Source organism: Burkholderia sp. MS389 (genome assembly GCF_016899425.1).
GTDB classification, from domain to species: Bacteria; Pseudomonadota; Gammaproteobacteria; order Burkholderiales; family Burkholderiaceae; genus Burkholderia; species Burkholderia sola.
The window spans coordinates 2,856,663-2,972,005 of record NZ_CP045995.1 but is presented as its reverse complement, the minus strand read 5'-3'; the positions used below and the strand labels follow the sequence as shown (position 1 = coordinate 2,972,005).

The following is a 115,343-nucleotide window of genomic DNA, read 5'->3' as shown; positions in this document are numbered from 1 at the left end:
TGTGCTGCATATAGTCGTACATCTGTCCGAAGGGTTCGGGAGTCGAGAACGGGCTATCGCCTTGCTTCTTGATGACGGAGAGGCATGCTAGTGGCGTATCTCCCGCCCAAAACAGGAACCCGACTTCGTCCACGAGCCCGTACTTCCGCTGGTAATCCGACCAACTGGAGTGCTGGTCGTCGCGCTTTGCCCCTTTGAGGGTCACTACGGTCGCACGCTGTTTGATCAGACGATAGACGTTCAGCGGATCGGCCGAGGCGAATACCGTGTAATAGTCCTTGATGGTCTCTTCGGGCCATCCCATCTGGGTGTGCGGCAATAGCTGGTCGTGCGAATCGAGCCATGTGAACACGGCGGCCGAACAATTGAGCATCGACCGTGCAAAGTTAACGGTCTGAAGAGCGAACTCCTGCGATTCCCTGAATTTGCTGACTTCGACTAACATCGCCAATTCTCTTTGCCGGTAGGGATGAGCGCGAGCGCCGATCGCCCGAAATCAGCGGCCCGACAAGTGCGCCAGCACCGAAACCGAAAGCCTCACGAGCGGAGAGCATGAAATTCGCACCAGACTAACATCTGATACCTAATGGGACAGGCTACCGCAACGCGCCGCCGAATCATACTAGGGAAGTCATATACCCGCCGGCGACCATAATCCGAAAGTCAATCGGTACACCCCCACTGCCCGAACGACCTCAATCGGGATGATCGGTCACGCGGCCCGAATCAGCGTCTCCGGTTTTCCTCGGCAGTATGTAGCGCACACATCCCGGGCCGCGTCGGCTGCCGCTACGACGGCCGGTGATGCATTGACCGGCATGCACAACGACACGTCGATCGACGGCGGCTGCGGCTCCAGCGCGAGCTCGGCGATTCGCCCGTTCTCCAGTTCGTCGTGCACGAACAGGTGCGGGACTGCCCCGACACCGTATCCATCACGCACCAATTGCACGATCGCAGCGACCGAAGAGGCACAGGTTATGCGTATCGCCTCGTCCGGGATGCCGGCTCCACCGGCCAGTGTTCGGACGATGCGTTCCACCGCCAGGTGCGACGTGGTGCCCCTTCCGAATGTCAGTATCGGCCGCGCCAGGGCGAGGCGAACCGGATCCATGTCCGAACCGGAAAGCAGCTCCCGGCTGACAATCCATCGAACCGGATAGCTTGCAATCCTGCTCGACGTGACCTTGTCGCTCCCAACAACCTCTGCGCAGACAGCCATGTCGAGCTCGCCCTGCAAGATTTTCTTGTTCAGTGCCGGGCTCGAATCTACGGTCAGCTCGACCACCAAGCCCGGGACGCGCTCCCTCAACTGCGTCACATACAAGGAAAGCCAGCTGTGAACAATCGTGTCTATCACGCCGAAACGTATCGGTCCGCGTAACGCGAGATCGAGACCGGCTGCCTTCTTGAGCGCACGAGTCGCGTCTACCACGTTCATCGCCAGCGTCAACAAGCTCTGCCCAGACAGGGTGAGACGAAAATCCGCCGCCGTTCGATCGACGAGCTCGGTCCTCAACTCGTCTTCCAACGCCTTGATACGTGTCGATATCGTCGCGGGCGAAGTATGAAGAAGACGCGCCGTAGCCCGGAAGCTGCCTTGTTGCGCGAGCGTCACGAACGTCTCCAGAAAGCGTGTATTCATTGCCTCACCATCGAGGATGCAGGTTTCCGTCCCGTCATACGCCACAGAACACCTGCCTGCGTCCGTCGATCTTCTCGAGTCAACACGGCGAAGACAGCACATTGGCGTCGAACATCGCTACGTTCGTCTCTGCTTGTCAGGAAAATGTTGACAGCCGTGTGCAGAATTTCTCGTTGGCTCAAGATCATTTCCGATCCTATTATTTATTCGCATTCCTTCTTTATGACGTAGAGTGCGAAAGCCATTCGGCAAACCGCGAATCTCGAAACGACGGATATATCTGGACCCTCGCCCCATGACGCTACGGAAAGTTCTCGGCACCGCCCTTCTCAACGCTGCCTCGGTCACCCGCACGAACCATCGAAACGTACCCGCCACGGACCAGCGAAACGTCTCTCCGTACACCGCCCTTCTGCGTGAACCGATGTCTTCCATCGCGGCGAATGTTCCCGATCGGCCCGATCTCCGGTCGGTATCGATCCTCGGCTACAACTAAGTCTCGCGCCACGGATCTGCATCCGCGACAGGAATTCGAGGCACGCCGAGCGAGCCTCGGATAGTGTGTCGCGCAAGTTCTCTCGACTTGAACGCCTACAACAGCAGCCGCTTTTCCGTTCTCGGTACGGCGCGCACATCATCGAGCGTCAGGTTTCGGCGGACGAAACGCGTCGGTTCGATGGACACCACCGTTCCCGTGCGAGCAGACGCCTCGATCGCCAGCAAGGCCCTCAGGTCAGCCAGGCCCTCTTCGACACTCGACGCAGGCTTGCTGCGTTTCTGAATGCATTCGGAAAACTGCTGAATCAACCCGCCGAAGTGATCGCAGTGCCGGAAATGCATCGTCTCCGAAGCATCCTTCGCGTTCAGTACCATTCGCGTCGGCGTTTCGAACCTGAAACCGGGCTCCATGGTCAGGTCCCCTTCGGTTCCCAGCACCCTGTACATATCGATCGACGCCGTGCCAAAACTGCAATAGAACTGCGCGATTCGATCGCGAGGGAAACGCAACGTGACAGCAATGGCGTCGTCGATGTCCGAGAAGCGGGAATCTCCGGGCCGGCGCGTCGTGATCGCCGACGCATCGACGGGTTCGTCGGAGAAGACATGCCGCGCCGCGTTGACGCAGTAAATCCCGATGTCTTGAAGCGGGCCGCCCCAGTTCTTGCTGTCCAGCCGGTGGTTGCCCGTCGCGGACTGAAATCCGAACATCCCGCAGAAGTACTTCGGATCACCGATGCGGCCTTCCCGGATCGCTTCCAGTGCCGCGATCGTCCCTGCCTCGTGATGCAAGCGGTAACAGGTGCTCAACAACACGCCGGCCTCGGCTGCCGCCCCAATCATCGCCTCGGCATCCGCGACGTTGGTCGCCATCGGTTTCTCGACCAATACGTGCTTTCCGGCTCGCGCTGCGCGAATCGCATAGTCGGCGTGGAGCGGGTTGGGGACGGCGATATAGACCGCGTCGACGACATTGCTGTTCAACATCCGGTCGTAGTCGTCGTACCCGACGATCGTATCGACGCCGTGGAATCTCGCGAGCTTCCGCGCGCCGTCAGGATTTCCGGAAACCAACGCGCCGATCACCGAATTTCCTGTCTGGGCAACAGCCGGCATGAACGCCTCCTGCGATATCCATCCAGCACCTACAACAGCGTATCTGATCATGTTTGCCTCTATGCGTTGCTCAGGAACCGTAGACGACCGGCACGGCGCTCCGCTCGCGCAGAGACCGACGCGCCGCATCCAGCACGACGGCTGCGTCATATGCGTCGTCGAGCGTCGACAACGGGGTCGTACCTTTCGCGACGCATTCGTTCACGAAGAAGCTTTCGACCTGAAGAAAGCTGTCCCAGTAGGTCGCGTCATCCCAGAACGGAAGTCTCGCGTCGCCAAACTTCGTGACATCCCACGGGATCACGCCGCTTCCGTCGGAGCCGATGATCTTGAAATAGACGGACCAGGGCTCCCGACTGCGATCGTCGGCTGAAAAGCTTCCCCACAGATTCGCAATCGTTCCATTAGGATATTCCGCGGTGATCACCAGTTGATCGTCGGCGTTCGGATCGTCAAAGTGCACATTGGAACCGGTCGACGAATTGCAGTGCCTTCCTGTAAGTGCGACTCCAGCCGCCACAAAACAACTGCGGATCCATTTCGGCGAGAGCCGTTCCGTGCAACTCTGCTACGTTGCCGAGGCCGATGATACCGATCTTCATGAGAGCACCCGATATGTGTGAAATGCCCACCGGCTGGCCTGCCCATGCCGGTCATGTCGATCAGCCAGCGATGTCCACCGGCTGCCCGCGCTGCCACGAAAGCGTGGCCGCATCGGCGATCAACTGGGCCTTCAGGCCATCGCCGGCATCCGGTTGCGGCATTTTTCCTGCCGACACGGTGTCGACGAAGTAGCGCATTTCGGCCAGATAGGAGGCGCCGAAGCGCTCGAGAAAGAACGGTTGCGCGACCGGCATGGCGAACCCGACTTCCGTGGCATGCTCCACCTGAGACTCGAGAACGTTCTTGACACGTAGCATGCCGCGCGATCCGTGAACCTCGAGTCGCTGGTCATAGCCGTAGGTCGAGCGGCGCGAATTCGAGATCTGGCAGATCTGCCCCGACTTCGTCGTCAGGATGACTGCCGCCGTATCCACGTCGCCGACCTCCGCAATGGACAGCTCAACCAGCACCGATCCGGTGGCGAACACTCGCACCGGATCTTCCTGCAACAGGAATCGCGCGAGGTCGAAATCGTGAATCATCATGTCGCGAAAGAGACCACCGGACGTCTTCAGATACGACAGCGGCGGCGGCGCCGGATCACGAGATGTGATCGTGATGGTCTCGACATTTCCGATCTCACCCTCGTGCACGCGACGCGCCAACTCACCAAAGTGCGGGTCGAACCGCTGGTTGAACGCCGTCATGAAGGGCACGCCCACATTCTCGACGGCATCCATGCATGCCCTTACCCGCTCCGACGACAGATCGATGGGCTTCTCGCAAAAGATGGCCTTTCGCGCAACCACCGCCGCGTGAACGAGATCGAAATGCGTCGATGACGGTGTCGCAATCACCACCGCATCGATGTCATTCCCTTCGAGAATGTCCGATGCATCGCGTGCGTCAACCCCAAATCGGTCAGCACAGGCCGCTGCGGCGCTCTCGTTGACGTCAGCTACCGCGACTAGCGTTGCCGATGGAATCTGCTTGATACCGAGTGCATGAACTTGACCAATGCGCCCACATCCGAGAATTCCAATTCTGATCATTTTTCCTCCTGAGTGGCGCAAACCTCTGCATTTCCGCGGATTGGCATGACTACGCGTACATCGTCGGACGGTAACGCCCGGCCGCGAACGTCAATGATGTTCCGCGCCCCATCGCAGCGACGATCTGCTCTGCGACTGCCGTCGTGACATAGCCATCCCAGGCATTTGCACCACCGCTTGACGTGCCGGCGCCGATCGATCGGACCCACTCGTTGAGCTGCTTCACATAGGCCGACCTGAATCGGTCGATCCAGTTTCCGGCATGGGCCGTCATGCCGTAGCCGCCGGCATTCCTGCCGACACATCCGGGCGGAGCAGTCTCGATCGTTCCGTTTCGCCCGACGACCTGTACGTGCACGTGATAGCCATACTGGCAATTCATGAACACCTCCGACGACACGATTACGCCGCCGGCCATTTCCATCACGACGACCAGCGGATCGCCGTTTCCAGCACTGTAGACACGTGCGCCAACAGGTTCGGAATCGAGCAACCAGCGGCTTGCATCGATTTCGTGAACGAACGCATTGGTGATGGACATCGGGCCGTTGAACCAGTCCGGCGCGATGGGATTTCGGTGGACGTTGTGCACGACAACCGGTGCGCCAATGTCGCCCTCCCGGACAGCACGCTTCATCTCGATGTACGGTTGGTCGAAACGACGCATATAACCGACCTGGACCAGCCGTCGGCTCTTCGCAATTTCCGCGTCGACGACCTTGAGTGCCTCGGCCGCCGTACCGGCCAGCGGCTTCTCGCACAGAACCGGCTTGTCGGCCTCGATGCACTGCAGTACGAGGTCGCCGTGCAGCGTGTCCGGTGCGGCAACGAGAACGGCGTCGACATGCTCGGAGCGAATCAGCTGCCGCGGGTCCGTATAGACTCTCGCGCCGCCCGCCACGGTCCGCGCGCGCCCTTCATCGGCATCGCAGACCGCGACCAACTCCGCACCCGACGTCTCCTCACGCAGAATGCGCGCGTGCTCCGATCCCATTACGCCGACACCGATCACCCCAATTGCCAAGGTCATCCCCTGCCTCCGATCTATTGACACGCTATCGTTCGAACGCGGCCGTAGTGGAGGCCGCATCCGGATCTATCGCAGTTCGCCGCCGGGACGGTGATGCTTCGACGTTGGCCGCAGATGAGGAGGCGCTCGCCGGATCCATTACCGACGAGCCGCGTTACCGATTCGCCACTCACCGAGGAGCTCACCGCCTCCGCACGACTTCAGGCGGCGGCCGTGTTATCCGCGAGCCGGCTGCTGGATGTGTTCCCACACGCCGCTTTGCCCCGACACGAGGATCGCGTCGGCGATGCGCTCGATCTGGACGCCGTCCTCGAAGTTCGGCGCGGCAGGCTGGTTCCCGGCGATGGCCTGCAGGAAGTTGTACCACTCGATCGACTTGATATCGATGTAGCCCTGGCCCATCCCGGCAACCGGCCACAGCTTGTCGCCGAACGGTTGATGCGGGCCCGAGTAGATCGTGCGGAAGCCGAACGCGTCCGACGGATCGTCCGCGAACGCCACACGCAGTTCGTTCAGGCGCTGATAGTCGAACGCAATCGAGCCACGGGTACCGTGGATTTCGAAGCCGAGCTGGTTGTGGTGGCCCCACGCATTGCGCGTCACTTCGATCGTTCCGCACACGCCATTGCTGAACTTGATCATCGTCATGGCCATGTCGTCGACGTCGACCTTGCCCTTCTCCGACGATGCCTGACCTGCCGGGCCGAAGAAACGGCCCGCCGGCAGCGGCCGCTCGGCGATGAAGGTCTTGACGATCGAGTTCACCGATTCGAACTCGCCGACGAGCAGGCGCGCCGCATCGATGACGTGCGTGCCGATATCGCCAAGCGTGCCCGAGCCGGCCTTCTCCTTGTTGAAGCGCCACGACAGCGGCGTGCTGGGATCCGCGCCCCAGTCCTGCAGGTAGTAGCCGCGGAACGTCAGGATCTCGCCAATACGCCCTTCGTCGATCAACCGCTTGGCCATCTGCAGCGCCGGCGTGTGGCGATAGTTGTACGAAATCATCGTGACCACGCCCGTTTCCTTCGCGGCCGCATGCATGGCTTCCGCATCGGCTACCGTCATGGCCATCGGCTTCTCGCACATCACGTGCTTGCCCGCCTTCGCGGCGGCGATCGCGATCGCCGCGTGCGTGTCGTTCGGCGTGCAGATGTCGACGATGTCGATATCCGGGCGCGACACCACTTCGCGCCAGTCCGTCGCGTGCTCGGCGAACCCATATTGCGCAGCTGCATTGCGTGCGAGTTCGTCGTCGATGTCGACCACGACCTTGCGTTCGATTTCCACCGGCGAGCCGAACAGGATCGGCACCACGGCAGTAGCGATGGAGTGGGCCTTGCCCATGAAGCCAGTGCCCACCAGAGCGACATTCAGTTTTTTCACGGTTTTCCTCCAATAAGGCTGTCGTACTCGTGACGCACTCAGCCGATTCCTTGACTCTTCCGACATCAATTTGATTGTTCGCCAGTCACTCAGGATCCCGAATCACATGACGTACACCTTCTACATCTCGACAACTCAAATTCGATTCAATGTCCCCTTCGCTCCTTACTCGATAACCGCGATCTTTTCGCCCGCCGTGACCGGACGTCCGGCTTCCCCATGGATGCGGATTCGACCACCTTTCGGTGCGACGACACGCATTTCCATCTTCATCGCTTCCATGATGGCGACGGCATCGCCCTCGGCCACCGTCGCACCCTCCCCCACCAGCCACTTCTGCAGCGTTCCAGGAACCGGCGCCGTCACGATGTCGGCGCCCGCTTCCGCCTTCGCCGAATCGTCGAATGCTCGCGGGACGCCGACATTCGCAAACAGCGACGCAGGCAGACCGATCGTGTGACGCTTTCCATCGATCTCGATGAAGCTTTTCAGCAGCCCGCCCTCAGCCGGCGTGACGCGTCCGGAAGGTTCGACCCCGCCAAACTCCGTTTCGATCCAGTTGGTATGAACCTTGAATCCATCTTCGCCGCTGAAGCTCTTTTCCTCGAGTACCGCCCGATGGAATGGCAGCACCGAACCCACTCCCTCGATATCGAATTCGGCAAGCGCACGACGGGCGCGAGCGAGCGCTTGTTGGCGCGTATCGCCGGTAATGATCAGCTTGGCCATCAGCGAGTCGTACAGTCCCGGAATCTGCGAGCCGGATTCGACACCGGAGTCGAGCCGCACACCGGGACCTGCGGGCGGACGAAAGCGCGTGATCGCGCCAGGTGTCGGCAAGAAACCACGACCCGGATCTTCCGCATTAATACGGAATTCGATCGCATGACCGCGGGGCTCCGGCGTCGCCGTAATCGACACAGGAAGGCCATCCGCGATGCGCAGTTGTTCGATCACGATGTCGACACCGGTGGTTTCCTCCGTCACCGGATGCTCGACCTGCAACCGCGTGTTCACCTCGAGAAACGAGATGACCCCGTCTTGAGAAAGCAGAAACTCGACCGTGCCCGCCCCCGTATAGCCGGCCTCGGCACATATCCTTCGCGCCGCGTCATGAATGCGCGCGCGCTGCTCGACGGTGATGAAAGGCGCGGGAGCCTCTTCCACGAGCTTCTGGTTTCGGCGCTGCAGCGAACAGTCGCGCGTGCCGAGCACGACGGTGTTGCCGTGATGGTCGGCCATGATCTGCGCCTCGATATGGCGCGGACGGTCGAGAAACTGTTCGGCGTAGCAGTCGCCCCGGCCGAACGCCTCCGTCGCCTCGCGGACGGCCGAATCGAACATCTCCGCGACGTCTTCGATGCGTCGGACGATCTTCATGCCGCGGCCGCCGCCCCCGAACGCCGCCTTGATCGCCAGCGGCAGGCCAACTTCCCGCGCAAAGGCGACCGCGTCGGACGCACTGTTCAACGGCCCGTCGGATCCCCTGACCAGCGGCGCGCCGACCTTCGATGCGATACGCCGGGCCTGCACCTTGTCGCCGAGCGCGGTGATGACCGCCGGCGACGGGCCGACCCAGATCAGTCCGGCATCGATTACCGCTTGGGCGAACTCCGCGCGTTCGGACAGGAAGCCGTAGCCCGGGTGGACCGCATCGGCACCGGCGCGACGGGCGATCGCCAGAATCTTCGAGATGTCGAGATAGGTCTCCGCCGGGCGGCCCGCACCCAGCCCGTATGCTTCGTCGGCCAATTCGGCATGCAGCGAACCGGCATCCGCGTCCGAGTAGATTGCGACCGATGTCACGTTGTAGTCGCGCGCGGCGCGAATGACGCGAATGGCGATTTCGCCGCGATTGGCGATGAGCAGCTTCTTCATCGAACGAGTTCCTTCACTTGCGGATCGAATGCGGATATCGGGTTGAAGCGGATACGGGCGCCGATCGGAATCTGCCCGAGCATGCCGAGATGATGGGCCGCGACGACGGCAATCACCGGGTACCCGCCGGTGACGGGGTGATCGGTCAGGAACACCACCGGCTGGCCGCTGTGCGGCACCTGAATCGATCCGAACAACGTGCCTTCCGACGGTAGCTCCGCGTCGTCGCGCCGCGCCAGCGCCAGGTCGCCCGACAGTCGCATGCCGACCCGGCTCGACTCGGGTGTGACGCGCCATTCCTGCGAGAAAAAACGTGCGACGCTATCGTCGGTAAACCAGTCGGTGCGAGGCCCCGGGACGACGTCGACATCGATGACGTCGCCAGCACGCGGGAGCATCCGTCCGACCAGAGGTTCCGGCTCGACGAACGTCGCCGCCTCGTTGGCCGGAACCAAAACATCGCCGCGGGCGATCGGCAACGGGCCGATCCTCGAAAGCGTATCGGTCGACGCGGACCCCAACGTGCGCTCCACGACAAACCCGCCACGCAGTGCGACGTAGCTCCGCATGCCGCGGCCGGGAATGTCGAGCGAGACTTCCTCGCCCGCATCGACGGCAAACGGACGCGAATGGGGGACAACCGTCACGCGGCCATTTGCGTCGCGAATCGAAATCGGACACGGCGCCCCCGTTACAGCCAGGGTCACCGGACGATCAGGCACCAGCGAAAGACCGCCGAACGTCACTTCGAGCACGGTGCTACGCTCGGGATTGCCAACACAGGCGTTCGCGAGTCGTAGCGCGGCGCGGTCGACGGCACCACACACGGAGACACCCTGGTCAGCCTGACGGGGTCGGCCGAGATCTTGATACAGCACTGGGCGATCCGCACGCGTCACCGCGATGCCGCTGCCCGAAACCCGGCGCACCCGCGTCGGCTCCAGTCGTGCCGATACCGGAACGACCGCACCTTTACTCGCATCGCGGAAGCGGACCCGATCACCGGGCGCGAGCAATGCCGCACGCGGGCGCGTCGCGTCCCACATGGGCACTTGCGTCGTGCCGAGAAGCTGCCAGCCTCCAGGGCTGTCGGACGGATAAATCCCGCTGAATTTCCCCGCGATCGCGACCGAACCCGCCGGGATACGCACACGGGGGGTTCTACGTCTGGGGACATCGAATCCCGGATCGTCGGTGGTCATATACGCAAACCCCGGTGCGAATCCGGTGAACGCGACCGAGTGGACTGCATCCAGATGTCGCTGGACAAGCTCCGCCACGGACCATCCCAACAGTTCGGCGACCTCGCCCAGATCTTCTCCGCCGTAGGAAACCGGGATATCGAACATGCTCCCGCCGCGCTCCCGGCGAACGGACACGTCCAGCCGCCCGAGCCGCTCGATCAGCGCCGCGCGATCGACGACAGCCGGATCGAGGCGAACCAGTACGGTACGCGCGCCCGGGACGACCTCGTCGACACCGTCCACTTCGCTTGCGAGAAGCCTGTCGAGGAGCGCCAGCGTCGTCTCGAGACTTCCAAGCTCGACCAGGACGCCGGTAGAACCAGCCGAAAGGATGCGCATCTGCTCAGGCACGGTTCCCTCCCCCGCACGCACTGGCAAATGGCCGAAGCGCAACGCCGCGCGCGGTGAGTTGCGTCTGCAGCACACGAGCGGTCGCAACGGCCGACGGGTTGTCTCCGTGAATGCAGATCGACTGCGCATCAACCGTAATGTCCGTTCCGTCGATTGCAGTCAAGACACCCTCTTGCACGAACCGCAACATGCGACGCGCAACGGCAGTCGGATCGTGAATGACCGCACCTTCCAAGCGGCGACTCACAAGACTTCCATCCCCGTTGTACGCACGGTCCGCAAACGCCTCGCTGACTACGGTGATGCCTGCTTCGCGCGCCTGATCCGCAATCGGCGCACCGGCCAGCGTCATCAACACGAGCGTGGAATCGATCGCGAGAATCGCGTCGATGACGGCCGCCGCCTGGTAGGTGTCGCGCGCGATCGTGTTGTACAGCGCGCCGTGTGGCTTCACGTAGCGAATTGACGTGCCCGCCGCCTTCGCGAGCCCTTGAAGCGCGCCGATCTGGTAGATCACGTCGCCCATCAACTCTTCGCGTGACGGCTGCATGTTGCGACGCCCGAAGCCCACCAGGTCGCGATAGCCGACGTGTGCACCGACGGCAACACCACGCCGCGCCGCTTCACGCAGCACGGTATAGATGCCCACCGGATCGCCGGCGTGAAAACCGCAGGCAACATTTGCGCTCGTCACGATGTCGAGCATCGCCGCATCGTCGCCCATGCTCCACGCGCCGAAGCTCTCACCGAGATCGCAGTTCAAATCAATGCTTAACATGACGCTGCCTACAGGATTCCTTCAGTGCGCGAACACGCGATGCTGCTCGGGTGTTCGCGCGGGATTCACGCGATTTTCCGGAACTTGCTGAGCGAGACGGATTCGATCCATTGTCCCGCCCGTGCGCCGAACGCCTTCGCGAACTCGGTATTCGAATGGGTTTCGAGGGCGGCTTCGTCTTCCCAGACTTCATAGAAAACGAACTGCCCCGGCGTCTCGGTCGATTCGTGGAGATCGTATTGAATGAACCCCGGCTCCGTCTTCGCATACGGCACCAGCTCCTTCAATGCTTCGCGCAGCACGTCTTCGTTACCGGCTCGAGCCACGACGGTTGCGACCACGACCAGACCATCCTTCTTCATCTCACTCTCCTGTTTGCGGTTGTTGATTTGCTGCTGGCACTTCCCTGTCAGAACTCAGCCGAGTTCAATGTCCACTTTCGACTTGATCGAATTGGCGATGAAGCACCCCTTGTGGGCGCGGTGATGCAGTCGCTCCAGTTGCGCAAGGTTCGGCTGCTTTTCGGACCGGAACGTCACGCGCGGTCGAAGCACGATCTCGGATACCCAGTGAAATCCGTCAGCACTTTTCTCGACTTTCCCCACTGCGTTGTCGGAGTACGATTCGACCGCGTACCCGCTTCCCTCGCAGAGCGCAAGGAAGTACAGCATGTGGCAGCTCGCGAGCGCGTTGACGAGCAACTGCTCCGGGTCGGCCAGGCTTTCGTTCCCGAGATAATCGGGAGCCGCAGAGACAGGGATCGTCACCGTCGGGCTGATGATCGCGCGGTGGTCCCGGCTATAGCTCCCTTCTCGCTCGTGGTGCTTATCGACAGTCCATTCCAGTCGGACTCCATGCTCGGACATCGGCTTCTCCCGGCGAGCTTCCTCGCCAATCAGTCATTTCCATTGCGGACAAGCTTCGACGGCCTTGCCGCTTCATTCCGTCACAATATATTTGTTCGTACTCTTTATCGATTTGACGGTACCGGATTTCGCAATCGAAACCCATTCGCTCCAGCACGTATGTGCATCATCGGCACGAATGCGCAACGCACGGGAGCCGTCGCGGAATATCAGCCATTCGATCTCGCGAGGAACCTCGGAACCGGCGTCCTGCACGGCCAGACGCTCGATCCGGTGAGAAAAATCGAGCAACCCTTCGCGCAACACGTCAAGGTGTTGCATGCCACATTCGTCCGACGCCTGCGACGTTCCGCGATTGAGCAGCTTCGCGGCGATTTCTGCATCGAACATTGCAACGACTCCTGGCTCATACGGCCGCGGTGTGCGCCGGCAAATCGGTGACGAGCATGTATCCCGGTTCATGCGTGATCGCAAAATCCGGCTTCGCCGCCTGAAGAGCCATCTGCGGCGTGACCCCACAAGCCCAGAAACCGAGGATGTCACCGTCCTCGATCACCGGCGGATCGCCGAACTCCGGCCGGGTTACGTCGCGAATCCCGATGACCGCCGGGTCACCGATATGAACCGGTGCACCGTGCGCGAGCGGAAACCGTTCCGACAGCACGATTGCCTGGATTGCATCTGCGGGCTTGAACGCGCGCATCGACACGACCATCGGGCCATGAAACGGCCCCGCGGCCGCCGTCTGGATGTTCGTCACGTACATCGGTACGTTCCGGTTCGCACTGATGTGGCGAATGTCGATCCCCGCCTGCAGAATCGCGCTCTCGAACGAGAACGAGCAACCGAGCGCAAACGTCACGAGATCGTCACGCCACAGATCGACCAGATCGTCGACCGTATCGGTGTGAACCCCGTTCCGGTACACGCGGTAGCGGGGCACGTCGGTCCGAATGTCGATCACGCCCAGTCCGTCCAGCCCCGGGTTGCCGGGCTGCCCGACTCCCACCAGCGGACAGCTCTTGGGGTTGATTCGGCAAAACTCGCGAAAATCATCTGAGTACATCTTCGGCAGAATTGCCAGATTTGCCTGCATGAAGCCATCGGCGTATCCCGTCGTCGGCGCACGCAGCTTGCCGTCGCGAATCAGCAGCCGAACCTGGTCGGCCGACATCGTCCGCGTACCTGCAGTCGATTCCATTGAAAGTACCCTTGCAGGAAGATGTTCAGTTCTCGCCGAGCGCAGCAACCATCGCACGCGCAATCGCCACGTCCGCTTCCTCCGGACCACCCGACACGCCTACCCCACCGATGACCTCGTCGCCGTGCTTCACCGGCAGGCCGCCGCCGAACACGACCAGCGGGCGGGACGCCGCGCGCTCGAGCCCGTAGAGCTCGGCTCCGGGCTGGACGAAATTCATCCAGTAATCGGTAGGGAACCGCAGTGCTGCGGCGGTATACGCCTTGTTGTGCGCAATTTCGATCGTGCCGAACGCCGCGTCGTTCACGCGTGTGAACGCAACAAGGTGGCCGCCCGCATCCACGATCGACAACGACGAGCGCTGCGCCAGTTCGTTCGCCTTCGCGACGCCCGCTTCGATCGCCCGCCGTGCGGCTTCATTTGTGATCTGCTTGCTCATTGGTTTCTTCCCGATTCTGCACGGCAGTCAGTTGTACGCGCCGCCATCGACATTGATTGCCTGCGCGGTGACGTAAGACGACTCGTCCGATGCGAGGTAGACAAACAGCGGCGCGACCTCGTCCGGCGTCGCCTGTCGGCCAAGGGGGATAGCCGTCCGAACCGCCGACTCCTGCTTGTCGCGGCCACCCATGAAATCGATCACCGGTTGATTGAACGGCGTATCGATCCAGCCGGGACACACGGCATTGACACGCACGCCGTCCGGCGCGAGCTCGATTGCAAGCGTGGTCGTCAGACCGATGATGGCCGCCTTGGACGCCGAGTAGCATGCGAGGCCGGTGCCGCCGCGCTTGCCCGCGAGCGACGACATCATCACGATCGACGACTTCTGCGCGGCTCTCAGGTGACGGAGCGACTCGCGCGCGAAAATGAAGTTGGCCCGCACGTTGATCCCGAAGACCTTGTCCCAGCTCTCGGTGCTGAACTGCTCGATCCGCCCGGAGAGCTGGACGCCGGCATTCAGACACAACGTGTCGATGCCGCGCATCCATTCCGACGACTTCTCGATGACGGCCTTGATCTCGTCTTCGCTCGAGATGTCGGTTCGAAAAAAACGCACCTTATCGCCGAACCGGGATTCGAGCGCGCGGCCCTTGACCTCATCGATATCGACGACCGATACGGTCGCACCTTCGGCAACGAACGACTCCAGAATGGCGAGACCGATATTGGCAACGCCGCCGGTCAGAAGTACCCGCTTGCCTGTCAAACGTCCTGACATGACTGTTTCCTCAAGATCACTGCGCCGATAACCGCTTCACATCGCCGAATCGGCGTCCCGCCGCCCGGCACGAGCGGTTATCGGGCGCGACGGATGTTCTCCAGCAGCGCATCGTTCACAACAGACGCTGCCTCCATTTGCGGCATATGGCCGACGTCCGGAATCACGCGCAACTGCACCGTGGACGGCAGGTCGTTGGCCTGCGCGACCGGAATGATGGCGTCGCGCTCGCCCCAGAGCAGCATCACGGGGCAGGTGAGTCCAGCCAGCATCGCACCGATCGTCTGAACCTGGCCGTTTTCGTCGGCAATGGTGTCGGCGATCGCGGACAGCGCCTCCTGGACGCCTTCCAGCCGCTTGAACTGAAGCGTGCCCTCGACCATTTCGCTCGTGATCTTCGACGGATCGGCAAACAGCTTCTCCAGCGCGGCCTGAAGCGGACGGCGGCGCTCCGCGGCGACGAATTCGGTCACGAACGAGCGGTTGATCTCCTTGCCCAGACCGATTGGCGCGATGAGCGTCACCGATGCGACACGCGACGGGTTGGCGGCCGCGAAGGCCGCGGCGATCGCGCCGCCGAACGAGTGACCGACCAGGTGCAGTTTCCCGGACGTGATCGCGCTCGCCGCTTCCTCGACCGCCATAGTGATCTTTTTGATCACGCCACCACCGGTAATCGGCGTCGACGCGCCGTGCCCGGGAAGGTCCACCGCGATCGTCCTGAACTGCTCGGCGAGCGTGCCCTGGTTGAACAGCCAGGTCGACAGGTCACCGCCGAAGCCGTGAATGAACAACACGGTTTCGTTGCTTTCGGGGCCGAGCTCCAGCACGTTCACGCTGCCGCCGGACACGGCGACCGCCTTCGGTGCGACCACACCACCCGCCTCGCCGTCGTCCGCATTCAGGCGATGCGCGTAGCTTGCGACGAGCGCGTCGATTTCCTCCTCGGTCGCCGCTTCATCGGCGATGACGCCGATCAGCGCGCCGACCGGCGCGATTTCGCCCTCGTCGATGACGATGCGCCGCAGGATCCCGGACACGGTCGCCTCCACCACGTTGTTGACCTTCGTGGACTCGACCTCGAGGAGTTCCTGGCCGCGTTCGACCTTGTCTCCCTCCTTCGCGTGCCATTCGAGCACGGTGCCTTCGGTCATCGTCATCCCCCACTTGGGGATGGTGACGGCTTCAATGAACGACATGATTGATTACCCCTTCAGAATCGACTTGACGGCATTCACGACGGCTTCCGGCGACGGCACGTACGCGTCTTCCAGGTTCGGTGCATACGGCACCGGCGTGTGCGGCGCCGTCACGAGCCGGATCGGCCCCTTCAGCGAGTCGAAGCACTTGTCGGCCAGCAGCGCGGAGATATCCGTCGCGACGCTGCAGCGTGGATTCGCCTCATCGACGATCACGACCCGTCCGATGTCCTCGGTGTACTCGAGCAGCGTGTCCTCGTCGAGCGGCGACGTCGTGCGCGGATCGATGATGCATGCCGACACGCCGTCCGCCGCGAGAAGGCGAGCGGCCGTCTCCGCCACGCCGACCATGCGGCCGAGCGCAACGATCAGCACGTCTTTCCCGTCCCGCACCACCCGCGCCTCGCCGAACGGAATCGTGTATGCGCCGTCGGGCACTTCGCCCACGGTGTCGTACAGCATCTTGTTTTCGAGGAAGATCACCGGATCGTCGTCGCGGATCGCCTGGAGCAGCAGGCCTTTCGCGTCGTACGGATTCGACGGGATCACGACCTTGAGGCCGGGAATGTGCGTGAAGATCGGATAGAACGCCTGCGTGTGCTGCGCGGCCGAGCGCGTGCCGGCCCCGTACGTCGCGCGAATCACGAGCGGCGTCTTGGCACGGCCGCCGAACATGTACCGGAACTTCGCGATCTGATTCATGATCTGGTCGAGACATACGCCGGCGAAGTCGACGAACATCAGTTCGGCGATCGGACGCAAACCCGTGAGGGCCGCCCCGGCGGCCGCGCCAACGAATGCGGCCTCGCTGATCGGCGTATCGCGAATGCGCTCGGGGCCGTAGGCGTCGAGCAGCCCGCGCGTCACGCCGAAAGCACCGCCCCACGCATCCTTGACGCCGTTGGCGCCCGCGCCGCCGGTCAGATCCTCACCCATCATGATCACGCGCGGATCACGCGCCATCTCCGAGTGCAGCGCGTCATTCAGCGCTTGACGGAACGATTTCTTTGCCATTGCTGTGGGTCCTTACAGATACTTCACGTAAACGTCGGCGGTCAGTGCCGAAAGCGGCGGGAACGGGGCTGCGCGCGCAGCACTCACGGCGGCGTCGATCTCGGTCTCGATCTGCGCATCGACCGCGTCCAGCTCGCCGCTGGCCACTTGCGATCCTTCCTGCACCTGCCTGCGGAAATTGGCGACGCAATCGCGCTCCTGGCGCATAGCCTTCTTTTCTTCCGGCGTGCGATAGTTGTCGGGGTCTCCGCTGTAGTGACCGTAGTAGCGCGGCACGTGAATCTGCAGCAGGCTCGGGCCGCCGCCATTGCGGGCACGATCGATCGCCTGGCCGGCGGCCTCGTAGACCGCGAACAAGTCGGTGCCGTCGACTTCCGCAGCGGGAATGTCGTAGCTCTGCGCGCGCCGGGTGAAGCTGCCGGCCGAGACGAACGAATTTGCCGTCGCTTCGCCGAAGCCGTTGTCCTCGATCACGAAGACGATCGGAAGCATCCAGATCTTCGCGAGGTTGAAGCTCTCCGACATCACGCCTTCGTTCATCGCACCGTCACCCGCGAACGCAACCGCCACGCCACCGGTGCCGAGCAACTTCGCCGTGAGCGCGGCGCCGCACGTGATCGGCGCGCCGCCGGCCACGATGCCGTTCGCGCCCAGCATCCCCTTGCGCAGATCGGCGATGTGCTGCGAGCCGCCTTTGCCGCCGCACGTTCCCGTCGCACGCCCAAACAGCTCGGCCATCATTGCGCCGATATCGCATCCCTTGGCAATGCTGTGACCATGCCCGCGATGGGTCGACGAAATGTAGTCCTTGTCCGTCAGGTGCAGGCACACGCCGACGGCGCTCGCCTCCTGCCCGGCACAAAGATGGGTGTTGCCCGGAATGTCGCCGGTCGCCATCTCGTCCATCACGCGCTCCTCGAAGCGGCGAATCGTTCGCATGGCGCGATAAGCGTCCACGAGCCGCTCACTGGGAAACTTCAAGGCGGACATTCCAATCTCCTTAATTTAAATGGTGTGCGTGGCTGTGCGCTTCGACGCGACACACTCGACCGTGTTGCAAATCCGGCTCGCCCCACGAATATCGCGACAGCAGTGCCGACATGCCATTTCAATCGTCACCGTTCAATTTCGTCCGGTCCAATTGTGATTGGCGATTTCGCGCGATCACCGATTCTTATCAGTGCGTGAGCGCCAGTCCGCACCCCGATCATGAATTCACGTCGACACTCGAACCGTGCGATCGCGATCGATCATCGACTGCTCGCTTCAACCGCCACGATTGCACTTTTCGTTTCAGCGTTGTTGAAATTCTAGTGATGCGCCTGATGAGGTTCGTCCACCTAAAGGTGGAGAAAGAAATCGCAGCGCGTCCGCTCTCCCCGGGAATCGGGTGTTCTATGTTGAGCACCCCACCCTTCGTCGCTATGATCGATCGAACCTTCCCCGCACCGGGGATATGCGTCGCCTCGTCCGATCGCCGGTCGACATTCGGATATGCGCGATCGAATCGCTTTTCCCCACGCGGGTGGAGTTCGCCACATGATCGATCTTCGAAACCTGGAGACCTTTTACGCCGTCGCCCAACTAGGGGGATTTCACCGTGCCGCGGAAAGGTTGCACACGACACAGCCCGCTGTATCCGCGCGCATCGCGCAACTCGAACAGCAACTGAAGGGACGCCTGTTCGAGCGAGACAAGCGGGGTTGCTTCCTGACCATCAAGGGCAGGCAACTGCTCGTCTACGCGGAACAAATGATTTCGCTGAGCGCCGAAATGGTCGAGGCAGTTGCTGGCCGGACGGCCCTGGGAGGGACGGTTCAGCTCGGCGCGTCCGACACGATCGTGCACACATGGCTGTCCGCGCTGCTCAAGCGGCTCAGCATCGAATACCCGGAGATCACGCTCGAGGTCAATGTCGACGCCACGCCGAACCTGACCGCTGGGCTCGCCGACGGCACGATCGACGTCGCGCTCCTGATGGGCCCCGTGAACGCGAGCAACGCGGAGAATCTGCCGTTGTGCAGCTATCCGATCAGCTGGATCGTCTCGTCGGATTTTGAATGCGACACGGCCCACCTCACGCTGAGCGATCTTGCGCGGCATCCGATCATCACGTTCTCGAGATCGACACGTCCGTACATGCAGCTAAAGGAGATGTTCGATCGGTCGCATCTGCATCACGTGAGAATCTTCGGCAACTCGTCGCTGTCGTCGATCGTCCGGATGACGCTCGACGGCATCGGCATCGCGGCGATTCCACACCACGTCGTGGCCGAACATCTGGCGAGCGGCCGGCTGCGCCGAATCGACACCGGCCACGAGATGCCGGTGATGCCGTTCACCGCCAGTTTTGTCCGCCGCGTCGACATGCCGCTGAGTGCGATCGTTGCCGGGCTCGCGCAAAACGTCGCCGCGCATTACGAAGGGCGCTAGGCGCCACGCCGCGCTTGCTTGGCGCAAGCGCAAAAAAAGCCAGGACTCGGCGAGTCCTGGCTTGTCGTCATCGTCAACCGTTCTGGCTGCGTCCCAGGCATTCGAAGACCTCGGGGCGCCGGTGCTTGAAGTATTGGGCAAGTGCCATGCCCGCGACCTGCACGCCGATCAGGCAGTAGAACATCCACACGTACTGCCCGGGGTCACCGCCCGCAAGCACGTCGAAGTGTGCGGCCACGAGATAAACCAGCGCGATGAAGAATACTGACGAAATCGCCGGTGCCAGAAACGACTTGGCGAAACTCACGCCCTGTTGCCTGCCTCGGCGAACGTACCAGAGCAGCGACGAGATGTTGACGATGGTCATCAGAATGATGATGCCCGACGTTCCGACTCCGGAGAGCTGCCCGTAAAGCAGATCGGGCTTGGCGCCCATCAGAATGAACGGCAACAGCACGCACAGCACCATGACCGAGACAGTCATCGAGGCAAGATACGGAGACTCGTGCTTCGCGTGCACCTTTCCGAGGAAGCGGGGCAGCGCGCCGTCCGTTCCCAGGTTGTGCATATAGCGCGAAAGCACGTTCTGCGTGGACAGGCTCGCCGCGAACGCTGACGTCATCACCAGCACCGAAACGATCAGGTGCAGGCCAGGGCTCACGAATTTCGCGAAGGCGTCAGGGAACATCGCCGCGGGCGTCTTGGCCGCGATCGACTGAACCTGCGGCCCGTAAGCCATGATCATCGCATACGCACACAGCGTGTAGATCACACCGATGAAGATGACCGCACCATAGGTTGCACGCGGAATCGTCCGGTCCGGCATCTTCACCTCGTCGCGAAACAAGGCGGTCGCCTCGAACCCCATGAAGAACGACACGGTGAACAGCATGCAGAACGGTACGTTGGTACTGTTCGCCAGTTGGCTCGGCATGAACGGAGCGGATGCGGAAACACCCGGCACGCCGCCTTTTGCCAGCACACCGAACGAAAATACCAGACAGACGACGATCTCGAGAATCATCACCCACGTCAGCACCCTCGCGGACAGCTCGACATGAAGATATCCCAGCATCGAGACCACCAGCCAGCACGCGAGCGTCGGCCAGTACCACGGAATCGCCATGCCGGTCATGTCGTGCACGAGATCCGAGCACGAGACGCCGAAGAACGACGTGACGCCGGCGAGGAGCAGGAAGTACGAAACCGCCGCGAGTATGCCGGAGCCGAGGCCGGTCGACTTTCCGATGCCATAGCTGATGAACGCATAGAAGTCGCCCGGGCGCTTCACGATATTGTTGAGCGTCACATAGCCGACGGAAAACAGCAGCAATACCAACGTCGTCAGTACGAATATCACGGGGCTGCCGACTCCGCCGAACATCAGCGCGAACGGGATGTAACCCGACACGGTCGTCAACGGCGCCGAGAATGCCAGCACGGTGAGCGCCAGACCGACGGCGCCCATGCTGCCCGACAGCTTCTTATGTGGAGGCGTTTCTATTTGCGCGTCTTCCACACTCAGTTTCATATCCATCTTCGCCTCCATCTCCTTACGCCTCCAACATATCGTCAGCATGATCGAACTTTCGCCGCATCGCGCCGCGATCGTTCATGTGTCTGAGCACCATTCATCGGTTTCGAGCCTGTACGGTACTCAGTTCGGTTCAGTTCGGTCCGTATCGCCGCCATCGTCGGCCGCCAAATTGATCGGGTCCAATTGCTGTTGGCGATGTTTTTTGATAATCGCGTTTTATCACGCGCACCGGCTTTGCCCCTCACGCAACGCCGGCCCCATGCGCCTGCAGATCGGCGTGATAGCTCGAGCGCACCATCGCGCCAACGGCCGCGTGCGTAAAGCCCATCTTGTACGCCTCTTCCTCGTACATCTTGAACGTATCCGGATGCACGTAAGCACGCACCGGCAGGTGGTGCTCGGACGGTTGCAGGTACTGGCCGATCGTCAGCATGTCGACGTCGTGAGCGCGCAGGTCGCGCATCACCCGCAGGATTTCCTCTTCGGTCTCGCCGAGGCCGACCATCAGGCCCGACTTCGTCGCGACGTCCGGATGCTGCGCCTTGAAGTCCTTCAGCAGCTTCAGCGAGTGCGCGTAGTCCGAACCCGGACGCGCTTCCTTGTACAGGCGCGGCACCGTTTCGAGGTTGTGGTTCATCACGTCGGGCGGCGCCGCGTTCAGGATCGAGATCGCGCGATCGAGACGGCCGCGGAAGTCCGGCGTCAGGATCTCGATGCGCGTTTCCGGCGACTGCTCGCGCACTTCGCGGATGCACTCGACGAAGTGAGCGGCGCCACCGTCGCGCAGGTCGTCGCGGTCGACGCTCGTGATCACCACGTACTTGAGCTTAAGCGCCGCGATCGTGCGCGCGAGGTTCTTCGGCTCGTCCGCGTCGAGCGGATCGGGACGGCCGTGGCCGACGTCGCAGAACGGGCAGCGGCGCGTGCACTTGTCGCCCATGATCATGAACGTCGCGGTGCCCTTGCCGAAGCATTCGCCGATGTTCGGGCAGCTCGCTTCCTCGCACACGGTGTGCAGGTTGTGCTCGCGCAGGATCGTCTTGATCTCGAAAAAGCGCGTGTTGGGCGTCGCGACTTTGGCGCGGATCCATCGTGGCTTGCTAAGCGGCTCGATCGGGACGATTTTGATCGGAATGCGCGCCGTTTTCGCGTGCGCCTTCTGTTTTTCCGATGCGTCGTAGCGCACCGTCGGGTTTGTCGAGGTCGTCCGCTTCTCGCTCACATCGGTCATTTGCGCCCTCCTATCCGGCGCTCTTGCGAAAACCGGTGGTCAACAGCCTGTTTGTCGGTCGAAATGATCGCCATGCCGCTCTTCCCTGAAGCCCTGTCGAAAGCGCGCAACGTGCGCATCGCGTCAAGCCGGACGGTGATATCGCATGTGCCGGCAATCGATTTCATTCTAGAAATGACGCGTGTATCCCTCGTCCACCCAAAGGATGATAAAAATCGCCAAACTTCGTCAGGCAGGAGGGCTCACCACGATGCGAACCCATTAATCGCGACCACCGCCGCGCATCGGGATACGCGTTTACCCGGACGTCGGCTTGGCTGCGACGAGCGCCAATCCGGTCAGGATTTCGTAGATGCGAACGTCGAGTCCGCGGGCGTATGCCGCACTGAATACGAAATCGTCGAGCGTGAGCGTTGATTCCTTTACGACGAGTGAGCCCACCTCGATTTCGTGCCGCGCGACTGCGCCTGGCATCACGGCAATGCCGATCCTGTCGACCGCCATCTTCACGATCGTCGACAGGGACCCGTTCGCGAAAATGCGCGGAGAAGGCTTGTCCCGCGTCGCAATGGCGTCCCTCAGCGTGATGTACGGATGCGTCCGCTTCGGCAGCGTGATGATCGGGAAGCGCGCCAGGGTCTCTGGCGTCAAAGGGCTGTCGCCGACATCGAGGTCAGGGGACACGAGGAAGTCGACCGGATATCTGCACAAGGGTGCTTCGACAAAATCGGGATCCACCACGGGCCCGGCCAACAGAAACGCCATGTCGATCTCGCCGGACCTAAGCCCGTCTCGAAGCGCCGGTGTGATGTCGACCACGATGTCGATGACGATACCCGGATGTTCGCGATGCACACGCTCAATGAACTCGGTGAGCCACATATGAACGATCGTTTCGGCGACGCCCAGACGAACCACACCGGACAGCGTCTGAGGGCTTGCGATCGCCGAAATCAGTTCGGACTCGAGCGCCAGGAACCGCTCCGCATATTCCAGTAGAGTCCGGCCGCAGGGTGTCAACCGGATTGTACGTGCCGCGCGTTCGAACAGCAGCACACCCAGATCGTCCTCCAGGCCGGAAATCCGGTGCGACACCGCGGATTGCGTCGTGTGCAGCTTGGTCGCCGCCTTATGAAAGCTGTTGAGCGTTGCGACCCAGTAGAAGGTTTCGAGGCTTTTCAGATTGATCATCTGTTCTGTTCACGTCGAACATAAAGAATATTGCCGGCCCGCAATCGTTCAGACACAACAGGATCAGTGGCCGTCGACCTCAGCGATTGACGAGCTTCTTGGGAAGGCACAAAGTCAGCGTCACGCCGATTGCAGCCATCAACGAAATAAAGAAAACGCCGTAATCGGTGCTCCCGGTCATGTCCTTGACGACGCCCACGACATAGGGGCTGACGAACCCGCCCAATCCGCCGACGCAGTTGATGAAGGCAACACCGGCGGCCATGCCGATCCCAGTCAGAAACAGTCCAGGAATCGAGAACAGCATCGACGTCGTACTGTACGCACCCACGGCTGCGACACACAACGCCACCAATGCAACGGCCGGCGCGCCACGGGTGAATACACTGGCGACGAGCCCCGCGATCACGCACAAGAACGGCACGACGAGATGCCAGCGGCGTTCGCGAAGTTTATCGGAGCTTCGACCAATCAGATACATCCCGACGAACGCCGCACTGAACGGCAACGACGTGTAGAATCCGATACGCAAGACGTCACCTGGCGCAAGCTGTGCGACCAGCGTCGGCAACCAGAACGAAACGCCGTACGAACAGATCGCCGAGCAGAAGCAGATGAGTGTCATGTGCCAGACCTTGCGGTTCGTCACCGTCTGCCTCAAGTTCATCCCGGCGCAGTGTCCGTCTATCGCTCGACGATCCGCCTCCAGTTCGCGCTCGATGACACGCCTGTCACGATCCCGCAACCAGCGAGCAGACTCGGGACCATCGTCGAGAAACACGAGCGTCAGCAGACCGAGCACAAACGACGGAACTGCCTCGATGACAAAGAGCCATTGCCAGCCGGCCAATCCATGTGCTCCCTCGAGCGCCGACATGATCGCACCCGATACCGGCGCCCCGATCATGCCGGACAAAGGCACCGCGCCGACGAACAGCGCCACCATCTTCGCGCGGCGTGCGGATGGAAACCAGTACGTCAAGTACAGAATGATGCCGGGATAAAAGCCTGCCTCGGCCACGCCAAGCAGAAAGCGAAGAACGTAGAACTGAACAGGCGTCGATACGAACGCAAAGGCCGCGGAAATCATTGCCCAGAGGATCATGATGCGCGAGATGGTTCTTTTCGCGCCGATCTTCGCCATCAGCACGTTGCTCGGCACCTCGAACAGGAAGTAGCCGATGAAGAACAGACCGGCCCCCAGCCCGTACGCCGCGTCCGTCAACCCGAGATCCGACAGCATCCGCAGCTTCGCGAAGCCAATGTTGATGCGATCGAGATATGCAGTGACATAGCACAGCATCAGGAAAGGCATGATCCGGAGGGCGACCGTCCGGTACGTACCTTCGGAATGCATATCACCGCGGACCGGATCAACAGCTGAATCGTATTGCATGATCACCTCTACCCCTTAAGATTTCGTGCCGTCTTGGTCGACTCGTGACAAGGCCGCCCATACGCTGTCCTCAAACGACCTCTACGGTGGCTTCTACTTCCACCGCCATGCCGGACGGCAAGGCGGTGGCGCCGGTCGCAATGCGTGCGTGCCGCCCTGCTTCGCCAAGGACGGCGAAGAACAGGTCCGAAGCGCCATTCAGCACGGTCGCATGGTCGGTAAAGTCCGCGTCGCACCGCACGACGCCAGCGACGCGAACGATGCGAACGACGCGCGAAAAATCCCCGTCCAGCATGCGTCCGATGTGGCTCAGGATATTGAGGGCGCAGAGCTGGGCCGCGCGCTGCCCGTCATCCACACTGAGGTCGGCGCCCACTCTTCCTGCGTAGAGAAGCTTACCGTTCAGGCGCGGCCCCTGGCCGGCGATCTGAAGGTAGTTTCCCGACCGCACTGCAGGCAGATAACTACCGCGCGGCACGCTCGCAGGCGGCAGTTCGAGGCCCAGTTCGGCGAGGCGCGCGTCAATCGTGGTCTTGTCCGTCATTTCAATTGCCTCCAGTCGCCACGTTCCCCCTGCCAGTTGATCGAGTCGCCCAGCGTGCGTCGAACACTCGCGCGAAGCGTACGAAGCAAGCCTTCCCATTCGAGCGCGCTGATGCCATCCACGGCGGGCTCGGGGGCCATGAACATGCCGTCCACACCACCCGAATTGACGCAGCATTCGATGCAGCGAATCTCGAGTTCGGGATCGTGAAACACGACAGGGTTCTCCAGCAGCGCCGAAAGCGCCGCGATGATGCCCGTTGCACCCCAGTTCGACACGTTCGCGACGACGAGGTGATCAGCTGCATTGACCGCCGCAACGCCTCCACGCCCAGCAACACCGGTTGACGCGGCCTTCGGCGAAAACGCGGGCAGATCTGCCGCGATTACCCCCATGCCGAGTTCGTTACCCCCATCGCCCACGCCGATATGCAGGATGCCGCGCTCCTTGCCTTGATAAAACAGGTAATCAAGGTCAGCGACGAGTCCGTCGAGCGGACGGCCGCCCAGCCCGTGGTAGAGTCCTAGCGCGTTGCAACCGGGGCGCTCGATCGAAATCATCACGCTGGGCCGGGTGCGCTCGAGCAGATCATCACAAACACGACGACTGCCGTCCTTGTCCTTGGGGACTGTCCGGATGTAGACGGGCCGCAAGTACTCGATCCGTTTCACCACGCCATCATCCGGGAACGGCATCGGTGCCAGCCCTGCGCCGCGGCAGGTCTGCACCATCATCTCCTCCCAGTCTTCGTCGATCACGACGACGGTCGGCACCCCCAGGCCGAGGAAAAATGCGCGCGCCATCAGCGCAGCGCCCACCGGACCATCGGTTTCGGGTGCACCGCCGCCCTCAGGGAATCCCGTGGCGATGAGCACCGGGCCGCCTTGTCGCCTTACCACCTCGACAATTCGTTCGGCCGCGCCCATGCATGCGAATCCGGGTTGTCGCTTCTGCAGCGCCTCGTAGATGTTGCCGATGAGCCCGACACCCGTGTAGTCGAGCGTCATGAATTCGTCGATCGTGCGCGCAACGCGTTGATACTGTTTGCTGTCTTGCTGCAGCATGACAATTACCTCCTGGCAGAAATGTGCTCTGGGTAGATGAATGCCGGATGATCAGGCCAACGCACTGACGAAGATGTCGTGGTCCACGTTACCGCCGCTCAGTACCAGCACGACGGTCTTTCCGGCTATGGCGAGCTTCCCGGCAAGTACCGCCGCGAGCGGTACTGCGCCACCGGGCTCCACGACGAGCTTCAGTGTCTCGAACGCCACGCGCATCGCCCGACGCACCTCGTCATCGTCGACGACGAGACTTCCGGCCAGCAGCCTCTTGTTGATCGGGAACGTCAGCTTGCCGGGAGATGCGACCTGCAGAGCGTCGCAGATGGATCTGGCGCCCGCGGCATTGGTAACTTGCTCGCCCTTCGCAAGCGATCGTGCGTGATCGTCGAACCCCTTGGGCTCGACAGCGTAGAGGCGCGCTTGCCTGCAATACGCGTTGATCGCCGTCGCGACCCCAGCGACCAGTCCCCCACCGCTGGCGGCAGCAAGAACCACATCAGGGACCACGGACAGGGCCTGAGTTTGCTGCACGATCTCGAGACCGACGGTGCCCTGGCCGGCCATCACCTGACGATCGTCGTAGGGGGGAACGGTCACCGCGCCGGTGCGCTCCGCGATATCCCGGCCGATTGCTTCCCGGTCGTCCGTTTGTCGGTCATAGAGACGCACGGTCGCACCGTAGGCCCGTGCGCCTTCGATTTTTGCCTTGGGTGCGTCCGCCGGCATGATGATGGTGGCCGGCATGCCGAACCGCGCGCAAACCGCCGAGATCGCCAGCGCGTGATTTCCCGACGAGAAGGCGACGACGCCGCGCGGTCGCAGGGCTGCCGGAATTTGCAGCACGCGATTGCACGCGCCCCGGAACTTGAAGGACCCCGTCTTCTGAAGGCTTTCCGCCTTGACGAGCACACGGGCCCCTGTCGCACGGTTGAGCACCTCGCTCTCGAGCAGAGGCGTTCGCACGACGAACGGCAGGATGCGCACAGAGGCGGCTTCGATGTCGGCGACCGAGAAATCGCCGGATGAGAGATCGGTCATGGCATTCGCTCACGGTGAAAGACGTCAGCGCATTACATCAACCTCGACCGATTCAATCCAATGAAGAACAAAAATGATCACTGATCGAAATTCGTAATCGATTGACAACGCATGCCGGGCGTTCAATCGCGCGCCTCGACGCATTCGCGGCGCGCATGCGTCACGACTCGATCTTTCGGCCGCCGAACGCGGCGAGCAGCAGCAACCCGGCGAGCAACGCAAATGCAAGATGCAAACCGATCGCATGCGCAAAGAAGCCGACAATTGCCGGTCCGACCAGATTGCCGCCGTAGCCTAATGTCGTGATCGACGAAATTGCGGCAGAAGGATCCATTGCCGTTTGCCGCCCGGCAGCGGCGAACAGGATGGGTACGATGTTCGCGCACCCGGCCCCGCATACGGCAAACCCGACGATCGTGCCCGTGCCCGATGGCGAAACGATCGCGATGCACATCCCGACCGCGCCGAGGCTCCCGCCCGATACAATCATTGCGCGCGAACCGAATCGGGTAATCAACATGTCGCCGAAGAGTCGACCGATCGCCATCGTCATCGCGAACGCGGTGTATCCGAAGCCCGCGCGGTCCTGCGCATAATTCTTCACCGATGTCAGGAACAGCGCGCTCCAGTCGAGCATCGCGCCTTCGACGAGAAAGCATCCGATCGCAATGGCGCCCATCAGGACCACGATCCCCTGCGGCAAGATCAACGCCGACGCCGTGCGCTCGCCGGGCCCCGCCGACTCCAGGTATCGCGCGTAACGAAACATGAGCACGGCGATGACGGCGACCATCGCACCCGCTACCCCAAGCGGATTCGCGCCGGCCGACAGCAGCGATCCGCCGACCAGCGAGCCCGCGATTCCGCCGACGCTGAACAGGCCGTGGAAGCCGGACATGAGTTGCTCGCCGCTTTGCCGCTCGATGAGCGTGGCCTGGATGTTCATCGCGACGTCGACGAATCCCAGGCCGGCGCCGAAGATCAACAGCGTGATCGCCATCGCGGGCATGCCGGACAGCGTCGCCAGGAGCGGAAGCGATGCGCAGATCATCGCGGCGCCCGCGCCGATGACCTTGCGGCAACCGAATCGCTCAACCGCGCGCTGACAGAGCGGCATGCATCCGACGGCGCCGATTCCCAGGAATAGCAGCAGGAAGCCGAATTTCGCTTCGTCGACGTCAAGCCGCGCCTTCGCATACGGCACCAGCGGCGCCCACGTCGCGACGCTGATTCCGGCGAGAAAGAATGATGCGCGTGTTGCAGCCCGTTTGTTGCTTTCGCTTGCAGTCTCGACGACCATGGTTTGGGATGTGTCCGACAACTCGGACATCTTCTGGATGAACGGATGATCCGGTCGTGACGTGTCCGCACCGGCCGTGACTGGCAGCCGGGCGCATCTGATGCAACGAGCCGGAAAATAAAAAAAGATCCCGAAAGTGCTCGGGATCAAAGGAGAAACGACCCGGGATGAGGCTGAACGTGTCCGCCCCGGTCGCTCAACGATTCAGTCCTTGTGGCTGCGGCCGAGTCTTTCGAAAATTTCCGGGCGCAGGTACTTGAAGTATTGTGCCAGTGCGATGCCGACGAGCAGCACACCAATCAGGCAGTAGAACATCCACACGTACTGCCCCGGATCGCCACCTGCCAGAACATCGAAGTGCTGCGCGATCAGCACGACGAGCGCGATGAAGAACACCGAGGAAATGGCGGGCGCGACCGCCGACTTGAAGAAGCTGACGCCCTGGTGTCTGCCGCTCCGGCCGTACCATACCAGCGACGAGATGCTGACGATGGCCATCAGAACGACGATCCCCGACGTACCAACTCCGGAGAGTTGCCCGTACAGCAGATCGGGCTTGGCGCCCATCGCGATGAAGGGGATCAGCACGCAGAGCACCATCACCGACACCGTGATCGACGCGAGATAGGGCGACTCGTGCTTCGGATGAACCTTGCCGAGGAATCGCGGCAGCGCGCCGTCGGTGCCGAGGTTGTGCATGTAGCGGGCCAGCACGTTCTGCGTGGACAGCGCCGATGCGAACGCCGACGTCAGCACCAGCAGCGAGATCACGACATGGAGACGGCCGCTGACGAACTTCGAGAATGCGTCGGGAAACATTGCGGCAGGGGTCTTGGTAGCGATGTCCTGGACATGCGACCCATAGGCCATGATCAGCGCATACGCACAAATGGTATAGACGACGCCGATGAAGATGACCGCACCATACGTGGCTACCGGAATCGTCCGGTCGGGCATCCGGACTTCATCCCGGAACAGCGCGGTCGCCTCGAATCCCATGAAGAAACCGACGATGAACAGTACCGAGAACGGCACGCTCGCGCTCTTCGACAACTGGCTCGGCGCAAACGGCGCGGTTGCCGAGATGTCTGCCGCCCCGCCCTTCGCCAGCACGAAGAACGAGAAGATGAGACATACCGCGATCTCGAGCAGCATGATCCACGTCAGCACCTTCGCCGACAACTCGACATGCAGGTAGCTGAGGATCCCGCACGCCATCCAGCATGCGATCGTCGGGATGTACCACGGGAGCACGGCGCCGGTCGTTTCATGAAGGAGATCGGAACAGGACACGCCGAAGAACGACGTCACCCCGGCGAGCAGCAGAAAATACGACACCGCCGCGAGGATGCCCGAGCCGAGGCCTGTCGACTTCCCGATGCCGAAACTGACGAATGCGTAGAAGTCGCCCGGGCGCTTGACGATGTTGTTGAGCGTCACGTAGCCGACGGAAAAGAACAGCAGAACGATCGTAACGACGACGAACAGGATCGGACTGCTGACGCCTCCGAACATCAGCGCGAACGGGATGTAACCGGACACCGTTGTCAAAGGTGCCGAGAACGCGAGCACCATCAGCGCCAGGCCGATCGGCCCCATGTTTCCGGATAACTTTTTGGGTGCAGATTCGCTCATGCGAATCTCTTGCATGTTCATCTCCATCTCCGTCCCACCTCCGTCATTATGTGAATCTTCGCCATACGAAAACACTGGGAAATGCAGCAACGACTGGTATTTGTCGGTTTATTTCGCTACATTTGTCTCACGATTTCGCTTCAAGAAGCTCTTTGTTCACGGCAAGTGAAACGATCGTCCACCTCCAAATTGAAGCGGTCCAATTGCGATTCGCGATTTGCGCTGATCGCCAAAATTTATCAACGCGACAGTAGGCCGGCTCTGCGTCCGATACTTGGCCACGCCGTTCGTCGCAATCGCCGTGAATCTGTTGCGCATGCCGTCACCCGCTGTCAGACAGGGCTGTAGCGATGGCAACCATCCGGGAGGTAATACAAGGCAAAATGACGATCAGGGATCACGCGGACATCGCCCGGGATGCCTGGGTGAAACGCAGCTGGGGTGAGAGACCGCACGCGCCGGACGCTGGAAAACCGATTCAGCGCGACGAGCAGCCTCGCGGCTCGTCGCGCGTTCTTGATACACACCGCCCGACTGGACGAGCCGTGGAAGGAAACCAGGCAATTTTGGAGAAAGCTCGACGGCTTTCGGGTGTGAAGGCTGCGCGTGTTCGAGAAGACCGGACGGCAGTTCCATCCGGTAAAATCGCCTCCTCGAATCGCGCCGTGTCGGCCGGTAAGCAGCTCGGGAGGCATAGCGAAATTGCCCGACAAGACCGGATACCTGCGCGGCGAGACAGATCGCCCGCCCCTCCGTGTATCAAGCCGGCCCCGCGAAGCAGTGGCAAATACGAATCTTGTGGATCGTCGATGCCACGCCCCTGTCGTTTCCCGATCGGAAATCAGATTTCCGTCACGAGTTTCTTTGCGCGCAGTACCGAGTTTGGACTCATACTGAGTTCGTCGACTCCGAGGTTCACGAGCACCGGAATCATGTTTGGCCGAGACGCAGCTTCCCCACACACGCCGACACTGATGTGCGCCCGCTTCGCCGCGTCGCATACCATCTTGATCGCCTGAATGACAGCCGGGTGCTCGGTCTTGTAGAGCGAGGCAAGGCTGGGATTCATGCGATCGACGGCCATGATGTATTGCGTAAGGTCGTTGGTACCGATCGAGAAGAACTCGACCTCCTGCGCCAGTAAATCGGCAGTGAGAACCGCAGCCGGCGTCTCGATCATGATGCCGAGCTTTGGAACTGCAAACGGCACCCCCGCGTCGGTGAGTTCCGCAGCGATGCGCTCGATGATCGCCTTCGTACGGCGAACCTCGTCGACATCGTCGACCATCGGCAACATCACGCAGATGTTTCCGTGCGCGGTGGCACGCAGTAGCGCTCGCAGTTGCGGCTCGAACACTTCGGGGCTGTCAAGACACATCCGGATGCCTCGCCACCCCAGAAATGGATTCTCCTCCTTCGGGAAGCGAATGCCCGGCAGCGGCTTGTCGCCGCCAGCATCGAGCGTCCGAATGACGACAGGCCACGGGTGAAAGCGCTGTGCGAGCGTGGCATAAACTTCGTATTGCTCGTCCTCCGTAGGCACGCGCTGATGGTCCATGAACAAAAGCTCGGTACGGAATAGTCCCACGCCCATCGCGCCGGCTTGCAGGGCCGAGTCAAGTTCCGACAGAGAACCCATGTTCGCGGCGATCAGTATCTTGCGTCCGTCGCGCGTGGAGGGCTCGACGTCCCGGTAAGCAAGGAGCGCCGATTGCTGTTCGCGCTGCGCGTCGATACGGCGCGACAGTTCCTTTTCATGCGCGTCGGAATGGTCGAGCCAGACCTCCCCGGTCGTACCGTCAATCGATATACGTTTGACGGATCGCAGCCTGTCCTTGTCGATCGGCAGACCTAGAACTGCCGGAATGCCGTGCGAGCGCGCGATGATCGCGACATGAGACGTCGCACTGCCGGATGTGCAGACGATCCCGAGGATATTGGCGAGGTTCGCGCGCGCAAGATCCGGCGCGGACAGTTCTTCGGCAAGGATGATGCTCGGTACGTCGAGTTCTCGCAGCGACTTCTGCTGCTTGCCAAGAAGCACGGCCACGATCTCGCGCGTCAGGCCGCGAATGTCGTCGGCGCGGCTGCGAAGATACTCGTCCGTCATCGATTCGAACGCGAACGCCAGATCCTGCCCGCATTTCAGCGTAGCCGCTGCCGCGCTCCACCGCGTTGCGATGAGCTCGCGGATCGTGCCCGCATAGTCGTCGCTCCTTGCGACATCGGCGATCGCCTCGATGATCTCGTTTCCCATCGTCCCGTCGCCCGGCTCGAGCATCGCAGCCAAAGTGGACTCGAGCGTCGCGGTGAATCGCATGACCTCGTCTGCTACCTCGTGTTCCGACACGAACTGGCGATCGACCATGAGCTCGTCACGAACATACGCGAGCGCACTGCCAAATGCCAAGCCTTCACTCGCCGGAACACCTCTCAGTGCGCCCGGAGATTCAGCATCGTCGGCGGATCGCACCACAGCCGTGTGTTCGAACGCTCGCGGAGCCGTCGCTGAGCCGTCCGACCCGCGATGGCCGTCTGGCACGGTGGCGCCCTGCACGATTGCGCTGACATTCGACAGAAATTGCGTCAACCTGTCGAGCGCCTCGCATTCGTCTTCGCCGTCCGCTCGGAGAAGTATCTGCTCGTCCTGCTTCACACCTAGCAACATGAGCTTCACAGCGCTCTTCGCGTCCGCCCATGCATCGCCTCTCCCGATTTTCAGCGCGCTATTGAACTCCTTCGCGAGCTTGGCGAATTGCGTCGCGGGGCGTGCGTGCAGACCCTCGTGTACCTTGACAACAACCTGAGTTTCCAACATGACGATGCCTTTTCGTATTCCGTGGATGACGATTGACGTCGGCGCGATTCAGGCGTCAACGATCTCGATGACGGCCCCTTTCTGCATGCTCTTGAAGAGCCGTTCACAATCGACCATCGACGCACAGATCTCGCCTGGGCGCTCTGCCGAATGGGCTCCATTGAATGTGATGACGACATGGCCCAGTTCGCTCACCTTGTTCCAGGCCGTCGGCCCCACTGCGGTCACGACCGCGGAAATTTCACCGATGCGCAGCACGGAACCGATACGCGGCGCGTGGCTGTGCGCCTGCTCTACGCGGTGAAGAACCGACACCTCTGCCAGTTCGGAAGGCGCGCCATCCGAATACAAAATCAGCACGCCACCTTCGAGAAGGGACTCCACCTCTTCGCCGATACTGGAAATGATTGTCTTGTAGTAATGCATGCGTGACCTCAAGATGTTTTTAGAGAGCAAAGCTGACCACCCAGGCGATCAACACCGAGACCGGCCCCATGATCTGGCGGCTGATCAGTACGGCCGGCACGCCGACGCGAATCGTCTCCGGTTTCGCTTCGCCGAGTGCCATCCCGACCGGCACGAAATCACAACCGACCTGGGTGTCATACGCGAACAGCGCCGGCAGCGCCATATGCGGCGGAATCGTGCCATTGCCGATGGCCGGCCCGATGATTGCCGCGCCGATGACCTGCGCGATCACGGCACCCGGTCCGAGTACGGGCGACAGGAACGGAAGACCGCAGATCGCCGACAGGATCACGAGCCCGACGATATTACCGGCCAGCGGCGAAAGCAGATGAGCGAGCCCGGTCCCCACCCCGGTTGAATTGATCACGCCGATCAGCATCGTCACGAACGCCATGAATGGCAGCACGTTGCGAATAACGGTATCGATCGACTTGCGCCCGCTCGTGAACAGCACGTTCACGACGCCACCCATGCCGCGGCCAACCGAAGTGATCATCCCGACGAAGCCGCCATGGCTTGCCCCGGTTCGCGGTTCCGCCGGCGACGACGTTGCGGCGGATGAGGTGTCGCCGTTCGTCACGGCGGCGCAATGCGCGTCGGCGTTCGACGCGTCGTCGTCAACGGACCGCAAGCTGTTCAATTCGACGCCGGACACGTAGATATCTTCGGTAATGAACTGCGCAAGCGGGCCCGACTGTCCAACCGGACTCAGATTGATGGTAGGGATGCGCTTTCGCGGATATACGCCGCACCGCGCGGTTCCCCCACAATCGATCACGACAGCCGCGATTTCCGATTCGAGCGGCGGATTGCGAAAACCGTCCACGACCGTTGCTCCGGTCAGATCAGCCAACCGCTGTGCCACCTTCGGAATATCTCCTCCGGTCACGGCTACGATCTTGTTGCGCTCCACCGTCGGTGCGATGACGAGTGGGCCGCCCCAGCCGTTGGCCCCCTTTCGTACCTCAACCGCCTTGTACGTACGCGCATCCATTTCGTTCTCCTCCAGGTGATTTCTCGTGTTTTATCGTGTCGAGTTCAAAGCGTGAGGCCTTCGCGCTTCGCGATCATGCGGGTGATCGCTTCGGTCAGCACCCCTTTCAGGAGATTGACGAAAAGGCCGACGCCCAGGTAGAAGAGCGCGAGTTTCGGCAATGAGAACGGTGCGGCATGGGTTTCAGCGAGCTTCGTGATACCTGCTGCCACACCAAGCCAGACGAAAAGCTCGCCCGGATTGCAGTGCGGAAACAAGCCCGTAATGGGGTGACACAAGGACACTGCGGAATCGTAGAACGCTGGTTTGTGACGCTCTTCAAGGAAGACGCCGAACGTGTAGGCCATCGGATTGGTCAGAAAGAACATCGCGAGCAACGGCAACAGCGAATATCGCGTCACGATGTTCTTCGAAAGGAAACGAGCCAATCCCTGAATCCGCTGCTCGCCCACTAGCGCGATGATCGTGTAGACCGCGGTGAGCAGCACAATCAGTGTCGGCAAAATACCTGTAACAAAGCCGACGAACGTCTTTCCGCCTGCGTTGAATACACCGATAAATGCCTCGGCGGCATGAGTAAGAAAATCCAGCGGATTCATGGTTGTCTCCTGATGAAGTTGTGATGTGCGACAGATGCGTCAATCAAAACAGTGCCGCGACCTGCGTGCTGTACGGCGTTCGTCTACTCAATCACGGCACCGATAGGACGGTTCGCGTTCGCGGTTCTGCAAGCCATGTCGAGTGCGTTGCGAAGCGCGTGCCTAAGACGAGGTGCAAGCGCCAAGGACTCCAAATTGTGTTGAAACTCGCCGATCGACCCGCCATTGAATCCGGAAAGCGCCTCGAAACGAGCGAACACAGTCAGTCCAGACATGGCCAATACTTGTCTGACAATGCAATCGTCACCGATGACGACGATCGCAACTGCGCCGCGCCCGATCCGCGGCTTGAACGTCCCCACGCCGAGAAAGCCGTCGCCCCACGTTCGCGCAGTCTTTCTGAGCGTGTCCCGGTAGTAGCGCATATGGGCCCACCCGGCGATGAGCTGCAGCGCCCACGTAACAGCCAAGGCCAGTAAACCGAACCGAACGAGTTCCATTGCATGTCTCCTGCCTCGCACGAACTGCTTTAACAAACGAGACGAATCCGGCGGTTATTTCGCGCCGCCATTTTGAACAAATGTTTATAGCAATAATACAATTGTTCACTTTCAGGTAAATACGGGAAAACGCGACACGAAACCCGCAGCAACGATTCTTCTAACAAAAACCCGAATTGACCTCGATCGGGAACACGAGACCCGAAATGTAGTGTGACGCCTCCGAAGCCAGGAATAGAGCGGCACGCACTGCGGCGGACATGCCGTCATCTCGCCTCGGGATCGACGGCAGCGGGGTCGACTGCAGCAGCACACCGTGTGAGGCGCGGCGAAACTCGTCATATGAGGGTACCGTTGGACAGACGGCATTGACACGGATTCCGTCACCTTTCAATCGCTGCCCCATTGCTTGGGATAGCTGACAGAGTGCCGCGGCACAGGCGTTCTGCCACGCCACGCACCAGGAATCCGCTTCGGCAGTTGGCGCGATATTGACGATCACGCCTCGCTTGACTCGCCGATACTGCAAAGATGCGGCATGGGCGATGTAAAATGCAGCCTTGACGCACTCGGCGTACGCGTGATCGACCTCTCGTTCGTGAATCTCGAGATCGTTTCCCGCATCCAGGCGCGCGCAGCCGTTATGGACGACGATATCGAGTCTCCCGAATTCAAGCACGGTCCGTTCAACCAGATCGACCGCACGCCGCGCCGTGAAGATTTCCGCCGGCGTACTGTCGACATTCGCTTGACAGTCTCCCGTTTCACCCACCAGTTCGAGAACGCGTGTCCGCTGCGTAAGTACCGTTGCGCCGGCGGTACGCAACGCACGGACCACCTCGTCGCCGATGGGGGATGATAGCCCCGTTACCAGCGCGATCTTGCCGTCAAGCTCCAGGTTCATGTATGGCTCCGCCTACCGTGACAGTTGCTCGCCGACGATACCGACCACATCAGCCAGCGCTTCGACGTGCGGCAAATGACCGACGTCTGCGAAGCGGTGCTGCGCAATCCGGCCAGGCAGGCCGTTCGCGTGCGTAATCGAAATGATCTTATCCGACGCCCCCCAGACGACGCGAACAGGCATCGTCAGCGACGCGATGGCTTCTCGCAGATCGATCTTCTGCCGGCCGCCCGGAAAAAACGTCTCCGCGATTGACGCAAGCGTCACACGTTTTGCCTCACTCGACAATTGCTGCTCCGCCGTCGCGATGAACGCTTCGTCGATCACATCGGGACGCGCGACCAATTCCCGCAGCCATGGCGTAAGACTGGTTCGATCAGCAGCTTGCGTCAGCCCGCGCAAGAACGCACCGTTGCATTCGGTGCCCAGCCCGGCTGGTGCGGCCAGCGTCAACGACGACACATGCACCTGGCGCGACGCGCTCAACGCGATCGCGACAGCCGCGCCGAAAGAATGCCCGACGAGATGGCAGTTTGCGACATCTTCGGCCGCCAGCGTAGCGCCGATCGCGTCGACGATTTTCTCCAGTGATGCGGCAGCGTCAGCCGGCGATTTTCCATGTCCGGGCAAATCGATCGACAGGACACCGAGATTCTTGGCAAGGCCGGCGTCGCGCAATGCATTGAAGAACGGGCGCCAGCTGTTCGCCTCGGCCCCGAATCCATGCAGAAGCACCAGCGTCGCCGGACCGCCGCGCTGCAGCCAGACCCGATTGAGCGCGCCTTGCCGGCTCGCGCCGGCCGGCACTTCACGTGAACCACCGTTGCCGACGGCGACGGCGCGCACGTCATTCTCGACGATCCGGCCATGCGGACCGGATCCTTGCAGGCTGCCCAGGTCGATTTCGCTTTCGCGAGCAGCCCGACGAGCGGCGGGCGTTGCACGAATCCGGCTATCGCCGATATGGCCCGACGATGCCGCGGCTGCGACGTCCGCGCGACGATGGACCGAGGGTGCAGCCTCGGCGTCAAGCTCGGCAACGCCTGATGCGGTTGTGCCGGCGTCCTGCTCGATGACGGTCTCGCCATTGGCATAGATCCATGCGATCACGGTTCCGACGGGGACCGTATCGCCGACGCTGGCGGTAATCTGCCGGACCGTGCCACTCGCCGGGGCCTCCACTTCCATCGTGGCCTTGCTGGTCTCGATGTCGAAGATCGGCTCGCCCTGCCTGATCGTGTCGCCATCCTTGACATACCAGGCGGTAATCGTGCCCTCGGTCATGTCCATGTCGACGCGGGGAAGGATCACTTCGGTCGCCATCTCAGCCCCTCCGACCGACAATATGCCGAACCGCCTCGACGATGTCGGGCACCTGCGGCACGGCAGCCTTCTCGAGCTGCGGGTTGTAAGGCAGCGGACAATCCGAGCCGCCCAGCCGGACGATCGGTGCGTCCAGATAATCGAAGGCGTCGCTTTCGCATACGATCGACGCGATCTCGGCGCCTATGCCCAGTTGCTGAACACCTTCGTACACACATACCAGACGCGAAGTCTTGCGTACGCTGGCGATGATCGCCTCGCGGTCGATTGGCCGGATGCTGCGCAGATCGATCACTTCCACGTCGATGCCTTCCTGCTGCAGCGCGTCTGCCGCTTCCAGCGAACGCACGGTCATGATCGAAGTCGCGACGATCGTGACATCCCGCCCCTCGCGGCGAACGACGGCCTTGCCGATCGGCTCGACATAGTATCCCTCCGGCACGATGCCCTTGCTCTTGTACAGGAGCTTGTGTTCGAAGATCATCACCGGATCGGGATCCTCGAGCGCAGCAAGCAGTAATCCCTTCGCGTCATGGGGCGTACTGGGTTGCACCACCTTCAACCCAGGAACGTGCGCGAACCAAGCCTCGAGGCTCTGGCTGTGCTGGGCTGCAGCACCTGTCCCCGAACCGGCCGGAAAGCGCATAACAACCGGCACCGAGACTTCTCCGCCCAGCATGTAACGCATCTTCGCGGCCTGGTTCACGATTTGTTCCATCGCAAGCGTTGCGAAGTCCGAAAACTGGAATTCGTAGATCGGCCGGCAGCCGGTCATGGCCGCGCCGACCGCAATGCCGGCGCCTGCCAGCTCCGCGATGGGCGTGTCCATGACACGTTCCGCACCAAAGCGCTGAAACAGGTCACCGGTCACCTGGAACGCACCGCCGTAGACTCCGATATCCTCGCCCATCAGGAACACGCGCTCGTCTCGCTCCATTGCGATGCCCATTGCCTCATGAATCGCCTGAGCATAAGTCAGTTCGCGCTGGTCACTCATGGTCATTCCCCCCGTTCTCCGTATATACATAGCGCGTCAACTCGGCGATGTCCGGTGCCGGGCTGTTCTGCGCGTAGTCCAGCCCCGCCTTGATTTCTTCCTCGACTTCCGCGTGGATTGCTTGCACCGCTGCGGCGTCGATCAGTCCAAGCTCCACCAACTGCCGCTCGAATTTCGCAATGGGATCCCTTGCGCCCCAGGACTCGATCTCTTCGCGGGTGCGATAGCGGTTCCGGTCGCTCTTGGAGTGGCCGCGAATGCGGTATGTCTCGCACTCGATGAGTGTCGGCCCCTCGCCTTTTCGCGCACGCTCGATCGCGCCTTCAGCCGCCGTCAGCACGTCGCCGAAGCTGTTGCCGTCGACAGTTACGCCGGGCATGTCATACGCAGCCGCGCGCTGCGAGATCCGACTGACGGCCGTCGAACGTTCGACCGACATCGACATGCCGTACCGGTTATTTTCACAGACGAAAATCACCGGCAGCTTCCAGATCGCGGCGAAATTCAGCGATTCATGGAACGCACCTTCATTGTTCGCTCCATCGCCGAAAAAACACACGACAACCGAGTCCTTGCGCCGCTTCTTGATCGACAGCGCCGCGCCGACCGCGATAGGCAAGCCCCCGCCCACGATACCGTTGGCGCCGAGATTTCCGCGGCTCACATCCGCGATGTGCATCGAACCGCCCCGCCCCCGGCAATACCCCGTCTCCTTACCGAAGAATTCGGCGAACATGCGTTTCGGATCCGCACCTTTGCCGATACAGTGGCCGTGTCCCCGATGCGTCGACGTGATGTAGTCCTCATCGGTGAGGAGCATCGTCATCGCGATCGCGGAGGCTTCCTGCCCGATGGACAGGTGCATCGTGCCGTGAATCAGGCCGCGCATGTACGCCTGTTCCGCACTCTCCTCGAATCGACGCACGAGTTGCATCTTTTTCAGCGCGTCACGCAACGCTTGCGCGGAGACGTGCCGATAGACTTCGGGCATTCCTTCGATCTTCTCTGCAACGAATCCCATCATCCTCTCCTCAAGCGGCGGCACGCGCGCCACGGACCATCTCGTCCTGACGCTGGCGCAGTTTGACAATCGGTGCGTTCGCGTCGACCGCGGCGTTCTGGTACGTCAGCAATTCGCCCTTTCGGATTGCTTGGGTGACGATGCCGCCTTCCAGCAAGCCGCATGGAACCGCGCGCTCCGCAAGCGCGTCGTCCGCCGCGATGGCCCACGCGCGGTACGTGAATTCGCCGATCGCGTCGAGGCGGTCACCGACTTTCAGGTCTCGCTTCGCCACCGCGCAAACCTCGACCACCGGAACGGGGAGCGGCCGCATGTCGGCTTTGCCGTACAGGACAGCGCGCGCGCAGCTGAGCGGTACTTCGAGGCTCGTCAGGTGATACGGGCGATAGAACGTGTAATACGGCCCCTTGCCGAGCTTGAGGTCTGCCATGCGCTCGCGCAGGCGAGGATGTGCAAGTTCGGCAACGACGAACACCCCGGGCGCGACGCCCTTTCCGATGGTGTAATCGACTACGCCCTTTTGGGTGAGGATCCCGCCGTCCGCCACCGGACAAAGCACCTCATGCAGTTGGTCGAGCGTGGCCGCGGGACCGTGCATGCCTGCCACATCCGGAATCAGCCCGGTCGCATTTCCGATCGCCGCCATTTCGACCGCGGTCTTCGAACCGTCGACAAACTCCACCAGCATGCGCGGATTCATGTTGCGCGCCTTGGCTTCCGCCATGTAGTCGTCCGGTGTCGCGTCGATATTCAGCGGGTTGTTCTTGCCCTTACCCGCGGCGACGATCGGATAACCGAGCGCGCTGACGAAATCGATCAACTCGATCGTCGAGCTCGGCTCGTCGCCGGCGCCGAGCGTGTACACCACGCCCAGCCGCTCCGCTTCACGACGCAGGTATGCGCCGATGGTCACATCGGCTTCGACGTTCATCATCACGAGATGCTTGCCATGCTCCATGGCAAGCAGCCCGATCTGCGCGCCCACCGCCGGTTTGCCGGTCGCATCGATAACCACGTCGATTTGATCGTTGGTACAGATCGCATTCGAGTCTTGCGTGATGGCGATCGATCCGGCCTCGATCGCCTGCGAAATCCCCGAGCCAGTCTCGACGACGCGATAGCCGTCGTCCGCCTGATTGGCGACTCGAACCGCTTCGCATGCGGCGTCGACACGGAGGTCCGCGATCGCGCCGATCTCGAGACCTTCCATTTGCCGGACCTGGGTCACGATGTCCGTGCCCATTTCGCCGGAGCCGATCAAGCCGATTCGGATAGGTCTGCCCGATTGGGCGCGGGCTTTGAGGTCGGCCGCCAGGCCGCTGGGAATGATGTTGAGCATCGACGATGTCTCCTGGGTAGTGACGCGCGCTTGCGCAGGCATGTGCCCTTAACCCGCGTCTGCAACCTGGATCGCCGCGACGTTCAGTGCACATTTGTTTTTTACAATATCACTTTGTTCACTAAAGGTACAAGCAACCGAGCGGCAAAAAGAGCGCATCTAGGGTTATTCCTAGCGCATGGAAATTTGGGGACGGAAAAAGGAGGAGCCGCGCCAAGGGCTCGTTGACGCGAGCGACAACCCAGCGGCGGGCACTGATACAGAAATTGATGCGGCGCAGCATCACTGCCGTCGCTGCGAATGGGGGGGAGGTGCGAGAGCGCGCTTCTCTCGGCAGTGGGGACGAGCGCGGAGTACGGAAAGGTGACGGGGACCTTTCCGCGCGAAGGTCAGTCCGCTAGTTTCAGCAAGTCCGCTGCGGCGTATTGATCGGTGATCAATACGGACGGTCGCAATAACCTCAGAGCGCCCCCAAGCGCCGGCACCTTGCTAACGCCGCCCGCTGCAAGCACTCGCACCGGTACTTGCTTGACGATGTCGAGCGGCACGGACATCACACGCTCGTTGATGGGATGGTCAACCAGTTGTCCGTTGGCGTCGAAAAAGTTGAAGAGCAGATCGCCCACGGCACCCGCCTTGATCACTGATTCGCGATCAGCATCGCTGATGAACCGCGATCGGTGCGCCGTTGCCTCCGGGCCAGTGCCCGCAGCGCCGAGCACGACCGCATCCAGGGATCTCGCCAGATCGAAAATATCCCGGAGGCCGCAGCGCTCGATGAGCGTGCGCCGGGTCTCCGGGCTATCGACCACCAACGGCGCGGTCATCAGGTAGCAGTCCGCCTGATACAACGTCGCGAAACGCCAAGCGAACTCCGCCGGGTTGAAATGTCGGGCTTTCATGATGCCGCCCAGCAGTGAAACCACCGAGACGTTTTCGACGGGACGCTCACCCATGTACGACAGCGAACTGACAAGGGTGCGCCCCCAACCGACGCCGATTTTCATGTTCGACCGCACCATCGACGACACATATTCGCCAGCAGCCGCGCTCACTGGCGCGGTGGCATCCGCGTCTCGCGCTGACAGCGGTACGACGATCGCTTCCGCGATCCCGAATCGCTCCTCGAGTTGCCGTTCGAGATCCACGCATTCGACCAGGCGATCCCCAATCGAAATTTTTACCTCGTTTCTCTCGCGCGCAGCCGCCAGCAGGCGCACGACCGTCACCCGACCGATGCCGAGTTTCTGCGCGATCTCGTGTTGCGTCATCTCCTCCACGAAGTACATCCACGCCGCGCGCAGCCGCAGTCTGCGCGCTGGGCTTTGTTCGTCGATGGCCTCTTCTCGGTGCTTGGTTCGGGCTCTCGGCACGCTTCCTCCCCTAAATTAACGTGATCAATGACACTGAACAAATGTGCTATCTTAACTTCAAATGTTTCAGTCTCGAGGCAGCCATGGAACCCAAGTCATTGACGCCATCGCACATCGTCCAGGATCTCAGTCAGGTTCGCCTTGCATTGATGGATTGTGCGCGGCAACTTCGATACGCGGCGCGAAACGTCCCCGGCTCTGGGTCCGATTCTCAGCGAACCGCTGCCCGCCGCGCGAACTTGCCGCCGTTGCCGCAATTTCTTGGCTCCGTCGGCCATATCGCGGACACACTGCTCGAAACGGCCGAAACGTATGCAGGTCATGCGATTCCCCCACTGCAGGATCATTGGAAAGCGCCTGTCAGCTTCGACGGCGGCCTGGAACGCATCATTCGCGAATCCGCGGATACAAAGCTGATCCGCCACTGCTCGGCACTTTATTACGCAGCCGCGAAGCGATTCATCCTGCACGCGGGTGCGACGGACGTCCTTATATTTGAACACCGCATCAATGACGCATTCAGCAGCCTGCGCGGCGCGCACAACGTGTTGAAAGGCATAGCGGAAATCCAGGCCGAGGCGTCGCTGGATGAATTTTCCGACGATATCTGCCGCGCGTATTCCCGGCTCACGTTATCGCTCATCGACCGCCATCCGATTCGAAGCGCACGATTCGATGAATTGCCGGATGTCGTCGCGCCGTGGTGGCTGGTATCCGAGCCGAACGTATATGTTTTTCTATTACTCGGTATCACCGGGTGCGCAAGAATTGTTCAGCCTGCAGCGCTTCCGTCCGATCCCGACACGCTGCTTCGTTTCGCGGCCGATCTCGTAGGCGCGTCCGAGTCGCGAATTCGAGCGGCATTGCGATCGAAAAATCCGGACGACGCGATGCAGCGCGAGTTTTCCCGAATTGTCAGCTACCTGTGAAGTCAATGCGCCGGAGAAGCATCTTGGTAGACGAACACGAACCGATCGCAAGGTCCATACATCGCGTATGGCCGGCTCTCGCCAAACTGTCATCTTGCAGACTGCTTCTTCAGCAGTATTGCGACGACTACTCAAAAAATTCCGGCGTGTTGCTCGAGCTCGATGATCGACAGTTCACACAAGCGTTCGTCGCGTGGACTCAAATCCTCGAAGACAGTGAGTTTTACCTACACAAGAACGCGGCTGACTATTTCCAGTTCTGCATCGGCGCGCTGCTCGCCGAACTATTGAAATTCAAAGCCGTCCGAGACACATCGGTGACCATCATTCCACATAAGAAACCGAGCAGCGAAATTGCAGACTGGTGGCCGACCGGATTCGCACTGACTCATTTTTGCGTTGAGCTCGTCAAAAAAGTATCACGGCAGGAATGTGGAAAAGTCGTCGAACCGTCCGAAAAAATCGGACAGCTCAAGATCTGGCAATCGTATCGCGAGAATTTGCTCGAAGAGCCGATGCTGGCCATTGCATATTTCGACGACTTCATGGGCATAACGCCAAACTGGCGCACCCCGTACTATGCTGGTCACCGCACGGCAGGGATCGATTGATTCGTTTGTGAATCGTGCAGTGCGCGCACGTCTACGGCGCACTGCACGGCTACGTCGGTAGTGCCGACAACGAACGATTGCGGCGCTCCGCCGCAAAAGCCGATCGCGACAATCGTCGATCGCCGTATTCCATTCGCGACGGTCGGGGTCTGTCGAATTCCGGCAATATCACTCGGCTCAGCCACCGATCGACATATCGATCCGGCGTATCGTTGCCAAACTCGCTGCCGCGAGTTCGCAGTATCGGTTCGTCGCTTCGACCTTCTCACGCAGTTCCGCGTCGGTCAGTACGCGGACGATACGGGCCGGCACGCCCATGACCAGCGTTTGTGCCGGCACTTGCATCCCTGACTTGACGAACGCGCACGCCGCCACGATGGCGGAACCTCCGACTATCGCGTCGTCCATCACGATGGCGTTCATCCCGATCAGCGCGTTGCGCTCCAGACGTGCGCCGTGTACCACGGCGCCGTGGCCGACATGAGACCGTTCGCCAAGCAAACATGTCATTCCGTGCCCGACATGCAACGTACAGTTGTCCTGTACGTTGCTGTCCTCGCCGACACGAATAGCGCCAAAATCCCCACGTAGCGAGGCTCCGGGCCCAATATAGCAACCGGCGCCGACGATCACGTCACCGATGATGCTCGCACTCGGGTGTACGTAAGCGGACGCATGAACGCGCGGGGCCACGCCTCGATATTCGTATAACGCCATGATCCGCTCGACTCCGTATCGATATGTTGTCTGGTCAGTTTGCGCAGATATCGGTGCCGCGCGTCTCGCGCACGCACAAGATCCCGACGATCAGCGAAGCGGTCGCAATGACGATCGGATACCAGAGGCCGGAATAGATGTTCCCGTTTGCCGCGACGATCGCGAATGCGGAAGCCGGCAGGAATCCACCGAACCATCCGTTGCCGATGTGATATGGCAACGACATCGACGTGTAGCGGATCCGTGTCGGAAAATACTCGACGAGCATGGCCGCGATCGGACCGTAGACCATCGTGCCGTAGATCATCAGGATCGCCAGCAGAAGGATCGCCATCGGCCAATTGATCTTGCCCGGATCGGCCTTCGCCGGATAGCCGTTATCATGCAGCGCACGCTGCAGCGCCCGATCGAAATCACGCCCTTGCATGGCTGCGTCGGCGGATTTTCCATCGTATGACGAAATGATGCTGCCGCCGACGACGATCGCTGCCCTCTCGCCCGGCGCCGCCGGTTCGTTACGGTAGCTCAGCCCAGCTTTCGAGAGCGCACTCTTGGCAATATCGCATGAACTGGTAAAGGTCGCCGTACCGACCGGATTAAACTGGAACGAACACTCGCGAGGAAATGCCTTCACCACAATCGGCGCATTCCGTTGTGCCGTCTCCAGCGCGGGATTGATAAAGTGCGTGAGCCCCTTGAACAGCGGAAAATACGTGGCGGCCGCCAGCGCGAAACCGATCAGGATGATCGGCTTGCGTCCGATTCGGTCGGACAATGAACCGAACACGACATAGAACGGCGCCGAGATCACGAGTGCGATGGCAAGGATCACATTCGACGTCGAGCCCTCGAGCTTGAGCGTCTGCGTCAGAAAGAACAGCGTGTAGAACTGCCCCGTATACCAGACGACTGCCTGCCCCGCCGTCAGCCCGAACAACACGACCAACACCAGTTTGAGGTTCTTCCATTGCCCGAATGCCTCGGCTACGGGTGCCTTCGAGCGACTGCCCTCCGCCTTCATGCGCTCGAATGCCGGCGACTCGTGCAACTGAAGACGGATCCACACCGATATCCCGAGCAGGACGATGGACATCAGGAATGGCACTCGCCATCCCCACGATGCGAACGGACCTTCGCCTGTCGTGGTTCGCACACCCAGAATGACCACCAGCGACAGGAACAGCCCGAGCGTCGCGGTCATCTGAATCCAGGCGGTCCATGCACCGCGCCGGTCATTCGGCGCATGCTCCGCGACATAGGTCGCCGCGCCGCCATATTCGCCGCCAAGCGCAAGCCCTTGAATCATCCGCATCGCGACAAACAGGATAGGCGAAGCGATCCCGATAGTGGCAAAGCCCGGCAACAACCCGATGAGAAACGTCGAGCCGCCCATCAGGACGATCGTCACGAGAAACGTGTACTTGCGGCCTACCAGGTCGCCCAGACGTCCAAATACGATCGCCCCGAGAGGTCGCACCGCGAAACCCGCAGCAAAGCTCAGCAGCGTAAAGATGAATCCCGCGGTCGGGTTGACACCGGAGAAAATATGCTTGCCAATGAACGTCGCCAGCGAGCCCGCCAGAAAGAAGTCGTACCACTCGAATACCGTACCTAACGAAGACGCGAAAACTACCCGTTTTTCGTCACGGGACATCCGCGACGCAGGCACTGCCACATTGACCGTTGACATGTCTAGCTCCTCCAAACCAATGGATTCATCTTTGTTGTTTAACTTTCATTACTGGACTTTATTGTGCGAGATACCTCCATCGAAGCATTCGCGATGAACCGGCACCGAAGCGTCGATGCACCCAGGTGCCGCCCCGAGCGTCAGGCGATTCCGCCCACGCACAGATACTTGAGCTCGAGGTAGTCCTCGATGCCGTACTTCGATCCCTCGCGTCCGAGCCCGCTCTCCTTGACACCGCCGAACGGTGCGACTTCGGTCGAAATCAGCCCTTCGTTGATGCCTACGATGCCGTACTCGAGCGCTTCGGCCACTTTCAGCACGCGGCCGATATCCCGGCTGTAGAAATAGGAAGCAAGACCGAATTCGGTGTCGTTCGCGAGCGCGATCGCCTCGTCGTCGGTACTGAACCGGAAAATGGGGGCGACGGGACCGAACGTCTCCTCGCGAAAGATCCGCATCGACGGCGTCACATCGGCAAGAATCGTCGGCGCGTAGTAGTTGCCGCCCTTCTGGTGCGGCCTTCCGCCGACTACGACACGCGCGCCCTTCGATATCGCGTCGTCGACGTGCTCCACAACCTTCGCGACGGCATGCTCGTCGATCAAAGGACCGATCGCGACACCTTCCTCGAATCCGTCGCCGACACGCATGGATTGCACGGCCACCGACAGTTTTTCGATGAACGCGTCATACACACCGTCCTGAACCAGCAGACGGTTCGCGCATACGCAGGTCTGCCCCGCATTGCGATACTTCGACGCGATGGCACCTTTCACTGCCGCGTCGAGATCGGCATCGTCGAATACGATGAACGGCGCGTTGCCGCCCAGTTCCATCGATGCCTTCTTGACGGTCGACGCGCATTGCGTCAGCAGAATCTTGCCGATTTCCGTCGATCCGGTGAACGAGACCTTGCGGACGATCGGGCTGGCCGTCAACGTTTCGCCGATCTCCGCCGCCGCGCCAGTCACGCACGAGATCACCCCCTTTGGTACGCCGGCACGCTCCGCCAGCACGCAGAGCGCAAGCGCGGAGAATGGCGTCTGGCTCGCCGGTTTCAATACCATCGTGCAACCAGCGGCGAGTGCCGGCCCGATCTTGCGCGTCAGCATCGCCGCCGGGAAATTCCACGGCGTGATCGCAGCGCACACGCCGATGGGTTGCTTCAGCACGACGATGCGCTTGTCGCGCGCATGCCCTGGTATCGTATCGCCATAGGCACGCTTGGCCTCCTCGCCGAACCATTCCAGAAACGACGCGGCATAGCCGATCTCCGCGCGGCTTTCCGCAAGCGGCTTGCCCTGCTCAGCCGTCATGATCGCCGCCAGATCATCCTGATTCTCGATCATCAGCTCATACCAGCGACGCAAAACTGCCGCACGCTCCTTGCCCGTACGCGAGCGCCATTCGGCCAGCACGGCATTGGCGCCGTCGATCGCGCGCAATGTCTCATCTCTCCCCATGCGCGGCACCGTCCCGAGCGACTGCCCCGTCGACGGATTGCGCACGTCGATCGTGCCGCCTTGGTCAGCGTGAACCCATTCACCTGCGATCAGGCACACATTCCTTATCAGTTCAGGATTCCGAAGTGTTATTTGTCCGTTCAATGAAATTGTCGACATCAATACTTCTCCAGTCAGAGGATAGGCGTAACGTGTCAGACGTCACCGTGCTCGGCCGGTTGTACGGCTTCGCGCAATTTGAACCGCATGACCTTCCCCGATCCGGTCCGCGGAATTTCCGTCGTCACATGAATCGCGGACGGCACCTTGTAAGCCGACAGATGGAGACTGCAGTGCGCAAGCAGCGCCGCGACATCCACAGCGCCCTCGGCTCGCTCGACGACGAACACCACCGGCACCTCGCCGAGATGCGCATGTGGCATGCCGACGACCGCGCAATCGTGAACGCCGTCGTACTCGCAGACCACCTCTTCGATCTCGGCCGGTGAGATGTTCTGGCCGCCCCGAATGATTACTTCCTTGAGGCGCCCCGTGATGGTGATATAGCCGTTCGCATCAAAGCGAGCCAGGTCGCCCGTGCGATACCAGCCGTTGCTCAATGCCGCATCGGTTTCCGTTGGCTTGTTCAGGTATCCCTTCATCACATTGGGACCGCGGACGAGTAACTCGCCTTCTTCCCCGACACGGACATCGCGCAACGCAACAGGATCGACGACGCGCGTCGCTACGCCCGGCAGCGGCAGGCCGCACGAGCCGAATACGCGCGCACCGGTCGGCCAGTTCATCGTGACCATCGTCGAGGTTTCGGTAATGCCGTAGCCATCGAGCAGCTTCAGGCCGAACATGTTTTCGAATTCGCGATTCGTCGTGCCCGGCAGTATCGCGCCGGCCGACACGCATAATCGCAGCCCGGGCAGCGAGCCGCGCCCGTTCGCCCGCGCGGATTCGAGCAGGTAGTGGAACATCGTCGGCACGCCCGGCATGACCGTGAAGCGCCCGTCCGACAGCAGCCGCGGGATTTCGCTCGACGAATACTTCTCCATCAGATACGCGGTCGCACCGACTGCGAGCACGCTCAGCACGGAGAAGTTCAGCGCATACGAGTGATACAGCGGAAGTGCGCTCAGCACGCGATCGCTGCCCGTCAGGCCGGCAATCGGGGCCCAGCATGCGGCGGCGACCCACAGCATGCCGTGCGTCGACAGTAGCACGCCTTTGGGCTTGCCGGTCGTTCCCGACGTGTAGATCACGAATGCGGGATCGTCGATCGTGTCCGGATCCAACGGCTCACTCGCGGTGCCGCGCGCCGTCGCGACTGCAAATGGCGTACCGACGACGGGCTGCGACGACCACGACACGGTCACGTATTCCGTGACCGTACCGACAGAAGCACCGACCGCGCGCAATTCCCGCTCGCGCACGTCGCTCGTCACGAGTGCCGTGCAGCTTGCATCATCCAGCCGATACTCGATCTCCGGCGAAGTGGCCTCGTGGTTGATTGGCACGGCGATCGCACCGGCACGAACGCAGGCGAGGCAGCTCACCACCCATTCGACCGAGTTCGGCAGCACGACGGCGACACGATCGCCGGCCTGCACGCCCGCCCGCTGGAAGTGCGTCGCCAGGCGTGCGGTCATCGCGTCCAGTTCCGCATAAGTGACGGACGTCCGTGCGTCCTCGAATGCCGCCTTGTCCGGATTGCGCTCCTTATGGCGCTTGAGCAATTCGTGGACAGGCACAATAAGCTCGGTATGAATCACGTTTGTCTCCTGGAGCGCTGCCGTCGGATTCGGTCGGCGGCGCTGATGTGTCAGTTGTCGGAAGAACGCCGTGGGTTGCGCCGTCAGACCATACTGAAGCCGCCGCTGATGCTGATCACCTGACCGGTAATCCAGCTTCCCTTTTCCGATGCAAGCAGGACCGCCATGGGCGCAACATCATTCGGCTGACCGAGACGTCGAAGCGGATAGAGCTTGACCAGCCGTTCCAGATTCGCCTCGAGAAATTCCGGATCGTGTGCGGTCTCGATCAACCCGAGCGCCAGCGCATTGGCTGTCGTGCCCGAGCGCGTTTCTCGTGCGATCGACTTCATCAGTGCGATATTGGCCGCGCGCGCGGCCGCGCCGATCGCCAGGCCGGATTCGCCGACCCGCGACGAATCGCCCGTGATCGTGATGATTCGGCCGCTGCCTTTCTGACGCTCCAGATGAGGCAACGCCGCATGCGTGCAGTTCAGCGTGCCGTACAGGCAGACGTCGATCTGCTTGCGCCATTCGTCCGGGTGGGAATCGAGAAAGCGCTTGCGGATGACGAGCCCGGCATTGTTGACAAGGATGTTGAGACCGCCGAAGACCTCGACGGTCTCGTCGATCATCTGATCCACGGCCCGACGGTCCGAGATGTCGCAGCCGATCGCCCGCCCTCGCCCACCTTGCGCGCGGATCTCGTCCACGACCGCTTCCGCCGCGGCCTTCGATCCGTGATAGTTGACGACGACACTCGCACCCTCGGCAGCCAGGCCCAGTGCGATTTCACGGCCCACGTCCCGGGCGCCGCCGGTGACGAGCGCGACCTTTCCGTCAAGTCTGAATTCCATCTTGTTGCTCCTTGATTGATTCAATGGGGGATGAATGAATGAGGCGATACAGGCGCTCGGGCGTCACCGGCAATTCCGATATGTCGACGTTCAGCGGCGACAGCGCATCGGCGATCGCATTCGCAATGGCCGCGGGCGAGCCGATCGTCCCGCCCTCGCCCATGCCGCGAAAGCCGCCCAGCGTATTCGGTGCCAGTTTCTCGAGGTGCACGAGATCCAACGTCGGGACTTCCGGTGCCGACGGCAGCAGGTAATCGACCAGGCTCGCGGTCAGCAATTGCCCCTCGGCGTCGTACACAACTTCCTCGAGCAGTGCAGCGCCGATGCCCTGCGCCACGGCGCCACGCGTCTGCCCCGCGACGATCAACGGATTGATCACCCGTCCGCAGTCCTCCGCGATCACGTATTGCCGAACGTGAACGCCATACGTTTCGGGATCGATTTCCACCTGAACGAGATGCGTAGACGAACTTGTCGTGCCTACCACCGGGTCGTAAGCCCGACTGACGCAAAGATCCTCCCGGAACTCCGGCGGCACGCGTCCCATCTGCGAATAGAGCGCCTTTGCCAGATCGGCGAATGACAGACACGCGTCGCTCCAGCGCACGCGAATGACGCTCTCGACCGCGTCGAGATCGCCCGGCGACACGTCGAGCAGATGACCGGCGACGCGCAGCATCCGTGCGCGCAGTTCGCGCGCTGCCAGCATTCCAGCCCCACTGCTGATGACGGCCGTGCGGCTGGCATAACTGCCGGTACCGTGCGGCACGGCGGCACTATTGCCGGTGATCACGCGCAGATCTTCGATGCGCGCGCCGAGTTCGTCTGCCAGCACCTGAGCGAGTGTCGTCTCGTGCCCCTGACCATGCGATGCGCAGCCGAACGATGCCGTGACCGCTCCGGTCGAATCGAGCTGGATCACGCACGTATCGGTGCCGGTGTTGATCGGCATGCCTGGTGATGCCGAAATGCGCGAACCGATGCCGGACAGTTCCGCATAGCAGGCGACGCCGATACCGACCCAGCGCCCTTCGGCACGCGCCTGCGCCTGTGCCTGCCTCGCGGCGGAGTAGTCGAACCGCTCCTTGGCTGCCTCGAGTCCCTCGATGAACGCCGATTGATCCCACACGATGCCGACTGGCGTCCGATACGGGAACTCCTCGGGACGCACAAGGTTGCGCAACCGCAACTCCGTCGGGTCCACTCCGAGACGCTTTGCCGCCAGATCCATCAGGCGCTCCATCGCGAATGTCGAGGTCGGGCGTCCGACGCCGCGATAGGGTCCGGTCGGCGCCTTGGGTGTCGTCACCCCGCGAACGTGTCCTTGATACGCGGGGACCCGGTACGGCCCGGGCAGAAAACTGATGACCTGTACCGGCTCGATGCCGGCGGTCCATGGATAGATCGAATACGCGCCCACGTCGCCGATCACTTCGGCACGCAGGCCCAGAATCCGGCCGTCGCTATCCAGTGCGAGTTCGGCATCGACCCGTTCGTCGAAGGCCTGGCTCGTCGACAGCATGTCCTCGAGCCGATCACCGCTCCAGCGCACCGGGCGCCCGACCTTTCGCGCGAGCACGCATACGAGCATCTCCTCCTGATAGACCGAGGTCTTGCCGCCGAATCCGCCCCCGACATCGGGCGCGATGACCGTCAGCCGGTTGCCCGGCATGTCGAGCAGATCCGCCATCGCGTCGCGCACGATGCCCGGTATCTGGCTCGACGTGTAGAGCGTCAGGGCGTCCCGGCCCGGATCCACTTCCGCGATATAGGTGCGCGGCTCCATCGCGGTCGGCATCTTCCGGTGAAACCGGAACCGGCCGCCAACGGTGACAGGCGCGTTCGCGAACGCTTCGTCGATCTGGCCACGCACGAACCGACGTTCGACCAGCACGTTGCTCGTCAATCCTTCGTGCAGCAGTGGCGCGCCGGGCTGTGCCGCCGCCTCGGCATCGGTCTCGACCGGCAGCGGTTCGTATTCGATCTCGATCGCATCCCGCGCATCCTCGGCCAGATAGCGGCTATCAGCGAGCACCGCGATGACCGGTTCGCCGACGAAGTGCACGACACCGTCCGCCAGCGCATGAATCGGCGTGGGCTGATAATCCGCCATGCGCGATACCGCGACAGCCGGCTTGACGAGGCCAGCCAGATCGGCCCACGCATAGATGCCGAATACACCTTCCATGCCGCGTGCAGCGTCGGCACGCACGGCGCGGATGCGCGCATGCGCCTGGTCGCTGCGCACGATCGCGAGATGAAGTGCATTTCCGGCCGGCCGATCATCGACATAACGTCCGAGTCCGGTGAGCAGTCTCGCGTCCTCGAATCGGCGCACCGGCTGCCCGACAAAACCGCCGCGCGGCTGTTCGTCGATGCCGACATCGGCGTCCGGCGGCGCGCCAGGATCACGACGCGGCTTACTCATACGCGTGAGCCCCCTTGCGAAGCGTCTCCCACTGCTGCGGATCGTGGCCGAAGATCACGCTCGCGCCATCTCGTTCGAGCCTCCGGACCTCGTTGAGAGTTGACAACGCGGCATCCGAGTCCCACGTGTTGCGCGGCATCACTTCGCGCGTCAGATTCTCGCGCAGCGCAACGGCGTCGGCAGCAAGCAGGAAGGCGCCGTCACGCTCCAGTGTCGCGAGCATGCCCATGCTCCCTGGCGTGTGCCCCGGCAACGGGACCAGCAGCATCTTTCCATCGCCGAAGACGTCGCGCTCCCCGTCGATGAGTTCGGTCGGCATCGGATGCTGCCAGTCGGCGGGAATGTAGCCGCGTTGCAGTGCCTCCTCTCCCTGGGCGGCCGCCAGCTCCTTCGCATGACAGAAGAACGTCGCTCTCTTGAAGAACGCATTGCAGCCGCAATGATCGGAGTGCAGATGGGAGTTGACGACTACATCGACATCGTCCGGCCCGAGCCCGAGCGTTTTCAACTCCGAGATGACGTTGTCTTCCGGTCCGGCGATCGGCGTCATGGCCTTCGCCATCGCCCCCCAGCGAGCGGCGGCATCGTCGACGACCTGCGGGTGGCATCCGGTGTCGAACAATACGTTTCCCTGACCATGCCGAAACAGCATGCATGCCACCGGCAGATCGATCGTTTCGCTTCGCTCGGCTTCCGGCAGATAGACACTCTTGCGCATCCGGAGCCGGCCGCCATTCAGAACATGCATCTTCATCGTTGGTTATCCTCGGTTGGCTCGGATCCGGCGGCCTGCCGCAATGCGTCGCGCGCCGTTACGCAAACACGGACGGCTTCGACGATGCCCTGGTAGCCGGTACAGCGGCAAAGATTTCCGGACAGCGCATCGCGAATCTCGTCATCGCTGTCGAGCGGGTATTTCTGCAACGCATCGGTGCAGGTCGCCAGCATGCCGGGCGTACAGAACCCGCACTGAAGGCCATGATGTTCACGGAACGCCTCCTGCAGCGGGCTCAGCGAATCGGGCGTGCCCATGCTCTCCACGGTACGCACGTCGCAACCGTCGGCCGAGATCGCCAGCATCAGGCAGGACCGCACGCTATCGCCGTCGACGATCACCGTGCAAGCCCCGCATACGCCGTGCTCGCAACCGACGTGCGTGCCGGTCAGCGACAGGTCGTGTCGCAAGAAATCGGACAGAAGCAGGCGCGGTTCGATGCTGCGCTCGACGACCGTGCCATTGACGATCATCCAGACGGGCTTGCGGGCAATGTGATGTTCGTTCATTGCGCGACTCCTGAAGCACGGCGCCATGCGCTGCGTATCGCGCGCCGCGCGAGCACCCCCGCGAGATGGCGGCGGTACGCCGGCGAAGCATGCAGATCCATGGCGGGAGACAGTCCGTCACACGCGATTTCCGCCGCCTCATCCACGAGCGCGTCGCACAACGGCTTGCCGAGCAGGATCGCTTCCGAGTCACTGCGCCGCAACGGCGTGTCGCCTACTCCCATCATCGCGACGCGCGCATCGTGGATCACGCCGTCGCGGACATCCAGCAGTACGCCCACGGCGGCCAGCGCAAAGTCGCCTGCGCGACGCGAGAATTCCTCGAAACACCAGCCGGTCCCGGGCTTCACGCCCGGAAAATCGACGCGAACGACCATCTCGTCATCGTCGAGCATCGTCGTGAGTGGCGCGATGAAGAAATCGGCCGCCGCAATCCTGCGCTCGCCGCGGGGCGAACGCGTGACGATCGTCGCATCCAGCAATCGCGCCAGCATCGGCAACTCCGCGGCCGGATCGGCATGCGACAGGCTTCCGCCGATCGTGCCGCGATTCCGGATCGCGAGGTGGGCGACATGGCGCATCGTGTCAGGAATGATCGGAAAATGTCGGGCAACCTGGCGCGACGTCTCGAGCACGCGGTGACGCGTCAGCGCACCCACCGCGAGTCCGCCGTCCTCACGCTCGCGCACGTAGTCGAGCTCGACCAGTTTGCGGATGTCGACGATCAGCGCGGGACGCACCACCCGAAAATTCAGCATCGGCATCAGGCTTTGGCCGCCGGCCATCAATTTCGCATCGCCGCGGCAGGCCGCCAGCGCGGCGATCGCCTCGTCGACGGAGTCCGGGCAACAATAGTCAAACGGTGCCGGTTTCATCGGTTCCTCCGTCAACGTCCCTGGAATTTCGCCGAGCGCTTTTCCGCGAACGCGGCCCGGCCTTCCCGATAGTCGTCGCTGCTGGCTGCCGCCGCGATCATCGCCTCGGCTCGATCGAGATCGAGCGCGCCGGTGCCCATCGCCATCCCGTTCAGCTGGTATTTCGCACCCGCCAGGCTCAGCGGCGCGTTCGCCGCCATCGTTCTCGCAAACGCGCGCGCATCGGCCATCGGATCGCTCGTCCTTGCGCGCGGCTTAGCGCCGCTCACACGCTGCCACCATGAGAGCGGCGCGACCTGCGCGTCGTCTCCGGCGATCCGGTCCACGAATCCGATGTCGCGCGCCGCACGCGCATCGAATCGCTCTGCGCCGTACAGAATCTTCTTCGCTTGCGACAGCCCCACCAGCGACAACAGCTTGCGCGTCCCACGCACGCCGTAGATGATGGAAAGGCGCGCCGCAGGAATGCCGAACGTGGCGTCTGGTGCCGCGAAGCGGAAGTCGCACGACATCGCCAGATGCGCGCCTCCGCCCAGGCAGTAGCCCCGCAATACGGCAATGGTCGGCTTCGAGATGTTCGCGATCGCATCGCAGCACGCATCCACCGCAATCTCGTACGCGTTCGCCTGGCCAGCGTCGGCGCGCACTTTCTCGAACTCGGAGATGTCGGCGCCTGCACAGAAGTCGTCGCCCGCGCCTGTCAGCAACACGGCCCGCACCTCGGGATTTCGTTCGAGCGCGGCCATAATCGATGGCATCGCGAGCCACATCCCGTATGTCATCGCGTTGCGGCTGCGCGGTCGGTTCAAGGTGACGACCGCGATCTGATCGGAGATCCACACCTTGATCTTCTCGGTCATCAACGCATCCGTCACCTCCGACTGAAGATCGGCCAACGGGATCGCGGGTGCGCCGTCCGCCCCGGAGGAGCGAGCCTGCGGCGCAGCGCTGCCGACGGATTCCACGCGTTGCCGCGGCGCCGCGGGTTCGGCGGCGATGGCCAATTCCGCGTGAGCCGGCGCAACGAGCGGACGCTCGATCGACACAGCCGCCATCAGTGCATCGACGCCCATCGTCGATGACGACGCCTCCTGTTCGCCATTGGCCACTTTCGTGCCGACCTGCCTCGCGAACAGATCGAAGAAATCATCGGCCGACTTGCGCGCCGCCGCATCGATCATTCGCGAGCCCAACTGCGCCAGCTTGCCGCCGACGTTCGCCTTGACGCCGTATCGAAGCAGCGTGACATCCTGCTCCAGCGCTTCGAGCGCCACGTCGATGTCAGCACGCGCGAAGCCTGCCGCGCCGCCGGACCCTTCACCCGTCAGCGTGTAACTGACGGGGGCGGCGATATTAGACAAAGTCACCTTGCCGGCGAACCGCGCCTTGATCGGCCCGACCTTCGACACCACCGTCGCGGTAAATTCATTGTCGGCACTCTTCTCGAGCACTTCGCACCCCGGGATGCTGGCCTGCAGCACCGCCGGATCGTTGAGCGCGTTCCACACGGTCTCGCGGGATGCCTGCAACCGTGCCTCTCCTGCCATTTCCATTTGTTCTCTCCTCCAGGACACCTGTTGTGACCGGCGCGTCAGGCCATCAACGACCGCAAGACTTGCCGGACATCGTTCGGAATCGGCACCGGACCGTTCGTTGCCCGATCGACATAGACGTGTACGAACTCGCCGATCGCCGAAGCCATGTCGGCATCGTTGCGAAACAGCGCGATCTCGTAGCGCACGCTACTGTTGCCGAGATGCACGACCTTCATGCCGACATGGACGACGTCGGGAAAGCCGATCGACGAGAAGTACGTGCAACGCGTGTCGACCACGAGCCCGATGATCGGGCTGGTTGCAATATCGAGCACGCCACGTTCAATCAAATGCCGATTGACCGCCGTATCGAAGTACGCGTAATAGACGACGTTGTTCACGTGCCCGTAGGAATCGTTGTCGGACCAGCGCGTCTGAATGGCGCTGAAGTGCGGATATTGGGCGCGACGCGACGGCATTTTTTTCTGGGTCACAGAACCTCCTCGTAGAGCGCAGCCGCATCCTGAAGGGAAATCTCGCGCGGGTTGTTCACGAGCAGACGGGTTTGACGCATCGCGTCTTCCGCCAGTGTCGCGATATCGCCGCGGCTGATACCGACGTCAGACAGCCGCGTCGGCAAGCCGAGCGCCTTCGGCAGTGCAGTCAGCCGCTCGACCAGTGCGTTCGCACGCGCACCGGTATTTCCCGTGACGTCGGGCATCAGAACGGCGGCAAGCTCCGCATACCAGTCGGCCGCGGCATCGAGGTTGAAACGCATGACCGCCGGCAGAACGAGCGAGTTCGACAGCCCGTGCGGAACATGAAAGCGTGCACCCACCGGATAGGCCAGCGCGTGCACCCCTGCTACGGGAGCATTAGCAAACGCCAGGCCGGCCAGCATTGCGCCGAGCAGCATTGCCTGGCGTGCGTCGCGATTGGTGCCGTTGGCACAAGCCTCGCCGATGTTGGCGCCGAGCAAGCGAAGCGCTTCCTTCGCGAGGCAATCGGAGACCGGATTCTTCAGGCGCTTGCTGGTGTACGCCTCGATCGCATGAACCATTGCGTCGATGCCCGTCGCCGCCGTGACCGCGGGCGGCAAGCTCAACGTCAAATCCGCGTCGAGCACCGCGATGTCCGGCAGCAGTATCGGCGAGACAACACCCTTCTTTTCTCCGTCTCCGGTTGTCACGATCGAAATCGGCGTGACCTCGGATCCAGTTCCCGCAGTCGTGGGGAGCAACACCAGCGGCAGCCGCGGCCCTTTCGCGACGCCCACGCCGTAAACGGCGTCGAGCTTTTCCGTCCGTCGCGCGAGAAGCGCCACCAGTTTCGCGACGTCGAGCGAGCTACCGCCGCCGATACCGACCACGCAGTCGGCCCGGGCGGACACCGCCGCATCGGCCGCACTATTCACAACGTGAGCCGGCGGATCGGCCTGCACGTCCGCATACACCGTAACGGCCGTGCCGGCTGCCTCGAGGCTATCAAGCGCCGGTTTCAGCAGACCGTTATCGACGATGCCGCGGTCGGTCACGAGAAAGACCGCGCGACAGCCCAGCCGGCCGACGATTTCCCCAAGGCGGGCCGAAGCGCCGGCCTCGACGATCGTAGACCTGTTCGACTGAAACTCAAATGCGTTCAATTTTGCTCCTCCACCCGATCACGGAATCACGGAATCACGAAATCGACAACGATGTCGTGACGACAAACTAACTTGCATAAGTGGACTATAGTGAGCGAAATTCTGATTTGCAAGTCCCTTGTTCGACAACCTGTCATGTATGACGCCGCGCGGCTATCCAGCCGTTATTGGCTGATGTATTGAAGCATTCCGCGCGGATGCAGCCGTCTCTTTCGCATGGAGGAGCGGCCGTGCCAATAGGGATTCATCAGCGCAGATATCGCTTGCATTTCCGATACCTTCTTGGTTGTGTACCGGGCACGCTTACACGGTTAACGTCTGCTGCAAGGTCGAATCGGGACGCGGCAAGTCCGCGCGCGACCGGATGCGTCCGGCGACACGTGCGGTCGACCAGTCGCACCAAACCATGACGAAGGGAAAAAGGAGATGACGAGGCAAATCGCCACGCGCGCGGTCCCCCGGCGCGATTTGAACGAGACGCATAGCCGGCTGCCAGGCCGGCCGGCTAAGAAGACAGCCACCGCGATGCTGTTGAATCGATCTGCCGCGGTACGCGCGCCCCGGCGCCACGCGGCATCGAGAAGCGCGAGTCAGGCGACGTCGAGCTCTACCGGCAACGCATATCGCAGCACATATGACATTTCACGCGGATCGAGTTCGGCACCGCATTTGTCGCATGCGACGATTGCATGAAAATCGTGGTCGCACTCCCGGTGCCGAAGTTTCAACGGTGCTTTGCCACCCGAAAGCCACTTGTCACCCCAGGCCATCATCACCAGCAGCGGCCCATACAAGTCGCGGCCCATTTCGGTCAGCCGGTACTCGTAACGCTTCGGCTTCTCCTGATACAGCCGCTTCTCCGCGATACCCTGCTCCACGAGTCGCTGCAGTCGGTCCGACAGGATGTTGGTGGCGATACCCAGGCGCGACTGAAACTCGTCGAAGCGTCGAACACCGTAAAAGAATTCCCGGATCACGAGGAAGCTCCAGCGGTCACCGATGATCTGCAACGTTCGCGCGACCGAGCATGGCCGAATACGCTCGAGGACACGCACGTCCGAACTCCGGCGCGAGCGCTTGCGTTCGATGCTACGCTCCTCGCCGCCCGCTCCCGGCCCGTCGCGATAGTGGACGGACCTCGGGTCAATGCCGGCGCGGCAGTGCGAGCACACGACGCGCGGTGCGCAATCGCATTGGCAGGTCTTGTGAATCAGTTTCAACGGCGGCTGCGCGCCGCCCGCAAGCCAACGGTCGCCGAAGGCGAGCAGCGCGATCATCGTCGCGTACAAGTCGCGGCCCTGCTCCGTGAAACGGTACTCGTAGCGGGCACCGCCGGTCGACGGAAGCTGTTTCTTCAGGATGCCCAGGGTCGTGAATTTCTTGAGCCGCTCCACCAGCGTGGTACGCGGCACCTGCAGGATGCTCTGGAACTGCTCGAATCGCCTGACGCCGAAAAAACACTCCCGCAGAACCAGAAATCCCCACGCATCCGACAGTATCTCGACTGTTCTCGCAACTGATGAATAGCGCTCGATCGATGCAAAACGTGCATCCGACGCACTGTGGCTCGACGATTCGAGCATGGTGGGTTTAGCCATAAGTTCATCGAAAATTTTATCTGCCATTCACACAACGCCACACAGGTACGCGCGTGCCTATTCGCTCCGTTGCGGCACCGACGGCGCATCGCGCAGCGCGTGCGCCTGCACGACCAGCACACCGTCCCGGTGCGAAGTCATCTCCGCCATGATAGCCACCGCGATCTCCGGCGGCGTTCTGGCACCGACGTGAAGCCCGATCGGACCATGAAGCGCTGCAACCTGTGTGTCGGTCAAGTCAAACAGCTTGAGCCGTTCCCGACGCTTCGCGTTATTCGCACGCGAGCCGACCGCTCCCACATAGAATGCCGGGGATTTGAGCGCCTCTATCAACGCCAGGTCGTCGATCTTCGGATCATGCGTCAGCGCAACCACGGCCGTGTTCGGATCCAGGCCGACTCGCTCGATCAGGTCGTCGGGCATTTCGCGAAATACTTCGGTATGAGCCACAGACCATTCCCCGAGGTACTCTTCACGCGGGTCGTAAACGATGACGCGATAGCCCAGCGCCACCGCCACCCGCGCAACATATTCGGACAGTTGCCCTGCACCGATGATCAGCAGGCGATGGCTCGGTCCGTAACATGCGCGCAACGACACGCCGTCGAACGAGGTCGGGGCCGCCGAATCGGTCGGCCTCACGTCGGCTTCGCCGGTATTGGCATTCACGTTGCGGATCACTACCCGGCCACGCCTGACCCATTCCAGCGCCTCGTCAAGGCGCGACGATACCCGGACCGGTTCCACGAGAATCATCAGCGTGCCGCCGCACGGAAGGCCGAAGCGATGGGCGTCGTCCGCCGAGAGGCCGTAGGTTACGACAGTCGGCGTCGAGCCCGAAAATCCGACGCGCCACACGCGCTCGATCAGATCGTCCTCGAGACACCCGCCCGATACGGAACCCTTCACTGCACCGTCGTCACGCAGCGCGACCATCGCGCCGATCGGGCGAGGCGCCGAGCCCCACGTCTTCAGAACCGTGCCGAGCATCACCGCGGGCCCAGCGCAATGCCACATGATGGCAGTTTCCTGTACGTCTCGATCCGTGCTGTCCAACGCAGTTTCCCTCAACGGCCCTTCCACAGTACGCCAATCAGTTCATTTATGCAAGTTATGAACCGACAGACGTTAGAAAGTTTGCCACTGGATTCGACCTTGATAGCCCTTGGGGCGGAGGGACAGGCTTCGAGTTGCTGCGACAGTTCGGGCAACCGTAAGCGAAAATAAATCTATGGTCCGCCCCAGTTTTACAACCCCTGAAGGTTGATGCCATGTTGGCTTGCCCTGCTCTATCCAGCGTCGTTTTAAGGACCGCCCCCCCGCCTCAATGAAGTTCGCGCCTGCAGCTCGAATAAAGTCGTGCGGCTCTGGTAGGTGTCTTTATTTTCCAGGATGTTCCACACGGCCTGAACCGCCCCGGGAAACCGGGGAGGCTGGTTGGTTTAACTTGATGCCGATTCAGCGGTGGCTGTTCCAAGTTGGCGATGGCAGTTTGTCCCGGTTTTGGCGGCCTGGGTATAGCCGAGCGGTTTCATCAACCGATGATGATTAAATCAGGTCTCACCCACTCCCGCGTTGCTAGTTCAACGGAGTACTTCGTCAGGCAGCCCCGCGCATCTGCACAACGGCCCGCGCGCGCACCGTGAACGTCAGGATCACCGCACCAGCCAGCGCCGATGCACCCGCGAGCACGAACGCGCTCGCATACCCACCGCCATACTGAACGAGCCAGCCAGTCACGCTTGGCGACAGGATGCCCGCCAGATTTGCAAGCAGGTGAACGAACCCGCCCGCCGAGCCGACACGTTCGCGCGGCACGATTTCCTGCAGCAGCGACCAGCAAGCCTGCGGCGCCATGAACGCGAACAGGCTCGCGATCGCGATCAGCGTGACGGCCGCGCCGAGCGAGCTCACGCGCGACGCCAGCAGCACGCAGGCCGCCGCGACCGCGAGCCCAACGACGATCACGATCTTGCGCGCGAACAGCACGTCGCCGGTGCGGCGGTAGATGCGATCCGACACGGTGCCGCCGGCCACGAACCCGACGGTCGCGCCAAGCCACGGAAGGATCCCGACGACGCTCATCTGCTTGATATTCAGATGCTGGTAGTCGGTCAGGTAGCTCGGCAGCCACGACAGGAAGAAGTACAGCACGTAGTTGAAGCTGAAGAACGCGAGCGCGACGCCGAGCACCGGCCGCGACAACAGATCGCGCAGTAGCGGACGCACGGCGTGGTCGTCCGCATGCGCATCGGGTGCGACGTCGATCATCCGGTCGGATGCGATCTCGCGCGCCTCTTCCGGCGACACGCGTGGATGGCTGGCCGGATCGTCCCGGAACAACGCCCACCACGCGGCGAGCCACACGAAGCCGAGCGCGGCGATCACGACGAACGACACGCGCCAGCCGAACTGCAGCGCGACCAGACCGACGATCGGCGCCGCGATCGCCGCGCCGAGCGGCTGCCCGGCATTGGTCCAGCCGACCGCGCGTCCCGCCTCACGGCGCGGGAACCAGTTCGAGATCGCCTTGTTGGTGGTCGTCCCCATCGGCCCTTCGCCGATCCCGAACGCGACACGTACCACGAGCAGGTGCGCGAACGATCCGGCCAGCGCGGTAGCGCCGCAGAACAGCGACCACACGCCGGCCGCGCACGCGAATACGCGACGCGGCCCGAACCGGTCCGCTGCCCAACCGCCGACGAAGCAGAACACGCAGTAGCCGATGAAGAAGCTGCTGAACAGGATGCCCATCTGCGCATCGTCGATGCCGAGTTCGCGCTTGATGATCGGCGCGACGACGGACAGCGCCGCGCGATCGAGATAGTTCAGCATGCCGGCGCCGAACAGCAGCGCGCCGATCCACCAGCGGTAACGCGTTTTCATGTTGTCTCCTGTCGAGCCGGGCACGTGCCTGCGCATCCGCCCGGCTTCCTGATTTCCGATTGCGCCGCCACACCGGCAACGGCTTTACGTGCGTGCGCCGAGCGCACCGTTCCTGCGCTCAACCGAGCGTCGCGTGCGCGATCGTGTTGCGTGCCAGCACCGCTTCGTTTGGCAAGAAGCCAAGCCCGGGCACATCGGGCAAGCGCAGCCGCGCCCCGGGCCGCTGCGCGTCATGCAACCGCTCGGGCCAGTCGAGATAGGGAATTTCGAGCGCGACATCGTCGGGCAGCGCCGCGACCACGTGCGCGGTCGCCAGCAGCCCCGCTCCGTAGTAGAAACAGTGCGGCACAACGCGCACGCCGTGCTCCGCCGCAAGCGCGATCACTTCCGCGATGCCGGTCGGTCCGCCGATCTTCGCGATGCTTGGCTGCGCGACGTCGAGCGCCCCGTGTTCGAACAGGTCGCGAAAGCCCGCGACACCCGACGCGTTCTCGCCCGCCGCGACTGGCACGCCGGCGCCGCGCACGCGCGCGATGCCGCCCGCGTCGTCGCAAGGCCACACCGGTTCCTCGATCCAGCCGAGACGCAGGTCGGCCAGCTCGCTCACATGCCGCAGCGCGTCGCTCGCCGACCACGGGCAGTTCACGTCGACCATCAGTTCGCTGCCGGCCGGCAGTGCCGCGCGCGCGGCCGCGATGGCCGCACGTTGCGTCTCGTGCAGCTTGATGCGACGGAACCCCTCGTCCGACGCCAGCCGCACGTGGCGCGCGACTTCGTCGGGATCGTTGTCGTAGCTGACCAGGCTCGCATACACGTCGATCTCGTTGCGATGGCCGCCGAGCCAGCGATACAGCGGGACGCCGACCGCCTGCGCGGCGAGGTCGTGCAGCGCCGTGTCGATCGCGGACAACGCGTACAGCACCGGTCCGGTGCGCCCGAACGCATGCAACGCGCGATCGGCCGCGTCACGCAATGCGGCGATCCCGTGCCGCGTAGGCTCGAATTCGGCGCCCTTGAACCAGCGGCCAACCGGGCCTTCGAGCGCGGCGAACGTGACGGGATTGACCAGATGACCGAATGCTTCGCCCCAGCCGACGCGCCCTTCGTCGTCGGTGAGCCTGACCAGCAGCGACTCCATGCGGCGCAGCGAGCGGTCTGCGGCGTTATACGTGTCCGCGGCGGCCGGTTCAACTGCGGCGACGGGACGGCGGCCCGCATCGAATGCGAGCGAAAGGCGAATGACTTCGATGGCGACGATTTTCACGAACGTATTCCCGGTGCGGAGGGTCGGGGGCATGGATGCGGCCGACGGCGGAAAATGCGATGTGACGGACGACGGCAGCAGTGCGAGACCGTTCGACTGCGTGCCGTCGGCCGCCAACTTAGTCAGTCATCGTATAACGATGGTCGTCGTTGTGCAACCTATCTCCAACTACTTTCCGCATGTTTACTAGGATGACTCACATCCACATGTTATATGACATCTTATGACTTAATTCGAACGGGGAAGACGGAATTCAATGTTTCATGGAATCCAGAAGCAGAAGCGTGGAGTAGTCGCATCAGGCGAGTCCTAGGAGAAAGCACTGCAACCATCGACATTAGGGCGTCCGCGTCCCTCCTCCCTTGACGAGACAAAAGCGACGCTCGTGCATGCGGCTGCTTATTCGGGCATTCCGCCCGTTCAAGGCCGCGCACGAAGTGCTGATGGCGCAGCGATTGTTGAAGGAACGACGCGCCGACTGCCGGGGCTCCCGCGCTCGGATACCCCGGCGTGGACCAGCGCAAGCGGCCGCCATCATCACAGCGCGTTCGGCGCTCTCCTCCCGTCAAGCACGGCCGCGACATTGTCGAGCGCGGTAAGCCCCATCTGGTCGCGCGTCTCGATGGTCGCACTCGCCATGTGCGGCGACAGAAACACATTGTCGAGTGTGGCAAAGCGCGGATCGATGTTGGGCTCGTTCCAATAAACATCAAGCCCCGCGGCGAACAGCCGATGCGAGGTCAACGCGTCGTAAAGCGCATCCTCGTCGACGAGACTTCCACGCGCCGCGTTGACGAACACCGCACCGTCGCGCATCAAACCGAACTCGCGGCGCGTCATCAACGGCGTGCCGCCGCCCGGCACGTGCAGCGTGAGGATGTCGCACTGTGGCAGCAGCGTGTCGAGATCCCCGCAATAGCGCGCGCCGGCCTCGATCTCCGGCGGTGCCGGCCGCCGATCGGTATAGACGATCTTCATCCCGAACCCGCGTGCGCGCTGGGCGACCGCGCGGCCGATCCGGCCGAAACCGACGATCCCGAGCGTCTTGCCGTTCACGCGCGTGCCGAGCATGTCGGTCATGCCGAACGACTTTCCCCACCCGCCGCGCACGATACGCTCGTACTCCGACGCACGCCGGCACGCGGCCAGTATCAGCAGCATCGTGAAATCGGCCGTGCAGTCGGTCAGCGCGTCGGGAGCGTTGCTGACCACGATGCCGCGTGCGCGTGCGGCGGCGACATCCATGTGATCGTAGCCGGCGCTCGCGTTCGCGATGATCTTCACGCTCGACGGCAATGCCGCGATGTGCTCGGCCTGCAGCCCCGATTTCTTGCCGATCAGCACCGCCGGTGTCTGGTAGCGGTTGCAGAACTCGACGACGGACGGCGCGTCCATGTCGGCATCCGTCACATACGCGTTGAATTCGGCTGCCGCGCGCGCGGCCACTGCGGCGGGAACGCGTCGCGCAACCAGCAGCTGGGTGCGATTGTTGTCAGGCATGGTCTCGTCCTTGGTTCGGATAACGGAGCACAGCCTACGAATCGCGGTCGGCGCGGGTCAATATTGATTGATTCGATCAACATGTCCGCGCAGCCGTGCGCGCCGCCGGATGGCCGAACGCCTCCACGGGCATCGCCGTCGTGCGAGGGCGCCACGGCATGCGGACGGAACCTCTACGAGCTCAGGAAAACCCTGACGTGCGCCCGTCAGGACGGGGCAGTTGATGTTGATTGAACGAATCAAGATTGCTGCGGCGTCGCCGCCGCGCAATCCTTTTCTCATGCTCAACGAACCGAACACGAGGTCGTGAAAATGCAGACAGGAAAAAAGATCGCGGCGGTGACGGGCGCCGGCACCGGCATCGGACAGGCCGCTGCGGTAGCGCTCGCGCAAGCAGGTTTCAGCGTCGCGCTGCTCGGCCGGCGCATCGATCCGCTCCTCGGGACGCAAGAGATCATCGAGCGGGCCGGGGGCGTGGCAGCGGCAATTCCAACCGACGTGTCCGACGAAGCATCGGTCGACGCGAGCTTCGCACAGATCGTACACACGTTCGGGCGCCTTGACGTGCTGTTCAACAACGCGGGCCGCAACGCCGGCGCCGTGCCGATCGACGATTACACGCTGCAATTCTGGAACGACGTGGTCGCGACCAACCTGACCGGCGTGTTCCTGTGCGCCCGCGCCGCGTGGCGCCAGATGAAGCGTCAGACGCCGCAAGGCGGGCGCATCATCAACAACGGCTCGATCTCCGCCCACAGTCCGCGCCCGAACACGATCGCGTACACGGCCACGAAGCACGCCGTCCTCGGCATCACGCGCTCGCTTGCCCTGGATGGCCGGCCATTCAACATCGCGTGCGGCCAGATCGATATCGGCAACGCCGCGACCTCGCTCACCGAACGCATGGACAGCGGCGTGCTGCAGGCCGACGGCCGCATCGCGCCCGAGCCGCGGGTCGACGTTGCGCATGTCGCGAGTGCGATCGTGCAGATGGCCAACCTGCCGCTCAAAGCCAACATTCTGAACATGACGATCATGGCGAGCGCGATGCCCTTCGTCGGACGCGGCTGACCGCACGCGCGCACACGGCAAGTGCGCCGGCGCACCCCACATTAAAATTGGAGACGACATTGAAAACCGCAGAAGAGCACGTTTCGGCCATGCGCCGGCTCGACACACATGCAGGCGCCGCAAGACGCTCGAGGGTACGCTACGGCGTACTGTCGATGTTGCTCGTGGCAACGATTCTCAACTACGTCGACCGCTCCGCGCTCGGCATCGTCGCGCCCGCACTGTCGAAGGATCTCGCGCTCACGCGCGTGCAAATGGGCGAGCTGTTCGCCGTGTTCGGCCTCGCCTATTCCATCGCGCTACTGCCGGCGGGCGTGCTCACCGACTGGCTGGGCTCGCGCGTGGCCTACGCGCTGTCGCTCGTCGGCTGGTCGCTGGCGACGCTGACTCAGGGGTTCGCGCAGGGATACCACATGTTGCTCGGCTCGCGGCTCGCGATGGGTGCGCTCGAGGCGCCCGCATTCCCGTCGAACGCGCGTGCGGTGACGATGTGGTTCCCGGTCCAGGAGCGCGGCTTCGCAACGAGTGTGTACGTGATGGGCCAGTACATCGGCACGCCACTTTTCACCGGCCTGCTGCTGTGGATCTCGTCGGCATTTGGCTGGCGCGCCGTGTTCTTCGCGACAGGCACGTTCGGCGTCCTGTTCAGCGTCGTCTGGTATCGGCTTTATCGCGACCCGTCGCGCCATCGCGGCGTCAATGCAGCCGAGTTGGATTACATCACCGAAGGTCGCCCGGTGGTGACGGCGCGCGATCCATTCGACTGGCGCATGGCGCTGCGTCTGCTCGGCTATCGGCAGGTCCTCGCGATCTGTCTCGGTAAGTTCTGCAACAACACGCTGCTCGTGTTCTTCACGACCTGGTTCATGACCTACCTGGTCGAGGAGCGACACATGTCGATGATCAAGGTCGGCGTGTTCCAGGCGATGCCGTTCATCGGCGCGACGCTGGGCATCCTTATCGCCGGCTATTTGTCCGATCTTTGCATCCGGCGCGGTGTGTCGATGTCGTCATCGCGCAAGGCGCCGCTCGTCATCGGCACTTTCCTCGGCGCATCGATCGTGCTGGTCAACTTCGTGCATTCGAACACGCTGGTAATCGCGATCCTGACCGTCGCGTTCTTTGCGCAGGGCATCGGCTCGATGTCCTGGGCGGCGGTGTCCGAGATCGCGCCCAAACGCTATGTCGGGCTTACCAGCAGCATCACGAGCCTCGCCGCGAATATCGCCGCCGTGACCACGCCGCTGATGATCGGCTATGTGACGCAGCACACCGGCAGCTTCTTCTGGGCGCTGAACCTGATGGGCGCGATCTGTCTCGTCGGCACACTGTCGTATTCGGTGCTGCTCGGCAAGCTGTCGCGTATCGAGCTCTGACCCGCGCTCGTGCCGCCCACCTGCCCTTGCGCTGACTCCCCAACTCGACCCTCCACCATCATGATTGAATTCAAATGGGATCACCTGCAACTCTGCTCGGCCGATGCCGAAGCCACCGCCGCCTGGTTCGCGCGCTGCCTGAACGCCAAAATCGTGCGACGCCCCGGTCGCGTCGACCTGCGGATCGGTGACATCAACCTGTTCATCACGGCGCTGCCGCACGCGCATTCGGCAATCACGCCGGACGGCGCGCGCGTGCAGGGAATCGATCACTTCGGCGTGCTGGTCGATGATCTCGACGCGGCTTACCCGCACCTGGTCGACAACGGCGCCGAGATCGTCCAGCCCATCGCGCGGGTCCGCGCCGGCGTGCGCTGCTGTTTCGTGCGCGCGCCTGGCGACATCCTCGTCGAAGTGCTCGAGCGGCGTCCGGCCGAGATGACATTCAACTGAACCCGGTCTATAGTCGGCGCACGCGGCCACGCACCGGCCGCATCCTTATCAAGACTCCCATGCAGAACTGGATCACCCTGACAGAAGCGGCGCGGCGGCTCGGTGTGCGGGCGCAGACCGTCTATGCGTACGCGAGCCGCGGAAGCATCGCCGTGATTCAGGATCCGGACGATCCGCGCAGGAGCCTGTATCGCGCCGAGGACGTGGTCGCACTGTGCCGCAAGAAGCAAGTCGGCCGCAAACGGGCGGCGCTGGCGGCCGGCACGATCTTCGGCGCCGAGCCGTGCATCTATAGCGGCATCACCACGTTCTCGAAGGGCCGCGCGTGGTATCGCGGCCGCGACAGCATTCAACTCGCCGAGAGCGCGACGCTCGAGGAAACGGCTGCGCTGCTTTGGCAGGCTACCGCGCCCGTGTCGTTCGATGCGCCGGCGCTCGCACTGCCGGCCGGCGAGCCCGATCGGCAATGCGCGTTCACGATGCTCGCGACGCTGGCCGCAAACGGCCATTCGACGCTCGGCCGCCTCGACAGCGCGCTTCACACCGAGGCCGGGCAGCTCGTCGCGATCGTGTCTCGCGCGTTCGGCGCACATGACGATGCCAGCGCAGGCCCGCTCTGCACCCATCAGCGGCTCGCGGCCGGCTGGGCGCTCGACAGCCGTGGCGCCGACCTGCTGCGCTGCGCGATGGTGCTGGTCGCCGACCACGAGATCACGAGCTCGGCATTCGCCGCGCGCATCACGGCATCGACCGGTGCGTCCCTGGCCGGCTGCCTGCTGACAGGGCTCGCCACGCTATCGGGCCCGCTGCACGGCGACGCGTCGGGACGCGTGCGGGCGATGTTCGACGACGTGCAACGATTGGGGGCCGAGCGCGTCGTCGATCATCACCTGAGGTCCGCGATCCCGCTTCCCGGCTTCGGTCATCATCTGTACCCCGACGGCGATCCGCGCGCGGCCGCGCTGCTTGCGCGACTCGACCCGCCGGCCGAGATCGCGCACTTCGTGGACAAGGTTACGGCGCTCACCGGCCTGCGGCCGACCATCGACGTAGCGCTTGCGATGTTGTCGGTGCAGCTTCGGTTGCCCCGCGATGCGGCGTTTGGGCTGTTCTCGATCGCGCGCAGCGTCGGGCTGCTCGCCCACTGCATCGAGCAGTTGCGCGTCGGCAAGGTGATCCGGCCGCGCAGCCGTTATACCGGGCCGGCGCTCGACGATCGGCATCTGCGGCCCGCCGCTGACGACGATGGCAAATTACCGAAAGCCGGCGTGATCGATAAGAATCGCGTGTTCAAGGTGGTGGAGTAACCCGCGTGACGCGCCGCACACCAAATTGAACGCGTCACCGTTTGCGAGGCAAAGTTGTCATTTGCCGCGGCCTGCGAAGACCGGTGTCAACTCCCCTGCGACGCCGGCAGCGGCAATCACGCGTTGTGCGAAACCTGAGTTTGAACGGGCAATGCTCCACAGCGGCCGCTTACCCGAGCCCTTCGCGGGGGCGTTTAATGCAAACAGACAGGCAGATTACAGAAGTTATCTGCAGACGCTTGCAATGAAGCTTTCCGAATGGCAGCACAACCCCCACGACAAGACAGATTCGCTTGAGGCAGACGCCTTGAACCGTATGGATTCTAGAGTGACAGAATTAATTTGCTCTACGTGACTCGAAGACGGCTATGAACCAGTTCGCGATCCTCTACGAGGATCGATTCGTTCGACCATCCGTGTGAATCTCAACCCGCCTTGAACACGGAAATCCTGACACCCCGTCGACGCCATCATCGGTGAAAATGAGTCGCCATGCAATCGATCAGCTCAGCTCCTTGCGAGCCTTGCCTGAAACGCTTTTGCTCTTCAAAGTCCAGCGATGGCAATAGGTGGATGATCTGCTCGTCGCTATATAGCGCCATCACCGTCTCGGCATCCAGCCCGATTACCTTACGCCCTCTCAACGTGTTGGCCGCCTCAATAGTCGCTCCAATTATTACGTCTGCCAACTGCACCGCGGGGCTCACCTTCGAGTCCACCTGCGTCACCGACGTGAGTTTGAGCGGGAACTTCAGACTTGCGATCTCCGACTGCCTGAACTCGATGGCTTCCTCATGGTTGATGTACTGCTGAATCAGGTCATGGTAAGTCAGGAGGTTCTTGGACTGGTCATGCTCGACACAGTACGAACCCTCAGCTTGCGGACTTTCAGAGGAAGCTCAAGGAACGCCGCGGAAGCCCGGCATGGCGGAAGGCAGCAGGAGTCGAACCTACCCAGGAGTGTCTGACACCCCCAACTGGATTTGAAGTCCAGCCGTACCACCGGATACGAATGCCTTCCGTGGGAAAAAGAAACCGAAGAACGACGAGCGCCTACGCCTGAATACCCACCCAACCGCTATCAGGCCGCAGGTAGTGAAGATCGCGGTGGAAGCGAGTATACCCAACCCGATCGAAGAACTCGAGAATCTGGATCGCGCGCTTGCGACCGAGCCCCGTCGCGTCGCGGAACGTCGCCGCATCGAGCCCGCCGCCGCGCGACGGCGCGAGATGCGCGACCAGTTCCGCCAGTTCGCGCGCGACGTCGGCATGATAGAACAGGTCGCGCACGACCTGCTGCACGTCGCCGCGCCGTGCGAGCTTGCGCAACAGCGCGCGCACCGCGTCCTCGGCCGCGCCCGTGTCGCGCGCCAGGTCGCGCACCCACGGCGGATCGAAGCGCCCCGCGTGAATCAGCGGCAGCAGTTGCCGCGCCAGCGCTTCCTCGCGCGGCTCGAGGCTCACCGAATGCGACGGCAGATGCAGCCACGGCCCGCTGCGCACGACTTCGCCGCCGGACACCAGCGCGTCGACGAGCGCGCGCCACAGCGCATCGCTCGCGAGCGGCGCGGCCATCCGCCGCAGGCGTGCGGCGTCGAGCCCCTGCTCGTCGGGCATGCGCTCGTGGTACGCACGCAGCGTCTCGACCGCCCGCGTCTGCAACGCACGCCAGTGCGCATGCGAAATCACCGCGCCTTCGTTCGACGCGGCATCGCGTTGCCCGATCGCCAGCGCATCGCCGGGCAACGCCAGCACATTCGGCGCGAACCCCGTCAGATGCGTGAGCGTCGCGCGCGCGATGCCGAGCGGCGCCTGCGCGAGCAGCGCATCGACGCGCCCCTCGTCGAGCCACGCCGCGAGCGCATCGAGCCACGCGCGCCGCGCAGGCGTGCGACGCTTGCGGGCCGGCCCGAACGGATCGAGCACCCGGCCGCCGCCGACGGTGCGCGTCGCCTGCGGATTGCGGACGATGAAGCGGTCGCCCGGCAGCGCGAACACCGGCTCGTCGAACACCAGTTGCACGCGCATCCGCTGGCCGGCCGCGAGCGTGTCGCCGTCGAGCAGCGCGACGTGGGCCACACGATGCAGCGTGCCGAGATGCACATGCAGCGGCGCCCAGTGGGTCAGCGTCAGCCCGGCGTCCGCGAGCAGCGTCAGCTCGACGTCCAGGCGCGGCGACGTCGCGACGAGCCGCGCGTCGGCGACGGTGTCGCCACGCTCGACGTCGGCCTTGTCGACGCCGGCCAGGTTCAGCGCGCAACGCTCGCCCGCCCGACCGGCCTCGACCGGCCGGTTCTGCGCATGGATGCTGCGCACGCGGGCCGCGCCGCCCGTGCGCACGATCGCGAGCGTGTCGCCCGTCGCGACGCGGCCCGCGAACGCGGTACCCGTCACGACGGTGCCCTGCCCGGCAAGCGTAAACACGCGATCGACCGCGAGCCGGAACAGCCCGTCGTCGCGACGCGCGCGCCACGCGATCGCCGCGTCGGCGAGGTGCTGCTTCAACGCGGCGACGCCCGGATCGTCGGCCACGGTCGCACGCGTTTCGAAGATCGGCGCGCCGGCCAATGTCGAGTCGTGCAGCCACGCGGCGATCTCGTCGCGCACCTCGGCGACGCGCGCGGCATCGACGCGATCGCATTTCGTCAGCGCGACAGCGCCATGCGTGACGGCGAGCAGTTGCAGGATCGCGAGATGCTCGCGCGTCTGCGGCATCACGCCGTCGTCGGCGGCAATCACGAGCAGCGCGAAGTCGATCCCGCACGCGCCGGCCGCCATCGTATGAATCAGTTTCTCGTGGCCCGGCACGTCGATCAGGCCAAGCACGTCGCCGTTGTCGAGCGGCGTATACGCGTAGCCGAGTTCGATCGAAATGCCGCGCGCCTTCTCTTCCTTCAGGCGATCGGTGTCGACGCCCGTCAGCGCACGCACGAGCGTGGTCTTGCCGTGGTCGATGTGCCCCGCGGTCCCGACGATCATGCGGCGGGCCCCGCGAGCGGCACGCATTGCGCGACGAACGCCGCTTCGTCGGCCGCTTCGAGGCAGCGCAGGTCGAGCCGCAGCGCATTGTCGGCGATGCGGCCGATCACCGGGCGCGGCCATTCGCGCAGCCGCTTCTCGAGCTGCGCGAGCGCGCGGCCGCTGCGCTTGCCGTCCGCCGAGCGCACCACGAGCCCGGCGCTCGGCAACTGGTCGACCGGCAGCGCGCCGCTGCCGATCTGGCTGAACATTGGCTCGACGGTCACGTCGAAACCGCTGCCGAACGCAGCCTGCAACGCGGGGCGCACGCGTTCGGCAGCGTCGGCTATCTCGCACTGCGGGCGCGTCAGCAGGCGCAGCGTCGTGAGCCGGTCGCGCAGGAATTCGGGCGACTGATACAGGCGCAGCACCGGTTCGAGCGCCGCGAGCGTCAGCTTGCCGACGCGCAGCGCACGCTTGAGCGGATGCTTCTTGATCTTCGCGATGAGCGCGCGATCGCCGACGATCAGGCCGGCCTGCGGGCCGCCGAGCAGCTTGTCGCCGCTGAACGTGACAACGTTTGCGCCGGCGGCGACGGTTTCCTGCACGGTCGTCTCGTGCGGCAGGCCCCATTGCGACAGGTCGGCCAGCGTGCCGCTGCCGAGATCGACGGCGACCGGCACGCCGTGCTCGCGCGCGAGCGGCGCGAGTTCGGCGAGCGTCGCCTCCTTCGTGAAGCCGCTGATTGCGTAGTTGCTGCAGTGCACCTTCATCAACAGCGCCGTGCGCGGGCCGATCGCGTCCGCGTAGTCGCGCAGATGCGTGCGATTGGTCGTGCCGACTTCGCGCAGCTTCGCACCGGCGCGGCTCATGATGTCGGGAATGCGGAATGCCCCGCCGATCTCGACCAGCTCGCCGCGCGACACGACGACTTCCCGCTTCGTCGCGAGCGCCGACAGCGTCAGCAGCACGGCCGCCGCGTTGTTGTTGACGACGGTCGCGGCTTCCGCGCCCGTCAGTTCGCACAGCAGAGCGTCGATCAGGTCGTCGCGATCGCCGCGGCGGCCGGTGGCGAGATCGAATTCGAGGTTGACGGGCCGCGTGAGCACGTCGACCACCGCGCGCACCGCGTCGTCGGGCAGCAGCGCGCGCCCGAGGTTCGTGTGCAGCACGGTGCCTGTCAGATTGAACACGGTCCGCACCGCGCCCGCGCTCTGCGCGGCCAGCGTATGCGCGACGGCAGCGGCGATGCGCGGCTCGTCGAGCGGCTCGGCCGCGGCGGGGTCGTGCTGCGCGGCCGTGCGCCAGCGTGCCAGTTCGGCCCGCACGGCATTCAGCACGCGCGTGCGGCCATAGTCGGCGACGAGCGGCTGCAGCGGCGCCGACGACAGCACGCGCTCGACCGACGGCACACGCGCCAGCACGGCATTCAATTCATTCACACCCGGTTCGGTCACGTCGTTATCGCTCCAGTCTCATGCTTCGCAGTCGGCCGGGCCGACGCTCGCGCACCGCCCCGGCCCGTGCCTTCAGTCCGCTTCCCGCGACACGTCCGGCCACAGCAGCGGGTTCGGCGAACTGCGCTGGTAGCCGGCCTCGTTCATCAGCAGGTCGAGCGTGAGGCTCGCGAGATCGTCCGCCAGCGGCTCGAACTCGTAGTCCTTCTCCTGATAGCCGATCTTGCGATAGGTCTTGCATTCGTCGCACGATTCGGCCTTGACGGCTTCGCTGCCGCCTTCGATCCCGTGATACGCGATGCCCTTCGTCGAATCGCAGTGCGAGCACTTGGTGCGCACCATGTGCCACTCGGTCGTGCACAGCCCGCACTGCAGGAAACGGTAGCCCTGATACTGGCCGCCGACCCGCACGACGCTCGCAACCGGATGCGTGCCGCACACCGGGCACAGCCCCGGCTGGTCGAGATACGGAACGTCGGTCGGCGTCACGCGGCTCGCGAGGTCCGTCCACACGACCTGCAGCGCGGCCATCAGGAACGGCGCGGTGGCCGGATCGACTTCGGCGAAGCGCAGCGCGAGGATCGCGTCGGCCTGCGCGTCGAGCTCGGCCGGCGCCATCAGCCGCAGCCGGTCGAGCAGCTTCGCCAACTGCGGATTGACGAGCCCGGCGCTTTCGACGCGGTCGAGCAGTTCATACAGCACGGCGCGCCAGCGCGAATCGCGCTCGCCGTGGAGCGCCGGCACGAGCGGCATCGAATGTTCCTGCGCGCGTGCGATCGCTTCCTTCGACGGCAGCGGCAGCTCCAGCGTCTGCAGCGTCGCGTGCTGCGCATCGGCGACGGTGGCCATCAGCCGCAGGTAGCCGCTGATCGGGTTCAGGTCGGCAAGCTTGCGCAGCCGCGCGGCGCGCGCCGCGAACGCGGTCGCGCGCTCCGGCAGACGAAAGCGCGGAATGGCCGAATGATCGAGTGCCGAGATCTCGGTCGGCTCCAGAATGCGTTGTGTCACGAAAATATCTTCCAAGGGGGCTGTTTGCGCATGGAACGCGCATGCGTTGCCACGAGAAGGGCCGCTCGCGAGGCGCGCGACGCAGCGAATACTGGCGTATTCGCAAGGAGCGCAACGTGGCGAGCGGCCCTTCTCGTGGCAACCCGTGTCTAATTATCCATTTTAGGGGAATGCCCGAAATCGCCCACAGGGCGGCGTCGCTCGTCACTTGTTTGGCTCGGCCAAACGGCGCTCCTCGCTCCTTGCCCTGCGAGCGATTTCGGGCATTCGCATGCGCGTTCCATGCGCAAACAGCCCCCAAACTAAGCGCCGACGAATCGGCGCTCTCAGGCGATTCCGACGGTTGGCGGAACAGCACGCCGCAATCGGCGTACCGCCCCGCTCCGCTGCGTTACTTCACGCTTTCACGGAACCACTTCGGGTGATGCTTGCGGGCCCAGCCCAGCGTGACGGTGCCGCGCACCATCGCGCCGATCGAACCCTTCACCCACAACGCCGCGTAAATGTGCACGATGATGCTCGCGATCAGCACGAAGGCCGCCACGGCATGCACGACAGCGGCCGCGCGGATCACCCCGATCGGGAAGTAGAACGAGAAGTAGCGCCGCCAGATCACGATGCCCGATAGCAGAAGCAGCAGCAGGCAGGCCACCAGCGTGAAGAATAGCAGCTTCTGTCCGGCGTTATAGCGCCCGACCGGCGGCAGCTTGTCTTCCTGGTTGGTCAGCACGTCGCCGATCTGCCTGAGCCACTGCCGGTCGTCCGCGTCGAGCGCATTGTGGTGCCAGAAGCGCACCACGAGAATCGCGAACGACACGAACATCACGAGGCCGACGAACGGATGCAGGATCCGCGTCCACTGGCCGCCGCCGAACAGCGCGGTCAGCCAGAACATCGACGGATGGAACAGCGCGAGCCCGGACAACGCGAGCAGCACGAACGTGATCGCGGTGATCCAGTGGTTCGTGCGCTCGTTCGGCGTGTAGCGGACGATCAGGTTGGGGTCGTCGTGGTTCATTTCGCGTCCTCCTTGATGCGTCGCGCTTCGTCGCGAGCGGCGGCTTCCTCGTCGTCGGTGACCTCGTTCGGACCGACCCGCGTGTAGTGGAAGAAGCCGGCCAGCGCGGTCAGCGCGAGGCCGGCCACCGCCAGCGGCTTCGCGATGCCCTTCCACAGCTTCACCATCGGGCTGATCGACGGGTTGTCGGGCAGCCCGTGATACAGCGACGGTTTGTCCGCATGGTGCAGCACGTACATCACGTGCGTGCCGCCCACGCCTTGCGGGTCGTACAGCCCCGCATGCTCGAAGCCGCGCTCCTTCAGGTCCTCGATCCGCTCGGCCGCGTGCTGCTTCATGTCCTCCTTGGTGCCGAACACGATCGCGCCCGTCGGGCAGGTCTTCACGCAGGCCGGTTCCTGGCCGACCGCGACGCGGTCGGAACAGAGCGTGCACTTGTATGCGCGATGATCCTTCTTCGAGATCCGCGGCACGTTGAACGGGCAACCGGTCACGCAGTAGCCGCAACCGATGCAGTTCTCCTCGTGGAAATCGACGATCCCGTTGTTGTACTGCACGATCGCGCCCGGCGACGGACACGCCTTCAGGCAGCCCGGATCCTCGCAGTGCATGCAGCCGTCCTTGCGGATCAGCCACTCGAGGTCGCCCGCCGGGTTCTCGTATTCAGAGAACCGCATGACCGTCCACGAATGCTCGGTCAGGTCGGCCGGGTTGTCGTACACGCCGACGTTGGTGCCGACCTCGTCGCGCAGGTCGTTCCACTCCATGCATGCCGTCTGGCATGCCTTGCAGCCGATGCACTTCGATACGTCGATCAGCTTCGCGACGCTCCCGGTCACCGGTTCGCGCACCGTGGGCGGTGGCGTCGTGGTGGCCGAGACCCGCTTGATATCCAGCGATTGCAATGCCATCTCTTTCCCCTTACGCCTTTTCGACCTTCACCAGGAACGACTTGAATTCCGGTGTATAGGAGTTGCCGTCGCCCACGGACGGAGTCAGGGTATTGGCGAGATAGCCGGGCTTCGTCAGGCCCTTGAAGCCCCAGTGCAACGGGACGCCGACCGTCTGGACCTTCTTGCCGTCGACCGTCAGCGGCTTGATCCGCTTCGTGACGAGGGCGACCGCGATGATGTAGCCGCGCTTGGACGACACCTTCACGCGCTCGCCATGCGCGACGCCGACTTCCTTCGCGAGGTCTTCGCCAATCTCGACGAATTGCTCGGGCTGGATGATCGAGTTCAGCCGCGCATGCTTGGTCCAGTAGTGGAAATGCTCGGTCAGCCGGTACGTGGTCGCCACGTGCGGGAAGTCCGCCACCTTGCCGAACGACGCACGATCGTCCGGGAACACGCGGGCGGCCGGGTTGTTCAGCGCCAGCGGGTTGTTCGGGTGCAGCGGGTTCGCCGCGAGCGGCGTCTCGAACGGCTCGTAGTGCTCGGGGAACGGACCTTCGTTCATCCCCGCGCGGGCGAAGAAGCGCGCGACGCCTTCCGGGTTCATGATGAACGGCGCCATCCCGTTTTCGGGCGGTTCGTCGGCCTTGAAGTCCGGCACGTCGGCGCCCTTCCACGCGCTGCCGTTCCAGCCGATCAGCTTGCGGGTCGGGTCGAACGGCTTGCCGGCGACGTCGCACGACGCGCGGTTGTACAGGATCCGCCGGTTCGCGGGCCATGCCCACGCCCAGTTCAGCGTCTGGCCGATGCCGGTCGGGTCCGAGTTGTCGCGCCGCCCCATCTGGTTGCCGGCCTGCGTCCACGCGCCGCAGAAGATCCAGCAGCCGCTCGCGGTCGTGCCGTCGTCCTTCAGTTGCGCGAACGCGGCGAGCTGCTCGCCCTTCTTCACGAGCGTCTTCGCCGGGTCCTTCGGATCGGGCAGATCGGCGAGCGCCTTCCCGTTGAACTCCATCGCCAGTTCTTCGGGCGTCGGGCTTTCCGGGTTCGCGTACGGCCAGGTCAGGTTCACGATCGGGTCCGGGTACTTGCCGCCGTCCTTCTGGTACAGCTTGCGCATGCGCAGGAACAGCCCCGACATGATCTCGAGGTCGCTCCTCGCTTCGCCCGGCGGCTCCGCGCCCTTCCAGTGCCACTGCAGCACGCGGCTCGAACTGACGAGCGAGCCGTTTTCCTCCGCGAAGCAGGTGGTCGGCAGGCGGAACACCTCGGTCTGGATCTTCGACGCATCGACGTCGTTGTAGTCGCCGTGATGCTTCCAGAACTCGGACGTCTCGGTCGCGAGCGGATCCATGATCACGAGCCACTTCAGCTTCGCGAGGCCCGCCGCCGTCTTCACCTTCGACGGCGCCGCCGCGAGCGGATTGAAGCCCTGGCAGATGTAGCCGTTCATCTTGCCGGCATTCATCAGCTCGATCGCCTGCAGCAGGTCGTACTGCTTGTCCAGCTTCGGCAGGTAGTCGTACGCCCAGTTGTTCTCGGCGGTGGCCGCATCGCCCCACCACGACTTCATGAAGCTGACGTGGAATGCCTTGTAGTTCTTCCAGTAGCTGAGCTGGTTCGGCCGCAGCGGTTCCTGCACGCGCTTCTTGATGTACGCGTCGAAGTCCTGCTCGGCCTGCATCGGCAGCGTCATGTAGCCCGGCAGCAGGTTCGACATCAGCCCGAGGTCGGTCAGCCCCTGGATGTTCGAGTGACCGCGCAGCGCGTTCATCCCGCCGCCGGCGATGCCGATGTTGCCGAGCAGCAGCTGCACCATCGCGCCGGTGCGGATGATCTGCGCGCCGATCGAGTGGTGCGTCCAGCCGAGCGCGTACAGCACCGTGCCGGCGCGGCCGGGAACGGCCGTGGTCGCGAGCATCTCGCACACCTTCAGGAATTTGTCCTTCGGCGTGCCGCAGACCTGCTGGACCCTCTCCGCCGTATAGCGCGCGTAGTGCTGCTTCAGCAGGTTGTAGACGCAGCGCGGATGCTGCAGCGTCGGGTCGACCTTGACGAAACCGTCGTCGCCGCGCTCGTAGTCCCAGCTCGATTTGTCCGGGTACGCGTGCTTCTCGGCGTCGTAGCCGGAATAGATGCCGTCGTTGAACGCGAAATCCTCGCGCACGATGAACGAGAAGTCCGTGTAGTTCTTCACGTACTCATGCTGGATCTTGTCGTTCGTCAGCAGATAGTTGATGACGCCGCCCAGGAAGACGATGTCGGTGCCGGTGCGGATCGGCGCGTAGTAATCGGCCACCGAGGCCGTACGCGTGAAGCGCGGGTCGACGACGATCAGCCGCGCCTTGCGGTGCGCCTTCGCCTCCGTTACCCACTTGAAACCGCACGGATGGGCCTCGGCTGCATTGCCGCCCATCACGAGAATCACGTCCGCGTTCTTGATGTCGACCCAATGGTTCGTCATCGCTCCACGGCCAAACGTCGGGGCAAGACCTGCCACCGTCGGGCCATGTCAGACACGCGCCTGATTGTCGAATGCGAGCATCCCGAGACTGCGGATGGTCTTGTGCGTCAGGTAGCCGACCTCGTTGCTGCCCGCCGACGCGGCCAGCATGCCCGTCGTGAGCCAGCGGTTGACCTTCGCGCCGTCTTCGGCCGTCTCGACGAAGTTCGCGTCGCGGTCGGCCTTCATCAGCTTCGCGATGCGGTCGAGCGCGTCGTTCCACGAGATGGGTTCCCACTTGTCCGAGCCGGGCGCACGATACTCGGGGTGCGTCAGGCGGTTCGGGCTGTGGATGAAGTCGATCAGGCTCGCGCCCTTCGGGCACAGCGTGCCGCGATTGACCGGGTGGTCGGGATCGCCTTCGATATGGATGATGCTCGGCTGCGCGTTTTTCGCGCCGTCGCCGAGGCTGTACATCAGGATGCCGCAACCTACTGAACAGTAAGGACAGGTGTTGCGCGTTTCGACGGTGCGCGCCAGTTTGTACTGTCGGACTTCGGCCAGCGCTTCGGACGGAGAAAAGCCCATCAGGGCAAGACTCGATCCGGCAAGCGACGTGGCGGTCACCTTCAGGAACTGGCGCCGGGACATTTGTAGCATGGCGGTCTCGGCGTTATTGTGGGGTGGGGTACGACTGAAAGGAATTATAGACAGTTCAGGCAACTCTGATCGAATCCTCGGATCAATACCGATTTGTCCGACCAACCTGCGACCAACCCGCGATGATCCGCGTTCCGCGCGCAACCGAACCGTCATGAAACGACAGATCACTTCCGAAGCCACCCGTCTCGCCCAGCAGCAGGCCAACTGGGCCCTCACCGCGTTCAAGCGCTTTTCGTCCGACCGCTGCTCCGCGATGGCCGCGGGCATCGCGTTTTTCTCCGCGTTCTCGCTCGCGCCGACCCTCGTGATGGTGATCGCGGTGGCCGGCTGGTTCTACGGCGACGACGCCGCGCGCGGCCAGGTGTTCGAACAGGCGCACCAGTTGATCGGGGACGACGCGGCGGCCAGCATCCAGACGATCGTGCAGAACGCGCACCGCGCGGGCCAACGCGGCGGCCTCGCCACGCTGATCTCGTTCGCCGCGCTCGCGATCGGCGCGTCGGCCACGTTCGCGTCGCTCAGCGCCGCGCTCAGCGTGATCTGGCCGGCCACCGAAAGCCGCTGGTCGAGCATGCTCGGCCTCGTGCGCGTGCGGCTGATTTCGTTCGGGCTCGTGCTGGGCGTGGCATTCCTGCTGATCGTGTCGCTCGTGCTCGACACCGCGATCACCTTCGTCGGCACCTGGCTGCTCGGCGATTCGCCATACGTGGTCGTCACGAACCTCATCCAGTTCTTCGTCGGCATCGCGGTGCTCGCGGCCGCGTTCGCGTCGCTGATGAAATTCCTGCCGGATGCGCGCGTCGCGTGGCGCGACGCCGCGATCGGCGGCATCGTGTCCGCGATCCTGTTCTCCGGCGGCAAGAAGCTGTTCGCGCTGTATCTCGCGCATGCGGGCACCGCGAGTGCGTTCGGCGCGGCCGGATCGTTCGCGGTCCTGCTGATGTGGCTGTACTTCTCCGCGATCGTGCTGCTGCTCGGCGCGGAATTCGCGGCGGCCCGCGGCGACGCGCATCGGCCGGCCGAGCATCCGGCGCCGGCCGCGTCCGCTCAGGCAGTTCAACCCGGTCACGCCGACGATCGCCCGCGCGACGACTGATTCACCCGCCCTCTGCAAGCGGCCGCGCATCGGTCTCGCGCGGGCCCGGCACACGCCTCTCCCCTTTGCAACCCCGTCGTCCCGCCGCGCATGCGCGCGGCGTCGACGCATGCGTGGCACGCCGACATGCATCCAGCTGCAACTGCAAACGTTTGCACACCCTCGTTTCGTTACTGCAACGGGCTAAAACAAGGGATCTGCGGCCATCAGCATCAACTATTGAAACAATCGCGGCGCAGCAATTGTCAACTGTTTCATAAACAGGAACAGTTGCTGATGTGCTTGATCTATATGGACTTTTTGGCGCTGTTACCTTTTCGAGACACTTTATTTTTTGAGCTTTCTTGCGTGTATGGCACTGAGCTATTCTCCAATCCGCAACAAATAACGATGAATCACTTGCGTGGAGAAACTCAACGATGAAGAAACTTGCTCTCTCGACCCTCTCGCTCGCCCTGCTGGGCGCCGCTGGTGCTGCTCAGGCTCAGTCGAGCGTGACGCTGTACGGCGTGATCGACACGTCGATTGCCTATGTTCACGGCAATGACGGCACGGGCAACAACATGTGGCAGATGCTGTCGGGCAACCTGCAAGGCAGCCGTTGGGGCCTGAAGGGTGCGGAAGATCTGGGCGGTGGCCTGAAGGCAATCTTCCAGATTGAAAACGGCTTCAACCCGGGCACGGGCAAGCTGAGCGCATCGAACACGATTTTCAACCGCCAGGCTTACGTCGGCCTGGAAAGCAACCAGTACGGCACGCTGACGCTGGGCCGCCAGTACGACCCGGTGGTTGACCTGGTCCAAGCAGTCACGGCTGACAACTACTTCGGCAGCTTCTTCGCAACGCCGGGCGACGTCGACAACAACGACAACAGCCTGCGCGTCAGCAACGCGATCAAGTACGCTTCGCCGGTTTGGGGTGGCTTCCAGTTCGAAGGCCTGTACGGTCTCAGCGGCGTCGCTGGCAAGCCGGGTTCGGGTCAGACGTGGTCGGTCGCAGCCGCTTACAACAACGGCCCGATTGGTGTTGCAGCTGGCTACTTCTACGCAAACAACCCGACGCCGGCAGCAGGCTCGCGCACCAATTGGACGTCGACGACGGCCGACAACATCGTCGACGGCCCGATCAACTCGGGTTACGTGACGGCGAAGTCGATCGGCATCGCACAAGTCGCAGGCCAGTACGCAATCGGCCCGGTCACGCTCGGCCTCGGCTACAGCAACGCACAGTACAAGCCGGACGCATCGTCGGGCTTCGGTTCGACCGAGAAGTACAATACGGGCCGCGCGTTCGTGACGTACCAGGTCACGCCGCCGCTGCTGCTGGGTCTGGGTTACTCGTACACGAAGGCGAGCGGCGACACGGACGCGAAGTACCATCAGGTTTCGCTCGGCGCGGATTACTCGCTGTCGAAGCGCACGGACGTCTACCTGGTCGGCGCATACCAGCACGCAAGCGGCACGCAACGCGTCGACGCGAATACGACGCAAGCTGCGCAAGCGTCGATCGGCTCGTACGGCTACGCCGGCACGAAGTCCCAGGAAATGGTCGCACTCGGCCTGCGTCACAAGTTCTAAAAACGAAGTATCCGGCGTGCATGGCGTCTCCGACGCCTTGCCGCCGACCTGGAAAGCCAGCCCCGGTTTCGGCCGCGGCTGGCTTTTTTTCGTCCATCTCCGGCAGGCGGAGCCGACATCGCCCGCAGGGCCGCCTCGCCCCGAGCCGGGACCCGACACAGGTCGGCGCGCCGGCAACGGCGCCTGGCGGCTGCAATGCACCCGCAACCCCGTTTCCGATGGCCGGAGAGGTCGCCGTTTCTCCGTTGAGCGCCTATCATCCGCACAGCCGGCGCCGCCCGGGTTAACCGACGCAGGATTTGTTTGCGCCGCGTGTCGATTTCGGCGGGCGTCGTCCGTCGTATCGATGGCGGCATACGGTTGCCCCGCACCCATGCAGACAGGAGACTCGTCATGACGATTCAGAAGATCACGCCTTTCCTCTGGTATTCGACGGAAGCCGAAGAAGCCGCGGCCTTCTATGCCGGCATCTTTCCGGATTCGCGCATCGTGCGCGTCACGGCCGTGCCCGGCACCGACGGCACGCGGATGGTCGAATTCGAGCTGTTCGGGCAGCCATTCTTTGCGATGAGCCACCCGCGCACGGAGGCGTTCAATCACTCGATCTCGCTGCTCGTCAGCTGCGCGGACCAGGCGGAACTCGACCGCTACTGGAGCGCCCTGCTCGACAACGGCGGCACGGCCGACGGCTGCGGCTGGCTGAGGGATCGCTACGGCGTGTCATGGCAGATCGTTCCGGAAGCGCTCATCCCGATGATGGCCGACCGCGACACGGTCAAGGCGGGCCGCGTGGCCGCCGCGATGATGCAGATGACGAAGTTCGACGACGCCGCGCTGAAGGCCGCCTTTGCGGGCACCGCGGGCTGACGACAGGCGGCCGGCTGCGGATGCGCGATGCCGCGCCGGATCGCCGTCTGCACGCACCCGGCTCGACGGGTCGCGCATGCACACGGCTCGAACGGGTTCGCTATCCGTGGCAGGCGGGCCGTAAGCCGTTGACGTGCTTCGTTGGTGGCCGCCGCTACGCCGACAACATCGACTCGATCGCGCGCCGCGCGTAGCCGATGAATTCGGCCAGCGGCTCGGCCGACAGAATCGCCGCGCCCGCCTCGCCATCGACATAGGCAGCACGCGCAGCCGCAACAACGGGCCGGTGCGCGTCCGGCAAACGCGCCAGCACCCACGTCGCGGCGACGTCCTTCGGTGCGATCCCGCCGGTCGCGGCGCTGTACCAGATGCGCGCGAGCGCGAGCACGATGTTGCACTCGTCGCCACGCCAGTCGGGTTCGGCCTTCCACTGCGCAACGGTCGCGAGCAGCGCGGCGACGAAGTCGCGCACCGGCACCGGCTCGAACAATACGTTCGCGGGCGACCCGACCAGCGCGACACTGTGCTGTCGCGCCTTCGTCAACAGGATGGCCAGATCGTGATCGATCAGCGGCGGCTCGACGATGCCGGCTTCCAGATCGCCGCGCAGCCACTCGCCGAACTGCAACTCGCGTCGCGCGGGATGACGCCACGGCACCACGTCGCCGTGCGCGATGACGGTGACCTCCAGCGCACGCATGCCGCTGCTGCAACCCGGCGGCGCAGACACGCCGAGCAGGTCCGACATCAGCGCGCGCCGCAGCGCTTCGTCCGGGCGTACCGCTACCGTCACCAGCAAATCGATGTCGCTGCGCGGTTTCAGGCCGCCGTCGAGCGCCGATCCGAACAGGTGGATCGCGTGCAGCGTCGCGCCGAGATGCCGCTCGATCACGGCGCGTGCGGCGGCGAGCTGTGCGGCGATCTCATGCGGAATGAAGTCGGTCACGACGGCAAACCTGACGACGCGCGCCCAATGGAACGCGAAGAAACGACACCGGGCAGCGCCACTGCGAGCGTCGACTTCCCCGATCGCGATTCGCCGACGATGCCGAGCGTTTCGCCCTGCCGCAGCGACACCGACACGCGTCGCGCGAACGAAGCTCGCCGCTCGGCGATGGGGATGCAGATGCGCGACATACGATCCGCCGCGCGCGTTGCGCGGCCCAATAAAAATCCCCGCACGCTTTCGCGTACGGGGATCTCGGGACATCGCAACGGCTGCCGACATGCATTCGGCAGTCGTTGCGCGGCATTACGCTGCCGCGTCCTTCAGCTTCTTCAGCGCACGTGCCTTCACGCGCACGCTGGCCGGCTTCGCCGGGAACCAACGCTCTTCGCCCGTGAACGGATCCTTGCCGAAGCGCTTCTTCTTCGCCGGCACGACTTGTGCCGTGATCTTCAGCAGGCCCGGCAGCGTGAACTCGCCCGCGCCCTTCTTGTGAACCGAGCCCAGCACGACGTTCTCGAGTGCGACGAGCACTGCCTTGACCGCCTTCACTTCGACAGCTGCGCGCTCAGCGATGTGCGTTGCGAGCGATGCCTTCGTGAACTTGTCCTTCAGCGGCGTCGGAGCAGCCGGTGCTGCCTTTGCGACAGCCTTCTTGGCCACTACTTTCTTCGCGGGCGCAGCCTTTTTGGCAGCCACTTTCTTGGTGGCCGGTGCGGCAGCCTTCTTGGCCACCTTTTTTGCGGAAGTCGCCATGTTTCTCCTACCAGGTGTGGTCGTTGGATACACGAAGCGTGCAACGCGCGCGCTTCAACGCCGGATTCTACAAGCGCCTTGACGCTTCGTGCAGTACTTTTATGCGTTTTCGCGGGGTTTCCCGCAGGTTTTGTTGCGTGCGACCGACTTCATCGACGCCCGAGCGTGAAAAAACACCTTCACGTATGGGCCCGAACGCGAATTACGTTCGATATTTGCGCACCTATACTGGGCGTGCTCAATGCCCGGATGCCTCCATGCGCGAAGTCAGATACGTCAAAGGACTCGACGGCCTGCGAGCCCTCGCCGTCATCCTCGTTTTCCTGTCCCACAAGGGCCATGTCCTTGCCGTCGACGTCGGCAAGCTTGGCGTGTGGACGTTTTTCCTCATCAGCGGATTCCTGATCGTCGGCGAGCTGCATCGCAACCGCCAGGCGGTCGAGCGCGGCGCCATGACGCGTCGCCACGCGCTCGCGCTGTTCCTCGCGAAGCGCGCGCTGCGGATCTTCCCCGTCTACTACCTGCTGCTCGCCGCGCTCGCGATCGCGCACGCGCTGTTCTACCAGCGCGGCGTCAACCTCGGGCTCGCATGGCACGCGGTGTTCCTGTCGAATTACTGGATCGGCGTCGTCAAGGACGGCTGGCCGGGCTCCACGTCGCACTTCTGGAGCCTCGCCGTTGAACAGCAGTTCTATCTGATCGCCCCGCTCGCGCTGCTCGCGGTGCCCGCCGCGCGACACGTCGCGCTCGGCATCGCGGCCGTCGCGCTGTGCGCGCTCGCGCATCTCGCGCTCTACCTGTCCGACGCGTCGCCGGTGCTGATCTACGCGTTTTCCCCGTGGAATTTCGCGTTGATCGCGCTCGGCGGCGTCGGCGCGATGGCGCTCGCCGATCGCGGCGCGGCCGCCGCGCGCCGCGTGCCGCCCGGCTGGCTCGGCGCGGCCGGCGTCGTCTTCTTCCTCGTACTGCCCGCCTGCACGGCATTGCCCGATGCGGTCGCGGGGCTCGCGGATCTCGGCCTGTCGGTGTCGCTCGGCGCGCTGATGCTGTGGATCGTCAGCGCGCCCGAGCATCCCGTCGTCGCGCTGCTCGACTGGGCGCCGCTCGCGTATCTCGGCACGATCAGCTACGGCTTCTACCTGTTCCACAACCTGATTCCGGCGCGCTTCGGCGCGCTGCCCGCGTCGTTCGCGCACGTGCCGATGCCGGAAATCGTCCGCGACGCGCTGCCGGAAATGCTGCAATTCGCGCTCGCCGTGCTGCTTGCGCACCTGTCCTGGCGTTATCTCGAAAAACGGCTGCTCGACTTCAAGAAGCCGATCGCCGCGATGCTGGCCCGACACTTCGCCGCGCAACCGAGCACGTCGCCGCGCTGAGCGGTGGGCGGCGGCAACGGATCGGAATGCGTCGATACCGGTGACGCCCGGCGGCCGGCGGCCAGCTGCTTGACAGCCGATGCCGCGTCATCGCGCGACACCCCAGCGCGCGTCGTGCAACCCGCGCAACCCATCCACCGATCCGGTCACGCGACGAATGCGTCGGCACCGGTTTCACGCGCGACGTCCCATCTCATCGGCCTACTCCTCGCGTCGCGGGCCACCAACCTCCGCCCGTCCGAGGTGCGGCATCCAGACGTCACGCACCACGCTCGTGCGCCCGCCAAAAACAAAAAAGCCCCGGCGCGCGAGCGGCCGGGGCCAACGGAACAACCACCACCTGAAACGACGGAGCGCGCGGCCGCTTAAGCGACGGCAGCCAGCGCGGGCAAGCAGGTACGCAGGTACGCCTCGAATTCGCGGCTCACTTCCGGATGCTGGAGCGCGAGCTCGACAGTGGCCTTCAGATAACCGATCTTGCTGCCGCAGTCGAAACGCGTGCCGTAGTAGCGATACGCGAGCACCTGTTCGTTCGCGAGCAGCGACTGGACGGCGTCGGTGAGCTGCAGTTCGCCGCCCGCACCCGGCTTGAGCTTGCGCAGATGATCGAAGATCGTCGGCATGAACACGTAGCGGCCGACCACGCCGAGGTTCGACGGCGCATCCTCGGGCGCCGGCTTCTCGATGATGCCCGACAGCTTGATGATGTCCTCTTCCCACTCCCGGCCTTCGACGACGCCATACGAGCGGCTGTCTTCGCGCGGGATCGTCTCCACGCCGATCACCGAGCTGTGATAGTGGTCGAACACGTCGACGAGCTGCTTGAGCACCGGCTGTTCGCCGTGCAGCAGGTCGTCGGCGAGGATCACCGCGAACGGCTCGCCGTGCACGAGCTTCTCCGCGCACAGCACCGCATGGCCGAGGCCGAGCGCTTCCGGCTGGCGCACGTAGAAGCAGTTGACGTGACTCGGCTTGATGCCGCGCACGAGCTCGAGCAGCTTTTCCTTGCCGCGCGCCTCGAGCTCGGCCTCGATCTCGTACGACTTGTCGAAATGATCCTCGATCGCGCGCTTGCTGCGCCCGGTGACGAAGATCATCTCGGTGATACCGGCGTTGATCGCTTCCTCGACCGCGTACTGGATCAGCGGCTTGTCGACGACGGGCAACATTTCCTTCGGGCTCGCCTTCGTTGCCGGGAGGAACCGCGTGCCGAGACCGGCAACGGGAAACACGGCCCTGGTGACTTTCAACATGTTCGCATCCTGATAGCGTTGACTGCGCCGCGTCGACCTGCGACCCGGCGCGATTGTGTTCCGAACGGCATATCGAGAATCGACGGTACTGCCAATTCCGCTCCGCTCATTTTCGATATGAACTGATTGCCCGATTATTCCGGAAAAAATATAATCGCTTCAACCCGGTCGATATTGCCGAACCGATTGCCGGAGCAGAAACAAATTACCGATTTTCCGGATACAAATTCTTACGATTCGAATTCCTCGATATAGGGCACGCCGCCCCGCTCGAGGCCCGGGCGGATCGGTTCGTTCTTCAGCGCCTCGCGGTACGCCGACAGCACGGCCATGACCAGCAGTACTGCAGCGCTTGCGATCCAATGCATGTCCATCTTGCCGCTCCTTGCATCAATCAACTGGAGCTTCAAACTATCAGAAAAAAATCGGCAAATAATTCGTGCCCGTCGCGGAACCGCTTTCAGGCAGCGATAAACCCATGATGCGGAATACCGATATTTCCGGACGAGATTTTTTTATTCATTGACCGAATTCTTGCGCATTACGATTGGATGAACTTCCCGTCCATCCGTCGCAAGGAATCGAATCGCATGCAAGCTTTCAGCGGATCGTCTCTGGCCGCGCCGCCCGTCGCCGACCACAAGGAACACGTGATCGACGCGATGCGCGGCTTCGCGGCGCTGCTCGTCGCCTATTTCCACTGCCGCCAGGTCGTCTGGGTCGGCATGCAGAGCTTCCATCAGGCTTACGGTCATGCACTCAGCCCGGGCGCGATCGCCGGCTACCTGACCTTCCCGTTCGCGTGGGGCTCGGCCGGCGTCCCGATCTTCTTCGTGATCAGCGGCTACTGCATCCACCGCAACGCGGCGCTCAAGCTCGCGGCCAATCCCGCGTACCGGCTCGACGCACCGAACTTCTGGGTGCGCCGCTTCGCGCGCATCTACCCGGTGCTGCTCGCCGCGCTGCTGTTCACGCTCGCGCTCGATGCGGTCAGCCTGCAGATCGAGCCCGTCAGCCACAAGATCCGCGACGTCGGCCTCGTCGCGTTCCTCGTGAACCTGTTCTCGCTGCAGGGCGTCGCCGGCTACACGTACGGGTCGAACGGCGCGCTGTGGACGCTGTCGCTCGAAGTGCAGTTCTACGCGATCTACCCGCTGCTGTTCGCGCTGCGCCGGCGCATCGGCATGCCGGCCGTCGTCGCCGCGGTGGCGCTCGTCAACGTCGCGTCGGCGTGGCTGCTCGAACGGCACGACCTGCAGTTCTTCACGTCGTACTGGCTGTCCTGGACGATCGGCGCATGGATCGCCGACGTGCGCGCGCAGCAGTCGCGCGGCACGGCCGTCGTGCCGTCGCGCGCGTGGTACGTCGCGGCCGCCGTGCTGCTGGCCGCCGGCTGCGGCGCATTCCATTTCGGCCAGTACGGCGCGTTCCAGCTGTGGTCGGCCGGCTTCGCATGCTTCCTGTACCGCGCGCTCGCCCGGCCGCCGCGCACGACGCCGCCGCTGCGCGTGCTGAGCTGGTTCGGCGACTTCAGCTACTCGCTGTACCTGATCCACCTGCCGCTGTTCGTCTGCCTCGGCTCGGTGCTGTTCCACTCCGAATTGCAGCTGTCGATCTGGCCGTCGTTCGCGTTCATGGCCGTCGCGATTCCGGTCGCGTACCTGTTCTACCGGATGTTCGAACGCCCGGCGATGACGTGGTCGGCCAGTTTCAAGCCGACCCGCACCGCCCGCGTCGTCGCGTCGACGCCCGAACAGGCCGCCTGACGCGAGCCGGCCGGCTCGATCGGCCGTCCGGTCCGGAGCCCTCGCGCGGCGTGTCGCTGCGCGAGGGCTTTTTCATGGCCGGCACGCGGTTGCAGGCCGGGTCGACAAGGAATGAGTGGCCTGCCGCCCTTCGACCGCGCTACGGCCCCCGCGGGCCCCTTGTGCGCGGTTGCCGAAGCACGAGCGCGACGGTGTCGACTGCTCGCTTCACGTTCCCGACGGCCCAATCCTGTTCCAGACGACGCTCGGCTACGCTCGCGCCCGACTCGGACCCGGGGCGCAAACCAGCTCACCCGTCGCAGCCACACGCCCCGCCCGCTGAAAAACGAAGCCCCCGCACAGCGCAACGCCGCATGGGGGCCCGTTTTCCGCCATTTTCCGCCCTTTCCCGCCGGCTCGCGCCGGCTGCTACTTCTTCGCGCTCGCCGCCTTGGCAGCCTTCGCCGTATCCGCGAGGATCTTCTCGACCCGCTCCACGTAGGTTTCGGTCCCGAACCGGCGCACCGCGGTCGCCCGCCCGCTCGCGACGAGCCGCTCGCGCAGCGCGCGGTCGCGCTTGAGCGTCGCCAGCGCATCGGCCAGCGCGGCCGCGTTGCCCGGCTCGCAGAGCAGCCCGTTGTCGCCGTCCTCGATGATCTCGACGACACCGCCCGCGCGCGCCGCGACGACCGGCCGGCGCGCGAGCATCCCCTCGACGATCACGCGCCCGAACGGCTCCGGCGTGATCGACGTGTGCGCGACGACGTCGACCGCCGTCATGCACGCGGCCACGTCGCGCTGGAAGCCGAGGAAATGCACGCGCTCGTCCATCGCATGCTGCGCGACGTATTCGTGCAGTTGCGCCGCATAGTCGTCCTCGCCGAACAGCGGCGCGCCGACCAGCACCACGTGCATGTCCGGATGCCGCGCGGCGGCCTCCAGCAGCACGTGCTGCCCCTTCCAGCGCGCGAGACGGCTGAACGAGCCGACCAGCCACGCGTCGGCGGGCAACCCGAGGCGCGCGCGCAGCGCGGCCTGGCTCACGCCTTCCAGCGCGTCGAACGGTTCGGCCGAAATCCCGTTGAACACGACGTCGACGTGCTGCGGCGTGAAGCCGGTCAGCGCGCGGAACGCCTGCGCGGATGCGTCGGAGTTCGCGATCACGCGCGTGATGCCGAACCGCGCGCAGTACTTGATCGCCTGCAACTGCTTGCCGCCGAAATGGTCGGTGCTGACGATGTCGCGCAAATGCCAGACCACCGGCTTGCGCGCGAGCCGCCCGGCAAGCGCGGCGACCACCATCGCGCGCTGCGTGTTCGCGTAGATCACCTCGGCGCGGCGCGCGCGGCGGGCGACGTCGCGCACCAGCCGCACGAGCTGCTTCACCGCGCCGAACGACACGCCGCCCTGCTTGCGCACGCCCGCGAGCGCGCCCTGCTCGACCACGTCGACGCGCGCGCCGATCTCGTCGAGCGCCGCGCGGAACGGGCCGTCGTCGAACAGCAGCACGTCGGCGTTCGCGCGCATGTGCTTCATGATCTCGAGCAGCGACAGCTCGGCGCCGCCGAGCACGCCGCTCTGGTCGAGCACGAGCGTCGCCGGGCCGCGGGCGACCGGCAGCGGAGCCGCCGTGCCGCGCTGCGCGGTCGAGCCGGGCAGCGCTTGCTCCACGTAGTCGAGGAAGCGCCGCCGGAACGTGTCGGCGGAAAACCGCTCCGCGTTCGCGCGGCACGCGTCAGGCGTGAAGCGCTGCGGCGCGCGCTCGAAATCGTCGACGGCCGCGACGATCGCGTGCGGCGTCTGTTCGTCGAAGAAAAGGCCGGTCGGGTTCAGGTTCGACTGCGGGTCGAGCACGGTCTCGAGCGCGCCGCCCTTGCCGTACGCGATGACCGGCGTGCCGCACGCCTGCGCCTCGACGACCGAGATCCCGAAATCCTCCTCGGCCGCGAACACGAACGCCTTCGCGCGCCGCATCCGGTCGTGCAGCACCGCGAACGGCTGATAGCCCATGATCTCGACGTTTGGGCCCGCCTTCGCGCGGATCTTCTGCATCTCGGGGCCGTCGCCGATCACGACGAGCTTGCGCTCGGGCGTCTTCGAGAAGGCTTCGACGATCAGGTCGATCTTCTTGTACGGCACCATCCGCGACGCGGTCAGGTAGAAATCCTCCTTCACCGCGTTCAGCGAGAACGCGTCGACGTCGACCGGCGGAAAGATCACCGCCGCGTCGCGGTGGTAGACCTTCTTGATGCGCCGCGCGATGAACGCGGAGTTCGCGACGAAGCCGTCCACCGCGTTCGCGGTGCGCGTATCCCAGTTGCGGATGTAATGGAGAATCATCCGCGCGAGCAGCGATTTCGGCCCGTGCGTGAGGTTCGACTGTTCCAGATACTGGTGCTGCAGGTCCCACGCATAGCGGATCGGCGAATGCACGTAGCTGATGTGCACCTGGTCCGGCCCGGTCAGCACGCCCTTCGCGACCGCGTGGCTGCTCGAGATCACGAGGTCGTACTCGGACACGTCGAGCTGTTCGATCGCGAGCGGCATCAGCGGCAGGTAGCTGCGGTACTTGGTGCGGGCGAACGGCAGCTTCTGGATGAACGACGTCGTCACCGGCTTGCCGCGCACGAACGCGCGATCGTCGAGGAAATCGACGAGGCTGAACAGGTCCGCGTCGGGAAAGCACGCGACGATCTGTTCGAGCACGCGCTCGGCGCCCGCATAGGTGACGAGCCAGTCGTGGACGATCGCCACGCGCAGCGCACGCGTCGGCTGCCGCGCGCCGGCCCGTTCGGCCGGGTGCGGCGCGGCGGCGTCGCCGGCATGGACCACGGCGGCATCGGCCGTGGCGAGATTCAGGACGGCGTGTTCCGCCAGATCGCGATTCATGCAGTTCTCCTCGCATTGAGACGGACAAACAGGTCGCGCACGAGTGCACGCAGCCCCGGCGTCATCGTGAGCGACCACGCGACGTTCAGCACCAGCACGACCGCGCACATGCCGATCGACTGGACCAGCCCCGGCCATGCCTGCGCGAGAAACAGGCTCGCCAGCAGGAAGGCGAGATGGGCAAGCATGTCGAGTACGATCGCGCGCATCCGGATCGCCGACAGGTACAACAGCACGCCGTAGTCGACGAGCGCGCGCGCCGCGACGACCACCGCCGCGCCGATCAGCCCGAAGTGATGAATGCCGAACCACAGGCCGCCGACGAAGAACGGCATCTCGACGAGCCCGGCGAATGCCGCGCGGGCCGGATTGACCTGCGACTGGATCAGGATGCGCGTGACGCTCGCCTGGCCGACGAGCCACACGCTGATCACCAGCACGCGGCCGACCGGCGCCGAATGCGCGGCGAGATCGGCGCCGACCCACAGCGTGAGGAACGGCGCGAGCGCGAAGATCGCGACGATGCCGACCGGCGTGAACACGCCGTTCAGGAATTCGAGCGACTGGCGCGCGAGCGTATCCGCATGATCGCGGCCGACCGCCGACAGGCGCGGGAACAGCGTGCGCACCAGCGCGTTCGGCAGCATGTTCAGCCGCGTGACGAGGTTCTGCGGCACCGTGTAGTAGGTGACGAACTTCGCGCCCATGCCGGCGCCGAGCATCACGCGGTCGAGCGTGTCGGCGATCATGCTCGTCGTGCTCGCGATCAGCATCCAGCCGCCGAAGTTGAACAGCCCCTTCGCGGTGCCCCACTGCGGCGGATCGATGCGGCGAATCCCGAGCACCTTGACGCTGGCCTGACCGAGCATCACCGCCGCGATCAGCCGCGCGACGACCGCCGCGGCGAGCACCGTCTGCAGGTTCGGCGCGATCCACCACGCGGCGCCGAGCGGCAGCAACTGGAACAGGAACGTGCCGATCGTCTGGTTCGTGTTGAACACGCCGAACCGTTCGGCGCCGTTGATCGCGCCGGCGAACACCCACGACACGTTCGCGAGCGGAATCGCGAGCGCGAGCCACGGCAGCGCCAGATACACCTCGTGCTGCATCGCAGCCGACACCTTCGTGAAATACGCGGTGTAGACGAACGCGCCGAAATAGATCAGCAGGCCGCCGACAATACCGGTGCCGAGATTCAGCCAGAACGCGCTCCAGAACACGCGCGCGCTTTCGTCGGCGTTGCCGCTCGCGAGCGCCTTCGAGATGTGGTTCTGCGCGGCCATGCTCATCCCGAGATCGAGTATCCCGAAATAGCCGATCAGCGTCCACACGAGGCTGACGACGCCGTAGCGTTCGACGCCGAGCGCGTGGATGTACGCGGGCACCGTCACCAGCGACACGAAGGTCGGCAGGATCAGCCCGATGAAGTTGATCGAAACGTTCTTGAGTATGCCTTTGTCCATGCTTTAGCCCAGGGGCCCGTTACGGTTTCCAGCGGTACATGAGCACCTTGCCGCGCGCGTCTTCCTCGACGAACACCAGGTACTCGCCGTTCTCGCGCCGGAACGCGCTGATGCCGAACGGCACGTCGACCCAGCCCGACGCCTTGCCGACCTCGGCGCCCGGGCTCATCACGCCGACTTCCTTGCCGGTTTCCTTGTCGTACACGTGGATCTTGCCGACCGGCTCCACGGTGAAGAGGTAGCGGCCCTCGACCGTGATCCCGATCAGGTCGAGGATCGGCTTCGCGTCGAGCTGCCACGGCAGCGCGACCTGATAGCGCACCACTGGCGAGCCGCTCGACCATTTGTCGAAACGCACCAGCACGCGGCCGACTTCCTTGTTGATGCCGGGCTGCGGCGGCGCGTCGGCCGTGTAGCCCGTCACGTACAGCGTGTCCGTCTGCGGTTCGTAGATCGCGCGGCGCAGTTGCGTGAACGGCTGCGGCATCGGGTAGGTCGTGACCTTGTCGTACGAATAGATCGGGTTGCCGGCCTTGTCGACGCCGCCATAGCCGAAGCGATGAATCCCTCGCACGTCGCTCGTGCGCCAGATGTCGCCCTTCGTGTCGACCCACCAGCCCCAGCCGCCCGCCTTTGCCTTGCCCGTCGTGTTGATCTCGGACTCGTCGGCATCGATCCGGCCGTTGCCGTTCGCGTCGCGCCATAGCCAGTCGCCGCCCGGCGGCTTGTTCGGCACCTTGTCGACCGGCCGCGCGCGCCCCGCGATCAGGCCCGACGGAATCGCGACCTCGCCGTCGCGCTTCGCGTCGAAGCGGTAGATCTTCAGGTGATCGGCGTACATGTCGGTCAGGTACAGGAACGTGCGGCCGTCGACGCGCCGCGCGATCGGCATGCCCGGATACTGGTCGGTGTGGAACACCGGGTCGTCCGGATACTTGAAGCGGTTCGACAGGAAGCCGACGTATTTCCAGTCCTGGCCCGGCGGCTTCGACAGGTCGAGCTCGAAGCGCTTGTTGCCCGTGTACACGCTGTTCGGCCGCGCAGGGTCCAGCCACGCGCCGTCGACGAACAGCAGCCCCTGCACCTGCCAGCGCAGCTTGCCGTCCGGCGTGTAGCTTTCCAGCACCGCGCCGAGCCCCGCGCCGATCGTCTCGTGGCGCGGCCCGATCCCGTTCATCGACACATAGAGGTTGCCCGCGCGGTCGACGCCGACGCCCGTCAGCCCGTTGAAGCGCTGCGGCCCCGGCCGGCCCGGCACCGGGCCCGCGAAGATGCCGCCGCGCTCGCCGAGCGTGCCCGACGGCGCATAGCCCTTGCCGCCTTTCGAGAAGATCAGGATCTGCTGGCGCGGCCCGTTGTCCGCGACGAGCACGCGCCCTTTCGCGTCGACCGCCACGTCCACCGCGTCGGTGCCTTCCGGCAGCGCCGGCGCGTCGTCGAGCTTGCGGCCGTCGGCCCGCACGTGCACGAGATGCGCGGGGCCGCCGAGCGTATCGGTCAGCAGCCACAGCGTGCCGTCGCCCGCCAACGCGATGCGGCCCGGCTCGTGCGCGCTCCACGTGCCCTTCTGCTGCATCGTTTCCGCGTCGTAGACATCCACCACGTCGCGCGACGGATTGGTCGCGAACAGCGTCTTGTCGTCAGCCGCGAGGCCGCCCACTTCCGCCTTCGCCTCACCGACTTCCGAGCGCGCGGGCGCCGACACCTCGTTCATCATCATGAAGCTCGCGGCCATCCGCGCGCGGCCGGTATCGGCGCGCCCGCCCGGCGCGACCTGCGGCGCCGCGCGAAACGGCGCGGGCTGCTTCATGTCGCCGATCGTGCGCCGCGAGATGCCGAACCATTGCTTGCCCTTGTCCGGCCAGATGCCGGGCGACTGCAGATGGCCGCGCTCGTTGCCGACGCCGATCGCGACATACGCGTACTTGCTGTTCACCGCGATCGCGCTGCCGCCGAGGTTGCCCCAGCCGTGCGTGCCGCCCGCGAAGCCGAGCATCTTCCCGTCCTGGTAGACGCTCGCCTCGGCGCCGCTCTCGTCCCACGGCGCATTCGTATACACCTTGCCCTCCGGCGTCACCGCGATCGCGCGAATATCGATCTGCGTCCACGTGCCGTCGCCATAGCCGAACGTGTTGCCGATCCACGACGTCGTCGCGGGCAACACCGTTTCGGCCGGCACGGCGCTCGTCAGCAGTGCCGCGCATACCGTCATGCCAACCAGAATCAGACGTCGCAATGCGCTTCTCCAGACTCGATGCAACAGCGACCGGCGCCGCCTCGGATCGCCCGCGGCGGCGCGCTGTCGCTAAATGGGTTTCAAACGTCGCGATGCAGGTTACAAGCAAAAATAATCACAAGAAATTTGGAAATATTTGGGGATGTTTCTGCCTGAAATATCGAACCGGAACAGCGAGTAAATGACCACGGAAAACGGCAATAACGACCGCTCTTTCCGCGTCACCACGTAGAAAATTCCGCTCCGCGCCGCCCGGCGCGCCCGTCCGCGAGCCAACCTTTCATCGCGCGATCGTAATAATCGGTATTGGCCTGGTTGTCGTCAGATAAATGGCGCGCGTTTTTTTACCGATTTCTTTTCCCTAGAATCGATTGCGATTCCATATTCCATTTAAAGGCATGCAATACGTACACGCATCGGATGCGGGTCGTGAAGGAGCCGCGCGATGACGGCCCTGTCGCGCCCCGCCGACCTCGCCCCGCCGCAACACGGCCGCATCGTGCAGCTCGACGGGCTGCGCGCGATCGCGGTGGGCGCCGTCTTCCTGCAACACGCGCTGAAGGCGCCGCTGTGGATGGGCGTCGACCTGTTCTTCGTGCTGAGCGGCCTGCTGATCACCGGCATCCTGCTCGATCGCAAGGCGCGCGGGCAGTCGTACTTCAGCCACTTCTACGCGCGCCGCGTACGCCGCATCCTGCCGCCGTACGTGCTGCTGCTGGTGGTGTCGACGCTGCTGTTCGGCGCGAGCTGGCTGCCGCACTGGCCGTGGTTCGCGTTCTTCTCGACCAATATCGGGCTGTCGCTCGGCAGCATCGGCCATGACAGCCTGAACGTGCTGTGGTCGCTCGCGGTCGAGGAGCAGTTCTACATCTTCTGGCCGTTCGTCGTGCTGTGGTGCTCGGAGCGCGCGCTGCTGTGGGTCGCCGCCGCGCTGATCGTCGCGGCGCCGGTGCTGCGCGCGATCGCGACGCCGTGGTTCGATTCGTTCTGGCCGATCTACTACCTGACGCCGTTCCGGATGGACCTGCTCGCGGCAGGCGCGTTGCTCGCGATCGTGCTGCGCCGCGACCGGCGCGCGCTGGAGCCGTTCTATCCGCTCGCGATCGTCGGCGCGCTCGTGTCGCTCGCGATCCTCGGCTGGCTGCACCTGTCGTTCCCGCGCTTTCGCGCCGCGAACACGCCGCTGTCGAACGCGGCGCTCTACAGCATCTCGCTGCTGCTGTGCACGTCGATCGTCGTGATCGCACTGCGCGGCCGCGGCCTCGTGCAGCGCGTGCTGACGAACCCGATGCTCGTCTACGTCGGCACCGTCAGCTACACCGTCTACCTGATCCACCTGAGCGTGCTGTACGCGCTGTGGCCGCTGCACCTGAACCGCTTCGTCACGGCCGCGCTCGCGCTGGCGATCACGCTCGCGTACGCGACCCTGAGCTGGTACGGCTTCGAACGGCGCCTGACGCGCGGGCCTGCGCGCCGCGCGGTGCCGGCCGCCGCCGGCACGACCGCCTGACTTTCATCATCCATTGCTTCTACCAGGACAACGCCATGAGCCAAACGCGTAAAAAGGCCATCATCACCGGGATTTCGGGGCAAGACGGTGCGTACCTGACCAAACTGCTGCTCGACAAGGGCTACGAGGTCACCGGCACCTACCGCCGCACCAGCTCGGTGAATTTCTGGCGCATCGCCGAGCTGGGTGTCGACACGCACCCGAACCTGACGCTCGTCGAACACGATCTGACCGACGCGGGCTCCAGCCTGCGCCTGCTCGAACGCACGCAGCCGGACGAGCTGTACAACCTGGCCGCGCAAAGCTTCGTCGGCGTGTCGTTCGACCAGCCGGCGACGACCGCCGAAGTGACCGGCATCGGCCCGCTGAACCTGCTCGAGGCGATTCGCGTCGTGAGCCCGAAGACGCGCTTCTACCAGGCGTCGACGTCAGAGATGTTCGGCAAGGTGCAGGCGATCCCGCAAACGGAAACCACCGCGTTCTATCCGCGCAGCCCGTACGGCGTCGCGAAGCTGTACGCGCACTGGATGACCGTGAACTACCGCGAATCGTATGGCCTGTTCGGCAGCAGCGGCATCCTGTTCAACCACGAATCGCCGCTGCGCGGCCGCGAATTCGTTACGCGCAAGATCACCGACACGATCGCGAAGATCAAGCTGGGCAAGGCGACCAAGCTCGAGCTCGGCAATCTCGACGCGAAGCGCGACTGGGGCTTCGCACTCGAATACGTCGAAGGCATGTGGCGGATGCTGCAGGCCGACGAACCCGACACCTACGTGCTGGCGACCAACCGCACCGAAACCGTGCGCGACTTCGTGCGGATGGCGTTCGCGGCGGCCGGCTACCAGCTCGAATGGACCGGCAAGGGCGAGCAGGAACGCGGCCTCGACGCATCGACCGGCAACGTGCTCGTCGAAGTGAACCCGAAGTTCTACCGCCCTGCCGAAGTCGACCTGCTGATCGGCTGCGCGGACAAGGCGAAAAGCAAACTGGGCTGGGCGCCCAAGACGACGCTCGAACAACTATGTCAGATGATGGTCGAAGCGGATTTGACGCGGAACCAACACCATGACACGTTCTGAAACCGGGCGTCCGTCGCGCCGTGCGTTCGTCACGGGCCTGACGGGCTTCACCGGTCGCTACATGGCCGAACGCCTGCAGGCGGCCGGCTATGACGTCTGGGGCACGGTCGCGCCCGGTACGCCGCGCCCCGCCGATCCGGCGTTCGCACAGTGCACGCTGCTGCCCGTCGACCTGCTCGACGCGGATGCGATGCGCGCGGCCGCGGCCGACGCGCGACCCGACGCGGTCGTGCATCTCGCCGCGCGTGCCCATGTCGCCGACGACGAGCCGTCGCCGACCTACGCGGTCAACATCGTCGGCACGCGCAACCTGCTGGCGGCGCTCGCCGGCCTCGACCGCCGTCCGTCGGCCGTGCTGCTGGCCAGCAGCGCGAACATCTACGGCAACTCGACGCCCGGCGTGCTCGACGAAACCGTCGCGCCTGCCCCGGCGAACGACTACGCGATCAGCAAGCTCGCGATGGAATATGCGGCGAAGCTCTGGGCCGACCGGCTGCCGATCGTGATCGCGCGGCCGTTCAACTACACGGGTGTCGGCCAGAGCGATGCGTATCTGCTGCCGAAGCTCGTCGCGCACTATGCGAGCAACGCGCCGCGGATCTCGCTCGGCAACCTCGACGTGAGCCGCGATTTCTCCGACGTGCGCGACGTGACGGCCGCCTATCTGAAGCTGGTCGAAGCCGCGCCGGCCGGCGAGACGTTCAACGTGTGCTCGGAACGCGCGTATTCGCTGAAGGAAGTGCTGGCGATGCTGTCGCGGATCGCCGGCTACGTGATCGACGTGACGATCGATCCGCGCTTCGTGCGGCACAACGAAGTGAAAAGCCTGAGCGGGTCGCGCGACAAGCTGCGGCGCGCGGTGGGCGAATTGCCGGTCACGCCGCTCGACGAAACGCTGCGCTGGATGGTGGACGCGATGCGTGCCGCACCGTCCGCGCACGCCGCCGGCTGAACGGCGGCACGACACGCGCGCGACGGCATGCGCCGCAACGACAACGGGCCGCTCTCTCGAGCGGCCCGTTTCATTGATGCCGAGCACAAACGGGCTGTATCGCTCAGCCTCAGCCGTCCAGGCCGCGCGCCAGATCGTTGCGAACGTCGCCCGCATGCTCGAGGCCGACCGCCAGGCGGATCAGCCCTTCGGTGATCCCCGCTGCCGCACGCGCTTCCGGCGTGATGCGGCCGTGCGTCGTGGTGGCCGGATGCGTGATCGTCGTGCGCGTGTCGCCGAGGTTGCCGGTGATCGACACCAGCTTCGTGCCGTCGATCACGCGCCATGCGTTCGCGCGCTGCTGCTCGGGCGTGTCGCCCTTCAGTTCGAACGACACGATCGCGCCGCCCGCCTTCTGCTGACGCTTCGCGAGCTCATGCTGCGGATGCGATTCGAGGCCCGGATAGAACACGCGCGCGACCGCCGGATGCGAATCGAGCCAGCGCGCGATCTCCAGCGCGTTCGCCGATTGCTTCTCGACGCGCAGCGACAGCGTCTCCATCCCTTTCAGCAGCACCCACGCGTTGAACGCCGACAGCGTCGGGCCCGCGCTGCGCACGAACGGGAACACCTTGCCCATGATGAATTCCTTCGAGCCGACCAGCGCGCCGCCAAGCACGCGGCCTTGCCCGTCGAGGAATTTCGTCGCCGAGTGCATCACGACGTCCGCGCCGAGCTTCAGCGGCTGCTGCAGCACCGGGCTGCAGAAACAGTTGTCGACGACGAACAGCGCGTTCGCGGCCTTCGCGATCTTGCCGATCGCCTCGATGTCCGCGAGTTCGGTCAGCGGGTTCGACGGCGTCTCGAGGAAGAACATCTTCGTTTCCGGCCGCACGGCTTCGTGCCATGCGTTCAGGTCGGTCGGGTCGACGAAGGTCGTCGTGATCCCGAACTTGCTGAAGATCTGCGAGAACATCCCGAGCGTCGAGCCGAACAGGCTGCGCGAGCTGACGAGATGGTCGCCCGCCTGCAGCGCGGCCATCACGACCGACATGATCGCGGCCATCCCCGACGCCGTCGCGATGCAGGCCTCGCCGCCCTCGAGCGCCGCGAGACGCTCCTGGAACATGGTGACGGTCGGGTTCGTGAAGCGCGAATAGGTGAAGTAGTCTTCCGAATTCGCGAAGCGCTCGGCCGCGTCGGCCGCGCTGGAGAAGCAGAAGCTCGACGTGAGGAACAGCGCTTCCGAATGCTCGTTGAAGTCGCTGCGCAGCGTGCCCGCGCGCACCGCAAGCGTGTCGAAGTTGAGGGAGTCGTCCATGTTCCGTTTTCCGTATTCGATGGCCGCGCCGACGGTCGTGCACGAGGCGCGGACCCGGTCAAAGCCGAGGCCAAAAACAAAAAGCCCGCTATGCGTCGGCATCAGCGGGCTTCGGTGCGGTACGACAGCGATCGACTCGGGCCGGCTGCCGCCGGCCTTCGCTTTAGCTGTTTTGGGAAGTTGCCCCGCGTCCGCAAGCTGATATCAAATCGACGCAAGGCCACATCCTATCACGCCTCGACAAAAGCGTGCGCCGGCGTTACTCGACCGACAGTTGCAGGTTCATCTGCGAACGCTCGGTGTCGCCGGCCGTGTCGCGATCGGCCTGCGACGCCGGCGTGAGGCGCGCGCGCTCGATCGCATCGAGGTACTCGGGCGTCACGGCGCCGGTGATGTAGTTGCCGTCGAAGCACGACGCCTCGAAGTTCTCGAGCTTCGGGTTGATGTCGCGCACCGCGCGGCGCAGATCGTCGACGTCCTGATAGATCAAATGATCGGCGCCGATGATCTTCGCGACTTCCTCGTCGGTGCGGCCGTGCGCGACGAGCTCGCCGCGCGTCGGCATGTCGATGCCGTACACGTTCGGGAACTTCACGGGCGGCGCCGCCGACGCGAAGATCACCGACTTCGCGCCCGCATCGCGCGCCATCTGCACGATTTCGTGCGAGGTCGTGCCGCGCACGATCGAATCGTCGACGATCAGCACATGCTTGTCCTTGAACTCGATGCTCATCGCGTTGAGCTTCTGGCGCACCGACTTCTTGCGCACGGCCTGCCCCGGCATGATGAAGGTGCGGCCGACGTAGCGGTTCTTGAAGAAGCCCTCGCGATACTCGACGCCGAGCTTCGCGGCGACCTGCATCGCCGCCGGGCGCGACGAATCGGGAATCGGCATCACGACGTCGATCGGCACGTTCGGCAGTTCGCGCTTGATCTTCTCGGCGAGATAGTCGCCCATGCGCAGGCGCACGTTGTAGACCGGCACGCCGTCGAGACACGAATCCGGACGGGCCAGATACACGTATTCGAACATGCACGGATTCAGCGTCGGGTTCTCCGCGCACTGCTGGCTGTGGAAGTTGCCGGCCTTGTCGATGAAAACCGCTTCGCCCGGCTCCAGGTCACGCACGAATTCGAAACCGATGCCTTCGACCGCTACCGACTCCGACGCGACCATCCATTCGGTGCCGTGTTCGGTTTCGAGCTTGCCGATGCACAGCGGCCGGATGCCGAACGGGTCGCGGAACGCGAGCAGGCCGTAGCCGGCGATCAGCGACACGATCGCGTACGAGCCCTCGAGGCGGCGATGCACGCCCGAGACCGCCTTGAACACCGACGCCGGATCGAGCTCGAGGCCCGTGGTCGACAGTTGCAGCTCGTGCGCGAACACGTTGAGCAGCACTTCGCTGTCGGAATTGGTGTTGATGTGCCGGCGGTCGATCCGGAACATCTCGTCCTTCAGTTGCATCCAGTTCGTCAGGTTGCCGTTGTGCGCGAGGATGATCCCGAACGGCGCGTTCACGTAGAACGGCTGCGCCTCGGCCTCGCTCGATGCCGAGCCGGCCGTCGGATAGCGCACCTGGCCGATGCCGTAGGTGCCGGGCAGGCTGCGCATGTTGCGCGTGCGGAACACGTCGCGCACCATGCCGTTCGCCTTGTACATGTGGAAATTGCTGCCGTCCGCCGTCGCGATGCCCGCCGCGTCCTGACCGCGATGCTGCAGCAGCAGCAGGCTGTCATAGATCAGCTGATTGACCGGGGATTGGGAGATAACACCTACGATGCCGCACATGGCATGTCCTTCAAGATGACAAAATCGGTTCCGTCCTGCCCGGCCGCGTCGTCACACGCGTACGTACTGGGCCATGCCGTCGGGCAGGAGCTGCTTCAGCTCGTGCACGCCCTGTTCGGCAAAAGGACGCAAGAGCGCATTGCGCCAGAAATCCTGTTTGGGCAGTTCGGTCAGCCCGGCCGCCGCGACCAGCAGCACCACCAGCACACAGCCGCGGACGAGCCCGAACATCATGCCCAGCGAGCGGTCGACACCGCCCAGGCCACTCGCCTGCGCGATCCGAGACAGCAGCGCGTTCGCCACGCCGGCGACCAGCACGACGCCGATCACGAGCAACGCGAAGGCGATCACCCACTGCGTCAGCGCGCCGCCCGGCCAGTTCGCCGGAATGTATGGCACGACCAGCCCGACGTAGCGGCCCGCGATCACGATCGCCGCGATCCAGCCGATCAGCCCAAAAATCTCGGACACAAAGCCGCGCCACGCACCGCGCAGCGCCGACAACACGATCACCGCCAATACAGCGTAGTCGAAAGCCGTCAGCATCGTGGCCTTACTGCGTCAGACCGGCTTCGCGCACCTTCGCGATCGCGGCGGAGGCCGCCGCGCGATCCGCGAACGGGCCGGCACGCAACAGTGTAGCCGTGCTGCCGTCTGCCTGCTTGCGATGCTCGACATATGCGGGCACCCCCGCCGATTTCAACTTGGTCGCCCACGAACGGGCCGCCGCGTCGTCCTTGAACGACCCGAGCTGCACCGCGAAGCGCGCACCGGCCGGCGACGCCGGCGATGCGTCGCCGCTGTCCGGGCTCGCGGCGCCGTCGTTCGCGACGGTTGCGGGCGCAGGCTTCGGCGCGGCCGGCTTCGGCGGCGTCACGCTCGCGGTGGCGGTCGGTTCGGGTTTCGCGACCGGCTTGGCCGCATCCTTCGGCGCGGGCGCCGGTGCGGCCGCAACGGCCGTGTCGGAGGCCGGCGGTTCGTCGTGCGCGACGCCTGCCTGCACGTCGGACACGTCGTCGTCGCGCGGCACGACTGCCTGGTGCGCGGGCCGGTTCGGGATGTCGATCGCGATGTCGTCGGTCACCGGCTTCGGGTGCGAATCGAGCACCATCGGCAGCACGATCACCGCAGCCACGACGAGCGCGATCGCGCCGACGAGACGCCGGCGCGCGCGTTGCTTTTCTGGAAGGGTCGGATCAAGGAGCAGTGCATCCGATTCCGGACGCTCGGTGCGGCGCGAGCGTCGCTCGACGCGTTCAGTGCGCTCCGTGCGCACGTTCCGGGAGGCCCCGGTGCGACCGCCGCGCCGCGGGGGCGCGTCGTCGTCTTTCTTGCCGAACGAGAAAATTCCCATGAATGGCTGAGTCCGAAACTGCCCGTCAGTCAGTGTTGCTGCGATTTACGGTAGGCCAGCACGCCGGCAACCGTATGGAAACTGCCGAAAACCACGATTCTATCATTCTCGGATGCTCTTTTTAGTGCATCGCGAAACGCTTCCGCGGGCGACGCATAGCGCGTCACGCTCGAATCGGGCCCCTCCTCCACGCCAGCCTTGCGCAACGCCGCTTCGAGTTGCTCCGCGGAAGCCGCGCGCGGCAGCGGCAGGTCGGTCACGCACCAGTGGTCGATCTCGCCCTTCAGGTGCTGCAGCACGCCGTCGATGTCCTTGTCGTGCATCGCGCCGAACACCGCGTACGTGTACGGGAAGAAGCCCATGTTGCCGAGGTTCTGCTCGAGCACGGCCGCCGCATGCGGGTTGTGCGCGACGTCGAGCACGATCGCCGGCTTGCCGGGCAGCACCTGGAAGCGCCCCGGCAGCTCGACGTTCGCCAGCCCGAGCCGGATGTCCTGCGCGGACACCGGCAGCACCGGGCGCAGCGCCTCGAGCGCCGCGAGCGCGGCCGACGCATTGATCAGCTGATTCGCGCCGCGCAGCGCCGGATACGCGAGCGCCGGATAGCGCTTGTCGCGGCCGAGGTAGCTCCATTGCTGACGCTCGGCGCCTGCCTGCGCCTCGTAGCGGAAATCGCGGCCGACGAGCCACAGATCGGCGCCGATCGCTTCGGCGTGATCGATCAGCGTCTGCGGCGCGGCCGGATCGCCGCAGATCGCCGGCTTGCCCGCGCGGAAGATCCCGGCCTTCTCGAACGCGATCTTCTCGCGCGTGTCGCCGAGGTATTCGGTGTGGTCGATGTCGATGCTCGTGACGATCGCGCAATCGGTATCGATGATGTTCACCGCGTCGAGCCGGCCGCCGAGGCCGACTTCGAGGATCACCGCGTCGAGCCCGCGCGACGCGAACAGATGCAGGATCGCGAGCGTCGTGAATTCGAAATACGTGAGCGAGACCGGCTCGGCCAGCGACGTGCGCGCGGCTTCGACGGCCTCGAAGTGCGGCAGCAGTTCGTCGTCGGTCACGTTCTGCCCGTTCACGCGCGCGCGCTCGTTGAATTCGAGCAGGTGCGGCGACGTGTGGCAGCCGACCTTGTAGCCCGCGCGCACGAGGATCGTCTCGAGGAACGCGCAGGTCGAGCCCTTGCCGTTCGTGCCGCCGACGGTGATCACCGGGCACGCGAATTCGAGCTGCAGCGCCGCCTTGACCTGCCCGATACGGGTCAGGCCCATGTCGATGCCGACCGGGTGCGCGCGTTCGAGATGCGAAAGCCACGCGTCAAGAGTGGGAAAAGTGCTCATCGGATCAAATCTGGATCGGTACCGCCACTACGCCAAAAAACGAAGCGCGCCGCCTGACGCTGAGGCCAGGCGACGCGCAGAGTTCACCACGTTGCGCCGGTCAGGCCAGCGCGTCGGCCGGCTGTCGCTGCAGCAGCGCGAGCAACTGCGCGATCTCGTCGCGCATCTTGCGACGGTCGACGATCATGTCGATCGCGCCCGTCTTCAGCAGGAATTCGGCACGCTGGAAGCCTTCCGGCAGCTTCTCGCGGACCGTCTGCTCGATCACGCGCGGGCCGGCGAAGCCGATCAGCGCCTTCGGCTCGGCGATCACGACGTCGCCGAGGAACGCGAAGCTCGCCGACACGCCACCCATCGTCGGGTCGGTCAGCACCGAGATGAACGGCAGCTTCGCTTCGGCCAGCTTGGTCAGCATCGCGGTGGTCTTGGCCATCTGCATCAGCGACAGCAGGCTTTCCTGCATCCGTGCGCCGCCCGACGCCGTGAAGCAGATGAACGGCACGTGCTGCTCCAGCGCGTTCTGCGCGCCGCGCGCGAAGCGCTCGCCGACGACCGAACCCATCGAGCCGCCCATGAACGAGAACTCGAAGCACGCCGCGACGACGGGCAGCGTGTGGATCGCGCCGCCCATCACGACCATCGCGTCGGTTTCGCCGGTTTCGTCCATCGCTTCCTTCAGACGATCGGGGTACTTGCGGCTGTCCTTGAACTTCAGCGAGTCGACCGGCACGATTTCCTGGCCGATTTCATAGCGGCCTTCCGGATCGAGCAGCCCGTCGAGGCGCTCGCGCGCGCCGATGCGCATGTGGTGATCGCACTTCGGGCACACGTGCAGGTTCGCGTCCACGTCGTTGCGATAGAGAACGGCCTCGCAGGACGGGCACTTGACCCACAGGCCTTCCGGAATGCCCTTGCGGCTTTTCGGGTCGGTCTGCTTGATCTTCGGCGGCAACAGTTTGTCGAGCCAGCTCATCGTATGGTTTCCTGTTCCGTGGCGGGGCGGGCCGACCGGCCCGTTCCCGCTTCCTGTGTTGTGTTTATCGCGCCGTGTTGCCGGCGCCGTCCAGCGCGGCGCGCAACTCGGCGATGAACGACTTCAACGCGGCGGCGGCACCTTCCGGCGCGGCGCTCTCGAGCAGCTGCACGAGGCGGCTGCCGATCACGACGGCGTCCGACACTTCGGCCACCGCGCGCGCCGTTTCGGCGTCGCGGATACCGAAGCCGACGCCCACCGGAACCGGCACGCGCGACTTGATGGCCGGGATTTTACCCGCAATGCTCGAAACATCCAGATTTCCGGCGCCGGTCACGCCCTTCAGCGACACGTAATACACGTAGCCGCTCGCGATCTTGCCGACGTCGGCGATGCGTTCATCGGTCGACGTGGGCGCGAGCAGGAAGATCGGATCGATCTGCGCGGCCCGCATTTTTTCCGCGAACACGCCCGCCTCTTCCGGCGGATAGTCGACCACCAGCACGCCGTCGACGCCGGCCGCGTGCGCTTCGGCCGCGAACGCGTCGACGCCCATCCGTTCGATCGGGTTCGCATAGCCCATCAGCACGACGGGGGTTTTGGCGTCGGTTTCGCGAAAACGCTTCACGTCGGCGAGCACGCTCTTCAACGTGACGCCGCGCGCGAGCGCGCGTTCCGACGAGCGCTGGATCACGGGGCCGTCGGCCATCGGGTCCGAGAACGGCACGCCGAGCTCGATCACGTCCGCGCCGCCTGCGGCGAGCGCATGCATGAATTCGACGGTTTTCGCGGGATCGGGGTCGCCGGCCGTGATGAACGGGATCAGGCCCTTACGGCCTTGTTCGGCGAGCGCGGCGAAGGTCTGCTGAATACGATTCATGGCAATTTTTCCTATGTCGATCCGGAGTTAGCGCTTTAGCGCTTACTCCGGTCCCATGCAAAGCAGCATTCGGCGATGCGGCGGCGCGATTCACGCGCACGCCGGCGCGGCGAGCGCGCTCACGCGCTCGTGCGCGATCGCACAATAGCTTTCGTTGATCTCGTAGCCGACGAAGTCGCGCCCCTGCCGTGCGCAGGCCACCGCGGTCGTGCCGCTCCCCATGAACGGATCGAGCACGCGGCCGCCCGGCGGGCAGCTCGCGAGCACCATCCGTTCGATGATTTCGAGCGGCTTCTGGGTCGGATGATCGACGCGCTCCGCGTGCTGCCGATGCAGGCGCGAGACCGACCAGACGTCCTTCGGGTTGTAGCCCATCTCCAGCCACTTGCTGCCTTCGAACAGCTTGCGCGAGCGGGCCTTCTTCGTATCGGCGTCGTACGGGATGCGGACCGGATCGAGATCGAAGTAATACGCCTTCGAAACCGCGAAAAAGCCGATGTTGTCGTGCACCGACGTGAAACGGCGCGTCGTGCCGCCCATGCTCGGCACGCGCCGGTCCCAGATGATCTCGTTGACCATCGTGAGCTGCGTCTTCAGGAAACTGAAGATTTCCGGCGCGTACTGCCACGTGCAGAAGATATACATCGACCCGCTCGGCTTCAGCTTCGGAATCGCGAGCTCGAGCCACGCGCGCGTCCATGCGAGGAAATCGTCGCCCGAACGCTTGTCCGAATCGTTGCCGTAGTCCTTGCCGAGCCCGTACGGCGGATCGGCGACGATCAGGTCGATCGACGCATCCGGCAAGTGCGCGGCGTGGGTCAGGAAATCGCGGTTGTGCAGCTCGATACCGGACGGCAGCGCGCGCGGCACGGCAGCGGCGGGCTGAACCGCCTCCGCCTCGCTCGCGGCACCGCCGCCCGGCTCTTCGATCAGGTCACGCATCGGTCGGGGTCAGAGCTCGATGCCCGATCGCTCGGCGACCGTGTGCATGTCCTTGTCGCCGCGACCCGACAGGTTGACGAGCAGGAGCTTGTCCTTCGGCAACGTCGGCGCGAGCTTCACGCCATACGCGATCGCGTGGCTCGACTCGAGCGCGGGGATGATCCCCTCGATCCGGCAGCAGTCGTGGAACGCCTTCAACGCTTCCGCGTCGGTGATCGGCACGTACTGCGCGCGGCCGCTGTCCTTCAGCCATGCGTGCTCGGGGCCGACGCCCGGGTAGTCGAGGCCCGCCGACACCGAATGCGTCTCGATGATCTGGCCGTTGTCGTCCTGCAGCAGGTACGTGCGGTTGCCGTGCAGCACGCCCGGGCTGCCGGCGATCAGCGAGGCCGCGTGATGGCCCGTGTCGAGGCCGTCGCCGGCCGCTTCGACGCCGATCAGCTGCACCGATTCGTCGTCGATGTACGGATAGAAGATGCCCATCGCGTTCGACCCGCCGCCGACGCACGCGATCACCGCGTCCGGCTGCCGGCCGGCGAGCTCGGGCATCTGCACCTTGCATTCGTCGCCGATCACGCGCTGGAAGTCGCGCACCATCATCGGGTACGGGTGCGGGCCCGCGACCGTGCCGATGATGTAGAACGTGCTTTCGATGTTCGTGACCCAGTCGCGCATCGCCTCGTTCAGCGCGTCCTTCAGCGTGCGCGAACCCGATTCGACCGGCACGACCGTCGCGCCGAGCAGCTTCATCCGGTAGACGTTCGCGGCCTGCCGGCGCACGTCCTCCGAGCCCATGTAGACGACGCACTCCATCCCGAAGCGCGCGCAGATCGTCGCGGTCGCGACGCCGTGCTGGCCGGCGCCCGTTTCCGCGATCACGCGCTTCTTGCCCATGCGCTTCGCGAGCAGCGCCTGGCCGATCACGTTGTTGATCTTGTGCGCGCCCGTGTGGTTCAGGTCTTCGCGCTTCAGGTAGATCTGCGCGCCGCCGAGCATCTCGCTCCAGCGCTGCGCGTGATAGATCGGCGACGGGCGGCCGACGAAGTACTTCAGCTCGCGCTCGAATTCGGCGACGAAGTCGGGATCGTTCTGGAACTTTTCATACGCCGCGCGCAGTTCGTCCAGCGCGTGAATCAGCGTCTCGGCGACGAACACGCCGCCATACGGGCCGAAGTGGCCCCGATCATCAGGAAGGTTGTACATGGTGTCTCTCTCGATCGGTCGGTGCGCCCGCTTTTGGGGCCGCACCGGCTTGCATCACCCGGCGTCCGCCTCGCGCACCGCGCGTACGAACGCCGCCATCCGGGCGTGATCCTTCACGCCCTTCGCGCCCTCCACTTCGATGCCACTCGAGACATCGACAGCAAACGGACGCAACTGGCGGATCGCATCACCGACGTTTTGCGCGTTCAAGCCACCACTCAAAACGGCCCGACGCGCGAGCTCTGCGGGAATAAGAGACCAATCGAAGACCTTGCCGCTACCGCCGTAATCCGGCACCAAAGTGTCGAACAGGAGGCCGCGCGCTTTCGAATAATGAAGAGCCGATTCTACCAAATCGGCACGCTGCGTCGAGGGGCCGACGCGCACCGCGCGCAACCACGGCAGGCGGGCCGCGCGGCCGAGCGCATCGCACTGCTGCGGCGTCTCGTCGCCGTGGAGCTGCAGCATCGTGAGCGGCACGTCGCGCACGACGGCTTCGATCTCGGCTTCGGTCGCATTCACGAACAGCCCGACCACCGACACGAACGGCGGCGCGAGGCTCGCCAGCTCGGCCGCCTGCGCGATCGTCACCGCGCGCGGGCTCTTCGGGTAGAACACGAGGCCGATCGCATCGGCACCGAGCGCCGCCGCGTGCAGCACGTCCTCGGGGCGCGACAGCCCGCACAGCTTGATGCGCGTGCGCGGCGGCTGGCCGGCCGCGGCGGAAGTCGAAGAAGACACGGCGTGCTCCGTCATGTTTGTGGGTCCAGATCGGCCCAGACGCTGCTCCACGGCACGCTGCCGAGCTGCGCGGGCGGGACGGCGAATTCCGCCGGGTAGCCGACGTGGGCGAGATACAGCCCGTCGGCCATGAACGTCGGGGCCGCGAGGTTGCGGTCCCGGCCGGCCAGCACGTCGGCGAGCCAGTCGGCCGGATAGCGGCCGCGCCCGACCGCGACGAGGCAGCCCATCAGGTTGCGCACCATGTGATGCAGGAACGCGTTCGCGCGGAAGCGGAAATGGATGAAATGCCCCTCGCGCCGCACGTCGATCTGATACAGGTGTTTGACCGGCGTCTTCGACTGGCATTCCGACGACCGGAACGACGAAAAATCGTGCTCGCCGATCAGGTGCGCGGCGGCGGCGCGCATCGCGTCGTCGTCGAGCGGCGTGTGGATCCAGCCCGCGCGCCCGGCCAGCATCGGCGAACGCACCGGGTGCACGTACAGCGCGTAGTAGTAGGTGCGCTCGAACGCCGAGAAGCGCGCATGGAACGTATCCGGCATCGGCTTCGCCCACTGCACCGACACAGTCGGCGGCAGGAACGCGTTGGTGCCGCGCACCCACGAAAACACCTCGCGATCGAGGTCCGTGTCGAAATGCACGACCTGCCCGAGCCCGTGCACGCCGGTATCGGTCCGCCCGGCCACCGTCGTGTGCAGCGGCACCCGCGCGAACTCGGCCAGCGCATGTTCGAGCCGGTCCTGCACGGTCTTGCCGTGCGGCTGCGCCTGCCAGCCGCAGAACGCCGCGCCGTCGTACTGGATGCCCAGCGCGATCCGCATCACGCCTCGTCCGCCAGTTTCGCGAGCAGCGCGCGGGCATCGTCGCGCGTCGCGGCGTCGTTCGCGTCGACCACTTCCTGCAGCAGCGTCCGCGCGCCGGACAGGTCGCCCAGTTCGACGTATTCGGCCGCGAGGTCGAGCTTGTTGCGGGCGATGCGCACAAGCTCGTCCGCGGTAAGCGCAGGCAGCGCGGCGCCCGGCGTGGACGGCAGGTCGAGATCGAAGTCGAGCTTCAGCGCGCCGAACTGCGCACCGCCGAGCGGCGGCAACGACGACGGCGTAGCTGGGCTGCCCGCCTGGCCGGCAGACGTCACCGCGTCCGGATCCCAGTCGAGCTCGTCTTCCTGGTCGGCCGGATGTTCCGGTGTCGTTTCAGCCGAACCCATCGGCGGGTGCTGCGCGGCTTGACCGTTAGTTGCAATTTTATCGGCGTCGGGCTGCGGTGCCTGCGCGGGCGGTTCCCCCGTCGTCGACGGCTCCTCCGCCGTCCGCGGCGGCAACGGCATGTCGAGACTGTTGAGCGCGCTGATCGCGTTCTGCATCAGTGTCGCGTGCTGGGCTTCGGCGCTCGAAGGGGCGACGGATGCGGCGGACGGCTCGGCCAGCTTGGTCGACTCGGCCGGCTTGTCGGCGGCAGTGGCTTCTTCCAGGGGTTCTGCGTCGTGCGGAGCCTCAGCCGAACCCGGAATCGCGTCGTTCGCCGGCGACACGGCAGCGTCAGCAGGCGGTAATTCCGGCGACTCGTCGTGCGGCGCCGTCACTACAAGCGCAGGCGATGTATCCGCCGCGGGCGGCTCGATCGTCTCCGCGGCGGCGGCAGTCGCCGCGGCGAGATTCATGTCGGACGCGGCATCGCGTGCGATCGGCATCTCGGGCGTGATCGGCAGTTCGCGTTCGACGGACGGCGCGGCTTCCGCTTCCGCCTCCGCAGCCGCGGCGCCACCTGCTGCGGCCGCGGTCGCAGCGGCACCCGCCTCGTCCGCGCGCCGACCCTTCCGGCGTTTGCGCCATGCGAAGCCGGCCGCGAGCACGATAACGGCAGCGCCGGCCGCCGCGGCCGGGCGCCAGTCCATCTGCTCGGTACGACGTGCCGAGGTCGCGACGGGTGCGACCGGTTGCACGGAAGCCGATGCCGGTTGCAGCGCACTGGCTGCCACACCCGACGCGACTTCGTCCGCCGTCGATGCAGCGGCCGATGCACCCGCGTCATTCGCAGCCGCACGCGGCGCGGCAGGCGCCGGAGCAGGCGCGACGCCGGTCGTCGTCGCCGGCTTGCCGATGCCGTGCTTCTGCAACTCCATCAGCACGCGGTTCTTCAACGCGAGCAATTGCTGCAGGCTCGACGGCCGCGGCTGCGACGCACCGACGGCGGGTGCCGCGCCGGCCGGCTCGCGCATGCCGGCAACCGGGTTGCCCGGCACCGACTGCCCCGTCGCCTCGCTCGCGGACGACGGCGCCGACTGGATCGCACCGCTCCATACATGCGGGCCGCTCGCACCGCCCGTGGGCGCCGCCGGCTGCGTGCCGTCGACAGCCGATGCGCCATGCGCGGCCGACGCACCGATCGACGCCGAAGCACCGCTCGAAGCGGATGCGCCCGCCGCCGTCGCCGTCGCGGCACTCGCGCCGCTCACCGGAGCGGCATGCAGGGCCGGCGCCACCGGCGCGGGTTGCGCGGCCGAACCGGGCTGCGGCGCGGATGCGCCGTGCTGCGCGATCGCTGCCCCACCCGATGCGGCGGCGGGCGCGGAAGCGGCCGTCGGGCCAGATGCAGCGGACGCGGCGGATGCGCCGGCCGGCGCGAGCGCCGCGCCGGTCGCATCGAGCGCGGGCACCGTCAGTGTCGCGCCGACTTTCAAACGGCTCGCGTCGCGCTTCATGAACGCCTGCGGATTGGCGTCGAACAGCGCGCGACCGGCGCGCGCGAGCACGGCCGGATCGTGCGATTGCGTGGCCGCTTTCGCGATGTCGTTCAGCGACTGGCCCGGCTGGACCGTCACGGTAAGCGGGGCGGCGCCGCCGACGGCGGATGCCGGCAGGTCGCCGGTGCCGACTGCCCACGCCGATGCGGCGGCGCCGAGCGCCAGGATCGCCAGCGCGCCACGCACGGCGCGCGACAGACGGGACTGGCGCGGAAACAAGGAAATTCGGGACATCGTTGGCTCTATCGCCGCGCACGGGCGCGGCTCGGATTCGCGGTTGGAAGCGTCAATAAAGCGCTGCAGAAATGCAAAAGCGTCGCGCGGAACGCGACGCTTTCGGCGGGTCTGTGCGTCGTAACCGCGTAGTTTACTTCACACGATCGGGTTCCGGCCGAATTCGTCGCCGACAGGTGCCACCGGGCCCGGGCGGGCGCTCGTGTCGCGCGGGTCCGTCTGCCCGTAGCCCATGCATCCGATCGATCAAAACGAACCTGCGTGCCGCAGTTGGAAGCCGTCTCGCGGCAGCCTCGCGCCCCGCTCGAATGACGCGGCTTTTTGGCGCTCAGCGGGCGTCCGCCGCAGGATCGCGGCGACAGAATCGCAAGCACTCCCTCAACAATCCATCCTGTCCGCCGTTAATGAATTAACAGCCGGAAAATCAAGACAAATCCCGACCGGCGCCCCATCCCACTCCAATCAATTCCAATTCGCCGATAAGAAGCCAATTTCCGCCTCTTATCGGAGAAATGAAAATCCACACCACCAAATCCCCGCCCCGCAAGGCTTTGACCCCCTCTCTCTCGCTTGATTACTCATACAAAAGCGATCATTTCTGCATCAATTCAATTTCATTACACAAAATTACACAGACCGAATAACCGCCGTCGATACGATCGCCTTCAAACAGGAATCGGCATGTTTCGACGTCGCGCTCGCCCATGCGGGAAAGGCGGGAGCGCGCCGGCCGGGCTGATGCCGTGCAGTACCGGAGGGCCATCGCGCAGTCGCACGACTGCATCACTCACCAGCTCGTTACGGGGACGAACATGGGCTATCAACAGGGTTTGAGCGGGTTGGCCGGCGCGTCGAGCAATCTCGACGTGATCGGCAACAACATCGCGAACGCAAACACGGTCGGCTTCAAGCAGGGCCGCGCAAACTTCGCCGACATGTACGCAAATTCGGTCGCGACGTCGGTCAACACGCAGATCGGCATCGGCACGCGGCTCGCGTCGGTGCAGCAGCATTTCAGCCAGGGAACGATCAATTCGACGAAGTCGTCGCTCGACGTCGCGATCAACGGCAACGGCTTCTTCCAGATGTCGAGCAACGGCGTGACCACGTACTCGCGCGACGGCACGTTCCACCGCGACAAGAACGGCGCGATCGTCGACGCGCAAGGCCGCAACCTGATGGGCTATGCGGCAGGCGCCGGCGGCGTGATCAACACCGCGCAGACCGTGCCGCTGCAGGCGCCGACCAGCAACATCGCGCCGCGCGCGACGAACAAGATCACCGGCCAGTTCAACCTGAACGCGCAGGACAAGGTGCCGGCCAAGACGCCGTTCAACGCGACCGACAACACGACGTACAACTACAACACGTCGATCCAGGTCTACGACTCGCTTGGCGGTTCGCAGCCGGTCAACCTGTACTTCGTGAAGCCGGCGGCCGGCACGTGGCAAGCCTACGCGGGCGCGCAGGGCCAGACGCCGACGAATCTCGGCACCGTCACGTTCGACGCATCGGGCCGGATCAGCTCGACGACGTCGGCCGCGACCGGCCAGCCGACCGCGAGCCTCGGCCAGTTCGCGTTCTCGATCCCGAACACGACGGGCGGCGCGAATCCGCAGAACCTGACGCTCGACCTCGGCGGC

General features: G+C 64.0%; 99 protein-coding genes, 1 tRNA gene and 3 pseudogenes (2 of these 103 cut by a window edge). 16 read left to right on the top strand and 87 right to left on the bottom strand.

All coding sequences use genetic code 11. The features are described from left to right. The 20 genes from GJG85_RS29660 to GJG85_RS29565 form a co-directional block, all read right to left on the bottom strand. Window positions 1–445, bottom strand: partial view of a LuxR C-terminal-related transcriptional regulator gene (locus GJG85_RS29660; RefSeq protein WP_060067741.1) — the 5' portion only. It extends 260 nt beyond the left edge of the window; only the first 445 of its 705 coding nucleotides appear in the window; the start codon lies at window positions 443–445; its stop codon lies off the left edge, out of view. Window positions 446–712: 267 nt separating this feature from the next. Beyond that, window positions 713–1,645 (bottom strand): LysR family transcriptional regulator, encoded by a 933-nt coding sequence (locus tag GJG85_RS29655; protein ID WP_050011390.1) that lies wholly within the window; start codon window positions 1,643–1,645, stop codon window positions 713–715. Between the two features lie 591 nt (window positions 1,646–2,236). Continuing rightward, a complete protein-coding gene (locus GJG85_RS29650; RefSeq protein ID WP_089489202.1) occupies window positions 2,237–3,310 on the bottom strand; it encodes a Gfo/Idh/MocA family oxidoreductase in 1,074 nt (357 codons plus the stop codon). Between the two features lie 19 nt (window positions 3,311–3,329). Continuing rightward, window positions 3,330–3,722, bottom strand: coding sequence for a hypothetical protein (locus tag GJG85_RS29645; protein ID WP_204384162.1), 393 nt, complete (start codon window positions 3,720–3,722; stop codon window positions 3,330–3,332). After that, window positions 3,712–3,861 carry a hypothetical protein gene (locus GJG85_RS29640; RefSeq protein ID WP_179233154.1) on the bottom strand — a complete coding sequence of 50 codons (150 nt, stop codon included), beginning with the start codon at window positions 3,859–3,861 and terminating at the stop codon, window positions 3,712–3,714. Before GJG85_RS29640 ends, GJG85_RS29645 begins: the two co-directional genes overlap by 11 nt. 60 nt (window positions 3,862–3,921) lie before the next feature. Next, window positions 3,922–4,914: an inositol 2-dehydrogenase gene (gene iolG / locus GJG85_RS29635; protein ID WP_050011206.1), complete on the bottom strand. Its 993-nt coding sequence runs from the start codon at window positions 4,912–4,914 to the stop codon at window positions 3,922–3,924. Window positions 4,915–4,963: 49 nt separating this feature from the next. Beyond that, complete coding sequence (locus GJG85_RS29630; protein WP_050011207.1) at window positions 4,964–5,944, bottom strand: Gfo/Idh/MocA family oxidoreductase; 981 nt, start codon at window positions 5,942–5,944, stop codon at window positions 4,964–4,966. Between the two features lie 216 nt (window positions 5,945–6,160). Then, window positions 6,161–7,327, bottom strand: a complete 1,167-nt coding sequence (locus tag GJG85_RS29625; protein ID WP_048985716.1) for a Gfo/Idh/MocA family oxidoreductase — start codon at window positions 7,325–7,327, stop codon at window positions 6,161–6,163. A gap of 165 nt (window positions 7,328–7,492) precedes the next feature. Beyond that, window positions 7,493–9,205 (bottom strand): biotin carboxylase N-terminal domain-containing protein, encoded by a 1,713-nt coding sequence (locus GJG85_RS29620; RefSeq protein WP_050011208.1) that lies wholly within the window; start codon window positions 9,203–9,205, stop codon window positions 7,493–7,495. Continuing rightward, window positions 9,202–10,800, bottom strand: a complete 1,599-nt coding sequence (locus tag GJG85_RS29615; protein ID WP_124660024.1) for an urea amidolyase family protein — start codon at window positions 10,798–10,800, stop codon at window positions 9,202–9,204. The genes GJG85_RS29620 and GJG85_RS29615 overlap by 4 nt, the downstream gene beginning before the upstream one ends. After that, window positions 10,793–11,578 (bottom strand): 5-oxoprolinase subunit PxpA, encoded by a 786-nt coding sequence (locus GJG85_RS29610; RefSeq protein WP_050011209.1) that lies wholly within the window; start codon window positions 11,576–11,578, stop codon window positions 10,793–10,795. The genes GJG85_RS29615 and GJG85_RS29610 overlap by 8 nt, the downstream gene beginning before the upstream one ends. A 65-nt stretch (window positions 11,579–11,643) precedes the next feature. Next, a complete protein-coding gene (locus GJG85_RS29605; RefSeq protein ID WP_050011210.1) occupies window positions 11,644–11,940 on the bottom strand; it encodes a putative quinol monooxygenase in 297 nt (98 codons plus the stop codon). Window positions 11,941–11,994: 54 nt separating this feature from the next. Continuing rightward, window positions 11,995–12,444: an OsmC family protein gene (locus GJG85_RS29600; protein WP_204384160.1), complete on the bottom strand. Its 450-nt coding sequence runs from the start codon at window positions 12,442–12,444 to the stop codon at window positions 11,995–11,997. A 72-nt stretch (window positions 12,445–12,516) separates the two neighbouring features. Beyond that, complete coding sequence (locus GJG85_RS29595; protein WP_050011212.1) at window positions 12,517–12,834, bottom strand: hypothetical protein; 318 nt, start codon at window positions 12,832–12,834, stop codon at window positions 12,517–12,519. Window positions 12,835–12,850: 16 nt separating this feature from the next. After that, window positions 12,851–13,645 carry a putative hydro-lyase gene (locus tag GJG85_RS29590; protein ID WP_050011213.1) on the bottom strand — a complete coding sequence of 265 codons (795 nt, stop codon included), beginning with the start codon at window positions 13,643–13,645 and terminating at the stop codon, window positions 12,851–12,853. 25 nt (window positions 13,646–13,670) lie between these two features. Then, window positions 13,671–14,084 (bottom strand): heme-binding protein, encoded by a 414-nt coding sequence (locus GJG85_RS29585; RefSeq protein ID WP_050011214.1) that lies wholly within the window; start codon window positions 14,082–14,084, stop codon window positions 13,671–13,673. Between the two features lie 27 nt (window positions 14,085–14,111). Continuing rightward, window positions 14,112–14,867 carry an SDR family NAD(P)-dependent oxidoreductase gene (locus tag GJG85_RS29580; protein WP_050011215.1) on the bottom strand — a complete coding sequence of 252 codons (756 nt, stop codon included), beginning with the start codon at window positions 14,865–14,867 and terminating at the stop codon, window positions 14,112–14,114. Between the two features lie 77 nt (window positions 14,868–14,944). Beyond that, entirely contained in the window at window positions 14,945–16,066 is a 1,122-nt protein-coding gene (locus GJG85_RS29575) for an acetoin dehydrogenase dihydrolipoyllysine-residue acetyltransferase subunit (RefSeq protein WP_124630508.1), read from the bottom strand. A gap of 6 nt (window positions 16,067–16,072) precedes the next feature. Then, window positions 16,073–17,080, bottom strand: coding sequence for an alpha-ketoacid dehydrogenase subunit beta (locus GJG85_RS29570; RefSeq protein ID WP_048985726.1), 1,008 nt, complete (start codon window positions 17,078–17,080; stop codon window positions 16,073–16,075). A gap of 12 nt (window positions 17,081–17,092) precedes the next feature. Beyond that, the gene (locus GJG85_RS29565; protein ID WP_050011217.1) at window positions 17,093–18,070 is read right to left on the bottom strand and encodes a thiamine pyrophosphate-dependent dehydrogenase E1 component subunit alpha; all 978 of its coding nucleotides are present in this window, start codon (window positions 18,068–18,070) and stop codon (window positions 17,093–17,095) included. A gap of 504 nt (window positions 18,071–18,574) precedes the next feature. Here GJG85_RS29565 and GJG85_RS29560 point away from each other — a divergent pair. After that, complete coding sequence (locus GJG85_RS29560; RefSeq protein ID WP_200891607.1) at window positions 18,575–19,513, top strand: LysR family transcriptional regulator; 939 nt, start codon at window positions 18,575–18,577, stop codon at window positions 19,511–19,513. A 73-nt stretch (window positions 19,514–19,586) separates the two neighbouring features. On the opposite strand, the gene GJG85_RS29555 is transcribed toward GJG85_RS29560, so the two are convergent. The 21 genes and pseudogenes from GJG85_RS29555 to GJG85_RS29455 form a co-directional block, all read right to left on the bottom strand. Beyond that, complete coding sequence (locus GJG85_RS29555) at window positions 19,587–21,050, bottom strand: APC family permease (RefSeq protein ID WP_160300486.1); 1,464 nt, start codon at window positions 21,048–21,050, stop codon at window positions 19,587–19,589. Between the two features lie 241 nt (window positions 21,051–21,291). Further along, a pseudogene (lipA, locus tag GJG85_RS29550) lies at window positions 21,292–22,230 on the bottom strand (lipoyl synthase); the annotation flags it as partial. 47 nt (window positions 22,231–22,277) lie between these two features. Continuing rightward, the gene (locus GJG85_RS29545) at window positions 22,278–22,448 is read right to left on the bottom strand and encodes a hypothetical protein (protein WP_160300487.1); all 171 of its coding nucleotides are present in this window, start codon (window positions 22,446–22,448) and stop codon (window positions 22,278–22,280) included. Window positions 22,449–22,578: 130 nt separating this feature from the next. Next, a complete protein-coding gene (locus tag GJG85_RS29540; protein WP_050011220.1) occupies window positions 22,579–23,472 on the bottom strand; it encodes a LysR family transcriptional regulator in 894 nt (297 codons plus the stop codon). A gap of 79 nt (window positions 23,473–23,551) precedes the next feature. Then, a complete protein-coding gene (locus tag GJG85_RS29535) occupies window positions 23,552–24,868 on the bottom strand; it encodes an MFS transporter (RefSeq protein WP_200891608.1) in 1,317 nt (438 codons plus the stop codon). Window positions 24,869–24,938: 70 nt separating this feature from the next. Next, on the bottom strand, window positions 24,939–25,412 hold the full coding sequence (locus GJG85_RS29530) for a RidA family protein (RefSeq protein WP_050011221.1): 474 nt from the start codon (window positions 25,410–25,412) through the stop codon (window positions 24,939–24,941). Next, window positions 25,409–26,476, bottom strand: coding sequence for a DUF4392 domain-containing protein (locus GJG85_RS29525; RefSeq protein ID WP_089489196.1), 1,068 nt, complete (start codon window positions 26,474–26,476; stop codon window positions 25,409–25,411). The genes GJG85_RS29530 and GJG85_RS29525 overlap by 4 nt, the downstream gene beginning before the upstream one ends. 51 nt (window positions 26,477–26,527) lie before the next feature. Beyond that, window positions 26,528–27,514, bottom strand: a complete 987-nt coding sequence (locus GJG85_RS29520) for a threonine/serine dehydratase (RefSeq protein WP_050011222.1) — start codon at window positions 27,512–27,514, stop codon at window positions 26,528–26,530. A gap of 160 nt (window positions 27,515–27,674) precedes the next feature. Next, a complete protein-coding gene (locus tag GJG85_RS29515; protein ID WP_204384158.1) occupies window positions 27,675–28,964 on the bottom strand; it encodes an MFS transporter in 1,290 nt (429 codons plus the stop codon). Window positions 28,965–29,018: 54 nt separating this feature from the next. Continuing rightward, a complete protein-coding gene (locus GJG85_RS29510; RefSeq protein ID WP_160300488.1) occupies window positions 29,019–30,449 on the bottom strand; it encodes an APC family permease in 1,431 nt (476 codons plus the stop codon). 841 nt (window positions 30,450–31,290) lie between these two features. After that, the gene (ptsP, locus tag GJG85_RS29505; protein WP_080334128.1) at window positions 31,291–33,267 is read right to left on the bottom strand and encodes a phosphoenolpyruvate--protein phosphotransferase; all 1,977 of its coding nucleotides are present in this window, start codon (window positions 33,265–33,267) and stop codon (window positions 31,291–31,293) included. Window positions 33,268–33,315: 48 nt separating this feature from the next. Beyond that, on the bottom strand, window positions 33,316–33,693 hold the full coding sequence (locus GJG85_RS29500; RefSeq protein ID WP_089489194.1) for a PTS glucitol/sorbitol transporter subunit IIA: 378 nt from the start codon (window positions 33,691–33,693) through the stop codon (window positions 33,316–33,318). Window positions 33,694–33,712: 19 nt separating this feature from the next. Beyond that, window positions 33,713–34,729 (bottom strand): PTS glucitol/sorbitol transporter subunit IIB, encoded by a 1,017-nt coding sequence (locus tag GJG85_RS29495; protein WP_050011226.1) that lies wholly within the window; start codon window positions 34,727–34,729, stop codon window positions 33,713–33,715. A gap of 44 nt (window positions 34,730–34,773) precedes the next feature. Next, window positions 34,774–35,328, bottom strand: coding sequence for a PTS glucitol/sorbitol transporter subunit IIC (locus tag GJG85_RS29490; protein ID WP_062885851.1), 555 nt, complete (start codon window positions 35,326–35,328; stop codon window positions 34,774–34,776). 83 nt (window positions 35,329–35,411) lie between these two features. Further along, window positions 35,412–35,828: a transcriptional regulator GutM gene (locus GJG85_RS29485; RefSeq protein ID WP_050011227.1), complete on the bottom strand. Its 417-nt coding sequence runs from the start codon at window positions 35,826–35,828 to the stop codon at window positions 35,412–35,414. Window positions 35,829–35,988: 160 nt separating this feature from the next. Further along, entirely contained in the window at window positions 35,989–36,732 is a 744-nt protein-coding gene (locus GJG85_RS29480) for an SDR family NAD(P)-dependent oxidoreductase (protein WP_204384157.1), read from the bottom strand. Window positions 36,733–36,744: 12 nt separating this feature from the next. Further along, a complete protein-coding gene (locus GJG85_RS29475; RefSeq protein ID WP_204384156.1) occupies window positions 36,745–38,055 on the bottom strand; it encodes an acetoin dehydrogenase dihydrolipoyllysine-residue acetyltransferase subunit in 1,311 nt (436 codons plus the stop codon). 1 nt (window position 38,056) lies between these two features. Next, window positions 38,057–39,052 carry an alpha-ketoacid dehydrogenase subunit beta gene (locus GJG85_RS29470; protein WP_062886104.1) on the bottom strand — a complete coding sequence of 332 codons (996 nt, stop codon included), beginning with the start codon at window positions 39,050–39,052 and terminating at the stop codon, window positions 38,057–38,059. After that, the gene (locus tag GJG85_RS29465; RefSeq protein WP_235356132.1) at window positions 39,045–40,073 is read right to left on the bottom strand and encodes a thiamine pyrophosphate-dependent dehydrogenase E1 component subunit alpha; all 1,029 of its coding nucleotides are present in this window, start codon (window positions 40,071–40,073) and stop codon (window positions 39,045–39,047) included. The genes GJG85_RS29470 and GJG85_RS29465 overlap by 8 nt, the downstream gene beginning before the upstream one ends. Before the next feature lie 10 nt (window positions 40,074–40,083). Beyond that, window positions 40,084–41,412 (bottom strand): homoserine dehydrogenase, encoded by a 1,329-nt coding sequence (locus GJG85_RS29460; protein ID WP_050011230.1) that lies wholly within the window; start codon window positions 41,410–41,412, stop codon window positions 40,084–40,086. A gap of 389 nt (window positions 41,413–41,801) precedes the next feature. Then, window positions 41,802–42,683 carry a sugar-binding transcriptional regulator gene (locus tag GJG85_RS29455; RefSeq protein ID WP_226238130.1) on the bottom strand — a complete coding sequence of 294 codons (882 nt, stop codon included), beginning with the start codon at window positions 42,681–42,683 and terminating at the stop codon, window positions 41,802–41,804. A gap of 185 nt (window positions 42,684–42,868) precedes the next feature. Between GJG85_RS29455 and GJG85_RS29450 the strand changes: the two genes are divergently transcribed. Together GJG85_RS29450 and GJG85_RS29445 are read left to right on the top strand one after the other, a co-directional pair. After that, complete coding sequence (locus tag GJG85_RS29450; protein ID WP_124630513.1) at window positions 42,869–43,714, top strand: hypothetical protein; 846 nt, start codon at window positions 42,869–42,871, stop codon at window positions 43,712–43,714. Between the two features lie 23 nt (window positions 43,715–43,737). Continuing rightward, on the top strand, window positions 43,738–44,325 hold the full coding sequence (locus GJG85_RS29445; RefSeq protein WP_124630514.1) for a hypothetical protein: 588 nt from the start codon (window positions 43,738–43,740) through the stop codon (window positions 44,323–44,325). A gap of 177 nt (window positions 44,326–44,502) precedes the next feature. Here the strand turns inward: GJG85_RS29445 and GJG85_RS29440 are convergent, their stop codons facing one another. The 18 genes and pseudogenes from GJG85_RS29440 to GJG85_RS29360 form a co-directional block, all read right to left on the bottom strand. Then, on the bottom strand, window positions 44,503–45,042 hold the full coding sequence (locus GJG85_RS29440; protein ID WP_050011233.1) for a carnitine operon protein CaiE: 540 nt from the start codon (window positions 45,040–45,042) through the stop codon (window positions 44,503–44,505). A gap of 34 nt (window positions 45,043–45,076) precedes the next feature. Then, window positions 45,077–46,732 carry an MFS transporter gene (locus tag GJG85_RS29435; RefSeq protein ID WP_050011234.1) on the bottom strand — a complete coding sequence of 552 codons (1,656 nt, stop codon included), beginning with the start codon at window positions 46,730–46,732 and terminating at the stop codon, window positions 45,077–45,079. Window positions 46,733–46,872: 140 nt separating this feature from the next. Further along, window positions 46,873–48,354 carry an NADP-dependent succinate-semialdehyde dehydrogenase gene (gabD, locus tag GJG85_RS29430; protein ID WP_089489192.1) on the bottom strand — a complete coding sequence of 494 codons (1,482 nt, stop codon included), beginning with the start codon at window positions 48,352–48,354 and terminating at the stop codon, window positions 46,873–46,875. A gap of 35 nt (window positions 48,355–48,389) precedes the next feature. After that, a complete protein-coding gene (locus GJG85_RS29425) occupies window positions 48,390–49,955 on the bottom strand; it encodes a class I adenylate-forming enzyme family protein (RefSeq protein ID WP_089489191.1) in 1,566 nt (521 codons plus the stop codon). Window positions 49,956–50,038: 83 nt separating this feature from the next. Next, window positions 50,039–50,791: an SDR family oxidoreductase gene (locus GJG85_RS29420; protein WP_089489190.1), complete on the bottom strand. Its 753-nt coding sequence runs from the start codon at window positions 50,789–50,791 to the stop codon at window positions 50,039–50,041. Further along, window positions 50,775–53,219, bottom strand: a complete 2,445-nt coding sequence (locus GJG85_RS29415) for a xanthine dehydrogenase family protein molybdopterin-binding subunit (protein ID WP_204384155.1) — start codon at window positions 53,217–53,219, stop codon at window positions 50,775–50,777. The genes GJG85_RS29420 and GJG85_RS29415 overlap by 17 nt, the downstream gene beginning before the upstream one ends. Continuing rightward, complete coding sequence (locus tag GJG85_RS29410; RefSeq protein ID WP_050011239.1) at window positions 53,212–53,973, bottom strand: N-acyl homoserine lactonase family protein; 762 nt, start codon at window positions 53,971–53,973, stop codon at window positions 53,212–53,214. The genes GJG85_RS29415 and GJG85_RS29410 overlap by 8 nt, the downstream gene beginning before the upstream one ends. Further along, entirely contained in the window at window positions 53,970–54,503 is a 534-nt protein-coding gene (locus tag GJG85_RS29405) for a (2Fe-2S)-binding protein (protein WP_050011240.1), read from the bottom strand. The genes GJG85_RS29410 and GJG85_RS29405 overlap by 4 nt, the downstream gene beginning before the upstream one ends. Next, window positions 54,500–55,378 (bottom strand): xanthine dehydrogenase family protein subunit M, encoded by an 879-nt coding sequence (locus GJG85_RS29400; RefSeq protein WP_050011241.1) that lies wholly within the window; start codon window positions 55,376–55,378, stop codon window positions 54,500–54,502. Before GJG85_RS29400 ends, GJG85_RS29405 begins: the two co-directional genes overlap by 4 nt. Before the next feature lie 11 nt (window positions 55,379–55,389). Continuing rightward, window positions 55,390–56,931 (bottom strand): enoyl-CoA hydratase-related protein, encoded by a 1,542-nt coding sequence (locus tag GJG85_RS29395; protein WP_080334129.1) that lies wholly within the window; start codon window positions 56,929–56,931, stop codon window positions 55,390–55,392. 38 nt (window positions 56,932–56,969) lie between these two features. Continuing rightward, window positions 56,970–57,392: a thioesterase family protein gene (locus tag GJG85_RS29390; protein ID WP_050011242.1), complete on the bottom strand. Its 423-nt coding sequence runs from the start codon at window positions 57,390–57,392 to the stop codon at window positions 56,970–56,972. A gap of 11 nt (window positions 57,393–57,403) precedes the next feature. After that, window positions 57,404–58,555, bottom strand: coding sequence for an iron-containing alcohol dehydrogenase (locus tag GJG85_RS29385; protein ID WP_124638257.1), 1,152 nt, complete (start codon window positions 58,553–58,555; stop codon window positions 57,404–57,406). A 590-nt stretch (window positions 58,556–59,145) separates the two neighbouring features. Next, window positions 59,146–60,153, bottom strand: a complete 1,008-nt coding sequence (locus tag GJG85_RS35320) for a helix-turn-helix domain-containing protein (protein ID WP_089489187.1) — start codon at window positions 60,151–60,153, stop codon at window positions 59,146–59,148. Between the two features lie 57 nt (window positions 60,154–60,210). Continuing rightward, window positions 60,211–61,209, bottom strand: coding sequence for an XdhC family protein (locus tag GJG85_RS29375; protein ID WP_089489186.1), 999 nt, complete (start codon window positions 61,207–61,209; stop codon window positions 60,211–60,213). A gap of 386 nt (window positions 61,210–61,595) precedes the next feature. Next, window positions 61,596–61,753 (bottom strand): annotated as a pseudogene (locus GJG85_RS35105) (IS3 family transposase); the annotation flags it as partial. Then, complete coding sequence (locus tag GJG85_RS29370) at window positions 61,753–63,039, bottom strand: MFS transporter (protein ID WP_204384154.1); 1,287 nt, start codon at window positions 63,037–63,039, stop codon at window positions 61,753–61,755. The gene GJG85_RS29370 and the pseudogene GJG85_RS35105, both read right to left, overlap by 1 nt. A 118-nt stretch (window positions 63,040–63,157) precedes the next feature. Beyond that, window positions 63,158–64,303, bottom strand: a complete 1,146-nt coding sequence (locus tag GJG85_RS29365) for a mandelate racemase/muconate lactonizing enzyme family protein (RefSeq protein WP_204384153.1) — start codon at window positions 64,301–64,303, stop codon at window positions 63,158–63,160. Window positions 64,304–64,840: 537 nt separating this feature from the next. After that, on the bottom strand, window positions 64,841–65,803 hold the full coding sequence (locus GJG85_RS29360; protein WP_204384152.1) for a D-glycerate dehydrogenase: 963 nt from the start codon (window positions 65,801–65,803) through the stop codon (window positions 64,841–64,843). A gap of 312 nt (window positions 65,804–66,115) precedes the next feature. Here GJG85_RS29360 and GJG85_RS29355 point away from each other — a divergent pair, with 312 nt between their 5' ends. From GJG85_RS29355 to GJG85_RS29340, 4 genes are all read left to right on the top strand, one after another. Beyond that, window positions 66,116–66,874 (top strand): SDR family oxidoreductase, encoded by a 759-nt coding sequence (locus GJG85_RS29355; RefSeq protein ID WP_050011248.1) that lies wholly within the window; start codon window positions 66,116–66,118, stop codon window positions 66,872–66,874. 89 nt (window positions 66,875–66,963) lie between these two features. Further along, a complete protein-coding gene (locus GJG85_RS29350; RefSeq protein WP_050011249.1) occupies window positions 66,964–68,250 on the top strand; it encodes an MFS transporter in 1,287 nt (428 codons plus the stop codon). 60 nt (window positions 68,251–68,310) lie between these two features. Then, a complete protein-coding gene (locus tag GJG85_RS29345; protein WP_050011250.1) occupies window positions 68,311–68,703 on the top strand; it encodes a VOC family protein in 393 nt (130 codons plus the stop codon). A 59-nt stretch (window positions 68,704–68,762) separates the two neighbouring features. Next, window positions 68,763–70,010 (top strand): citrate/2-methylcitrate synthase, encoded by a 1,248-nt coding sequence (locus GJG85_RS29340; RefSeq protein WP_204384150.1) that lies wholly within the window; start codon window positions 68,763–68,765, stop codon window positions 70,008–70,010. Window positions 70,011–70,480: 470 nt separating this feature from the next. On the opposite strand, the gene GJG85_RS35100 is transcribed toward GJG85_RS29340, so the two are convergent. From GJG85_RS35100 to fdnG, 8 genes are all read right to left on the bottom strand, one after another. Then, window positions 70,481–70,729: a hypothetical protein gene (locus tag GJG85_RS35100; protein WP_235356133.1), complete on the bottom strand. Its 249-nt coding sequence runs from the start codon at window positions 70,727–70,729 to the stop codon at window positions 70,481–70,483. Window positions 70,730–70,935: 206 nt separating this feature from the next. Next, window positions 70,936–71,031, bottom strand: a tRNA-Sec gene (locus tag GJG85_RS29330). A gap of 32 nt (window positions 71,032–71,063) precedes the next feature. Continuing rightward, entirely contained in the window at window positions 71,064–72,989 is a 1,926-nt protein-coding gene (selB, locus tag GJG85_RS29325) for a selenocysteine-specific translation elongation factor (RefSeq protein WP_124630517.1), read from the bottom strand. After that, on the bottom strand, window positions 72,986–74,425 hold the full coding sequence (gene selA / locus GJG85_RS29320) for an L-seryl-tRNA(Sec) selenium transferase (RefSeq protein ID WP_050011252.1): 1,440 nt from the start codon (window positions 74,423–74,425) through the stop codon (window positions 72,986–72,988). The genes selB and selA overlap by 4 nt, the downstream gene beginning before the upstream one ends. Window positions 74,426–74,497: 72 nt before the next feature. Continuing rightward, window positions 74,498–75,433: a formate dehydrogenase accessory protein FdhE gene (fdhE, locus tag GJG85_RS29315; protein ID WP_176015415.1), complete on the bottom strand. Its 936-nt coding sequence runs from the start codon at window positions 75,431–75,433 to the stop codon at window positions 74,498–74,500. Window positions 75,434–75,824: 391 nt separating this feature from the next. Beyond that, the gene (locus GJG85_RS29310) at window positions 75,825–76,451 is read right to left on the bottom strand and encodes a formate dehydrogenase subunit gamma (protein WP_089489179.1); all 627 of its coding nucleotides are present in this window, start codon (window positions 76,449–76,451) and stop codon (window positions 75,825–75,827) included. Continuing rightward, on the bottom strand, window positions 76,448–77,362 hold the full coding sequence (gene fdxH / locus GJG85_RS29305) for a formate dehydrogenase subunit beta (protein WP_059783956.1): 915 nt from the start codon (window positions 77,360–77,362) through the stop codon (window positions 76,448–76,450). Before fdxH ends, GJG85_RS29310 begins: the two co-directional genes overlap by 4 nt. 10 nt (window positions 77,363–77,372) lie before the next feature. Then, window positions 77,373–80,444: a formate dehydrogenase-N subunit alpha gene (gene fdnG / locus GJG85_RS29300; RefSeq protein WP_143328897.1), complete on the bottom strand. Its 3,072-nt coding sequence runs from the start codon at window positions 80,442–80,444 to the stop codon at window positions 77,373–77,375. A gap of 154 nt (window positions 80,445–80,598) precedes the next feature. Here fdnG and GJG85_RS29295 point away from each other — a divergent pair, with 154 nt between their 5' ends. The 3 genes from GJG85_RS29295 to GJG85_RS29285 all read left to right on the top strand — a co-directional run bounded on the left by GJG85_RS29295 (window position 80,599) and on the right by GJG85_RS29285 (window position 83,987). Then, on the top strand, window positions 80,599–81,543 hold the full coding sequence (locus GJG85_RS29295) for a YihY/virulence factor BrkB family protein (RefSeq protein ID WP_050011257.1): 945 nt from the start codon (window positions 80,599–80,601) through the stop codon (window positions 81,541–81,543). Window positions 81,544–81,962: 419 nt separating this feature from the next. Then, a complete protein-coding gene (locus GJG85_RS29290) occupies window positions 81,963–83,120 on the top strand; it encodes a porin (RefSeq protein ID WP_089489176.1) in 1,158 nt (385 codons plus the stop codon). 393 nt (window positions 83,121–83,513) lie between these two features. Then, entirely contained in the window at window positions 83,514–83,987 is a 474-nt protein-coding gene (locus GJG85_RS29285) for a VOC family protein (RefSeq protein ID WP_089489175.1), read from the top strand. Between the two features lie 154 nt (window positions 83,988–84,141). On the opposite strand, the gene GJG85_RS29280 is transcribed toward GJG85_RS29285, so the two are convergent. From GJG85_RS29280 to GJG85_RS29270, 3 genes and pseudogenes are all read right to left on the bottom strand, one after another. Then, window positions 84,142–84,933, bottom strand: a complete 792-nt coding sequence (locus tag GJG85_RS29280) for an AadA family aminoglycoside 3''-O-nucleotidyltransferase (protein WP_089489174.1) — start codon at window positions 84,931–84,933, stop codon at window positions 84,142–84,144. A gap of 44 nt (window positions 84,934–84,977) precedes the next feature. Next, window positions 84,978–85,070: pseudogene (locus GJG85_RS29275) on the bottom strand (ATP-binding cassette domain-containing protein); the annotation flags it as partial. 169 nt (window positions 85,071–85,239) lie between these two features. Continuing rightward, window positions 85,240–85,689 carry an HU family DNA-binding protein gene (locus GJG85_RS29270; protein ID WP_011548077.1) on the bottom strand — a complete coding sequence of 150 codons (450 nt, stop codon included), beginning with the start codon at window positions 85,687–85,689 and terminating at the stop codon, window positions 85,240–85,242. Window positions 85,690–85,946: 257 nt separating this feature from the next. Between GJG85_RS29270 and GJG85_RS29265 the strand changes: the two genes are divergently transcribed. Further along, window positions 85,947–87,065, top strand: coding sequence for an acyltransferase (locus GJG85_RS29265; protein WP_050011260.1), 1,119 nt, complete (start codon window positions 85,947–85,949; stop codon window positions 87,063–87,065). Between the two features lie 365 nt (window positions 87,066–87,430). Here the strand turns inward: GJG85_RS29265 and galU are convergent, their stop codons facing one another. Further along, on the bottom strand, window positions 87,431–88,318 hold the full coding sequence (gene galU, locus GJG85_RS29260) for a UTP--glucose-1-phosphate uridylyltransferase GalU (protein ID WP_027782643.1): 888 nt from the start codon (window positions 88,316–88,318) through the stop codon (window positions 87,431–87,433). 230 nt (window positions 88,319–88,548) lie between these two features. After that, window positions 88,549–88,692, bottom strand: a complete 144-nt coding sequence (locus GJG85_RS29255; protein WP_006479318.1) for a hypothetical protein — start codon at window positions 88,690–88,692, stop codon at window positions 88,549–88,551. A gap of 216 nt (window positions 88,693–88,908) precedes the next feature. On the opposite strand from GJG85_RS29255, the gene GJG85_RS29250 reads away from it, so the two are divergent. After that, window positions 88,909–90,084 carry an acyltransferase gene (locus GJG85_RS29250; protein WP_124554022.1) on the top strand — a complete coding sequence of 392 codons (1,176 nt, stop codon included), beginning with the start codon at window positions 88,909–88,911 and terminating at the stop codon, window positions 90,082–90,084. A gap of 408 nt (window positions 90,085–90,492) precedes the next feature. On the opposite strand, the gene GJG85_RS29245 is transcribed toward GJG85_RS29250, so the two are convergent. The 3 genes from GJG85_RS29245 to GJG85_RS29235 are packed head-to-tail and all read right to left on the bottom strand — an operon-like array spanning window position 90,493 to window position 96,651. After that, entirely contained in the window at window positions 90,493–92,952 is a 2,460-nt protein-coding gene (locus GJG85_RS29245; RefSeq protein WP_050011261.1) for a glycosyltransferase family 4 protein, read from the bottom strand. Continuing rightward, window positions 92,949–94,415 carry a flippase gene (locus GJG85_RS29240; RefSeq protein ID WP_089489172.1) on the bottom strand — a complete coding sequence of 489 codons (1,467 nt, stop codon included), beginning with the start codon at window positions 94,413–94,415 and terminating at the stop codon, window positions 92,949–92,951. Before GJG85_RS29240 ends, GJG85_RS29245 begins: the two co-directional genes overlap by 4 nt. 19 nt (window positions 94,416–94,434) lie before the next feature. After that, the gene (locus tag GJG85_RS29235) at window positions 94,435–96,651 is read right to left on the bottom strand and encodes a hypothetical protein (RefSeq protein WP_204384148.1); all 2,217 of its coding nucleotides are present in this window, start codon (window positions 96,649–96,651) and stop codon (window positions 94,435–94,437) included. Window positions 96,652–97,096: 445 nt separating this feature from the next. Between GJG85_RS29235 and GJG85_RS29230 the strand changes: the two genes are divergently transcribed. Genes GJG85_RS29230 through GJG85_RS29220 form a run of 3 tightly spaced genes read left to right on the top strand, consistent with a single transcriptional unit; the run spans window position 97,097 to window position 100,195 of the window. Next, on the top strand, window positions 97,097–98,161 hold the full coding sequence (locus GJG85_RS29230; protein WP_050011264.1) for an acyltransferase: 1,065 nt from the start codon (window positions 97,097–97,099) through the stop codon (window positions 98,159–98,161). A 35-nt stretch (window positions 98,162–98,196) separates the two neighbouring features. Continuing rightward, complete coding sequence (gene gmd / locus GJG85_RS29225; RefSeq protein WP_050011265.1) at window positions 98,197–99,243, top strand: GDP-mannose 4,6-dehydratase; 1,047 nt, start codon at window positions 98,197–98,199, stop codon at window positions 99,241–99,243. Beyond that, a complete protein-coding gene (locus GJG85_RS29220; protein ID WP_089489170.1) occupies window positions 99,230–100,195 on the top strand; it encodes an NAD-dependent epimerase/dehydratase family protein in 966 nt (321 codons plus the stop codon). The genes gmd and GJG85_RS29220 overlap by 14 nt, the downstream gene beginning before the upstream one ends. Before the next feature lie 109 nt (window positions 100,196–100,304). Here GJG85_RS29220 and GJG85_RS29215 read toward each other — a convergent pair whose 3' ends face one another. The 12 genes from GJG85_RS29215 to GJG85_RS29160 form a co-directional block, all read right to left on the bottom strand. Next, window positions 100,305–101,495 carry an O-succinylhomoserine sulfhydrylase gene (locus GJG85_RS29215; RefSeq protein WP_050011267.1) on the bottom strand — a complete coding sequence of 397 codons (1,191 nt, stop codon included), beginning with the start codon at window positions 101,493–101,495 and terminating at the stop codon, window positions 100,305–100,307. 259 nt (window positions 101,496–101,754) lie between these two features. Then, complete coding sequence (gene purF, locus GJG85_RS29210) at window positions 101,755–103,287, bottom strand: amidophosphoribosyltransferase (protein ID WP_050011268.1); 1,533 nt, start codon at window positions 103,285–103,287, stop codon at window positions 101,755–101,757. A 51-nt stretch (window positions 103,288–103,338) separates the two neighbouring features. Next, entirely contained in the window at window positions 103,339–103,833 is a 495-nt protein-coding gene (locus GJG85_RS29205; RefSeq protein ID WP_027782633.1) for a CvpA family protein, read from the bottom strand. 7 nt (window positions 103,834–103,840) lie between these two features. Beyond that, complete coding sequence (locus GJG85_RS29200; protein WP_204384147.1) at window positions 103,841–104,641, bottom strand: SPOR domain-containing protein; 801 nt, start codon at window positions 104,639–104,641, stop codon at window positions 103,841–103,843. 29 nt (window positions 104,642–104,670) lie between these two features. Beyond that, complete coding sequence (gene folC, locus GJG85_RS29195; protein ID WP_204384146.1) at window positions 104,671–105,981, bottom strand: bifunctional tetrahydrofolate synthase/dihydrofolate synthase; 1,311 nt, start codon at window positions 105,979–105,981, stop codon at window positions 104,671–104,673. Window positions 105,982–106,081: 100 nt separating this feature from the next. Next, the gene (accD, locus tag GJG85_RS29190; RefSeq protein ID WP_009691548.1) at window positions 106,082–106,954 is read right to left on the bottom strand and encodes an acetyl-CoA carboxylase, carboxyltransferase subunit beta; all 873 of its coding nucleotides are present in this window, start codon (window positions 106,952–106,954) and stop codon (window positions 106,082–106,084) included. Between the two features lie 64 nt (window positions 106,955–107,018). Further along, window positions 107,019–107,834, bottom strand: coding sequence for a tryptophan synthase subunit alpha (gene trpA / locus GJG85_RS29185; RefSeq protein WP_050011271.1), 816 nt, complete (start codon window positions 107,832–107,834; stop codon window positions 107,019–107,021). Window positions 107,835–107,924: 90 nt separating this feature from the next. Continuing rightward, the gene (locus GJG85_RS29180) at window positions 107,925–108,776 is read right to left on the bottom strand and encodes a site-specific DNA-methyltransferase (RefSeq protein ID WP_050011272.1); all 852 of its coding nucleotides are present in this window, start codon (window positions 108,774–108,776) and stop codon (window positions 107,925–107,927) included. Window positions 108,777–108,785: 9 nt separating this feature from the next. Then, window positions 108,786–109,979, bottom strand: coding sequence for a tryptophan synthase subunit beta (gene trpB, locus GJG85_RS29175; RefSeq protein WP_050011273.1), 1,194 nt, complete (start codon window positions 109,977–109,979; stop codon window positions 108,786–108,788). Between the two features lie 54 nt (window positions 109,980–110,033). After that, the gene (locus tag GJG85_RS29170) at window positions 110,034–110,735 is read right to left on the bottom strand and encodes a phosphoribosylanthranilate isomerase (RefSeq protein WP_050011274.1); all 702 of its coding nucleotides are present in this window, start codon (window positions 110,733–110,735) and stop codon (window positions 110,034–110,036) included. Further along, window positions 110,732–111,544: a tRNA pseudouridine(38-40) synthase TruA gene (truA, locus tag GJG85_RS29165; protein ID WP_050011275.1), complete on the bottom strand. Its 813-nt coding sequence runs from the start codon at window positions 111,542–111,544 to the stop codon at window positions 110,732–110,734. The genes GJG85_RS29170 and truA overlap by 4 nt, the downstream gene beginning before the upstream one ends. Continuing rightward, window positions 111,544–113,700, bottom strand: coding sequence for a FimV/HubP family polar landmark protein (locus tag GJG85_RS29160; RefSeq protein ID WP_204384145.1), 2,157 nt, complete (start codon window positions 113,698–113,700; stop codon window positions 111,544–111,546). The genes truA and GJG85_RS29160 overlap by 1 nt, the downstream gene beginning before the upstream one ends. An 812-nt stretch (window positions 113,701–114,512) precedes the next feature. Between GJG85_RS29160 and flgE the strand changes: the two genes are divergently transcribed. Next, window positions 114,513–115,343, top strand: the 5' portion of a protein-coding gene (gene flgE / locus GJG85_RS29155) for a flagellar hook protein FlgE (protein WP_050011277.1). The gene runs 414 nt beyond the window's last position; the window shows 831 of its 1,245 coding nt (coding positions 1–831); it begins with the start codon at window positions 114,513–114,515; its stop codon lies beyond the right edge, outside the window.

Bases quoted from the DNA above. Each gene is read 5' to 3' on its own strand.
- GJG85_RS29655 (WP_050011390.1), bottom strand. From the start codon at position 1,645: ATGAATACACGCTTTCTGGAGACGTTCGTGACGCTCGCGCAACAAGGC.
- GJG85_RS29650 (WP_089489202.1), bottom strand. From the start codon at position 3,310: ATGATCAGATACGCTGTTGTAGGTGCTGGATGGATATCGCAGGAGGCG.
- GJG85_RS29640 (WP_179233154.1), bottom strand. From the start codon at position 3,861: ATGAAGATCGGTATCATCGGCCTCGGCAACGTAGCAGAGTTGCACGGA.
- iolG (WP_050011206.1), bottom strand. From the start codon at position 4,914: ATGATCAGAATTGGAATTCTCGGATGTGGGCGCATTGGTCAAGTTCAT.
- GJG85_RS29630 (WP_050011207.1), bottom strand. From the start codon at position 5,944: ATGACCTTGGCAATTGGGGTGATCGGTGTCGGCGTAATGGGATCGGAG.
- GJG85_RS29620 (WP_050011208.1), bottom strand. From the start codon at position 9,205: ATGAAGAAGCTGCTCATCGCCAATCGCGGCGAAATCGCCATTCGCGTC.
- GJG85_RS29610 (WP_050011209.1), bottom strand. From the start codon at position 11,578: ATGTTAAGCATTGATTTGAACTGCGATCTCGGTGAGAGCTTCGGCGCG.
- GJG85_RS29605 (WP_050011210.1), bottom strand. From the start codon at position 11,940: ATGAAGAAGGATGGTCTGGTCGTGGTCGCAACCGTCGTGGCTCGAGCC.
- GJG85_RS29600 (WP_204384160.1), bottom strand. From the start codon at position 12,444: ATGTCCGAGCATGGAGTCCGACTGGAATGGACTGTCGATAAGCACCAC.
- GJG85_RS29595 (WP_050011212.1), bottom strand. From the start codon at position 12,834: ATGTTCGATGCAGAAATCGCCGCGAAGCTGCTCAATCGCGGAACGTCG.
- GJG85_RS29590 (WP_050011213.1), bottom strand. From the start codon at position 13,645: ATGGAATCGACTGCAGGTACGCGGACGATGTCGGCCGACCAGGTTCGG.
- GJG85_RS29585 (WP_050011214.1), bottom strand. From the start codon at position 14,084: ATGAGCAAGCAGATCACAAATGAAGCCGCACGGCGGGCGATCGAAGCG.
- GJG85_RS29580 (WP_050011215.1), bottom strand. From the start codon at position 14,867: ATGTCAGGACGTTTGACAGGCAAGCGGGTACTTCTGACCGGCGGCGTT.
- GJG85_RS29575 (WP_124630508.1), bottom strand. From the start codon at position 16,066: ATGTCGTTCATTGAAGCCGTCACCATCCCCAAGTGGGGGATGACGATG.
- GJG85_RS29570 (WP_048985726.1), bottom strand. From the start codon at position 17,080: ATGGCAAAGAAATCGTTCCGTCAAGCGCTGAATGACGCGCTGCACTCG.
- GJG85_RS29565 (WP_050011217.1), bottom strand. From the start codon at position 18,070: ATGTCCGCCTTGAAGTTTCCCAGTGAGCGGCTCGTGGACGCTTATCGC.
- GJG85_RS29560 (WP_200891607.1), top strand. From the start codon at position 18,575: ATGCGCGATCGAATCGCTTTTCCCCACGCGGGTGGAGTTCGCCACATG.
- GJG85_RS29555 (WP_160300486.1), bottom strand. From the start codon at position 21,050: ATGGATATGAAACTGAGTGTGGAAGACGCGCAAATAGAAACGCCTCCA.
- GJG85_RS29545 (WP_160300487.1), bottom strand. From the start codon at position 22,448: ATGAAATCGATTGCCGGCACATGCGATATCACCGTCCGGCTTGACGCG.
- GJG85_RS29540 (WP_050011220.1), bottom strand. From the start codon at position 23,472: ATGATCAATCTGAAAAGCCTCGAAACCTTCTACTGGGTCGCAACGCTC.
- GJG85_RS29535 (WP_200891608.1), bottom strand. From the start codon at position 24,868: ATGCAATACGATTCAGCTGTTGATCCGGTCCGCGGTGATATGCATTCC.
- GJG85_RS29530 (WP_050011221.1), bottom strand. From the start codon at position 25,412: ATGACGGACAAGACCACGATTGACGCGCGCCTCGCCGAACTGGGCCTC.
- GJG85_RS29525 (WP_089489196.1), bottom strand. From the start codon at position 26,476: ATGCTGCAGCAAGACAGCAAACAGTATCAACGCGTTGCGCGCACGATC.
- GJG85_RS29520 (WP_050011222.1), bottom strand. From the start codon at position 27,514: ATGACCGATCTCTCATCCGGCGATTTCTCGGTCGCCGACATCGAAGCC.
- GJG85_RS29510 (WP_160300488.1), bottom strand. From the start codon at position 30,449: ATGAGCGAATCTGCACCCAAAAAGTTATCCGGAAACATGGGGCCGATC.
- ptsP (WP_080334128.1), bottom strand. From the start codon at position 33,267: ATGTTGGAAACTCAGGTTGTTGTCAAGGTACACGAGGGTCTGCACGCA.
- GJG85_RS29500 (WP_089489194.1), bottom strand. From the start codon at position 33,693: ATGCATTACTACAAGACAATCATTTCCAGTATCGGCGAAGAGGTGGAG.
- GJG85_RS29495 (WP_050011226.1), bottom strand. From the start codon at position 34,729: ATGGATGCGCGTACGTACAAGGCGGTTGAGGTACGAAAGGGGGCCAAC.
- GJG85_RS29490 (WP_062885851.1), bottom strand. From the start codon at position 35,328: ATGAATCCGCTGGATTTTCTTACTCATGCCGCCGAGGCATTTATCGGT.
- GJG85_RS29485 (WP_050011227.1), bottom strand. From the start codon at position 35,828: ATGGAACTCGTTCGGTTCGGTTTACTGGCCTTGGCTGTTACGTGGGCG.
- GJG85_RS29480 (WP_204384157.1), bottom strand. From the start codon at position 36,732: ATGAACCTGGAGCTTGACGGCAAGATCGCGCTGGTAACGGGGCTATCA.
- GJG85_RS29475 (WP_204384156.1), bottom strand. From the start codon at position 38,055: ATGGCGACCGAAGTGATCCTTCCCCGCGTCGACATGGACATGACCGAG.
- GJG85_RS29470 (WP_062886104.1), bottom strand. From the start codon at position 39,052: ATGAGTGACCAGCGCGAACTGACTTATGCTCAGGCGATTCATGAGGCA.
- GJG85_RS29465 (WP_235356132.1), bottom strand. From the start codon at position 40,073: ATGGGATTCGTTGCAGAGAAGATCGAAGGAATGCCCGAAGTCTATCGG.
- GJG85_RS29460 (WP_050011230.1), bottom strand. From the start codon at position 41,412: ATGCTCAACATCATTCCCAGCGGCCTGGCGGCCGACCTCAAAGCCCGC.
- GJG85_RS29455 (WP_226238130.1), bottom strand. From the start codon at position 42,683: ATGACGCAACACGAGATCGCGCAGAAACTCGGCATCGGTCGGGTGACG.
- GJG85_RS29450 (WP_124630513.1), top strand. From the start codon at position 42,869: ATGGAACCCAAGTCATTGACGCCATCGCACATCGTCCAGGATCTCAGT.
- GJG85_RS29440 (WP_050011233.1), bottom strand. From the start codon at position 45,042: ATGGCGTTATACGAATATCGAGGCGTGGCCCCGCGCGTTCATGCGTCC.
- GJG85_RS29435 (WP_050011234.1), bottom strand. From the start codon at position 46,732: ATGTCAACGGTCAATGTGGCAGTGCCTGCGTCGCGGATGTCCCGTGAC.
- gabD (WP_089489192.1), bottom strand. From the start codon at position 48,354: ATGTCGACAATTTCATTGAACGGACAAATAACACTTCGGAATCCTGAA.
- GJG85_RS29420 (WP_089489190.1), bottom strand. From the start codon at position 50,791: ATGGAATTCAGACTTGACGGAAAGGTCGCGCTCGTCACCGGCGGCGCC.
- GJG85_RS29415 (WP_204384155.1), bottom strand. From the start codon at position 53,219: ATGAGTAAGCCGCGTCGTGATCCTGGCGCGCCGCCGGACGCCGATGTC.
- GJG85_RS29410 (WP_050011239.1), bottom strand. From the start codon at position 53,973: ATGAAGATGCATGTTCTGAATGGCGGCCGGCTCCGGATGCGCAAGAGT.
- GJG85_RS29405 (WP_050011240.1), bottom strand. From the start codon at position 54,503: ATGAACGAACATCACATTGCCCGCAAGCCCGTCTGGATGATCGTCAAT.
- GJG85_RS29400 (WP_050011241.1), bottom strand. From the start codon at position 55,378: ATGAAACCGGCACCGTTTGACTATTGTTGCCCGGACTCCGTCGACGAG.
- GJG85_RS29395 (WP_080334129.1), bottom strand. From the start codon at position 56,931: ATGGAAATGGCAGGAGAGGCACGGTTGCAGGCATCCCGCGAGACCGTG.
- GJG85_RS29390 (WP_050011242.1), bottom strand. From the start codon at position 57,392: ATGCCGTCGCGTCGCGCCCAATATCCGCACTTCAGCGCCATTCAGACG.
- GJG85_RS35320 (WP_089489187.1), bottom strand. From the start codon at position 60,153: ATGGCTAAACCCACCATGCTCGAATCGTCGAGCCACAGTGCGTCGGAT.
- GJG85_RS29370 (WP_204384154.1), bottom strand. From the start codon at position 63,039: ATGAAAACGCGTTACCGCTGGTGGATCGGCGCGCTGCTGTTCGGCGCC.
- GJG85_RS29360 (WP_204384152.1), bottom strand. From the start codon at position 65,803: ATGCCTGACAACAATCGCACCCAGCTGCTGGTTGCGCGACGCGTTCCC.
- GJG85_RS29355 (WP_050011248.1), top strand. From the start codon at position 66,116: ATGCAGACAGGAAAAAAGATCGCGGCGGTGACGGGCGCCGGCACCGGC.
- GJG85_RS29350 (WP_050011249.1), top strand. From the start codon at position 66,964: ATGCGCCGGCTCGACACACATGCAGGCGCCGCAAGACGCTCGAGGGTA.
- GJG85_RS29345 (WP_050011250.1), top strand. From the start codon at position 68,311: ATGATTGAATTCAAATGGGATCACCTGCAACTCTGCTCGGCCGATGCC.
- GJG85_RS29340 (WP_204384150.1), top strand. From the start codon at position 68,763: ATGCAGAACTGGATCACCCTGACAGAAGCGGCGCGGCGGCTCGGTGTG.
- selB (WP_124630517.1), bottom strand. From the start codon at position 72,989: ATGATCGTCGGGACCGCGGGGCACATCGACCACGGCAAGACCACGCTC.
- GJG85_RS29310 (WP_089489179.1), bottom strand. From the start codon at position 76,451: ATGAACCACGACGACCCCAACCTGATCGTCCGCTACACGCCGAACGAG.
- fdxH (WP_059783956.1), bottom strand. From the start codon at position 77,362: ATGGCATTGCAATCGCTGGATATCAAGCGGGTCTCGGCCACCACGACG.
- GJG85_RS29295 (WP_050011257.1), top strand. From the start codon at position 80,599: ATGAAACGACAGATCACTTCCGAAGCCACCCGTCTCGCCCAGCAGCAG.
- GJG85_RS29290 (WP_089489176.1), top strand. From the start codon at position 81,963: ATGAAGAAACTTGCTCTCTCGACCCTCTCGCTCGCCCTGCTGGGCGCC.
- GJG85_RS29285 (WP_089489175.1), top strand. From the start codon at position 83,514: ATGACGATTCAGAAGATCACGCCTTTCCTCTGGTATTCGACGGAAGCC.
- GJG85_RS29270 (WP_011548077.1), bottom strand. From the start codon at position 85,689: ATGGCGACTTCCGCAAAAAAGGTGGCCAAGAAGGCTGCCGCACCGGCC.
- GJG85_RS29265 (WP_050011260.1), top strand. From the start codon at position 85,947: ATGCGCGAAGTCAGATACGTCAAAGGACTCGACGGCCTGCGAGCCCTC.
- galU (WP_027782643.1), bottom strand. From the start codon at position 88,318: ATGTTGAAAGTCACCAGGGCCGTGTTTCCCGTTGCCGGTCTCGGCACG.
- GJG85_RS29255 (WP_006479318.1), bottom strand. From the start codon at position 88,692: ATGGACATGCATTGGATCGCAAGCGCTGCAGTACTGCTGGTCATGGCC.
- GJG85_RS29250 (WP_124554022.1), top strand. From the start codon at position 88,909: ATGCAAGCTTTCAGCGGATCGTCTCTGGCCGCGCCGCCCGTCGCCGAC.
- GJG85_RS29245 (WP_050011261.1), bottom strand. From the start codon at position 92,952: ATGAATCGCGATCTGGCGGAACACGCCGTCCTGAATCTCGCCACGGCC.
- GJG85_RS29240 (WP_089489172.1), bottom strand. From the start codon at position 94,415: ATGGACAAAGGCATACTCAAGAACGTTTCGATCAACTTCATCGGGCTG.
- GJG85_RS29230 (WP_050011264.1), top strand. From the start codon at position 97,097: ATGACGGCCCTGTCGCGCCCCGCCGACCTCGCCCCGCCGCAACACGGC.
- gmd (WP_050011265.1), top strand. From the start codon at position 98,197: ATGAGCCAAACGCGTAAAAAGGCCATCATCACCGGGATTTCGGGGCAA.
- GJG85_RS29220 (WP_089489170.1), top strand. From the start codon at position 99,230: ATGACACGTTCTGAAACCGGGCGTCCGTCGCGCCGTGCGTTCGTCACG.
- GJG85_RS29215 (WP_050011267.1), bottom strand. From the start codon at position 101,495: ATGGACGACTCCCTCAACTTCGACACGCTTGCGGTGCGCGCGGGCACG.
- purF (WP_050011268.1), bottom strand. From the start codon at position 103,287: ATGTGCGGCATCGTAGGTGTTATCTCCCAATCCCCGGTCAATCAGCTG.
- GJG85_RS29205 (WP_027782633.1), bottom strand. From the start codon at position 103,833: ATGCTGACGGCTTTCGACTACGCTGTATTGGCGGTGATCGTGTTGTCG.
- GJG85_RS29200 (WP_204384147.1), bottom strand. From the start codon at position 104,641: ATGGGAATTTTCTCGTTCGGCAAGAAAGACGACGACGCGCCCCCGCGG.
- folC (WP_204384146.1), bottom strand. From the start codon at position 105,981: ATGAGCACTTTTCCCACTCTTGACGCGTGGCTTTCGCATCTCGAACGC.
- accD (WP_009691548.1), bottom strand. From the start codon at position 106,954: ATGAGCTGGCTCGACAAACTGTTGCCGCCGAAGATCAAGCAGACCGAC.
- trpA (WP_050011271.1), bottom strand. From the start codon at position 107,834: ATGAATCGTATTCAGCAGACCTTCGCCGCGCTCGCCGAACAAGGCCGT.
- GJG85_RS29180 (WP_050011272.1), bottom strand. From the start codon at position 108,776: ATGCGTGACCTGATCGAAGAGCCGGGCGGCGGTGCCGCGAGCGAGGCG.
- trpB (WP_050011273.1), bottom strand. From the start codon at position 109,979: ATGTACAACCTTCCTGATGATCGGGGCCACTTCGGCCCGTATGGCGGC.
- GJG85_RS29170 (WP_050011274.1), bottom strand. From the start codon at position 110,735: ATGACGGAGCACGCCGTGTCTTCTTCGACTTCCGCCGCGGCCGGCCAG.
- truA (WP_050011275.1), bottom strand. From the start codon at position 111,544: ATGCGGATCGCGCTGGGCATCCAGTACGACGGCGCGGCGTTCTGCGGC.
- GJG85_RS29160 (WP_204384145.1), bottom strand. From the start codon at position 113,700: ATGTCCCGAATTTCCTTGTTTCCGCGCCAGTCCCGTCTGTCGCGCGCC.